This window comes from Clostridium sp. AF17-21AC (assembly GCF_003461365.1).
GTDB lineage: Bacteria > Bacillota > Clostridia > Lachnospirales > Lachnospiraceae > Coprococcus > Coprococcus ammoniilyticus.
In genome coordinates this window covers 57,672-173,014 of the sequence record NZ_QTWY01000003.1, presented here as the reverse complement: position 1 = coordinate 173,014, position 115,343 = coordinate 57,672, and the positions used below count along the sequence as shown (strand labels likewise).

Annotated in this window: 95 protein-coding genes, 2 tRNA genes and 1 other annotated feature (2 of these 98 cut by a window edge); of the genes, 45 read left to right on the top strand and 52 right to left on the bottom strand. The window is 40.6% G+C overall.

What is annotated here, in order from left to right; genetic code table 11:
- From DWW85_RS05885 to dnaA, 10 genes are all read right to left on the bottom strand, one after another.
- Window positions 1–212 carry the 5' end (the start) of a hypothetical protein gene (locus DWW85_RS05885; protein WP_117807968.1) on the bottom strand. It extends 1,450 nt beyond the left edge of the window, so only the first 212 of its 1,662 coding nucleotides appear in the window; it begins with the start codon at window positions 210–212; its stop codon lies beyond the left edge, outside the window.
- 206 nt (window positions 213–418) lie between these two features.
- A complete protein-coding gene (locus tag DWW85_RS05880; protein ID WP_117807966.1) occupies window positions 419–988 on the bottom strand; it encodes a Fe-S-containing hydro-lyase in 570 nt (189 codons plus the stop codon).
- A gap of 93 nt (window positions 989–1,081) precedes the next feature.
- Window positions 1,082–1,924 carry a fumarate hydratase gene (locus DWW85_RS05875; protein ID WP_021944259.1) on the bottom strand — a complete coding sequence of 281 codons (843 nt, stop codon included), beginning with the start codon at window positions 1,922–1,924 and terminating at the stop codon, window positions 1,082–1,084.
- Window positions 1,925–1,941: 17 nt separating this feature from the next.
- A complete protein-coding gene (locus DWW85_RS05870; protein WP_021944260.1) occupies window positions 1,942–2,247 on the bottom strand; it encodes a hypothetical protein in 306 nt (101 codons plus the stop codon).
- 78 nt (window positions 2,248–2,325) lie between these two features.
- Window positions 2,326–4,884, bottom strand: coding sequence for a DNA gyrase subunit A (gene gyrA / locus DWW85_RS05865; protein WP_117807963.1), 2,559 nt, complete (start codon window positions 4,882–4,884; stop codon window positions 2,326–2,328).
- Between the two features lie 17 nt (window positions 4,885–4,901).
- Window positions 4,902–6,818 carry a DNA topoisomerase (ATP-hydrolyzing) subunit B gene (gene gyrB / locus DWW85_RS05860; RefSeq protein ID WP_117784569.1) on the bottom strand — a complete coding sequence of 639 codons (1,917 nt, stop codon included), beginning with the start codon at window positions 6,816–6,818 and terminating at the stop codon, window positions 4,902–4,904.
- A gap of 35 nt (window positions 6,819–6,853) precedes the next feature.
- Window positions 6,854–7,936, bottom strand: coding sequence for a DNA replication/repair protein RecF (gene recF, locus DWW85_RS05855; protein WP_117808131.1), 1,083 nt, complete (start codon window positions 7,934–7,936; stop codon window positions 6,854–6,856).
- 26 nt (window positions 7,937–7,962) lie between these two features.
- Window positions 7,963–8,172, bottom strand: a complete 210-nt coding sequence (locus DWW85_RS05850; RefSeq protein ID WP_008401671.1) for an RNA-binding S4 domain-containing protein — start codon at window positions 8,170–8,172, stop codon at window positions 7,963–7,965.
- A 23-nt stretch (window positions 8,173–8,195) separates the two neighbouring features.
- Window positions 8,196–9,302, bottom strand: a complete 1,107-nt coding sequence (dnaN, locus tag DWW85_RS05845; RefSeq protein ID WP_021944264.1) for a DNA polymerase III subunit beta — start codon at window positions 9,300–9,302, stop codon at window positions 8,196–8,198.
- Between the two features lie 272 nt (window positions 9,303–9,574).
- Window positions 9,575–10,939, bottom strand: a complete 1,365-nt coding sequence (gene dnaA / locus DWW85_RS05840; protein ID WP_021944265.1) for a chromosomal replication initiator protein DnaA — start codon at window positions 10,937–10,939, stop codon at window positions 9,575–9,577.
- Window positions 10,940–11,629: 690 nt separating this feature from the next.
- On the opposite strand from dnaA, the gene rpmH reads away from it, so the two are divergent.
- The 8 genes from rpmH (at window position 11,630) to rsmG (ending at window position 18,756) form a co-directional block, all read left to right on the top strand.
- Entirely contained in the window at window positions 11,630–11,764 is a 135-nt protein-coding gene (rpmH, locus tag DWW85_RS05835) for a 50S ribosomal protein L34 (RefSeq protein WP_004852723.1), read from the top strand.
- Between the two features lie 63 nt (window positions 11,765–11,827).
- Entirely contained in the window at window positions 11,828–12,181 is a 354-nt protein-coding gene (gene rnpA / locus DWW85_RS05830; protein WP_021944266.1) for a ribonuclease P protein component, read from the top strand.
- A gap of 2 nt (window positions 12,182–12,183) precedes the next feature.
- A complete protein-coding gene (gene yidD, locus DWW85_RS05825; protein ID WP_084770674.1) occupies window positions 12,184–12,396 on the top strand; it encodes a membrane protein insertion efficiency factor YidD in 213 nt (70 codons plus the stop codon).
- Window positions 12,397–12,407: 11 nt separating this feature from the next.
- Entirely contained in the window at window positions 12,408–13,805 is a 1,398-nt protein-coding gene (locus DWW85_RS05820; RefSeq protein WP_117784571.1) for a YidC/Oxa1 family membrane protein insertase, read from the top strand.
- Window positions 13,805–14,449: an RNA-binding cell elongation regulator Jag/EloR gene (jag, locus tag DWW85_RS05815; protein ID WP_021944268.1), complete on the top strand. Its 645-nt coding sequence runs from the start codon at window positions 13,805–13,807 to the stop codon at window positions 14,447–14,449. The genes DWW85_RS05820 and jag overlap by 1 nt, the downstream gene beginning before the upstream one ends.
- Window positions 14,450–14,724: 275 nt before the next feature.
- A complete protein-coding gene (gene mnmE, locus DWW85_RS05810; protein WP_117807961.1) occupies window positions 14,725–16,104 on the top strand; it encodes a tRNA uridine-5-carboxymethylaminomethyl(34) synthesis GTPase MnmE in 1,380 nt (459 codons plus the stop codon).
- A 12-nt stretch (window positions 16,105–16,116) separates the two neighbouring features.
- A complete protein-coding gene (mnmG, locus tag DWW85_RS05805; RefSeq protein WP_117807959.1) occupies window positions 16,117–18,015 on the top strand; it encodes a tRNA uridine-5-carboxymethylaminomethyl(34) synthesis enzyme MnmG in 1,899 nt (632 codons plus the stop codon).
- A gap of 18 nt (window positions 18,016–18,033) precedes the next feature.
- Window positions 18,034–18,756 carry a 16S rRNA (guanine(527)-N(7))-methyltransferase RsmG gene (gene rsmG, locus DWW85_RS05800; protein ID WP_117807957.1) on the top strand — a complete coding sequence of 241 codons (723 nt, stop codon included), beginning with the start codon at window positions 18,034–18,036 and terminating at the stop codon, window positions 18,754–18,756.
- A 147-nt stretch (window positions 18,757–18,903) separates the two neighbouring features.
- Here rsmG and DWW85_RS05795 read toward each other — a convergent pair whose 3' ends face one another.
- The 14 genes from DWW85_RS05795 to trmB form a co-directional block, all read right to left on the bottom strand.
- On the bottom strand, window positions 18,904–19,863 hold the full coding sequence (locus tag DWW85_RS05795; RefSeq protein WP_117807955.1) for a 3'-5' exonuclease: 960 nt from the start codon (window positions 19,861–19,863) through the stop codon (window positions 18,904–18,906).
- 73 nt (window positions 19,864–19,936) lie between these two features.
- Window positions 19,937–20,010: transfer RNA gene (locus DWW85_RS05790), tRNA-Arg, on the bottom strand.
- 68 nt (window positions 20,011–20,078) lie between these two features.
- Complete coding sequence (locus DWW85_RS05785; RefSeq protein WP_021944273.1) at window positions 20,079–20,954, bottom strand: DUF3881 family protein; 876 nt, start codon at window positions 20,952–20,954, stop codon at window positions 20,079–20,081.
- A gap of 74 nt (window positions 20,955–21,028) precedes the next feature.
- Window positions 21,029–22,312: a serine--tRNA ligase gene (serS, locus tag DWW85_RS05780; protein WP_117807953.1), complete on the bottom strand. Its 1,284-nt coding sequence runs from the start codon at window positions 22,310–22,312 to the stop codon at window positions 21,029–21,031.
- Window positions 22,313–22,443: 131 nt separating this feature from the next.
- Window positions 22,444–22,977: a DUF4446 family protein gene (locus DWW85_RS05775; protein WP_021944275.1), complete on the bottom strand. Its 534-nt coding sequence runs from the start codon at window positions 22,975–22,977 to the stop codon at window positions 22,444–22,446.
- Between the two features lie 19 nt (window positions 22,978–22,996).
- Window positions 22,997–23,935 (bottom strand): ParB/RepB/Spo0J family partition protein, encoded by a 939-nt coding sequence (locus DWW85_RS05770; protein WP_021944276.1) that lies wholly within the window; start codon window positions 23,933–23,935, stop codon window positions 22,997–22,999.
- Between the two features lie 33 nt (window positions 23,936–23,968).
- Window positions 23,969–24,748, bottom strand: a complete 780-nt coding sequence (locus DWW85_RS05765) for an AAA family ATPase (RefSeq protein ID WP_021944277.1) — start codon at window positions 24,746–24,748, stop codon at window positions 23,969–23,971.
- Between the two features lie 567 nt (window positions 24,749–25,315).
- Window positions 25,316–26,272, bottom strand: coding sequence for an alpha/beta hydrolase (locus DWW85_RS05760; protein ID WP_347470671.1), 957 nt, complete (start codon window positions 26,270–26,272; stop codon window positions 25,316–25,318).
- A gap of 170 nt (window positions 26,273–26,442) precedes the next feature.
- Window positions 26,443–27,168 carry a DUF6320 domain-containing protein gene (locus DWW85_RS05755; RefSeq protein ID WP_117807951.1) on the bottom strand — a complete coding sequence of 242 codons (726 nt, stop codon included), beginning with the start codon at window positions 27,166–27,168 and terminating at the stop codon, window positions 26,443–26,445.
- Window positions 27,161–28,444: a hypothetical protein gene (locus tag DWW85_RS05750; protein ID WP_117807949.1), complete on the bottom strand. Its 1,284-nt coding sequence runs from the start codon at window positions 28,442–28,444 to the stop codon at window positions 27,161–27,163. Before DWW85_RS05750 ends, DWW85_RS05755 begins: the two co-directional genes overlap by 8 nt.
- A 15-nt stretch (window positions 28,445–28,459) precedes the next feature.
- On the bottom strand, window positions 28,460–30,151 hold the full coding sequence (gene argS / locus DWW85_RS05745; protein WP_117807947.1) for an arginine--tRNA ligase: 1,692 nt from the start codon (window positions 30,149–30,151) through the stop codon (window positions 28,460–28,462).
- 92 nt (window positions 30,152–30,243) lie between these two features.
- Window positions 30,244–31,371 carry an ATP-binding protein gene (locus tag DWW85_RS05740; protein WP_242996057.1) on the bottom strand — a complete coding sequence of 376 codons (1,128 nt, stop codon included), beginning with the start codon at window positions 31,369–31,371 and terminating at the stop codon, window positions 30,244–30,246.
- 56 nt (window positions 31,372–31,427) lie between these two features.
- Window positions 31,428–33,029 carry a D-alanyl-D-alanine carboxypeptidase family protein gene (locus DWW85_RS05735; RefSeq protein ID WP_117807944.1) on the bottom strand — a complete coding sequence of 534 codons (1,602 nt, stop codon included), beginning with the start codon at window positions 33,027–33,029 and terminating at the stop codon, window positions 31,428–31,430.
- 19 nt (window positions 33,030–33,048) lie between these two features.
- Complete coding sequence (gene trmB / locus DWW85_RS05730; RefSeq protein ID WP_117807942.1) at window positions 33,049–33,696, bottom strand: tRNA (guanosine(46)-N7)-methyltransferase TrmB; 648 nt, start codon at window positions 33,694–33,696, stop codon at window positions 33,049–33,051.
- A 774-nt stretch (window positions 33,697–34,470) separates the two neighbouring features.
- Between trmB and DWW85_RS05725 the strand changes: the two genes are divergently transcribed.
- Window positions 34,471–34,543 (top strand) — tRNA-Lys (locus DWW85_RS05725).
- 143 nt (window positions 34,544–34,686) lie between these two features.
- Here the strand turns inward: DWW85_RS05725 and DWW85_RS05720 are convergent.
- From DWW85_RS05720 to DWW85_RS05710, 3 genes are all read right to left on the bottom strand, one after another.
- On the bottom strand, window positions 34,687–35,997 hold the full coding sequence (locus DWW85_RS05720) for a GHKL domain-containing protein (protein ID WP_242996056.1): 1,311 nt from the start codon (window positions 35,995–35,997) through the stop codon (window positions 34,687–34,689).
- 24 nt (window positions 35,998–36,021) lie between these two features.
- Window positions 36,022–36,678, bottom strand: coding sequence for a LytTR family DNA-binding domain-containing protein (locus DWW85_RS05715; RefSeq protein WP_242996054.1), 657 nt, complete (start codon window positions 36,676–36,678; stop codon window positions 36,022–36,024).
- Window positions 36,679–36,749: 71 nt separating this feature from the next.
- Entirely contained in the window at window positions 36,750–37,328 is a 579-nt protein-coding gene (locus DWW85_RS05710) for an accessory gene regulator B family protein (protein ID WP_117807938.1), read from the bottom strand.
- Window positions 37,329–37,572: 244 nt separating this feature from the next.
- Between DWW85_RS05710 and DWW85_RS12680 the strand changes: the two genes are divergently transcribed.
- The 3 genes from DWW85_RS12680 (at window position 37,573) to DWW85_RS05700 (ending at window position 40,937) form a co-directional block, all read left to right on the top strand.
- Entirely contained in the window at window positions 37,573–37,737 is a 165-nt protein-coding gene (locus DWW85_RS12680) for a hypothetical protein (protein ID WP_181986509.1), read from the top strand.
- Window positions 37,738–37,881: 144 nt separating this feature from the next.
- Window positions 37,882–38,541: an ABC transporter ATP-binding protein gene (locus DWW85_RS05705; protein WP_179960553.1), complete on the top strand. Its 660-nt coding sequence runs from the start codon at window positions 37,882–37,884 to the stop codon at window positions 38,539–38,541.
- 14 nt (window positions 38,542–38,555) lie between these two features.
- Entirely contained in the window at window positions 38,556–40,937 is a 2,382-nt protein-coding gene (locus DWW85_RS05700) for an ABC transporter permease (RefSeq protein ID WP_117807936.1), read from the top strand.
- 101 nt (window positions 40,938–41,038) lie between these two features.
- Here DWW85_RS05700 and DWW85_RS05695 read toward each other — a convergent pair whose 3' ends face one another.
- Together DWW85_RS05695 and DWW85_RS05690 are read right to left on the bottom strand one after the other, a co-directional pair.
- Complete coding sequence (locus DWW85_RS05695; RefSeq protein WP_117807934.1) at window positions 41,039–42,562, bottom strand: aminoacyl-histidine dipeptidase; 1,524 nt, start codon at window positions 42,560–42,562, stop codon at window positions 41,039–41,041.
- Between the two features lie 228 nt (window positions 42,563–42,790).
- Window positions 42,791–43,537 (bottom strand): AraC family transcriptional regulator, encoded by a 747-nt coding sequence (locus DWW85_RS05690; RefSeq protein WP_117784586.1) that lies wholly within the window; start codon window positions 43,535–43,537, stop codon window positions 42,791–42,793.
- A 212-nt stretch (window positions 43,538–43,749) separates the two neighbouring features.
- Here DWW85_RS05690 and DWW85_RS05685 point away from each other — a divergent pair, with 212 nt between their 5' ends.
- Window positions 43,750–47,178 (top strand): carbohydrate binding domain-containing protein, encoded by a 3,429-nt coding sequence (locus DWW85_RS05685; RefSeq protein WP_117807932.1) that lies wholly within the window; start codon window positions 43,750–43,752, stop codon window positions 47,176–47,178.
- Window positions 47,179–47,276: 98 nt separating this feature from the next.
- Here DWW85_RS05685 and DWW85_RS05680 read toward each other — a convergent pair whose 3' ends face one another.
- Window positions 47,277–48,161: a YitT family protein gene (locus DWW85_RS05680; RefSeq protein WP_008401711.1), complete on the bottom strand. Its 885-nt coding sequence runs from the start codon at window positions 48,159–48,161 to the stop codon at window positions 47,277–47,279.
- 193 nt (window positions 48,162–48,354) lie between these two features.
- On the opposite strand from DWW85_RS05680, the gene DWW85_RS05675 reads away from it, so the two are divergent.
- From DWW85_RS05675 to DWW85_RS05655, 5 genes are all read left to right on the top strand, one after another.
- Window positions 48,355–49,425: an alpha/beta hydrolase gene (locus tag DWW85_RS05675; RefSeq protein ID WP_117807930.1), complete on the top strand. Its 1,071-nt coding sequence runs from the start codon at window positions 48,355–48,357 to the stop codon at window positions 49,423–49,425.
- Between the two features lie 79 nt (window positions 49,426–49,504).
- A complete protein-coding gene (locus DWW85_RS05670; RefSeq protein ID WP_117807928.1) occupies window positions 49,505–50,338 on the top strand; it encodes an Mrp/NBP35 family ATP-binding protein in 834 nt (277 codons plus the stop codon).
- Window positions 50,339–50,361: 23 nt separating this feature from the next.
- Window positions 50,362–51,342, top strand: coding sequence for an Abi family protein (locus DWW85_RS05665; protein WP_117807926.1), 981 nt, complete (start codon window positions 50,362–50,364; stop codon window positions 51,340–51,342).
- Window positions 51,343–51,554: 212 nt separating this feature from the next.
- Complete coding sequence (locus DWW85_RS05660) at window positions 51,555–52,469, top strand: radical SAM protein (RefSeq protein WP_117807924.1); 915 nt, start codon at window positions 51,555–51,557, stop codon at window positions 52,467–52,469.
- An 83-nt stretch (window positions 52,470–52,552) separates the two neighbouring features.
- Window positions 52,553–53,914 (top strand): CAP domain-containing protein, encoded by a 1,362-nt coding sequence (locus DWW85_RS05655; protein WP_117807922.1) that lies wholly within the window; start codon window positions 52,553–52,555, stop codon window positions 53,912–53,914.
- 87 nt (window positions 53,915–54,001) lie between these two features.
- Here DWW85_RS05655 and DWW85_RS05650 read toward each other — a convergent pair whose 3' ends face one another.
- From DWW85_RS05650 to trpE, 8 genes are all read right to left on the bottom strand, one after another.
- Window positions 54,002–55,213, bottom strand: a complete 1,212-nt coding sequence (locus DWW85_RS05650; protein WP_117807920.1) for a DHHW family protein — start codon at window positions 55,211–55,213, stop codon at window positions 54,002–54,004.
- Window positions 55,214–55,225: 12 nt separating this feature from the next.
- Window positions 55,226–56,653, bottom strand: coding sequence for an MBOAT family O-acyltransferase (locus tag DWW85_RS05645; protein ID WP_117807918.1), 1,428 nt, complete (start codon window positions 56,651–56,653; stop codon window positions 55,226–55,228).
- A 460-nt stretch (window positions 56,654–57,113) separates the two neighbouring features.
- Entirely contained in the window at window positions 57,114–57,884 is a 771-nt protein-coding gene (gene trpA, locus DWW85_RS05640; protein ID WP_117807917.1) for a tryptophan synthase subunit alpha, read from the bottom strand.
- Window positions 57,877–59,061: a tryptophan synthase subunit beta gene (gene trpB, locus DWW85_RS05635; protein WP_117807915.1), complete on the bottom strand. Its 1,185-nt coding sequence runs from the start codon at window positions 59,059–59,061 to the stop codon at window positions 57,877–57,879. Before trpB ends, trpA begins: the two co-directional genes overlap by 8 nt.
- Window positions 59,062–59,156: 95 nt before the next feature.
- On the bottom strand, window positions 59,157–59,987 hold the full coding sequence (trpC, locus tag DWW85_RS05630) for an indole-3-glycerol phosphate synthase TrpC (RefSeq protein ID WP_117807913.1): 831 nt from the start codon (window positions 59,985–59,987) through the stop codon (window positions 59,157–59,159).
- A gap of 71 nt (window positions 59,988–60,058) precedes the next feature.
- Window positions 60,059–61,069 (bottom strand): anthranilate phosphoribosyltransferase, encoded by a 1,011-nt coding sequence (gene trpD, locus DWW85_RS05625; RefSeq protein ID WP_117807911.1) that lies wholly within the window; start codon window positions 61,067–61,069, stop codon window positions 60,059–60,061.
- Window positions 61,070–61,303: 234 nt separating this feature from the next.
- Window positions 61,304–61,870: an aminodeoxychorismate/anthranilate synthase component II gene (locus tag DWW85_RS05620; RefSeq protein ID WP_117807909.1), complete on the bottom strand. Its 567-nt coding sequence runs from the start codon at window positions 61,868–61,870 to the stop codon at window positions 61,304–61,306.
- The gene (trpE, locus tag DWW85_RS05615; RefSeq protein WP_117807907.1) at window positions 61,867–63,354 is read right to left on the bottom strand and encodes an anthranilate synthase component I; all 1,488 of its coding nucleotides are present in this window, start codon (window positions 63,352–63,354) and stop codon (window positions 61,867–61,869) included. Before trpE ends, DWW85_RS05620 begins: the two co-directional genes overlap by 4 nt.
- A gap of 150 nt (window positions 63,355–63,504) precedes the next feature.
- Window positions 63,505–63,753: a binding site (T-box leader), on the bottom strand.
- Window positions 63,754–63,989: 236 nt separating this feature from the next.
- On the opposite strand from trpE, the gene pta reads away from it, so the two are divergent.
- The 6 genes from pta (at window position 63,990) to DWW85_RS05585 (ending at window position 71,011) form a co-directional block, all read left to right on the top strand.
- A complete protein-coding gene (gene pta, locus DWW85_RS05610) occupies window positions 63,990–65,003 on the top strand; it encodes a phosphate acetyltransferase (protein ID WP_021944306.1) in 1,014 nt (337 codons plus the stop codon).
- Between the two features lie 323 nt (window positions 65,004–65,326).
- Entirely contained in the window at window positions 65,327–66,421 is a 1,095-nt protein-coding gene (locus tag DWW85_RS05605) for a hypothetical protein (RefSeq protein ID WP_117807905.1), read from the top strand.
- An 87-nt stretch (window positions 66,422–66,508) separates the two neighbouring features.
- The gene (locus DWW85_RS05600) at window positions 66,509–67,348 is read left to right on the top strand and encodes a DUF6734 family protein (RefSeq protein WP_309295076.1); all 840 of its coding nucleotides are present in this window, start codon (window positions 66,509–66,511) and stop codon (window positions 67,346–67,348) included.
- A 10-nt stretch (window positions 67,349–67,358) separates the two neighbouring features.
- A complete protein-coding gene (locus tag DWW85_RS05595) occupies window positions 67,359–67,826 on the top strand; it encodes a GtrA family protein (protein ID WP_008401732.1) in 468 nt (155 codons plus the stop codon).
- A 230-nt stretch (window positions 67,827–68,056) separates the two neighbouring features.
- Window positions 68,057–69,295 (top strand): beta-ketoacyl-ACP synthase II, encoded by a 1,239-nt coding sequence (gene fabF, locus DWW85_RS05590; protein WP_117807902.1) that lies wholly within the window; start codon window positions 68,057–68,059, stop codon window positions 69,293–69,295.
- A gap of 6 nt (window positions 69,296–69,301) precedes the next feature.
- Entirely contained in the window at window positions 69,302–71,011 is a 1,710-nt protein-coding gene (locus tag DWW85_RS05585) for an acetyl-CoA carboxylase carboxyltransferase subunit alpha (protein ID WP_117807900.1), read from the top strand.
- An 86-nt stretch (window positions 71,012–71,097) separates the two neighbouring features.
- Here the strand turns inward: DWW85_RS05585 and fucO are convergent, their stop codons facing one another.
- Window positions 71,098–72,246 carry a lactaldehyde reductase gene (gene fucO, locus DWW85_RS05580; protein WP_117807899.1) on the bottom strand — a complete coding sequence of 383 codons (1,149 nt, stop codon included), beginning with the start codon at window positions 72,244–72,246 and terminating at the stop codon, window positions 71,098–71,100.
- A 188-nt stretch (window positions 72,247–72,434) separates the two neighbouring features.
- Complete coding sequence (locus DWW85_RS05575) at window positions 72,435–73,304, bottom strand: DMT family transporter (protein ID WP_117807897.1); 870 nt, start codon at window positions 73,302–73,304, stop codon at window positions 72,435–72,437.
- 262 nt (window positions 73,305–73,566) lie between these two features.
- Between DWW85_RS05575 and dnaK the strand changes: the two genes are divergently transcribed.
- The 5 genes from dnaK to DWW85_RS05550 all read left to right on the top strand — a co-directional run bounded on the left by dnaK (window position 73,567) and on the right by DWW85_RS05550 (window position 80,349).
- Complete coding sequence (dnaK, locus tag DWW85_RS05570; protein ID WP_117807895.1) at window positions 73,567–75,321, top strand: molecular chaperone DnaK; 1,755 nt, start codon at window positions 73,567–73,569, stop codon at window positions 75,319–75,321.
- Window positions 75,322–75,426: 105 nt separating this feature from the next.
- Window positions 75,427–75,822 carry a hypothetical protein gene (locus tag DWW85_RS05565; RefSeq protein ID WP_117807893.1) on the top strand — a complete coding sequence of 132 codons (396 nt, stop codon included), beginning with the start codon at window positions 75,427–75,429 and terminating at the stop codon, window positions 75,820–75,822.
- Window positions 75,823–75,836: 14 nt separating this feature from the next.
- Complete coding sequence (locus DWW85_RS05560) at window positions 75,837–76,748, top strand: DUF5685 family protein (RefSeq protein WP_117807891.1); 912 nt, start codon at window positions 75,837–75,839, stop codon at window positions 76,746–76,748.
- A complete protein-coding gene (locus tag DWW85_RS05555; RefSeq protein ID WP_117807890.1) occupies window positions 76,749–77,549 on the top strand; it encodes a DnaJ domain-containing protein in 801 nt (266 codons plus the stop codon).
- 355 nt (window positions 77,550–77,904) lie between these two features.
- A complete protein-coding gene (locus tag DWW85_RS05550) occupies window positions 77,905–80,349 on the top strand; it encodes a glycogen/starch/alpha-glucan phosphorylase (protein WP_021944316.1) in 2,445 nt (814 codons plus the stop codon).
- Window positions 80,350–80,475: 126 nt separating this feature from the next.
- On the opposite strand, the gene DWW85_RS05545 is transcribed toward DWW85_RS05550, so the two are convergent.
- From DWW85_RS05545 to DWW85_RS05535, 3 genes are all read right to left on the bottom strand, one after another.
- Window positions 80,476–82,839 (bottom strand): right-handed parallel beta-helix repeat-containing protein, encoded by a 2,364-nt coding sequence (locus DWW85_RS05545; protein ID WP_117807888.1) that lies wholly within the window; start codon window positions 82,837–82,839, stop codon window positions 80,476–80,478.
- A gap of 81 nt (window positions 82,840–82,920) precedes the next feature.
- On the bottom strand, window positions 82,921–85,593 hold the full coding sequence (locus tag DWW85_RS05540) for a right-handed parallel beta-helix repeat-containing protein (RefSeq protein WP_117807886.1): 2,673 nt from the start codon (window positions 85,591–85,593) through the stop codon (window positions 82,921–82,923).
- 28 nt (window positions 85,594–85,621) lie between these two features.
- Window positions 85,622–86,572, bottom strand: coding sequence for a glycosyltransferase family 2 protein (locus DWW85_RS05535; RefSeq protein WP_117807884.1), 951 nt, complete (start codon window positions 86,570–86,572; stop codon window positions 85,622–85,624).
- Between the two features lie 190 nt (window positions 86,573–86,762).
- On the opposite strand from DWW85_RS05535, the gene DWW85_RS05530 reads away from it, so the two are divergent.
- On the top strand, window positions 86,763–88,007 hold the full coding sequence (locus DWW85_RS05530) for an acyltransferase (protein ID WP_181986508.1): 1,245 nt from the start codon (window positions 86,763–86,765) through the stop codon (window positions 88,005–88,007).
- Between the two features lie 79 nt (window positions 88,008–88,086).
- Here the strand turns inward: DWW85_RS05530 and DWW85_RS05525 are convergent, their stop codons facing one another.
- Complete coding sequence (locus DWW85_RS05525; RefSeq protein WP_117807881.1) at window positions 88,087–90,570, bottom strand: glycosyl transferase; 2,484 nt, start codon at window positions 90,568–90,570, stop codon at window positions 88,087–88,089.
- Between the two features lie 288 nt (window positions 90,571–90,858).
- On the opposite strand from DWW85_RS05525, the gene DWW85_RS05520 reads away from it, so the two are divergent.
- Window positions 90,859–91,644, top strand: coding sequence for a hypothetical protein (locus DWW85_RS05520; protein WP_117807879.1), 786 nt, complete (start codon window positions 90,859–90,861; stop codon window positions 91,642–91,644).
- Window positions 91,645–91,946: 302 nt separating this feature from the next.
- Here DWW85_RS05520 and DWW85_RS05515 read toward each other — a convergent pair whose 3' ends face one another.
- Window positions 91,947–92,948, bottom strand: coding sequence for an aldose 1-epimerase (locus DWW85_RS05515; protein WP_117807878.1), 1,002 nt, complete (start codon window positions 92,946–92,948; stop codon window positions 91,947–91,949).
- 336 nt (window positions 92,949–93,284) lie between these two features.
- On the opposite strand from DWW85_RS05515, the gene DWW85_RS05510 reads away from it, so the two are divergent.
- Window positions 93,285–94,301 carry a GDSL-type esterase/lipase family protein gene (locus DWW85_RS05510; RefSeq protein WP_117807876.1) on the top strand — a complete coding sequence of 339 codons (1,017 nt, stop codon included), beginning with the start codon at window positions 93,285–93,287 and terminating at the stop codon, window positions 94,299–94,301.
- A gap of 69 nt (window positions 94,302–94,370) precedes the next feature.
- Window positions 94,371–94,859, top strand: coding sequence for a DUF4358 domain-containing protein (locus DWW85_RS05505; RefSeq protein ID WP_117784610.1), 489 nt, complete (start codon window positions 94,371–94,373; stop codon window positions 94,857–94,859).
- 93 nt (window positions 94,860–94,952) lie between these two features.
- On the opposite strand, the gene DWW85_RS05500 is transcribed toward DWW85_RS05505, so the two are convergent.
- Window positions 94,953–95,294: a helix-turn-helix domain-containing protein gene (locus tag DWW85_RS05500; protein ID WP_117807874.1), complete on the bottom strand. Its 342-nt coding sequence runs from the start codon at window positions 95,292–95,294 to the stop codon at window positions 94,953–94,955.
- A gap of 207 nt (window positions 95,295–95,501) precedes the next feature.
- On the opposite strand from DWW85_RS05500, the gene recJ reads away from it, so the two are divergent.
- From recJ to DWW85_RS05440, 12 genes are all read left to right on the top strand, one after another.
- A complete protein-coding gene (recJ, locus tag DWW85_RS05495; protein WP_117807873.1) occupies window positions 95,502–97,376 on the top strand; it encodes a single-stranded-DNA-specific exonuclease RecJ in 1,875 nt (624 codons plus the stop codon).
- A gap of 91 nt (window positions 97,377–97,467) precedes the next feature.
- Window positions 97,468–97,992 carry an adenine phosphoribosyltransferase gene (locus tag DWW85_RS05490; RefSeq protein WP_117807871.1) on the top strand — a complete coding sequence of 175 codons (525 nt, stop codon included), beginning with the start codon at window positions 97,468–97,470 and terminating at the stop codon, window positions 97,990–97,992.
- A gap of 191 nt (window positions 97,993–98,183) precedes the next feature.
- Window positions 98,184–100,448: a bifunctional (p)ppGpp synthetase/guanosine-3',5'-bis(diphosphate) 3'-pyrophosphohydrolase gene (locus tag DWW85_RS05485; RefSeq protein WP_334296762.1), complete on the top strand. Its 2,265-nt coding sequence runs from the start codon at window positions 98,184–98,186 to the stop codon at window positions 100,446–100,448.
- A gap of 9 nt (window positions 100,449–100,457) precedes the next feature.
- Entirely contained in the window at window positions 100,458–101,090 is a 633-nt protein-coding gene (locus DWW85_RS05480; protein WP_117807870.1) for an MBL fold metallo-hydrolase, read from the top strand.
- Window positions 101,091–101,114: 24 nt separating this feature from the next.
- Window positions 101,115–102,668 carry a coproporphyrinogen dehydrogenase HemZ gene (hemZ, locus tag DWW85_RS05475; RefSeq protein WP_117807868.1) on the top strand — a complete coding sequence of 518 codons (1,554 nt, stop codon included), beginning with the start codon at window positions 101,115–101,117 and terminating at the stop codon, window positions 102,666–102,668.
- Window positions 102,665–103,285 (top strand): HD domain-containing phosphohydrolase, encoded by a 621-nt coding sequence (locus DWW85_RS05470; protein WP_117807866.1) that lies wholly within the window; start codon window positions 102,665–102,667, stop codon window positions 103,283–103,285. The genes hemZ and DWW85_RS05470 overlap by 4 nt, the downstream gene beginning before the upstream one ends.
- 41 nt (window positions 103,286–103,326) lie before the next feature.
- Window positions 103,327–104,577 (top strand): histidine--tRNA ligase, encoded by a 1,251-nt coding sequence (gene hisS, locus DWW85_RS05465; RefSeq protein ID WP_117807864.1) that lies wholly within the window; start codon window positions 103,327–103,329, stop codon window positions 104,575–104,577.
- Window positions 104,578–104,600: 23 nt separating this feature from the next.
- Window positions 104,601–106,406 carry an aspartate--tRNA ligase gene (gene aspS, locus DWW85_RS05460; RefSeq protein ID WP_117807862.1) on the top strand — a complete coding sequence of 602 codons (1,806 nt, stop codon included), beginning with the start codon at window positions 104,601–104,603 and terminating at the stop codon, window positions 106,404–106,406.
- A gap of 188 nt (window positions 106,407–106,594) precedes the next feature.
- The gene (locus DWW85_RS05455) at window positions 106,595–107,407 is read left to right on the top strand and encodes a hypothetical protein (RefSeq protein WP_117807860.1); all 813 of its coding nucleotides are present in this window, start codon (window positions 106,595–106,597) and stop codon (window positions 107,405–107,407) included.
- 110 nt (window positions 107,408–107,517) lie between these two features.
- A complete protein-coding gene (locus tag DWW85_RS05450; RefSeq protein WP_117807858.1) occupies window positions 107,518–108,057 on the top strand; it encodes a DUF4342 domain-containing protein in 540 nt (179 codons plus the stop codon).
- 255 nt (window positions 108,058–108,312) lie between these two features.
- Window positions 108,313–108,996 carry a response regulator transcription factor gene (locus tag DWW85_RS05445; RefSeq protein ID WP_117807856.1) on the top strand — a complete coding sequence of 228 codons (684 nt, stop codon included), beginning with the start codon at window positions 108,313–108,315 and terminating at the stop codon, window positions 108,994–108,996.
- Between the two features lie 141 nt (window positions 108,997–109,137).
- A complete protein-coding gene (locus tag DWW85_RS05440; protein WP_242996050.1) occupies window positions 109,138–110,475 on the top strand; it encodes a HAMP domain-containing sensor histidine kinase in 1,338 nt (445 codons plus the stop codon).
- A 278-nt stretch (window positions 110,476–110,753) separates the two neighbouring features.
- Here DWW85_RS05440 and DWW85_RS05435 read toward each other — a convergent pair whose 3' ends face one another.
- The 6 genes from DWW85_RS05435 to DWW85_RS05410 form a co-directional block, all read right to left on the bottom strand.
- Entirely contained in the window at window positions 110,754–112,121 is a 1,368-nt protein-coding gene (locus DWW85_RS05435) for an MATE family efflux transporter (protein WP_117807854.1), read from the bottom strand.
- 15 nt (window positions 112,122–112,136) lie between these two features.
- Window positions 112,137–112,613 carry a dihydrofolate reductase gene (locus DWW85_RS05430; protein WP_117807852.1) on the bottom strand — a complete coding sequence of 159 codons (477 nt, stop codon included), beginning with the start codon at window positions 112,611–112,613 and terminating at the stop codon, window positions 112,137–112,139.
- Window positions 112,614–112,673: 60 nt separating this feature from the next.
- Entirely contained in the window at window positions 112,674–113,120 is a 447-nt protein-coding gene (locus DWW85_RS05425) for a hypothetical protein (protein ID WP_226801043.1), read from the bottom strand.
- A 67-nt stretch (window positions 113,121–113,187) separates the two neighbouring features.
- A complete protein-coding gene (locus tag DWW85_RS05420) occupies window positions 113,188–113,739 on the bottom strand; it encodes a histidine phosphatase family protein (RefSeq protein WP_117807848.1) in 552 nt (183 codons plus the stop codon).
- Between the two features lie 101 nt (window positions 113,740–113,840).
- Window positions 113,841–114,722, bottom strand: a complete 882-nt coding sequence (locus DWW85_RS05415; protein ID WP_117807846.1) for a helix-turn-helix transcriptional regulator — start codon at window positions 114,720–114,722, stop codon at window positions 113,841–113,843.
- Window positions 114,723–114,830: 108 nt separating this feature from the next.
- Window positions 114,831–115,343 carry the 3' portion of a type II CAAX endopeptidase family protein gene (locus DWW85_RS05410; protein WP_117807844.1) on the bottom strand. It continues 153 nt past the right edge of the window, so the window shows 513 of its 666 coding nt (coding positions 154–666); its start codon lies beyond the right edge, outside the window; it ends in the stop codon at window positions 114,831–114,833.

The window sequence follows — 115,343 nt, the reverse complement described above, 5'->3', positions numbered from 1 at the left end:
TTCAATGTACAAATAAAAAGTGCAACAACTGTTACGATCATCCATATCCAGAATTCAACACTGTGAAGATTGATTGTCGGCGTTAATACATAATATAATACTGCTTCTATTACGATGATTACTGCCAGCATGATAAAATTCCATTTACCAAATTTTCTGCCGGATTGGTCTGCATCATAATAACTTTCTTTTTTCTTTTTGTTCTTACCCATATCCATCACTCTCCTTTTTTACGGAAAAAATGCGCCAGGAACATCCCAGCGCATCTCTCTTAAACATTTACTATTTAAATGGCTTTGAACATCACAATGCTATTGTAACCTGATGCACATAATTATGTATAGCTGTGAATGTCCCTATTATAATTCTTTAATATATCAATTTTGATATAATAGAACGAAAACAGCCTTATTCTATATTATTCCTGCTGTTTCAGATAATCTGCAACCGCTGTTTCGTACAGATTATTTCCTTTGCTGTCAATTACTACAATAACAGGCAGATTTTCAACTGTCATCTTACGGATGGCTTCTGTTCCCAGATCATCATATGCAACGACCTCTGATTTCTTGATACATTTGGAAAGGAGTGCACCTGCACCTCCTACCGCAGCAAAATATACTGCCTTATTTTCTACGATGGCATCGATAACTGCCTGACTTCTCTTTCCTTTTCCGATCATTCCATTCAAACCTTTTGAAAGAATGAGTGGTGTATATTTGTCCATACGACTGCTGGTTGTTGGTCCTGCCGATCCGATGACCTGACCTTCTCTTGCAGGTGTTGGTCCCAGATAATAGATCACATTTCCATCCAACTGGATTGGAAGCTTTGATTCATCATTTCCATTCTCGATCAATGTATCATACATTCTCTTATGTGCAGCATCTCTGGCACTGTAGATCACACCTGATATATATACATAATCTCCTGCATGAAGTTCTTCTACCTGTTTTTTATCAAATGGTGCTGTAATATGCTTATCCATTTTTCTCATCTCTCTCTTTTTATTCTTCTATAAAATAAATTCTGTAATTCATATCTGCCATGTATTGACCTTAATGACAGCTTTTGAGATTCATTACAGAATCCTCGTTACATGTCTGTTGACATGACAGCACATATTTACTGCAAGCGGCATACCTGCGATATGTGTTGCATAAGTCTCGATATTAACTGCAAGTGCTGTTGTCTTACCGCCTAGGCCACCCGGTCCGATTCCTGTATGATTAACGGCATCCAGAATCTCACTCTCAATTCTTGCAATATGCTCATATGGTGAATGTTCTCCGGCTTTTCTGGTAAGAGCTTTCTTTGCAAGCTTTGCGGCCATTTCAAAATCTCCACCCAGACCTACTCCTACAAACATCGGAGGACATGCATTGGGACCTGCATCCTTGACTGCCTGAAGAACGGCTGCTTTTACGCCTTCTTCTCCATCAGCAGGCTTTAACATGAACACACGGCTCATATTCTCGCTTCCGAATCCCTTTGGTGCGATCGTAATCTCTATATTTTCGCCCGGTACAATATCATAATGTATGATTGCCGGTGTATTGTCCTTTGTATTTTCACGGATCAGCGGATCTCTTACAACAGATTTACGAAGATATCCTTCTGTATATCCCTGTCTGACTCCTTCGTTCACTGCATCAGTCAGATTCATGCCTTCTACATGAACATCCTGTCCGACATTAATGAAAAATACCGCCATTCCTGTATCCTGACAGATCGGTATCTGATCCTCTGCTGCTATATCCAAATTTTCACATAACTGCGAAAGAATCTGTCTTCCAAGTACACTGTCCTCTTCTTCTGCAGCATTTCTGACTGCCTGTTCCATATCCTCTGACAGCTTCAGATTTGCCTCAATACACATTTCTTTTACAGTCTGAATAATCTCATCTGTATTAATTGTACGCATTTTCTTATCCTCTTTTTTTAGTTATCCAGAAAATCATCATCATTCTTTTTGTAATATGGATCTTTTCTTCGTTTCATATATCTGTATATATGAGCCATCAGTGTCAAAAATGCCAGTGCAATGACCAGTACGATCATTATATACAGGATATCCATAATATAACTGGAAAGACCTGCCGTATTATTGGATGATTCCAAAAATTTACTTAATCTGTCATTTTTGGTAATAATATTCTGTGCTTCCGTTGTTGCCTCTGTTGTTGCTGTTTTAAATACAATGCCGTTGATAGCATTATATAACCCCAAATATATTTTAGCTGGCATATCCCACCTCCAATTTTTAGTAACTTTTTACCTTCTTTATGAATACCGGCTGATCTTATTCAGCCGGTATCCTTTATATTATTCTTCTGTTGAATCTTCTTCCGATGACTGTTCTTCTGATACTTCTGTATCTTCTGTATCTTCTGTTTCTTCCGGATTTTCTCCTTCCGGATCCTCATCGTCAAATTCTTCTTTTTGTACTTCTGTCATGGATGCTACCTTGACATTATTATCATAGTTCAGGTTGATAACCTTTACACCGGAGGTTACTCGTCCAAGTGTAGATATTCCATCACAACTTGTACGAATAATGATTCCTTCTGTGGTGATGATCATAACATCATTTTCATCGGTAACGATCTTCGCACCTACAAGATCACCTGTTTTTTCTGTGATCTTGTAGCATTTTACACCTTTACCACCACGATTCTGGGCATTAAATTCTGAGATTAATGTCCTCTTACCCATACCATTTTCGGTAACAAGCAGGATTTTTTCTCCCTGTGAACTCATCTGCATGGAAATTACGATATCATCTTTTCCAAGATGGATACCCTTTACACCCATGGAAGTTCTTCCGGTCTGTCTGACGTCTTTTTCATTAAAACGAATCGACATACCCTTCTTTGTAATCAGGAAGATATCATCATCTCCATTTGTTGCTTTCACTTCGATTAGTTCATCATTATCACGCAAAACAATTGCTGTAAGTCCTGTCTTTCTCACATTCTGATATTCTAAGATATCTGTTTTCTTTACCATACCATTTCTGGTTGCCATGAACAGATATTTACCATCCTCGTAGCTCTTTAACGGAATGACTGCTGTGATCTTCTCACCTGCCTGAAGCTGAAGTAGGTTTACGATTGCAACACCTCTGGCTGTTCTTCCTGCTTCCGGTATCTCATATCCCTTCAGACGGTATACTCTACCGGTATTTGTAAAGAACATCAGATAATTATGTGTCGTTGTTACGATCAGATTCTCAATGTAATCTTCATCGATCGTCTGCATACCACGGATACCCTTACCACCACGATTCTGTGCCTTGAAGAGGTCTTCCGGCATACGCTTGATATAACCGAGCTTTGTCATGGCTATGACAATATTTTCTCTCTCGATCAGTTCTTCGTCTGTTACTTCGTCAACATCTCTGCCAAGAGCGGTTCTTCTCTCATCACCATATTTCTGAGAAATAACAAGAAGCTCATCTTTGATAACTCCAAGTAATTTCTTTTCATCTGCAAGAATTGCTTTCAGATAACTGATCTTATCCATCAGTTCTTTATATTCTGCCTCTAATTTCTCACGTTCCAGACCTGTCAGAGCACGAAGTCTCATATCTACAATTGCCTGTGCCTGAATCTCTGTCAGTCCGAATCGTTCGATCAATGAGTTCTTCGCATCCTGTACACTCTTGGAACTACGGATAATATTGATAACTTCATCGATATTATCGAGTGCGATCAACAATCCCTGTAAGATGTGTGCTCGTTCTTCTGCCTTATTCAGATCATACTTTGTACGTCTGGTTACGACATCCTCCTGATGCTTCAGATAATATCCGAGCATCTGGCTGATATTTAAAATTTTTGGAACCCCATCTACAAGTGCCAGCATATTAACACCAAATGTATCCTGAAGCTGTGTATGCTTATATAACTGATTCAGAAGTACATTTGCATTTGTATCTTTCTTTAATTCGATGACAACACGGATACCTTCTCTGGAGGATTCATCTCTTACATCCGTGATTCCTTCTACACGCTTGGTCTTTACCAGCTCTACTATCTTCTGGATCAGTAAAGCTTTATTTACCATGTATGGAAGCTCCGTTACTACAATCTTATGCTTGCCATTTGGCATTGCTTCAATATCTGTAACGGCACGAACCTTGATCTTACCACGACCGGTTCTGTATGCTTCTTCAATTCCACGACGTCCAAGGATCTCTGCTCCCATAGGAAAATCAGGTCCTTTTATAATCTGCATGATCTCATCAATGGAGGTTTCTCTGTCTTCTTCTATACGATTATCAATGATTTTTACGGTTGCACCGATTACTTCCTTTAAATTATGTGGTGGAATATTGGTAGCCATACCAACCGCAATACCAGTTGTACCATTTACTAATAGATTAGGAAAACGTGATGGAAGTACCGTTGGCTCTTTTTCTGTCTCATCAAAGTTTGGTACAAAATCTACTGTATCTTTATTGATATCAGCTAACATTTCCATACTGATCTTTGATAACCTTGCCTCTGTGTATCGCATCGCAGCAGCGCCATCACCATCTTCTGAACCGAAGTTACCATGACCATCTACCAATGGATATCTTGTATTCCAGTCCTGAGCCAGTTTTACGAGAGCATCATAGATGGAACTATCTCCATGTGGATGATATTTACCCATGGTATCACCGACGATACGGGCACATTTACGATGTGGCTTATCCGGACCGTTGTTCAGTTCTATCATTGAGTGAAGGATTCTTCTCTGAACAGGCTTCAAACCATCTCTTACATCAGGAAGTGCTCGTGCTGCAATAACACTCATGGCATAATCTATATAAGACCGCTCCATGGTCTTCTTGAGCCCGACTTCACTTATTTTGTCAAAAATCTTATCGTCATCCATGTTCTTCTCCCTTTCGTTTAAATGTCAAGATTCTTAACGAACTTGGCATTTGTCTCTATGAACTGTCTTCTAGGTTCAACTTTATCTCCCATCAGTACATTGAAGGTCATATCAATCTCTGATTCATCATCATCATCAATCGCAACTTTTAATAAAATTCTCTTTTCCGGATCCATGGTTGTCTCCCATAACTGTTCTGCATCCATTTCACCAAGACCTTTGTATCGCTGGATCTTATTTGACTGATCTCGTCCAACTTCATTCAAGATACTGTTCAGTTCATCATCACTGTAGGCATACCAGATTTTCTTATTCTTCTCCAACTTATAAAGTGGTGGCTGTGCCAAATATACATGTCCTTTTCGGATCAGATCCGGCATGAACCGATAGAAAAATGTCAGAAGCAGGGTTGCGATATGAGCACCATCTACATCGGCATCCGTCATAATAATGATCTTATTATATCTGAGCTTATCAATATCAAAATTCTCATGAATACCTGTACCAAATGCTGTGATCATTGCTTTGATCTCGGCATTCTCAAGGATTCTGTCGATTCTTGCTTTTTCTACGTTTAATATCTTACCACGGAGTGGAAGGATAGCCTGTGTTGCACGGGATCTTGCTTTCTTTGCAGAACCACCGGCGGAATCTCCCTCTACGATGTAAATCTCACAATTCTTCGGATCTTTATCGGAACAATCTGCAAGCTTTCCGGGAAGTGCCATATTATCTGCAAGATTTGCTTTTCTTGCTACATCTCTGGCTCTTCTTGCTGCAATTCTCGCACGCTGAGCCATTACAGATTTATTTATAATTATTTTTGCTATATTCGGATTCTGCTCTAAGAAATAAGTAAGCTGTTCACTTACGATACTTTCTACAACAGGTCTTACTTCTGAATTTCCAAGCTTCTGCTTTGTCTGACCTTCAAACTGAGGTTCACCGATCTTTACAGATACGATCGCAGACATACCTTCCCTCAGATCTTCACCGGACAGATTATCCTCTTTTTCTTTTAACAGATTATTCTTTCTTGCGTAGTCATTGAAAATCTTGGTAATGGCTGCCTTAAAACCTGTTAAATGTGTACCACCTTCCGGTGTATTAATATTATTTACATAACTGTGTATCATTTCGTTATAGGAATCATTATGCTGCATAGCAACTTCTACATATACACCATCCTTAAGTCCCTCACAGTAGATTACTTTGTCATAGAGTGCTTCTCTGTGTCTGTTCATGTATTCAACAAACTCTTTGATACCGCCCTCATAATGAAAATGTCTCTCCTTTGGAGGATCTACACGAAAATCTGTTAATGTAATCTTCAGACCCTTTGTAAGGAATGCTGTCTCACGAAGTCTTGTCCGTAATGTATCATAATCATAGATCCAATCATCAAATATCGTCTTATCCGGAAGAAATGTTACCTTTGTTCCTGATTTATCTTCTGGTGCATCGGCAATGATCTGCAATGCACTGTCTACATTACCACGCTTATAAGTCTGCTTATATATATGACCATCTCTTGTAACTTCGACCTCTAACCATTCAGAAAGAGCATTTACAACAGAAGCACCTACACCATGAAGACCACCGGATACCTTATATCCTCCACCGCCAAACTTACCACCGGCATGAAGAACGGTAAATACTACTTCCAGTGCTGATTTTCCCGTCTTCTCCTGAATACCTACAGGTATACCACGTCCATTATCAACAACCGTTATGGAATTATCAGAGTTAATAAAAACTTCTATGTGATTACAATAACCAGCCAGAGCTTCATCTACAGAATTATCAACAATCTCATAAACAAGATGATGCAATCCTCTTGTAGACGTACTTCCTATGTACATTCCCGGTCTTTTTCTGACAGCTTCAAGTCCTTCCAGAACCTGTATCTGTTCAGCATCATAATTATTTGACATTTTTTTCCTCCTTAATATTCCATAACAAACAAAACTTATATCTTCGTAACGGTTCCGTTTGTAACATGATACACATTATTGATCACTACTTGTTCTTTTATAAAATCATCATAACCTGTACAGGTTATAATTGTTTGTATATCTTTGATCTCCTCTAACAACGCTTCTCTTCTGCTGCTGTCAAGCTCTGACATAACATCATCCAGGAGAAGTATCGGATTATCATTTATAATATTCTTTACCAGCTTTATCTCTGCGATCTTCAAAGAAAGAGCGACTGTTCTCTGCTGTCCCTGTGATCCAAATCTTCTTGCATCGATTCCGTTTATCATAAACATGATGTCATCTCTGTGAGGTCCTGTCTGGGTGCTCATATAATTCAGATCTACATGAACCTTATCTGACAACACCTGTTGAAATTCATCTTCACCAACATTCTTATCATAGATGATCTCCAGCTTTTCTTTTCCGGAAGTCAGCTTCAAATGGATCTCTCCGATCAGATCATTTAACATCGTTATAAAATTCTGTCTTTCTTTTATAACCTTTCTTCCGTAATCCACAAGCTGCATGTTCCATACATCTAAAGTATCCATCAGACTTTTATTATAAGCAATCTGCTTTAACAGATTATTTCTCTGATTCAATATCTTGGAATAGGAAGACAGATTCTGATAATACAATCTGCTTAACTGACACAACTCCAGATCCAGAAATCTTCTTCTCTCAGAAGGACCATTTTTTATGATAGATAAATCCTCCGGTGAAAAAAATATCACATTTAATAAACCAAAAAGTTCAGTTGTACGTCTGATAGGCAGTCCATCTATAGCAACTCCTTTATTCTTGCTTTTACGCAAATGCATATCAATCCGATGACTTATATCACTTTTTTTGATGCAAAGGCGTATATGTGACTCTTCTTCACCTATTTTTATGATTTCCCGATCCTTACTTCCACGGTGGGACTTGGTTGTAGCTGCCATATAGATAGATTCCAGTATATTTGTTTTTCCCTGTGCATTATCACCATATAAAATATTGGTATTCTTATCAAACATAATGAATAACTCATCATAATTTCTATAGTTGTTAATATTCAATGATTCAACATACATACTATCTACCAGCCACATGTGTAGAATTATTTCTGGATACTGATCTTATCTCCATCAAATTCTACTTCATCTCCATCATACAGTTTTTTTCCTCTTCTGGTCTCAATCTCACCATTTACGATAACAAGACCCTGAGATATAACCTCTTTTGCTTCTACTCCTGACTCTACAAAACCGGCTGCCTTTAATGCCTGACCTAGTTTTATAAATTCATCTCTCAGCTTGATTATTTCCATTTTTTCTTATCTCCAATCCTGGATTATCTGCTTCCGATACCCATTGGAAGGATCAGATAAATATAATTCTCTTCTTCATCCTTGATTACACAAGGTGATTTTGTATTATTCATGTATATAGTAATATCATCATCGTCAATTGCACGGATCGCATCCATTAAGAATTTTGGATTGAATCCAATGATGATATTGCTTCCCTCTTTATGAATCTCTATCTCTTCATTCATGGAACCGATCAGAGAATCTATCTTCAGATATAACATGTTATCTTCTATCGTGAGCTTGATCGGTTTCTTATCTGATTCTTTGATCAGAAGAGATGAACGATCCAGACAGTCAAGAAATTCTCTCTTGTTGATAGTGAACTTGATCTGATAATCAACATTTAACATATTATCAATTCTAAAGAATTCACCTTCTACCAGACGAGATACAACCTTTGTTCTGTCAAATTCAAATAATATATTATTATCTGCAAAGTAGATATTTACATCATCATCTACTCCACCATTTACAATCTTACTAATATAACTGAGTGCCTTGCCAGGAACGATAACCTTCACATCCTGACTCTCATCCTTTAATTCTACATTACGGATAGCGATACGATGTCCGTCAATAGCTACAACACGAAGTCTGTTATTAGAAACCTCAAATAATTCACCTGTCATAACGTTATTGTATTCGCTGTCTGAAATTGAAAAGATCGTCTGGTTGATAATCTCTCTTAATGTAAACTGTGAAATTGTAATATATTTGGATTTTTCAACAACCGGAAGACTGGAGAAATCCTCTCCTGATTTTCCTGCAATGGTAAATAATGATTTCTCACATTTGATAGTTGTCTTGAAATCTTCATTTGTTTCCATATGTATCTCACTATCCGGAAGCTTTCTTACGATGTCCGATAAAAGCTTTGCTTCGATCGCAACCTTTCCTTCTTCGATAACAGTTCCTTCAACATAAGATTCTATTCCAATTTCCATATCATTTGCTGTGAGTTTTATATTTCCATTTTCAGCTTCAATGAAAATACATGAGAGAATTGGATGTGTGGTTTTTGTAGATACAGCTTTTGATACATTACTAATTCCCTGCATCAATTTTCCCTTCATACACGAAATCTTCATTTTGTTTATAAACTCCTTTCCCGGTTGTCTGTAGATATATATTTAATAATAAAAGTAGTAATAACAGTAGTAGTAGGTGTGGATTTGTTGAAACTTCAAAATATCCTTATAAATTCTTATGAAATCAATTATGTGTCTATGTTAATTTTCCTGATATTCAATGTTATTGTAAGTGGACTTATAAACATTTGAAAATCGTCTGAATTGATTGAATTGTCAGATACTAACATTTCATAACAATAGTACAGACATTCATCCACATATAAATAACATTAGCTGTGAGGACTGAGCTTCTTGATAATGACATCAATTGTCTCTGCATATTCAGGATCACTTTCAATCCTCTTATCTACTTTGTTGATATTACTTAAAACAGTCGAATGGTCTTTACCGCCAAATACATCTCCGATGCTTTTTAATCCCTTTGTTGTAAATTTACGGCATAGATACATGGATATCTGTCTTGCATTGGCTACATCCTGACTACGTTTTGAAGATTTGATATCATCAACACTGATATTTAAGTGTTCGGAAACGGTATTAATGATAAGATCAGGTGTGATCGTAACGTTGGTTTCCTTGGATATCATATCTTTTAATATGTTCTTTGCAAGATCCTCTGTGATTGTAACATTTCCAAGTTCGGCATATACACTGATCTTGTTTAATGCTCCTTCCAGTTCTCTTACATTATAGGTAACGTTATTTGCAATATATTCCAGAATGTTGTCACTGATATTCTTGTATCCGTTCATCTCAACTTTATTTTTGAGAATTGCCATTCTGGTTTCATAATCAGGAGCATGAATATCAATCGGCACTCCCCATTCAAATCTGGAACGGAAACGCTCTTCCAGAGTTTTAATTTCTTTAGGAGGCTTATCCGATGACAGAATGATCTGCTTTCCTTCATCGTGAAGTGCATTGAAGGTATCAAAGAACTCCTGCTGGGTACTCTCTTTACCGATAAGATATTGAATATCATCGATCAGTAATACATCAACGGTTCTATACTTTTCCCGGAACTCGTCGGTTTTGTTTTTCTTGATCGCTTCTACGATTTCATTTGTAAATTTATTGGAAGGTACATAGAGAACCTTCATATTCTTATTATGCTGTAAAATATAATGTGCAATAGACTGCATCAGATGTGTTTTGCCAAGACCTGCTCCACCATATAAAAACAGTGGGTTGAATTTGTCCAGTCCCGGTGAATCTGCGACAGCAAGACATGTTGCATGAGCGAGCTTATTGCTCTCACCTACAACGAATGTATCAAATGTATATTTTGGATAGAGATTGCTCTTGGTGATCGCTTCGTTGTATTCTTCTTTGGTAACCTCTTCTTTGGAGGTTTTGTTCAGATTACTTTCTACGTCAATTACAATCTCGATAGAATCGTCATCCAGCACTTCTTTTATAGAAGTAACCAGGAACATATCGTACATTTTTTTATTAATAAAATCGATGGCTCTTGAACCCATACTATCATCAACTGCAAAATACAGTTTTTTTCCTTCGACAGAATATAACTTCAAAGGTTTGATCCATGTTTTAACAACAATAGGGGATAATCCATGTTCTGTCTCGAGAAGAGAGAGTATCTCGTCCCATTTTGATAAAATTAATTCTTCCATTCTTCCGAAAATCCTTTCCGTCCAGTCGTTGTGTCTATGGAGTTATAGGCATAGAACCACGTATTTATATCTTATAACAAAATGACCATTTTTTCAAGTTTTATTACCCTCTGACAGACATATGAGAAAAATTTTTTATATAATAGGAAGAAACTCATTTTGATATATGTTAAAAAACTGTTTTGAAAAAGAAGGTGTATAAGTTACATAATAATTATGAAAAAGTATTGTTATGTTAAGTAAAAAAAATGTTACCTTATAAATTGTGAACATCAAAAAATAAGATAAAATATGGATTTATGGAAGAAAGAAAACAATGAATCAAGATGTTATCCACAAGTTATTCACAATTTGTGGATAACATTATGTAAATTGATTATGGTAAAGTTCATATCAATGGATAAATGTGGAGAAAAAGAAAAACCACTAGATTTTGTATTTGAAAATTATATAGACACCAATTTTTGAAAAATATAAAATCACATTTTTCTAACTAAGTGTTTTATGATATGAAAACCCTTGATTTTAAAGGAAAAATTCAAAAAAAACTTGACTGTATGGGGTTATTTATTTATAATATGCAAGGACTTTGTAGGTATCTGTATGTGTTCGTTTGAGTCTGTTATAAACAGAGGAAACGAATGGATGTGGATAAATAATGGTCATAATAAATAAAGGAGGTGTGTAGATATGAAGATGACTTTCCAGCCTAAAAAGAGACAGAGATCAAAGGTTCATGGTTTCAGAAAGAGAATGAGCACTGCTAATGGCAGAAAGGTATTGGCCGCTAGACGAGCTAAGGGTAGAAAGAAATTATCAGCATAGGTCACAAGGTTGTGGCCTTTTTTAGTTTTTCTAATTTTCAATCAATGATTTGGTGGTTATGTTATGAGTAATTTTATTACGTTAAAAAACAGCAGAGAGTTTGGCAGTGTTTATAACACAAAGGATTCGGTGGCCAATAAATATTTAGTTATGTATCTGAGAGCCAACAGCTTGGAATACAATAGACTTGGAATCTCTGTTAGTAAAAAAGTTGGTAACAGTGTGGTAAGACACAGGGTAACCAGATTGATTAGAGAAGCTTATCGATTAAACAAAGACTGTATTTGCAGTGGTTATGACATTGTGTTCGTTGCCAGAGTAACAGCGAAGGACAAGGGGTATCATGAGATAGAAAGTGCTATGATGCATCTGTTCAGGCTGAAGAAGCTGACGATAGTCAGAGATGGTGAAAATTAAAAATGAAAAGAATGTTAATTGGTTTAATCAGATTTTATCAGAGGTATTTGTCCATGTTAAAAGGACATCCTACCTGCAAGTATTTTCCAACCTGTTCACAATATGCGATCGAAGCTTTGGAAAAGTATGGAGTGATAAAAGGTGGCCTCCTGGCTGTATGGAGAATACTTAGATGTAATCCTTTTTCTAAAGGAGGATATGATCCCGTTCCATAAAGGAGGACAAGATGTTTCTAACAGTAGAAGACGGTATGATCTTAGGACCGATATGTTGGTTATTCGGTAAGATCTTTGATCTGATGTATAAATTGATCGAGATTATCAGTAACAGCATGGGAATAGGATATGTTAATCTTAGTATCTGCGTTATCTTATTTACGTTTTTCATAAGAGCTTGTTTGTTTCCATTGAATTTCAAGCAGCAGAAATCTTCTAAGATTATGAGTTTTATCCAGCCGGAGATTAATAAGGCAACAAAGAAGTATAACAATAAAACAGATCAGGAATCCCTGATGAAGAAGCAGCAGGAGACACAGAAAATCCAGAAGAAGTATGGTGTAAGTCTTACATCCGGATGTCTGCCAACTCTGATCCAGCTTCCTGTATTCTATGGTTTGTACCGTGTTATCCAGAATATCCCTGCTTATGTAGGAGATATGAAGGATAAGTACCAGTATATTGTAGAAAGTATGCAGAAAGTGGCTATTGATAAGATTGATGCTTCTAAATTAAGTTCAATTAAGCTTGATTCTAGTGCAAATTATTATGATATCATCAATGCAGTAGCAAGTGATTCAGATGGCAGGGTATCTACAGCTGTTACAGCTTCCAATCAGATGATGGATGCAGTATCAAAAGGTAATCTTACAGATAATAAAGTTATCGATGTACTGGATAAGATATCCACACATGACTGGTCGCAGTTACAGGATATTTTTGGATTTACAAGTGGAAAAGAAGCAGATTATATTCATAACTTTGAAAATATGAACAGATTTTTATTTAATCTGAATATCGCAGATGCTCCCGGACTGAAGCTTTCAGCAGCACTGATCGTTCCAATCCTGTCAGCAGTATTGCAGTTTGTATCTTCAAAGATCAGCATGAGTGCTTCTAACACAAATTCAAATGATCCTACAGCAGCACAGGCAAACAGTATGATGAATATGATGACTTACGGTATGCCGCTTATGTCATTATTTATCTGTATTAATCTGCCAATCGCTATTGGTCTTTACTGGATCATAGGTTCTGTTATCACGATTATTACACAGCTTATTATCAACAATTATTATAAGAAGTGTGATAAAGAAGCAGTTCTTGAGAAATGTAGAGTAAAAGCAGCTAAGAAGCAGGCAAAGAAAGAAGCAAAGCATCCCGGTAAGAAGTCATTTTATGAGAAAATGATGGACGCTCAGAATGGTAATGTAAGTTCAGATAGCACCCAGTCTGAAAGTATTAACAAAATGGCATCTTCAAGACTGAAAAGTTATACGAATCCGACAGTTGATGAAGTGAAACAGTCAGAAAACAATGTTCATTACAAATCTGGAAGCATTGGTTCCAAAGCAAATATCATGCTTCAGTATCAGAATAAGAGTAATGATAAGGGAGGAAATAAATAATGGAGTTTGTAGAATTTAAAGGTAAAACTTTAGATGAGGCACTTATGCAGGCAAGCGTTGAGCTTGGATGTGCCAGTACAGACCTGGAATATAATGTAGTCAGTGAGGGAAGCACAGGTTTTCTTGGACTGATCGGTTCAAAGCCATTTGTCATCAGTGCCAGAAAGAAGAAAACATTTGTGGATGATGTAAGAGAATATCTTGAAACATTATTCAAGGCTATGGATATTCAGGCTGACATCAAGATCGAGTTTAACGAGACAGAAAATCTTCTTGATATCGATGTAGAAGGTCCTGAGATGGGTATTCTGATCGGTAAGAGAGGTCAGACATTAGATGCACTTCAGTATCTGATCAGCCTCGCAGTAAACAAGAAGAGCGACTCTTATATCAGAGTAAAGCTTGATACAGAGAATTACAGAGCAAGAAGAAAAGAAACTCTTGAAAATCTTGCCAAGAACATTGCATTCAAGGTAAAGAGAACAAAGCGTTCATTTGCACTTGAACCAATGAATCCTTATGAGAGAAGAATTATCCACGCTACTTTACAGAATGATAAGTATGTATCTACAAGAAGCGAGGGTGAAGAACCATATCGTAAGGTTATTGTATATTTAAAGAAATACGACAGAAATAACAAATAATAAAGTATTTTGCTAACAGATACTTGTATAAAAACAGAAAAACATATGTAAATATGAATTTCTGAAAAATATGATTTCCGGAAAATGAAGAATCAGGGTAACGGCTCTGATGAATCGGCTTCCGGAAATTTTTTTTAGGGATAGAAAAAAAGTATGTATAGGTGTATTATCTAAAAGTATGTTAGTATAAATAAAGTGATATGATAATATATGTTATTTGTTATGTCAGTGAATGATATATAGAATATTGATCAGATAGAAACAGGAGAAATCATATGCTTGTAAATGATACGATCGCAGCAATCGCAACCGGTATGGGAAATGCCGGGGTTGGTATTATAAGGATCAGTGGTAAGAATGCAGTTGAAGTCGCTTCAAAGGTGTTCAGGCCGGCAAATGAAGAGAAAAAAATAGAAATCATGAAAAGCTACACAGCAGCATTTGGACAGGTATATGATGGCGATAAAGAGCTGGACGAGGGTATTCTGCTTCTGATGCGTGCTCCACATACTTATACTTGTGAAGATGTATGTGAGTTACAATGTCATGGCGGAATGGTTGTATTAAGGAATGTACTTGCTGCAGTAATTAAAAATGGTGCAAGACTCGCAGAACCGGGAGAATTTACCAAGCGGGCATTCTTAAATGGAAGGATCGATCTGTCACAGGCAGAATCCGTCATGGATCTGATCAGTGCCAAGAATGATTTTGCGGTGAAATCTTCTCTTATGCAGCTTCGTGGTGATCTGAAGAATCAGATCATAGATATGAGAGAACAGATTTTATATAATGTAGCGTTTATAGAATCAGCACTTGATGATCCGGAACATTACAGTCTGGATGGTTACCCACAGAAACTACAGACAATTGTGGATAAGTTGGGTGATAATGTGGATAAATTACTGCAAACTTTTGATAATGGAAGGATCTTAAAAGAGGGAATCAAGACGGTTATCGTAGGTAAGCCAAATGCAGGAAAATCCTCACTTCTCAACATGTTTCTGGGAGAAAACAGAGCAATCGTTACGGATATTGCAGGAACGACAAGAGATACCTTAGAGGAAGTTGTCAACATAAATGGTATTATACTGAACATTGTGGATACAGCAGGTATCCGGGATACCGAAGATATTGTGGAAAAGATGGGTGTGGATAAGGCACTGGAATTTGCATCACAGGCAGATCTGATCTTATATGTGATCGATGGATCTGTACCGTTAGATGACAACGATAAGCAGATAATATCAGAGATTAAGGGCAAAAATGTTATTGCCATTATGAATAAAAATGACTTACAAACAGTTGTGGATAAAATGTGGATAACATGCGAGCTTGGTTGTGATATTGTAGAGTTATCTGCTTCTACAGGAGATGGAAAAGAAAAATTATATGATCTGTTAAATGACAAATTTTTTTCCGGCGAATTGGAGTATAATGACCAGTTGTACATTACAAATGCGAGACATAAAGAAGAACTGATGAAGACTAGAGAAAGCCTTTTAAAGGTAAGAGAAAGCATTGATATGGGTATGGAGGAGGATTTCTTCTCAATCGACCTGATGGATGCTTATGAACATCTGGGGCTTATTATAGGAGAAACGAACAGAGATGATCTTGCAGATAAGATATTTGAAGAATTCTGCATGGGTAAATAGGAGGATGGATAAATGCCAGTGGTTGAAGAAAATTATGATGTGGTAGTTGTGGGTGCCGGTCATGCAGGATGTGAAGCTGCACTTGCTTCTGCCCGTCTTGGACTTGAAACAATTCTGTTTACAGTGAGTATGGACAGTGTTGCCATGATGCCCTGCAATCCAAATGTAGGAGGAAGCTCAAAAGGACATCTGGTAAGAGAACTGGATGCACTTGGTGGAGAGATGGGTAAGAATATTGATAAGACTTATATTCAGTCCAAAATGTTAAATGCATCAAAAGGACCTGCTGTTCATTCTCTTCGTGCACAGGCAGATAAGTCAAATTATTCCCGTACAATGAAACATACATTAGAGAATACCGATCATCTGGTATTACGTCAGGCTGAGGTAACAGAGCTGATGGTAACAGATGGCGTTGTTAAGGGTGTTAAGACATTTTCCGGTGCAACTTATTATGCAAAGGCAGTTGTTCTCTGTACAGGTACTTATTTGAAAGCAAGATGTATCTATGGAGATGTCGTAAATCATACAGGACCAAATGGACTTATGGCAGCCAATTATTTGTCTGATTCCATGAAAGAAGCCGGAATCGGTATCCGCCGGTTTAAGACAGGTACACCTGCAAGACTGGATAAGAGGACAATCGATTTCTCTCAGATGGAGGAACAAAAGGGTGATGAGCATATCGTTCCATTTTCCTTTACAAATACAGAAGAAGATATCAAGCGGGATCAGGTATCCTGCTGGCTTTGTTATACAAATGAGGAGACACATGAGATAATTCGTGAGAATATCAACCGTTCTCCATTGTTTTCCGGTGTGATTGAGGGTACAGGACCAAGATACTGTCCTTCAATCGAAGACAAGGTTATGAAGTTTCCGGATAAGACGAGACATCAGATTTTTATAGAGCCGGAGGGTGAATTTACAAATGAGATGTATATGGGCGGAATGTCCAGTTCTCTTCCGGAGGATGTTCAGTATAAGATGATACGGAGCATGAAAGGACTTGAGAATGTCAGGATCGTAAGAAATGCTTATGCGATCGAGTATGATTGTATCAGTGCGATCAATTTGAAACATTCACTGGAATTTAAGAATGTGGAAGGTTTATTTGGCGCAGGTCAGTTAAATGGAAGCTCCGGTTATGAGGAAGCAGCAGCGCAGGGTCTTATGGCAGGTATCAATGCAGCCAGAAAGGTACTTGGAAAGGAGCCTGTTGTATTGGATCGTTCACAGGCTTATATCGGTGTATTGATCGATGATCTGGTTACAAAGGAGACAAAAGAACCATACCGTATGATGACTTCCAGAGCAGAATATCGTCTGCTGTTAAGACAGGATAATGCGGATCTTCGACTGACCGATATCGGTCATGAAATCGGTCTGATCGACGATGAGAGATATGAGAAATTCTGTCAGAAACGTACAATGATCGAAGAAGAAACAAAGCGTTTAAAAGAAACGATGGTTGGCGGAAACAGTAAGATTCAGGAATTCTTACGTTCTATGGAGACAACGGAGTTAAAGACAGCAGTAAGTCTTGCAGAGTTGATCCGCAGACCGGAGCTTTCTTATGAGAAAATTGTACCGATTGATCCGGACAGACATCCGTTGCCTGCGGATGTGATCGAACAGATTGATATATCAATCAAGTATGAAGGATATATCAAGAGACAGACAGAACAGGTACATCAGTTTAAAAAGATGGAAAAGAGGATGATCCCGGCTGATCTGAATTATGATGATGTATCGAATCTTCGAAAAGAAGCCAGACAGAAGTTAAAGGATATCAAGCCGGAAAATATCGGTCAGGCATCCAGAATCTCCGGTGTATCACCGGCAGATATATCTGTGCTGCTGGTTTATCTGAAGATGAAGCAGCATGACGGAGAGCCTGAAATTAAATAATAGAAGGGATATCACAATATGGATCGACTAAGTGAATTAGCAAAGAAGATAGATATTGAATTAAATGATCATCAGTTAGAGCAGTTTCAGAGATATTATGAGCTTTTGGTAGAGTGGAATAAGGTTATGAATCTGACAGCCATCACAGAGAAGGAAGATGTCATTATAAAGCATTTTGCAGATAGTCTTCTGCTTGCAAAATATAAAAAGCTGGATGAATCTTTATCAGTCATAGATGTAGGGACCGGAGCAGGATTTCCCGGAATACCGCTTAAAATCGCTTTTCCGGGTTTAAAGGTAACATTAATGGATTCCCTGAATAAGCGTGTAAAGTTCTTAAATGAGGTTATCCGGACACTTGAGATGGACGATATAGAAGCTATTCACAGCAGAGCTGAGGATGGTGGAAGAAATGCACAGTATCGTGAGAAGTATGATCTTGCGGTATCAAGAGCGGTTGCAAATTTATCCTCTTTATCAGAGTTTTGTATGCCATTTGTTAAGACAGGTGGATATTTTATTCCATATAAGGCATCCGGACTGGATGAAGAAATACATGCAGGAAAAAAGGCGATTCGTATCCTTGGAGGACAGGTAGAGAATATCTTTCATACAACGATACCTGATACGGATATGGAGCGTTGCTTTGTATTTGTAAAGAAGATGGCAGCAACACCGGAGGAGTATCCAAGAAAAGCAGGAACAGCGACAAAGAAGCCTCTTGGAATGAAGGAAAAATAAAAAAGTATAGTAGAAATGAAAAATATATATAATATCAATGAAAGACATTATATAAAAATGGAGCAGGTATTTGTAAACCTGCTCCATTTTTATTAGGAAAATATACAGAAAAATGATCTGTTCGTTTTATTATCAAATGTTAGAATATTATCTTGTAGTACGAGTGTGCCGTTTTTCTTTACGTCTCTCTCGAATTTCTGTCTGTTTTTGTTTGATAGCTTCAACACCGTTTTTATCTATTGGTTTAATTGTTTTAACAACATAGTATTTTCCGTTATCAAGTGGTTTAAATTTTATCTTTCCACTGAAATAACCATGGTGCCAGCATTTCCCTGCACAGATGTAAGAAGACGGACTGTTTGAAAACCATTCAAGCCTCTTATTGATCTTCTTGTTACATTTGTAGCATCTTATACAGGCAATATCTTTATCGTCCATTGCTTCCTGCTTGCTTGAAAATTCTCTTGTAATGTATTCATACTGATTATTATGTATGGCTACAATTTCCTCTTCCTTTTTTGTAGGATGAATATACAGATCGAAGCTGTATAAATCTTTCAAATTTCTTGGATGCATCTCTTTTAAAACAAGAGCGGTATATCTGGCATCGTTTACAGCAGAATGAAAAGGTTCATCTTCCGGTATATTAAAATCTGCAACTGCTTTTTCCAGTTTACTGACGGTAGAACCGGTTGGGTCGACCATGTTTGCATATATCTGCTGAAGATTTAAAAATTTCAAAGGACGAGGAAGCTTGTCCATATAGTAGAAAGCCATATTTGTCTGTAATTCGGTAAGATCCATGGGACCCCAGGTACAGAAGATATAATCTTTACCGCACCATTCCAGAAATTCCGTACAGACTTCTTTAAATCCTCTTCCTTTTGCCAGATCCGTTTCATCATAATTTAAAATGGTTCTGATTTTTGAATGTAATTTTTTATAGATCCGGGGTTTTATCAAACTGGAGTATTCATCAATGATGCGATAGTTCTTATCTACTTTAACCGCACCGATTTCGATTATTTCAAACGGCATTCGGGGATGTTCTCCGATATGACCGGAATAACTTTGATTCCACTCAAGATCCATTACGATATAGTTCATGTGTATTAATCCTTTGATTTGTTATATGAAAATAACTGTCGTATACTTTCAAATTAATTTATATGCACTAAAATGCACCTGGCGGGATTCGAACCCACGGCCTTCCGCTTAGGAGGCGGACGCTCTATCCTGCTGAGCTACAAATGCAGAAGGGGAAAATATATAATAAACCCAACATTACTATGATACCCAAGAATGTAAGAAATGTCAATTTCTTAAAAAATAACATTTCCCTGGAGCCAGATTTCGCCTTTGAACCGGCGACCTGGAGCAGGTGTACCGAGCAGATCTTTTTCATTGATCGCTATAGCCATCAGCATTTCATTTGTTTCCACATTCAGAAGGTATACAGGTTCCTTTGTATAATCATTTTCGCACAGGCTGCAGTCCAGAATATTTCCTATGATAGAATAATGTTCTGTTTCAATGCCATATGGCATGAAATTCGTTTCTACGATAGAAAGGATATCTTCGTAATGTGCACGGCGACTTACCTGTGTATAGATATCCATATCATCTAATGTAAGGCTTTCCATGGCGGAACGGTCTCCTTGTCTGGCAGCTTCGATCAGTTTGTTTCGATTAACAGAGGAACATTTATGTTCTCTGTTTGCAGGTGGAAGCTGTTCAATATCAAGAATAACTTTACCGCTTGTTGACAGTCCGGACATATAAGCCTTAGTGATCAGATGGTTGGAATAGTTCATCCATTTTGTATTTGCATAATCAGAAATATTTGTCAGAAAGAAGATGAGTGTCATGCCCAGATTATAGTCTTCACAGACACCGGCATAGGATTCTTTATCACCATGTTTTTCTATATAGATCCGTTCCTGATTCATAATGAAAGAACTGCGGACATAGGGAAAATAGTATTCAAATGAAATGGTATTATCGATGTCCATTTCTCCGACAAGAGAGATACCGAAGTGTTTTCCAAAGTCCTTATTTAATTGAACCAGACGGGTGTCTGCATCAACAGTTACAATGTTTTTTGTTGTTGGGTTGGCAATGATCTCCTTTGTGATCGGAGTTAACTGCCGTCTGTTTTTAATGTCGGAAAATCCAATGGAACGTAAATAACTGTGCACACAGACACCTCCTTTCTGATTCTTAACTTATTTTACTATGGTCAAAAAAGTATATTTAATTAATAAATATGGAATTAAGCTTCAATCTTATCTTTTCCACCCATGTATGGACGGAGTGCTTCCGGAATTCTTACAGAGCCGTCTGCCTGAAGATTATTCTCAAGGAAAGCAATCAGCATTCTAGGTGGAGCAACAACTGTGTTGTTTAAGGTATGTGCAAGATACTTCTTACCGTCTTCACCCTTTACACGGATCTGAAGTCTTCTTGCCTGAGCATCACCCAGATTTGAGCAGCTTCCTACTTCAAAGTATTTCTTCTGACGTGGAGACCATGCTTCTACATCCAGTGATTTAACCTTCAGATCTGCGAGATCACCGGAGCAGCATTCCAGTGTACGTACAGGAATATCAAGTGAACGGAAGAGATCAACGGTGTTCTGCCATAATTTATCAAACCACATTTTGCTTTCTTCCGGTTTGCAGACAACGATCATTTCCTGTTTCTCAAACTGATGAATACGGTATACACCACGTTCCTCAATACCATGAGCACCTTTTTCTTTTCTGAAACAAGGCGAATAGCTTGTAAGTGTCTTTGGAAGTTCTTCTTCCGGAATGATCTGATCGATGAATTTACCGATCATGGAATGTTCAGATGTACCGATCAGGTAAAGGTCTTCGCCTTCAATCTTATACATCATGGCATCCATTTCTGCAAAGCTCATAACACCAGTAACGACGTTACTTCGGATCATGAAAGGAGGAACACAATAGGTAAATCCTCTGTCAATCATGAAATCTCTTGCGTAAGAGATAACAGCAGAATGAAGTCTTGCGATATCACCCATCAGATAGTAGAAACCATTTCCTGCTACACGTCTTGCTGAATCAAGATCCAGTCCATGAAGATGTTCCATAATCTCTGAGTGATATGGAATCTCAAAATCAGGAACAACCGGCTCACCAAAACGTTCAATTTCTACGTTTTCGGAATCATCTTTACCAATAGGAACAGATGGATCAATGATATTTGGAATTACCATCATGATCTCTTTTACTTTTGCCTGAAGTTCAGTTTCTTTTTCCTGTAATTCAGATAAGCGTTCTGCCTGTTCTGTTACCTGTTTTTTTACTTCTTCAGCTTCTTCTTTTTTGCCCTGTGCCATTAATGCACCGATTTGTTTGGAGAGCTTATTACGATTCGCTCTCAGATCGTCAGCTTCCTGCTGAGTTGCTCTTGCCTGGGCATCAAGTTCAATTACTTCATCAACAAGTGGAAGTTTGCTGTCCTGAAATTTGTTCTTAATGTTCTGTTTTACTACATCTGGATTCTCTCTTAAAAATTTAATGTCTATCATTTTTTGATATTCCTCCTGGTTCATATGGAATAAGGTTGTTTATACTTATTCTCACATGCTTTTATATTTTTTTGACTATAGTCAATTATAATTATTTTTTATTATATTTAATTGTTTTTTATTATGATTTATTATTCTTCTTCCATAATATCAGCAATCTCTTCATCAAGCGTTTTTGCACGTTCAATGGCTTCTTTTTCTTCATCAGAAAGAGCTACATAGGATTCACCTTTGATCAGCTCTTTTGCATAAGCGAAGCATCCTTCTCTGGAATGCATACAATTTAAAACTACACCATTGTTACGACTGTCGAGAAATGCAACTGCGAAGCTAAGACTTCCGCCCATTCCCTCAAATGCATCATATTTGACCAGTCCGATTTTGCTGATACATGCTGCAAGTGTTTCCTGGATCTCTTTGTGTTCTTTTGTAAGCCGCTTGGAATTGTTCTTCACAGCATCCATTTCAGCAAATCGATCCAATATAATTTCTTCCATATCACCTGCCGTTTTACCACTTAAAAGGCGTTTGATATCTTTATTTCTTTTCTTTATATTCGCCATAAGATAGAATACAAGTCCAAATAAAACGATGACGAGTACAAGAAGTATGATTAAAATAATGGCAGGGTCAATACCAATCTTATCTAGTAAAGAACTGTTCATTCTGATATTTCCTTTCCAATTATTCTCTGTGAATAGAATATAACATCTCTGTTATTCTTTCCAATTCTTCCTGAGAATAATAATTTATTTCAATTTTTCCTTTATCATTGTTTTTTGATTTGATTTCAATCTTTGCACCCAAAATATTTTTCAGACGGCTTTCAATATCATTGTAGAAGATAGAAAGATCTTTTGTGTCCACATTATTCTGTTTTGGTTCTTTTGGTGCACTAAGTAGTTTCTTGACATAGATTTCTGTATCACGAACACTTAATTTATTATCAAATATAAAGTTTGCAGCTTCTGTCTGTAGAGCAGCATCCTCAATCGGAATTAACGCTCTGGCGTGTCCGGTTGTCAGCTTGTCTTCTATGATCATTTGACGAACTTCATCACATAATTTCAGAAGTCGAAGAGAGTTTGCAATCGTTGAACGATTCTTTGAAACCTTTTCAGCTACTTCTTCCTGTGTAAGACTATATTCGTTGATAAGACTTTCATATGCCATTGCTTCTTCAATCGGATTCAGGTCCTCACGCTGAATATTCTCTATGAGAGAGATCTCCATAATTTCACGGTCTGTGTATTCTCGGATTACAACAGGTATTTCCTTTATTCCGGCCATCCTGGCAGCACGCCATCTTCTTTCACCGGCAATAATCTCATAGAATTTTCCTTTTTTTGTTACAATAAGAGGTTCTAACACTCCGTATTGTTTGATAGAATCAGCCAGTTCCTGTAAAGCATCTTCATCAAATTGCTTTCTTGGCTGTGATTGGTTTGGTTCAATCTGTGTTATTTTAATTTTCTGTTCTACTTCTTTTACAACTTCCTTCACAACTTCTTTTGTGACAGTTTTTGTTGTCCCACTGGAAGCAGATTTTGATTTACTCTTTGGTGGATCATTTGTAGGAATTAACTGATCCAGACCTCTGCCTAGGCCTTTTTTTACAGGCATTTTATTTCCTCCTGTGAGTCATTTGATTTCTTTCTATTTGTAATAATCATTTGCTATGACTTCATCAGCCAGCATCATATAATGTTCAGCTCCGGCAGATCGTGGATCATATGCAATGATTGGCATTCCATAGCTTGGGGATTCAGCCAGACGAACATTTCTTGGAATAATAGTGTTGTAAATATGCTGATTCAGATTTTGTTTTACATTATCTACAACCTGCATTGACAGATTGGTACGGGAATCGTACATGGTAAATACAATCCCTTCAATCGTAAGTAGTCTGTTTAATTGTTTCCGTATCAGATTAACGGTGTAAATTAACTGGGATAATCCATCTAATGCAAAGAACTCACATTGAATTGGAACTAATACAGTATTGGCTGCTGTTAAGGCATTTACTGTTAACATTCCAAGAGCAGGAGGGCAGTCGATGATAATATAATCAAATTTACGTCTTACATTCTTGATATGGTTTTTAAGAATATACTGTGGATCTTCCACTGTAACAAATTCTACTTCTGCACCTGCAAGCTCTCTGCTGGCTGGGAGAAGATTCAGTCCTTTGATATCAGGGTAAACGTCGATAAGCATACATTCGCCTAAATTGCAGTCACCGTTTAACATATCATAAACACTGTACTCAAGGGAATTCTTATCAACTCCAAGTCCACTGGTCATATTTCCCTGTGGATCCATGTCAATTGCTAAGACTTTCTTTCCTTTTTTTGCAAGACATGCCGCAAGATTGATTGCAGTTGTAGTTTTCCCTACGCCACCCTTCTGGTTGGCTATTGCGATAATTCTTCCCACTTGATATTCTCCTTTTTGTGTTTCACGTGAAACATTCTATATTTCCAATAATTGTTTTCTCTACATATGTGAACATACATATTATATAATATAATTAAGTGATTATTAGCTAAAGAAGACATGTAGCTGTTTTCTATATCTTTTATTCATATAATATATATGATTTTCATAATATGTAATTTTATTGTATTATGCCAACAGATTAAATGTTTGTTTATTGATTCCGTGTTCCATTATATCACTATAATAGGATTAATGAAATGAAAATATCTCTATATATTACAAATCCCGTTACACTAATTATTGAATAATCAGTAGAACGGGAATTTTGTAATAGTCTAATAAAAAAGGAAAGATGTGACGTAACATAATATAGCGGCTCCGGAAAGAGCAATTTAAAAAAAGGGGGGGATTAAATTTTGCTATATCATGTGTAGTCACATCAATCTTATCGAAACGTAGACTGCGTCTTCGATGCTCTTATTATAACACCATTGTGTAGAAATATCTACTATTATTTTGAAAAATGTTGAAAAAATTTATATAGAGTGTTTCACGTGAAACATTCTATAACACCATCATCTGCTCTAAAAACTTGGAAACTTCCACCCATGCCTTTTTGGACTCGGGCATAAGAGTCATACCCATTTGAAATACATGGAACATATTCTCGTAGATCGATAAGCGTACTTTTACACCTTGTGACTTGGCTTTTTCAGCAACCAGAACAGAATCGGATAAAAGCATCTCATTTGATCCAACTTGAATCAGCATTGGAGGAAAACCGGTGAAATCTCCAAACAATGGTGAAATATATGGATCTGTCAGATCGTGATTTCCGGGATATACACTGTTATAGATCAGACTTTCATTTGTATTGCCAAAGAGAGGATCAATCTCAAAGTTTTCTGTATAGGATGATCCGCTTGCAGTCAGATCTGTCCATGGTGACATAGCTACGATTCCGGCAGGAAGAATACGGTCACGGTCTGTAAGATAATGGCAGAGAGCCATAGCCAGTCCGCCACCTGCAGAATCACCAGCAAGAATAATATGGTTTTCCGAGTATCCATGATTTAGCAGCCAATCATATGCATATAAAGCATCATTTAATGCTGCAGGATATGGATTTTCAGGAGCAACCCGATAGTCAATGGATAATACGGATGCACCTTTTCCAAGTTCCGAATATAATCCGGCAAACATACGATACTGTGTTTTAAAAGCTCCAACATAACCACCACCATGAAGTTGCAGGACAACATATGGATTATGAGAATTTTTCCACTTTAACAGTTCCATTTTGAAGTTTTTAGTTTCAATCAATTCACTGGTAAAGTGATCGGGATATTTGTATGTTTTATCAATGTCGCTTTTGGAACGATTGTTATTTCTGATCTGCGTAAGAAGATTATTGCTGTTAAAATCAGCGACCAGTTCACATACAAGCTTTGCCTGTTTGCTCATTCCTGAAGTATCAGGAGGAGTAGAAGAACCAGAGGTTAATTTATCTAAAAGTGCCATTTAATAAAATCTCTCTTTCTAAATTTAGTTAATAGTAAGCAGTGCACAACGAAAAATAATTGCTGGCACTGCTTTTACTATAAGATAATTTGTATTTTAAGATATTTATATTTGTAGAATATTATCTGTGATGTCATTTATAAAATAATATCTATGCCTGAAATATAATTCTATACATGAAATCTACGTTTTAGTTCTGTTGTTGCAGGTCGATCTCCGAACACCAGTGTACCACCGAGCAACAGAGCACTCATAATATCTGCAATGATCATAAAGAAATCATGTTTGAAGAACTTTCCGGTAAGCATAAGTATTGTCAGGATCACACAGATAATAATGATATATACCTGTAATAAAATATAGGATTGCCAGTTTTCGGTATTAATAATCATCAATACAAGAATTGCAATGTCAAGCATTGCAATAACACAAGGTATTGCAAAGTCAATTGACCACCCGGTATATCCAAGGATATAATCAATCAATACAAGAACGGGCATGATGAAAATTGCCTGTACCAGCATTTTTTTTCGATGACTCTTATTGTGCCTAAATGAATAGATCAGTGAAAAACAGGCATATGCAAGTCCGATTCCACAAAGAGCTGACCATTTGACCTTTGAATATGTCAGGTAGTTGATCAGGATCAGGATTCCTTCTACAACAATACTGCAAAAAATTGTCAGTTTGATAACAAATCGCATACGACGCATTGCAGGTGTGATGTCCGGATACATAACAGATTTTGACTTTTCACCAGTTTCTTGACTATGGTCAAGAAAGTCTTTTTCGCTTTCCGGATCTTTCACCGGATCATATTCCAGAACTCCGTTACATAAAGGGCATGAAAGGGAGTGATCCAGAACATCTATATTACAACGTCTACATTTACTCATAATACACCCCGTTACTTTCTATCGATACATGAATCCCATCCCGAACCATCTGGCGGAAAAATTCTTTCTGTATAAATGTTTCACGAATGGCAGAGCTGAAGGTGAAGACCAGTGTATCCTTATAACTGATGACACTTCCTTTGATGAACTGTCCTTTGGACATCGACAGAACGACATGGAAGCGGTCGATATATTCCTTATATATATCATCAACGGATACAACTCCAAGGTTGGTGATCGTTGATGTATTTGCTTTTAATGAAGCTTTATAAATACGGCGCATGGCGATGCTCTTAAAGACACGCGGAACGGCACGGATAATAAAATTCACTTCATTGGAAACGTTATAGGATAACAGCTTCTCCAGATTTTCTTTATTGATCTGTTCCTTCAGACTATCTGCGATGATGTGCAGAACATCTTCAAATGTATAAGTATCCTTCTCCGGCTTGAAGTAAGCAGAGACAACGGCAAAGAAGTTCTTCGTTGTATTGGAATTAAAATATGGGCGAAGATTTACAGGAACAACGGTGCTGATCGGACGCTTGGAAGGCTGCCCTTTCAGGTATTCTTTGTAGATTGCCCATGTAAATGTTCCAAGCAGATACTGGTTGATGGTTACACCATATTTTGCTGCCGCCTGTTTGATCTCGGAAACCGGGATATAGCCGTGCAGGATAGCAAAATGATTAAAAGGCAGCTTTTCACCTTTTAAGATAACTGCTTTTTCCGTTTTATAGGAACGTTTGGCAGGTCTTATATAGTTCTTCTTGTAGCTGTCCTCGATATCCAACGAGGAATCTGCATTTAAGGTATTACCTGCTTTTTCAGCAAGTTCCGGGTATTTGTACCGGAGGTACTGATAAGTCAGTTCCTTCAGGAAAATAAGAGCACCATTTCCATCTGTTAAGACATGAAAGACTTCCAGATTGATCCGTTTCTGATAGTAGGTAACACGGAACAGATATTCATTATTTGTAAAGGGATTGATATACAGACAAGGGTATGTGTCTTCTGGCATTACCCTTGGAGCAGGTCGTTCATTTGCTTCAAAGTAATACCAGAAGATCCCATTTTTTAGTTTGTGATTAAACACATCAAAAAATGGAAGAATCTTATCCAGTGCCTTTTGCAGGAGCTCTGCATCTATGTCTTCTGTCAATGTAACGGAAATACGATAAACGTTGCTTACATTTTCGCTTACAATGACAGGAAACAGGTTGGCAGTGTTATCGAGTTTATCCCATTTAATAGTCTTATTTAATCGTTTCGACATGAAAGATCACCTGATTTACATAGCTTCCGGTGCATTGATTCCGAGAAGCTCTAATGCATCGTGAAGAGTTTTCTTTGTAAGGTATGTCAGCATGACACGGGCATTCTTTACATTTTCCTCCGGTACGTTGATACGTGTGGAGTTATAGAATTTGTTAAATGCCTGAGCAACATCGACAGCGAATCTTGCAACAACAGATGGTTCGTATTTCTCTGCTGCATCCGATACAACCTTAGGGAAACGGCTGATCTCTTTTAAGAGATTCATAGCATCCGGTTCAGAGATCGTGCTGTAATCAACCGGCTTTGCAGGATCGAAATTCTCAGCAAGTCTTACAACGCTGGAGCATCTTGCATGTGTGTACTGAACATAAGGACCGGTCTCACCGTCAAAGTTTAATACCTTATCCCAGCTAAAGGATACATCCTTGATACGCTGGTTATAAAGGTCATTGAACAGAACAGAGCCAACGCCGACGATCTTGGCAACTTCTTCCTTATCAGGAAGGTTCGGGCTCTTTTCTGAGATGATTTCAAAACTCTTTTTAATTGCATCATGCAGAATATCTTCTGCATAGATGATATTTCCGCTTCTGGTTGAAAGCTTTGCACCCTCTAAGCTTACCAGTCCATAAGGAATGTGAACCAGAGAATCCTTTGCCCAGTCATTTCCAAGAAGCTCAACTACCTTGAATACCTGTGCAAAATGCAGCTTCTGTTCCTGTCCGGTTACATATAAGCATTTTGTGAAATGATAGGTATTCTTACGATAGAAAATAGCAGCCAGATCACGGGTTGCATAGATGGAGCTTCCATCTTTCTTTGTAACGATACATGGAGCCATATCATAGTCGGACAGATCTACGATCATAGCACCTTCGCTTTCCTTTAACAGGTTCGCATTTGTCAACTGGTCAACAACTTCCTGACATTTGTCACGATAGAAGCTTTCACCGAGATAATAATCAAAATCCATACCCAGAAGGTCATAGGTACGTTTGTATTCTACAAGGCTGATGTCCTTGAACCACTGCCAGATCGAGAGTGCTTCTTCATCCCCATGCTCCATCTTGCTGAACCATGCTCTTGCTTCATCTACAAGCTCCGGATTCTGGTCTGCTTCTTCATGGAACTTCACATAGAGACGCATAAGCTCGGCAACGCCATCTTTCTCAACTGCTTCCTTTGTTCCCCAGTTCTTATATGCAACGATCAGCTTACCAAACTGTGTACCCCAGTCACCTAAGTGGTTGATACGGATTACTTTATAGCCGAGTTTGGAATAGATCTTATAGAGGGAATTACCGATGATAGTAGTTCTGAGGTGTCCAACGTGGAAGTTCTTTGCTACGTTTGGCGAGGAGTAATCGATGCAGATAACCTTGTCTGCACCTTCATCGGAACCGCCGAAGTTGTCCTTTAATGCTGATTCGATCATGGTCTGGACAAAGATATTTTTCTTTACGAAGAAGTTCAGATATGCGCCCTGAACATCGATCTTATCGAGAAAATCAATATCACCAATAGCTTCTTTGATATCGGCTGCGATCAGGTTTGGTGCTTTGTGCATAGTCTTTGCCAGTCTGAAGCAAGGAAATGCATAGTCGCCAAGCTCCTGCTTTGGTGGTATCTCAATAAAAGTTGCAATTTCTTCAGCAGTCATGCCTTCTACATGATTTGCAATCAGATTTACGATTTTTTCTTTCATAATTAAGGTTGTCCTTTCAAATTCTTTCTTATATATTAAGGAAATGTCCTTATTTTTCTTTCATTTCATAATTAAGGGGGAGAACCCATAATCTACATTATTTCAATCGGGATAGAAAAACGGATATCTGTTCCACTGATGATATCACCTTCTATCTTAAGTTGTCCATTTAACAAATAAATAATCTCCTGAATGCGGTGAAGTCCACTGTTCCATGGAGAGGTGTGACTGTAATTCTCATCAATGCCGATGCCGTTATCATTGATATGTACCGATATCTGATCACTGTAGATCTGAATGTTGATACCAACACGATTTGCATTTGCATGCTTATATACATTGTCCAGACATTCACACAGTATACGGATCAGACTGATCGTGATAATTTCCGGAATCTCGATCGAAGCATCCGGACAGTCAATGTCAGATTCAATGACACATTCTGGATAAGCATCTTTGTATCGGAAAATGGTATCTTCTAATAAGGTTTCAATCGGTACAGTTGCATCAATGTCACCGGTAAGTCCCAAAAGGATAGCATTCAGAGAATCTTCCATGGATGCAGTTGAGTCGATGAGTTCATCAAGTGTGATCTTTGCCCGGTTGACATCCGACTTGATCAGCCATGACAGGGAATCCAGAGTATGTCTGGTTCGATCTAATTGCTCCAGAATATCGGTATGTAAGGATTGTACTAATTTATCCTGATCGTATTTTTTCAGACGAAGAATATTGAAGCCATGATTGATAACCGGAAGGTCTTCTTCAACCGGCTCTTTTTCCAATGCAACCGCTTCCTTTGTGAATTCTTCTGCCATTTCATCCAGAAAAGCATCCAGCTTTTTGGTTGCTGTATGAATGCGTGTGATCCTGCCCTTCAGCTCGTCGGCATCTGCCTGTAAGCAGTGGATCTTTGTTGTAAGAGCAGCATTAGAAGCGTTCAGCTCTTTTAATTCCTGTTCAATCTGTGCAGCTTTTTCTTCCTGCGTTGTTGTCGTTGTAGAAAATGGAGAAAAGACATTATGTCCGGCACTGTTTTTAAAGGAGTAGACCTCCAGTGTTTTCATAAGTTCATCAATTTTAATCTTTAATTCAAACTGTTCTGTTTTCAGAGCCTGGATCTGTTCCAGTTTCTCTACATACAGTTCGTTGAAGTAGTCCAGAATTTCCTGATTGGAATCCCGCACTGTTTTCAGATTTTCCGTTGTTGAAATATCCATGATATTCTCCATTCTCCTCTATATCTGTTAAGAGGTTTTGTTGTTTCTATTGTACCTTACTCGTCAAGGTCATTATCAAATGTTTCCTGAAGCTGTCGTCTGCGTTCTTCATATTGTTTTTTTCTTGCTGCCTGAAGCGCGCGTTGATGCTTTCTTGCTTTCTGTATATGGATCAGATAGGCCACAAACAATACGGCAAGAAGAAGCAGAACTGCAAGAATGATCCACAATGGATGGATCGACAGCTTCTTTTTTGCTGCAGAGGCTGCAACTGTTGCACCGGCTACATGTTCTGTGTTATTTGATGAAATCTGTTTCCCATCCGGGTTATAGCCGGTTACGGTAAGATCTGTTGTTCCTATCATATTTCCGCCATAGGAGAGAATCAGATGCCCCACGGTATAAGTATCTCCATCTTTTACCGGTTCTTTGTTATATTCGATACTGTAAGTTAATTTCTTAATATCATCATTTTTATTAAAATTCAGTTTATAGTCCTTATCAATCTGCAATGTAATATCAGAACCGGAATCAGTCTTGTAATAGGAGTTCAAATAATCAAGCGTCTGTGATGTCTGGGTGCTGTCAAAGGTATAGTCGGCCAGAGGTGTCTGGAGACTATAATTCCGGAAGCAATACTCATAGATGGCTTTGCTGTCAGTGTAGGTATTTGCTGCACCGTTACAGTTCATCAGAACGCAGATCAGTTCGGTATCACCTTTTTTACTCCAGGTAACAAGGGTATTTAATGCATCATTTGTATAACCGGTCTTACCGCCTTCGCAGTATTCATAGTAATATTTGCTGTCGGGATTTGTCATTTTACAGTGCTGCCAGAGCTGGCGTTCTTCCTCGCAAATATTTGTCGGTCCAATGACATGATTTCTGGTACCTGTTATTTTACGAAATTCATCGTGTTTCAGACAGGCTTTGGTTATTAATGCCATGTCATAACAGGTGGTATAATGGTTCTCATCCGGAAGACCATTTGCATTTACAAAATGAGTGCCAAGGCAGCCAAGCTTGACTGCACGTTCATTCATCATCTTAGCAAAATCTTCGATGCTCCCACCAGAGACAAATTCTCCGATGCCCCATGCAACTTCATTTGCGGATTCCAGCATCATACCATAGAGGGCATCCTCCATAGAGATCTGTTCACCTTCATCCAGACCGATATGGCTGCTTCCTCGATCAATGCCGAAGACGGCATCGTGTGACATTGTTACAGTATCGGTCAGCTTTGTATTTTCAATGGCAAGTAAGAAGGTCATAATCTTCGTGATACTTGCCGGGTACTGTTTATCAAAAGCGTTTTTTTGATATAGAATATTCCCAGTATTTGCGTCCAGTACGATGGCATAGTTGGACGCAAGCTCCGGTGCTTTGCCCGGTTCATCAGGGTACTCGGTTGTAACTAAGTATTCAGTTGTTCCATCCTCATCTGTGCTGTTATCTGATCCTTCGTTTGTAGAGTCATCAGATGCCGTATTCGTAACTGTACTGTCTGGAAGAAACAAATGGTCTGTTCCGGCAGCAGAGGATGACGTGCTGTCTATATAGAAAACGCTCATGGTAAATAACAGAACAGTGGACAGGATAACGACAGGAATTGCATGTCTTGTCCTGTTTTTCTTCGGGTTCTTTCTTATCTTCATGAACGGTTATTCTCCAATGCTATTTCTTTGTTCGATATGCAACCAGCCGGTTGATCGGGGTACCAAGAGCAGAAAACTTTGCTTCGTATTCTGTCATGATATTTCCTTCGTTGTATTCGGAATGGTGCAGATCATATGTGTAGTTTTCAAGTGTCCATCCTGCTTCCGGAACCTGCTCTAAGGAGAAGTCAAATAATGGACGGTTATCTGTCTTGAACATAACACGTCCGTCCGGCGCAAGGATATGATCGTAGTGTTCGAAAAAGTGAGTTGAAGTCAGACGTCTCTTGGCATGGCGATCTTTTGGCCATGGATCAGAGAAGTTCAGGTAGATATTTGCTACTTCATTCTCTGCAAAGACATTCTCGATATATTCGGCATCCATTCTTATAAAATAAAGATTGGTCATGCCTTCTTCCTGTTCACGTTTCTCGATGGCGCGCACTAGAACGCTGGAATATTTCTCGATACCGAGATAGTTGATATCCGGATTCCGTCTGGCAAGCTCCATAATAAATTGTCCTTTTCCCATACCGATCTCGATGTGGATGGGATTTGTATTTCCAAAAAATTCGCTCCATTTGCCTTTCATGCTTTCTTCGTCGTGTACGACGTATTTGTTGTCGGCGATTGTCTCTCTGGAGCCTTTTACGTTTCTAAGTCTCACGAGGGTGTTCCTCCAAAATAATCTTAATTCGCAATGCCCACCATGTGGTCAATTCGCAATGCCCACCTCGCCTGACGGCTTTGTGGTGGATCGCAATGCCCACCATGTGGTCAATTCGCAATGCCCACCTCGCCTGACGGCTCGGTGTAGTGCTTCGCACTATAGAATTATATATATATAGAACTCGCCGTAAGCAAGCTTCCGCTCGTTCTACATATATATAATTCTGCATTGCTCATTGTTCCATTATATCAATATTAGGGTTTTAAAGTAAATAGCGGGGCTGTTTTTTTTATGTTTTTTCGTGGGTTTTGATGGTGATATCAGGAATTACCGGGAACTTATTCCGGTTTCTTCATATAATATGGTATAGGAGGCTTTTTTTGGTGGGGATGAGGTTTTTGTCCGTCAGAAGTTGGATGAAAAGCGGAGGTGTTTTTGTGAATGGGAAATCATAAATTTCAGAAAAAGGTGACTGCATGCTGTTACTGCAAAAAAGGATTTAACAAATGGTGTGTTTGTTTATACAGGGGATATGAGGAAGTGAAAAAAATTTTGAATCAGGATTGCTGCAAGAGAGAAAAGAAACCGCGCTGCTACAATAGAAGAAGGTAAAAATCAATAGGAAAAAAGTACAAAAATCTGCATAAAATCTATGCAAATAACCGATATTAAAAAAAGTTAAAATTTTTTGAAAAAAATGCTTGCATTTGGATAAACTATGTTATATAATCAATTTCGTTGTCGGCGAGATAACAAAATAAAAACGACTTCGGGCCGCTAGCTCATTTGGTAGAGCACCTGACTCTTAATCAGGGTGTGCGGGGTTCGAGCCCCCGGCGGCCCACTACAAAAGTCCTAATTTGGCAGATATTTGAAGCTGCTGGGTTGGGGCTTTTTTTCGGCTTAAGGATATATATTCTGATAAAAAGAAAACTACCGGAAACACATGGGTATATCTCTGGTTGACAGGGAAATATTTTATATGTTTCAGGTAGTTCGTTTTTTTTCTGGAATGATAACGGTTACAGAATAAAGTCCTGGATTATAGTTGATCAGACAGAAACCACCACAGGCTTCTGCAGAGTTCTTTACATTTTTCAGACCGTATCCATGTATGAAGTCCAGATTTTCAATATCTTCCGGAGGTTCTTTTCCCACAGGGAAGTGATAGGTATTTGTAATATAGATCGTAAAGGTATGTTCAACCGTTTGAATATTGATGTTAATCTCACCACCATGTTCTTCCAGACAGGCATTTAACGCATTGTCTAACAGGTTGCCAAGAATGATAGTCATATGATAATCGTCACATGGAACAAGATCATTGTCAATTTTTAGTTTGGTTGTGAGTTTGATGTTGTGGCGGACAGTCCGAAGCATCAGATTGCTTATAAAAGCATCAATGACTAGATTCCCTGTATTTACAGTACAATATCTGGCTTCCAGATCGGACATGGTTTCTCTGGCATATGGAATGATCTGATCATAATGCTTTTCATTTACACAGGTTTCAATATAGAACAGATGCTTTTTTGTATCGTGCATGAATCCACGAATGTTTTTATAGGCATCTCCAAGCTGCTGGTATTTTTGTCGCTGATAGTTTACCTGCTCGGTAAGCTGTCCTGCTTCCTGGGCAAGTGATTCAGCTTTTAAGACGCTCTGAAGCAGTATGTAGTTTACGATATTAATAATAAGCAGAAAGATGACAAGAATCAGGTAAGCATCAGGGTCGGTTTTATTCATGTGGAAAAAGGATGGCAACAGAACCAATATGCAGGATAAGGCCGGAATAAGGATCAGAAGTGCTGCATATTTTTTTGACTTTACACCGGCCTTTTTCTTTTTAATAATGTGAATGACCATGATAATCAAGATGATTAACAGATCACATATAAAAGAAATGGATGTAAATGTTATTTCAGGGAGGGTGTCGAATTGAATCGTAACATTCGTAAAATGAGCAATAATATAGTAGGCAAGTTCCTCGCAGATTGAGATTATGATGGAGTAGCTTACAATTACCAATACACGATAAATAACCCCGGAGACAAAAAAGAAAGAGAGAAGAAAGGTTCTCAGATTTGTCAGTGAGGTACGGAAAAGGGTAACCATGTTTGATACATCAGCATTAAAAGGCGCAGTTATCTTCCAGAAGATAAAATCAGATAATAAAAATGCAAGTATCAGCCAGTAAAAGTGTACTTTATCTTTTCTTTTTTCAAACATTGTCTGAAGGTATAAATATAATACGATATTATCAATTACAGAACTTAACAATGTAATGTATGTTGACATTGATTCTCTTTCCTCTATAAAAACTTAGTTTAATACATGTATGATTCGATCGGCATATAACTGCTGTAATGGACTTATCTTTCTTCTGCTGATTGGAAGTTGTTCGCCATTATCCATTAAAACATGTGTCTGCTGGATGATCTGGATATGCCCAATGTTGATCAAATATCCACGATAAGTTGAATAAAAGCTGTGTGTTGCCAGACGATTTTCCCATTCCTGAATGGTTCCTTCGCCATACAGAACTGTATCTGTCAAATGGTATTCAAGATACCGTTTTTCACCTTTCACTGCCTGAATATATAAAAGGTTATTAACAGGGATCAGGTGTTCTTCTCCGTTTGTATCGATTACAATTTTTGTTACATGTGAATGTTGATATCGACGGATGATATCAGACAGCAATTTCTCAATTCTTACATAGTTTACCGGTTTTGTAAGAAACTGAAATGGTTGTACTTCAAAGCTTTCCTGCATGTATTCAGGATAGGATGTTACAAATACAATAAATGATTCATCATATAATTCATCACGCAGATATCTTGCGATCGTCATGCCATTGATTCCGGGCATTTCGATATCGAGCAGAAGAATCTGAAATGGATGCTCACGCTGTGCCTGTAAAAGGGCTTCGCCGGATTGGAATGATTCAATTTCAAACTGAATATTATAAGATATCATATAATGTTTAATGTGTTCTGTCAGACAAGCTATATCTAATTGAGTGTCATCACAGATGCCGAGCCGAAAGGTCATAAATTCCTCCTGTTTTTCCAGATGCCAATGTATAAACTTATCACGCCTTCCATCATACAGATTGTAATCATACTCATGTAAAGTGGTTGCCTGCATATATAGAGGACAATCATAAGGATACTTATAATTATACAGGTTATGATGCATCGGTGAAATAATTTTTTTCGCTGATCTACAGATAATCGTTTGTTCTTTGTATCAACCGGTGCAACCGGGAGGATCATACCCCAGAAAATCAGATATAGAATAAGCAGTCCGACAGGTTCTATATATGGCACAAGAACCGGACCGAGAAAAACAGTCGCCAGATAAATGCCATATGAAAGCAGGGTACACCCAAGTCTTGTATTTGCATGGAAGCCTCCGGCAAAATGACGGATCGGGACAGTAACCAGAAGATAGCAAATGGTAATGCCAAATCGATGGACGAGCAGACCGAAGATAAGAACTATGATATCATATAAGAGAGACTCGATCAGATAGTCAAAGAGATAAGCATATATGGATTGTTGTTCTTTTGGTATCTGTCCGTCTTCTGTTAATATATCTGCCAGATATGTTCCGGGTTGTTTCATCAGCAAAAATCCCCCTTTTTATTAATAAAATCAGTATAACATGAAATAGTAAAAAATGTATTTTTTTAGAGTGAGTGGTCGAAATTCGGGAGTGAATGGTACAAAAATTACCGTTCACTCTCAAATTTCGACCACTCACTCCAAAATCAACAAATTTTGAAAAAGATGTGTTAATATGTAGATGCGGTTTGGGTTTTAGCCGTGATAATAAAAAGGGCAAAAAATAAGAAAGGGGGAGATGGTTATGAAGAAGACAGTAGCCAGACTGATCTGTAAGTTTGGTGCACAGCTCTGTGCTGTTGCAATGGTTATTGCACCGCTGGTATCCGATATATGCAGAAACAAGTATTATCAGCCAGAGGAACCGGAGGGCTTTGAAGTTTTTGCCAACGAGCATAGGGTTAGCTAGAGGGGCTTAAGCAGAAAGCGATTCTTCAAATAATGAAGCACGTTATATTTTCCATGTTGTTTATAATAAGAAAAATCGACTGTAAATGGAAAATATGACGTGCTTTTGTTAAATAAAAATATTGAGCGCAGAGAGGTGGATATCATGATAAAAATAGAACATTTGACAAAAAAGTATGGAGAAGGAGATTCCTGTTGTCTGGCGCTTAATGACGTTAGTGCAGATATTCAGGAAAATACATTTACAGTTATTACAGGCAAAAGTGGAAGCGGAAAAACAACATTATTAAATATGATCGGATTGATTGATAAGCCGGATTCTGGAAGCATATTGGTTGAAGACAGGAATATATTGGACTATGGTAAAAAAGACTGTTTACGATATCGTCGGGAAATGATTGGAATGGTATTCCAGTTTTTTCAGTTAATACCGGTTCTTACATGTCGGGATAATATTATGATCGCAAATGAATGTGTAAAGAAATGTAAGAAGGATTATTTTGATACATTGACAGAACAATTAGATATAAAAGATCTTTTAAATAAATATCCGGATCAGTTATCAGGTGGACAACAACAACGGATTGCAATCGCGAGGGCATTGATCAATCAACCCAGGATCATTCTGGCAGACGAACCAACCGGTAATCTGGATTCGGAGAACAGCAGACGTGTCATTGATCTGTTGAAACAGACAACAAATGAATATGGCATGACTTTGCTCATGGTGACGCATGATGCTGATATTGCAAAGCAGGCAGATCACTGTATTCATCTTGTTGACGGAAGAATCCAGCAGAATTAAGGAGGGGAAACAATATGAAGTGCCGATTGATATTTCACAATATCCTGCACAACAGGAAAAAAGCGGTTCGGGCAATTATAAGTATTTGTTTTTCTGTTATGCTTATCTTTTCCTCGATCAATGCATATATATCATTTCAGGATATGCGGCTGCAAAATGCGTATCAGACAAATGGAGAATATAATATTACTTTACATAATGTAACATATAAGGTTCGTGACTGGATATTGGAGCAGTATAAGGATCAGGCAACACTTGGTGTAGAAAAAATAGTTGCAAATGTAAATAATGAATTATGCATCGTGGATAGTGATGCAGCTTCGATCACTATGAATCATTACCAATTAGAAAAGGGCATTTTTCCCCAAAAAGAAAATGAGATTGCTATATCGGCAACAGCCAAATACAAAAATGTATATATTGCTAAACAATTTGATCTGGGAGACACAGTTACCTTCAAGGATCAGACCTATACGATTAGTGGAATTTTAAATGATTATGATTATAGTACACAGGACGTCTATAAGGTTGCGATCGTAAATGGAAGTATACGGGGAAATTTATACAACATCTATATTCATTTTAATGATCGACGGGACTATCAGCCGGGATATAAAGCAATAAAAAAATATATGGATCTGAGTTCCAAACAGATTTTTAATGGTGATACCGCCCATGGATTTATGGAAGGATACCATATGATTACAAATGGAGATCTGAATGCGATAGAGATTGACAGATCAGGCGGGCTGGAGGATACCAATATTGGACAACTCCTCATGGGTTTTATCATACTAATCATACTTACTTCACTCATTCTTGGTATTCATATTTTCCTGTCGTATATGAGTGAAAGAAGTAATCAGCAGGGAATCCTAATGAGTCTTGGATTTTCAAACAGCTATATTTTTTCGGCATATTTCCTGGAGGGTTTCATTCTGATAATTATTGGATGTGTGCTTGGACTTATACTTGGAAGATATATTACCATTTTGATCTTTAAGCTTATACAGTCATTACGAACCATCCCACTGGAACATTTCGCTCCACAGTTCCAGCCAATTTCATATATGGTCATTTGGGGAATCTGTGTATTGGATTTTATAGTTGGAATCTGTCCTGTATTAATATATCGTTCAAGAATGAAAATGATCGATATTATGAAAGGTGGAAAGAACAATTATAAGGTAAAGGATAAACGTGGATCTGAAAAAGGAAATATCATGATGCGGTATTCCATTCGGGATACCGGAGATTATGAAAAGGTATTTTCATTCCTGTCTCTTGTCTTGATCGGAATGGTAACGATGCTGGTTCTTATGGTAAATCGTTATGTATCATATCAGTTATTGTCTGAGGAAAGTCAGGATGTACAGTTTTCACTAATATCCGATGATGTCAGTCATATGGACGATTTTGAAAATCTGATACCGGGCGTTTCCTACTATGATGAGGTTTATGATACTATGGGTGAGTTTTTCATTGATCCTTCTCTTATCAATATGGACTATGCAGATGATTTGATATTTTCAGATGATGAAAAGGGTGTGTGGTGTGAGATTGTTGGTGTCAGTGAAAAACAATATAACCGAAAAATAGAGATGTCACAGGAGGTCAGCTATAATAAGTTTGTCCAATCTGGAGGAGTGATCATAATTGATAATTATAAGAATACAGAAGATTGTATTTTAAATGATATCCCGGATACACTAAAGTATGCGGGTCGTCAGGAGGAAGAAGGACCGGTATTTTCAGAGGGAGAAGTACCGGTTTTCGGAAGAAGCAGATTCTTAAACTGGAAGGATCAGAATGGAATCGCTATCATTGTTCCTGAAGAGCTGTTTAAAAAACAATTCGATTATACAAATGTACTTATTAATATAAATGTAAAGTCGGGTTATGAGTTAAAGGCAGCAGAGTTTCTGAATACACATGCACCTGTATATGAATATTCTTTCTTCGATACTTTGACAGATTATATCCGGGATCAGGATAATAAGAAAACGATTCAGGGTGGTACTTATGGAATTTTTGTAATCATTATGGTAATTAATTTCCTGGCAGTTTTATATATCCATGCACTGACATTCGTTCGACGCAGACACAACTTTGCCATCCTGAAGGCAATTGGCCGCACAGACAGCAGTATTATTTTGCCGATGCTTCTGACCAAGATTGGTCAGGGAATTGTTGTATCTATTGTAGCTGTCTTTATAGTGACACTTTTGTGCCGCTTATATTTGTCAGAAATAACAAAAAATATTGTGTTAGTTGATGGCTGGAAAAGCATAGCACTGGTGCTTGCATTTGTTCTGTTTATTCAGATAGTGGCAATTTTTATGGATGTTATTCAATTAAAAAGACAAAGAATCTTAAGGGATCTGAGAGAGGAATAAGGGAGGGTAATTATGAAAATGAAGGTAAAGATTCTTTTATGATAAGAGCTGACACGATAACAATAGAATTGTTAGGTGTCAGCTCCTTTTTTTAAGATATATTATTTCAATTCTTTCAATATCTTTAAGGTATATTTCCATGTTCTGCGGACACTTTCCACGTTCATGGATTCGTTGGTTGTGTGGATATCGTCCATATCCGGTCCGAAGGATACACAGTCAAGTCCCGGAAGTTTAGAAGCAAAGATTCCACATTCTACACCGGCATGGAGTGCCTGTATTACAGGTTCTTTTCCATACTGCTGTTTGAATATTTTTACCATCAGATCGCGAAGCGGAGAATCTTCCCGGTATTCCCATGCGGGATAATCTCCGGTTACTGTCAATGTTCCGCCTGCAAGAGTGGCGAGAGATTTCAGGCTGTTTAGCAGAGCATCTTTTTCGCTTCCGATACTGCTTCGGACGGAGCTTTTAAAAGATACCATGCCATTTGTTGATTGATCGTCTGGTTTGATCGTTGACAGGATACCGAGGTTCAGGGAAGTCTGAACCAGCCCTGCGATATCTTTGCTCATTTTCCGGACACCATTTGGGTAAGTCATTAAGACATCGATCACGGTATGGGTAGATGTATCCGTCATTGTGGCTGTCGGAAGATCAACAGGCTCTAAGGTGATACAGATATCCGGGTCTGTATGGGTGCATTCATGACGGATGATCTGATTCCACTTGGAGATGAGATCCTGAAGACTTGCGTGCGCAGAATTCGCTGGAATATCTGCATGGCCTGGTGTGTTTATGTCAGACATATCGGTATCAGAAAAGATAACGACAGCTTCTGCATCGGTCGGAATGGCGTTATCCTTTAAGCCACCGGAGAGTGTAGACAATTTCATATCAAAATCGTTTGCAAGGGCGTTCAGAACACGTCCTAACACCTTGCTGGCATTTGCACTTTGCTTGTTGATCTCGACACCGGAATGACCGCCACAGGCATGTGCGACAGAGAGCTTATAGGCAGATGCCTTTTCGTTCGTATTTTCCCATTTAACAGGGATCTGAACATCTGCGGTTGCGCCGCCTGCACAACTGACAAGCAGATAGCCTTCGTCTTCGGAATCAAGATTTAACATGATACGGGATGAAAGTGGTGTGCAGTCAAGAGCCGCCGCACCGAGCATGCCGATCTCCTCATCAACCGTGAAGACTGCTTCCAGTGGTGGATGTGGGATATCGTGAGAGTCGAGTATTGCAAGTGCAAATGCGACAGCGATTCCATCATCACCGCCAAGGGTCGTGCCTTCTGCGCTGATAATGCCGTTTTCCAACTTGAGTTTCAGACCGTCGGTATCCATATTGATCGGGCAGTCCTTTTCTTTCACAGCAACCATGTCAATATGTCCCTGCAGCATGACAGGGGCGGAAGTCTCATAGCCGGATGTTCCCGGCTTAAAGATAATGACATTGTTGGAAGCATCTTTGATATATTTCAGTTCATGTGCTTCGGCAAATGCAGCCAGATAATTACTGATCGCATCGGTATGACCGGAGCCATGTGGGATGGAGCAGATTTCTTCAAAATAATGGAATACATTTTGCGGTTCTATAGATGATAATATAGACATATGTGCCTCCTTGAAATAAGCTCATGATATAATGCTGAAAAATCACTTGCTTGCAAGAGATGATTTTTCGAATGCATTGAGTGATGAAATCACGATATAATGCTGGAAAATCACTTGCTTGCAAGGGATGATTTTTCGAATGCATTGAGTGAGCTATGCTTACACTATAATATAAAATAAAATGTGCATATCCAGTATAACACAAGATATGCACAGATAGTTGTTGTATTATTTTCCAAGGGCAGTTGTTCGTAAAAAAGATTCCTGATATTTTCTTGGAGTGACTCCAGTTGTCTTTCGAAATACTTCTGTAAAATAACTCTGGCTGGGAAATGCCAGAATTGAGGCAATTTCAGAAGGCGAGAAATCAGAATAAAGTAACATATTTTTCGCTGTTTCAATTTTTTTATCACGAATATAGTTGCTGATTGTCTGACCGGTTTCCTTTTTAAAAAGCCGGGATAGATAGGAGATATTTAATCCTGTCAGCTTAGCAAGTTGTTCTGCTGTGATATGGGTATGAAGATGATCATAGATATAATCCAGACAGACAGCAATATGGAGTGATGATATTTTGGATTTTCGAAGGTTTCGCATTCGTTTCGCATAATCCATACACATGGCAGGATGAAGTGCTGCAACTTCCTCTGGCGTTTTGCAACGGTCCGCTTTTTGGATATAGAAATCGCTCAGACTGTAGGCATTTGACAATTCCATACCACCTTCAATGCAGTAACGTGCAATAATTGCTGTTGTAATGACATAATGGTATTTTATGTTTTGAAGATAGTGGTCGGACAAGGTGCCTAATCCTTCTTTATCTAATAAGGATTCCTGACACAGCTGTTCAACCTTTGCTACATCTCCTTCTTTTATCGCTGCATAAAAGGAAACCTCCGGATTGTATGGAGCCCGCAGAAGATTATTTTCCCTTTGAACAAATTCTCGGTATACAAGTTCTTTTTTCAGTTGCATATTCTATCCCCGTTCGTATAAAACAGTCATAAGACTATATAGTAAATATGACAGATAAAACAATATGACTATTAGTAAATTTGTATAAATTGTATCATAAAACATGACTATGGTCAATAAAACGATATAAAAGTAATATAAACGATATAAAGAAAACAGTAGTCTTCTTATACTATTTGCATAACAAAAATTTATACGGGAGGTATGTATTCATGAAAAATGCAAAAAAGATTATTGCTTTTTTAATGGCTCTTACACTTTTAGTAAGCACCATCCAGATGCCGGTTATGGCTGCAACAACAAAAAAAGCAACAATCAAGACGGTATCGATTGTAAAGCCTGAGACAAAAACGCTTGTTTTAAAAGCAAAGAAATCATACCAGTTGAAAACAAAAGTAACTGTAAATGGAAAAATCAGTAAGAAAGTAACCTACAAATCTTCAAATGAAAAGGTTGCTACCGTAAGTAAAAACGGTAAAATCAAGGCATTGAAAAAGGGAAAAACAACTATAACAGTAAGAAGCAAGGTAAATAAGAAGAAAAAGACAACCTTGAAGGTTATTGTTGGAACACCTGTTAAATCTGTAAAGCTCAATAAAAGCAAGGTGAAAACACAGGTTGGCAAGAAGGTAAAATTAAAAGCAACAGTTTCACCTAAAAAATCCAGTGTAAAGGGTGTAAAGTTTACTTCAAGCAATAAGAAGGTTGCAACAGTAAGTAAAAAGGGTGTTGTTACCTGTAAAAAGGCTGGAAAAGTTACAATTACAGCTACGGCTAAAGATGGCAGTGCAAAGAAGGCAAAATGTACAATTACTATTAAAAAGAAGAAAACTGAGCCATCCAATAAACCGGGAACACCAAACAAGCCGGGAACACCAAACAAGCCGGGAACGCCAAACAAGCCGGATGATAAAGACGATCAGGATAACAAGGGCGATGAAGACAACAAGCTTTCTTATGATGGATATAATCTGAAATGGGAAGATGACTTTGATGGTGATGCGTTAAATGAGGATGACTGGAATTATGAAGAGCATGCACCAGGATGGGTAAACAGTGAATTACAGGCATATGTAAAGTCTGATCAGAATGTATATGTAAAGGATGGAAAGCTGGTTATCCAGCCTGTCAAGACAAAGAATGAAGATGGTTCATATTCTATTACTTCAGGAAGAATCAATACACAGGGTAAGCATGATTTTACATATGGATTGTTTGAGGTAAGAGCTAAGGTTCCAAGTGGAAAAGGTTTCCTTCCGGCCTTCTGGATGATGCCAACAGATGAAAATCTGTATGGACAGTGGCCAAGATGTGGTGAGATTGATGCTATGGAAGTTATGGGGCAGGAAACAGATAAGGTTTATGGCACGATTCACTATGGAAGTCCACATGCGGAAAAGCAGGGAACATATACATTAGAGAATGGAAATTTTGCAGATGAATATCATACATTTTCATGTGACTGGCAGCCGGGTAAGATCACATGGTATGTAGATGGAATAAAATATCATGAGACAAGTGACTGGTTCACAGCAGTTGAAGGTGAGACAGAGGTTGCTTATCCTGCACCATTTGATCAGCCATTTTACATGATCTTAAATCTTGCAGTTGGTGGATCATGGGTTGGATATCCGGATGATGATGCAGATTATATCAATACTCAGAGTTATAGTATTGATTATGTAAAAGTATATCAGAAGGACAGCTACAATGAAGATGTAGAAAAACCTGTTAACGAAGTAATTATCCGTGATCCGGATGCAAATGGAAACTATGTAAACAATGGAGATTTTGCTAAGACAGAAGATCTCACAGATGACATAGACTGGAAATTCCTTACCGCTTTAGAAGGAGAAGGAAATGCAGTTATTAAAAACAAGGCAATTGAAATACATACAGATAAAGCCGGAACAGTTGATTACAGTATTCAGCTTGTTCAGCCGTCAATTCCTGCAGAAAAAGGCGGCGAATATACAGTAACATTTGATGCATGGGCAGATGAAGCACGTACTATGAAAGTAGATGTATCTGCACCAGATCGTTCCTACAAGCGTTATCTGAATGATACGGTTGTTGACCTGAAAACAGAGAAGCAGACCTATACTTATACATACACCATGACGGATAAGCCGGATGCAAATGCACGTCTGGAGTTCAATTTCGGTGCTACAGATTCAACAGCTACTGTATACATTACAAATGTATCAATTAAAAAGACAGCACAGAAGGAAATTGATAATAGTAAAAAACCTTTATCAGATGGTAACTATATTTACAATGGTGGTTTTCAGGAAGGTAAGAATCGTCTCGGTGACTGGACTGTGACAAATAACTGCCAGGCAGTAGTTAGCGTAACAGGATTGGCAGATGGCCGTCGTCTTATGGTAAAGGCTGATACAAAGAATAAAGCGGATGTAATCCTTTCACAGGATGGTCTTCCACTTAACGTTGAGACAGAATATGCATTGAGCTTTGACGCACAGGCAGATATAGATATGCAGCTTGATGTAGTTATTGCAGGTGAAACATTTACTGCAGATGTAACAACAGACAAACAGACATTTAACTATGTATTTAAAACACCGGAAGAGTTAACTGATGCATTTAAGACGATAACATATTTCCTTGGAAATAAGGGAACGATCTATTTGGACAATGTTCGCGTTGTTGAAAATACACTGATTAAGAACGGAAGTTTTAAGGCAGGTTTCTCCGGTTACGAAGTATATGCAGAAGGCAGCACAGATGTATCTTATGTAGTCGACAGTCAGACAGAAGATTATGCAGCAGATTTTACGATCAAGGATACAGGTGCTCAGGACTGGATGATCCAGTTAAAGCAGAACAATATTAGTCTTGAAGAAGGTCAGTGGTACAGACTATCATTAAAGGCAAAATCAGATATGAACCGTAAGCTTATGGTTGCACTTCAGAGAGATGGTTCATCTGATGATGACTGGACACCATATTCAGGATCAAAGACAGTTGATCTTACAGATGAATATCAGTCTATTGTTGTTGAGTTCAAGATGAAGAACAAGAGTGATCCTAGAACAATTTTAAGTATTTCTATGGGTGCTGTAGGCGATGTTCAGATCAAACAGCAGCATAGAATCTGTATTGATGATATTATTCTTGAGAAAATTGATGCTCCAAAGGTTGATGAGACGGAGTCAGATGTGAATCTGATTAAGAATGCAGATTTCTCAGAGGGAGACAATGGACTTTCAAACTGGGAAGGTGGTATTATGGGTGATGCTGTTGGAACACAGACAGTTGATAAGGGTGTTATCACTTATGAATTATCAGATGCTGGAACTGCTGACTGGAATGTACAGTTGAAGCAGATGGGACTGGCATTGGAAAATGGAAAGACCTATGAAGCAAGTATTACTTTAAAGTCAACCGAAGCAAGAACGGTATTATTGAATTTCATGAGCAACTCTTATAAATGGTATGGTGGAGAAACAATTGTTCTTCCAAAGAATGAAGAGGTTGTAAAAACCATTACATTCACAATGAATGAAGAGACAGATACTGATGCTGGATTCTTCCTCTCTATGGGTAAGATTGCGGATGTTGATACCCCTGCATCTACAATCACAGTATCAAATATCTCTTTAAAAAAGCTTGCTGAATAATTCGCAGGCAGATAAACACATAAGTATTTACACAAGACAGGCATCGGTATTGTTACCGGTGCCTGTTTCGATTATGTAGATAAGTTATCAGGATGTTATTATTGTTTGTTAAAGCTGTAAACCTCGGCAATCTCGCTGATGGAGACATAGGCTTTATCGTCAAGTTCATGGACAATATTCTTCATCTTTCCAATCTGGAAACGGTTTACAACAATGTAGATCATGGTCTTTTCCTGATCCGAATAGAAGCCCTTTGCATCGATCATCGTTATACCGCAGGAAAATGTATCCGAGAGTTCCTGACAGATTTCCTGTGGCTTCGTTGTAATGATATAGGCGGCTTTGGAACGGTCAATACCTTCTACGATAAAGTCGATAGTCTTAAGTGCAGCCATATATGTAACGATGGAATAGAGAGGCAGGATCCAACTGTTCAGGATAATGCCACAGATGATATAAAGCATTACATTATATGCCATAACAAAGGTTCCGACGGTGATGCCAAGGCGTTTGGCAAATATGATCGCAAGTGTCTCGATACCATCCATTGCACCGCCAAAACGGATCGCAAGTCCGCTTCCCGCACCGGAGATCAGACCGCCAAAGAGTGCGCACAGAAGCAGATCGGAGCCTGCAAGCGGAGATACAAATCGGACATCGACAGGAAGGACATCTGTAATCAACCATGCACCCAGAGAGTAGATCGCAACTACATAGATCGCATAGATGGTGAAGGTAGATCCCTGCTTTTTCCAGCCATATAAGAATAGTGGAATATTTAAAATAATAAGGAAAACAGAAAGTGACAGGTGTTCCGGAGTGATCTGACTTAGCAGCATGGAAGTACCGGATATGCCACTGTCATAGAGATTAACAGGACTTAAAAATATCGTAATACCGAAGGCATTGATAAGCCCGGCAATGGTCAGCCCGAGGATATTTTTCCAGTGTAGGGAACGAAAGATGGTTTTTAGTTTATTCATATAAAAGCCTCCTGTTCTGTTATATACATTTTTTACTATGGTCAAATATTACACGAGAAAATCATTGATTACAAGAGAATCGTGCTTAATTTAATTAAATCTTTACTGGAAGTTTATTGTTTCCTTGCATTCGTATTTGTCAGAGAGTAAGATAGACTCATATATTATGTGATATTAGAGGAAATAGAATAATATGAAAAATGTTTCAGAAATTATAAATCAAGGAAATAAAAATGCAGAGCTTCCGGCATGGTTAAATATGCGGCATGCATGGAGTGCCAGTGATGCAAAGCGGGATGAAGGGTTGGCATATCCGGATAATGTAATTCAGATCAAGAATTTGGACTATAAAAAAGAGCCGGATCATCAGAAGTGGTGTGAGGCAGTTGAATTATTAGCTTCACAGAGAACTATGGGGGAAAAGACATCGGAAAAGTATAGTCGGATTTTCTATTATAATGAACCGGACGATGCTTCGAATCTTGATTCTGAACGTTATGCATCAAACAGTTTATTTGATATATATTATCCGGCTGAGTTGGATGCACAGACATCATATCCGGTGATCGTCAGCGTTCATGGCGGTGGATGGTTTTATGGAGATAAAGAGCTGTATAGTTATTATTGCTGCCATCTGGCATCAAAGGGATTTGCGGTTGTGAATTTTAATTACCGGCTGGCACCTCAGAACAAATATCCGGCAGCAATTGAAGATGTGGCATATCTTATCCGATATATTCATGAGAATGCAGGTGTGCTTCATCTGGATATGGAAAAGTTTTATATGCTGGGGGATTCAGCAGGAGCACAGCTTACGGCAAATTACTGTATTATTGCCGGGAATGCAGCGTATCGGAACAAGCTGGATTTCTTTACATATGACAGACTTCCAAAGGCTGTGTGTCTGAATTGCGGAGCATATGAGATGGACAAGCGGGAGGATAATATTTCCGACTGGTATATGAAGAACGAAGATGGAAGTTATGCAGTATCTGAAGAGCAGAGAAAGCTGTTCCTTTCACAGCTTGAGTATCTGACGAAAGATTTTCCACCGGCATATCTGATGTACAGTGTAAATGATGATCTGAGATTTCAGACCATTTATCTGGATGAACGAATGGAGAAGCTGGGTATCCGGCATGTGATCCGGTCATTTGGAGAGAAACATCCGGACAGCGGACATGTATTTCACATTAATCTGAAAAACCCGGAAGGCGTACAGTGCAATGAGGAAGAATGTGCATGGTTCCGTCAGTATGAATAAGTACATGGCGGTTCATATAGAAAGTATATGCATTTGTAAGACTTGAAAAAATATGAAATGAAATTTGGAGTATAAGAAAATGGCAGAAGGTTGTAATCATAATTGTAGTAGTTGTGGAGAGAGTTGTTCATCAAGAACCGCTCCTCAGAGTTTACTTGAAGTACCACATGAAGGAACAAAGATCAAACATATCATAGCAGTTATCAGTGGAAAAGGCGGTGTCGGAAAATCATCCGTAACGACATCCCTTGCGGTTACCTTGAATCGTCTTGGTTATAAGACTGCGGTTCTGGATGCAGATATTACCGGACCTTCGATTCCGACAGCATTTGGAATAAATGAAGAACCGGAGAGAGGCGACGATTTCCTGTATGCGGTTGAAACAAAGACCGGAATCAAGATGATGTCGATCAATCTGTTGATCGAAGATCAGACAGCACCGGTTATCTGGCGTGGTCCGATCATCGCGGGAGCAGTAAAACAGTTTTATACGGATGTTGTCTGGGGAGACATTGATTATATGCTGGTTGATTGTCCGCCCGGAACCGGAGATGTACCGCTTACGGTATTTCAGTCTCTGCCGGTGGATGGGGCAGTTATTGTTACAACACCTCAGGATCTGGTGTCTCTTATTGTGGAGAAGGCAGTCCGTATGGCAGACGATATGGGAATCCGTATCTTAGGTCTGGTTGAGAATATGTCATATTTCAAATGCCCGGATTGCGGCAAAGAACACAGCATCTTCGGTGAGAGTAAAGTAGAGGAGATACAGGATCGTTTCGGTATCGAGACGGTCGTAAAGCTTCCGATCGACCCGGCACTTGCCGGCTTGATGGATGAAGGTAAGATCGAGGATATGCCGGAATCAAAGCTGAAGGAATTCGCACAGACGATCGTGGGAAAGATAGGATGAAAGAATAAATACAGGAGGTATGGATGGGGTATAAGAAAACAGATGCGTTGATGAGACATTTGCGAGACAGTGGAATTGCAATATATGGACCTAAACAAAAACGTCAGCTAATAAATACAGGATATTTTCATGGATATAAAGGATATCGTTTTTTTGGGAATGCAAATAAAAGATTGCCATTTACATCTTATGATGAAGTCTATGCTACAATACAATATGATTCGGATTTAAAAGCTTTATTATATGGGAAAATGATGTTTATAGAGACCGCAGTCAAGAATATAGCATTGGAAAGTATATTGGTAAATGCAAATTCAGAATCAATACAAGATATGTATGATAAAGTTGTAAGTGGTTATAATAATGCACCAAAATCTGCAACTGTAGAGCAGAGAAGAAAATTGCAGCAGAATAAATTGAATTTACAGAATTCAATTCAATCCAGTCTGGCAAATGCTTATAAAAAGAATAATCCAAGAATCACACATTTTTATAATAATGTTGGCTATTCAGATGTTCCAATCTGGGCATTGTTTGAAATTATGACAATGGGAGATCTGGGTTATTTATTGTCATGTCTTACATATAGTGTTCGAGATGATATTTCAAAAAGATTATCAATAAATGTATCTTGTGATACAGATCGACAGTTGATATATAAGTATATTTATACATTAAAGGATCTGCGTAATGCCATAGCACACAATTCTGTAGTTTTCGATACCAGATTTAGAAATATTGATCCGACAAGTGCAATGAAACAGTGTCTTAAAATTGAAGTAGGGTTACCATATGTAAATTTTAAAACCATTGGTGATTATATAATTCTTATGTGCTATTATATGAAATTGCTAAGGGTGTCAAAGACGGAGATTAAGTTATTTATCCGAGAGTTTGAGAAAATTACAGAAAAATATAGACAATCAGTTAATTCTGATGTTGCAGCAATGGTAATTCATCCGGATCTGAATTCAAGAATGAACATATTGAAAAATTATATCTAAAACTTGCATTTTTTCAATGCCTATTGTATATTATAAATACTAATTGGGGTATGCATTTGCGGATGCATACTTAAAAGAGTCGGAGCAATCCGGCTCTTTTGCGTTATAATAGACGATATATAGAATCTGTAATATATATGAAAATATGATTGAAAAAAACGTCTAAATAGTGGAAAATGTGTATAGTATCAGTTATAGACAGGTCGGGAATTATGAAACTTAGAAAATTACTGGAAAGCTGCCACCTGTGTCCGAGAAAATGCGGGGTGAACCGCATAAACGGACAGACAGGGGCATGTAATGAAACATTATCAATATCAGCCGCAAGGGCGGCATTGCATATGTGGGAGGAGCCTTGCATTTCCGGAGAGAACGGATCGGGTGCGGTATTCTTTTCCGGGTGTTCACTTGGATGTGCATATTGCCAAAACCATGATATATCCGGGGGCTTGAATGGAAAAGAGATCACGATAAAGCGCTTATCGGAAATCTTCTTTGAGTTAAAAGAGCAGGGAGCCAATAATATCAATCTGGTAACGCCGGATCATTTTATTCCTCAGATCATAGAGGCAATCGATATGGCAAAGGAGCAGGGGTTCAATCTTCCGTTTGTCTATAATTGCAGTGGGTATGAGGATATCGAAGCTTTGAAGCTGTTAGATGGATACATTGACATTTACCTGCCCGATTTTAAATATATGTCGGCAGAACTGGCGGCGAGATACAGTCGCGCACCGGATTATCCGGAGGTGGCGAAAATGGCACTGGCGGAGATGGTACGTCAGGTAGGAGGCGATCAGACGACATTTGACGAGGATGGCATCATGAAGCGAGGTGTTATCGTCCGTCATCTGGAGCTTCCGGGATGTATCGAGGATTCCAAGGCGGTTATCCGTTATTTATATAAAACATATGGAAATAATATTTACATCAGCATTATGAACCAGTATACGCCGATGGAGGGGATCGGTGAGAAGTTCCCGGAACTGAACCGCAAACTGACAGAGCGGGAATATGATGAACTGGTTGATTATGCGATCTCGATCGGCGTAGAAAATGGTTTCATCCAGGAAGGGGAAACGGCATCAGAAAGTTTTATACCTCCATTTACAAATGAAGGGGTATGATGCAGAAATGTCCAGTATATCAATTGTAACAGATCAGATGAAAATATCTGGTTTAAAATAAAAAAGGAAAGGAAGATGGGAGTATGAAAAACATCTTAAAGCAGGCGGCAATGAGTATTTTACTTGTTGCGCTGGTGTGTTCTTTCTGTATAACACCTGCAATGGCAGCGACAGAGTTTATCGGAGAGACAAAAGAAAACAGTGCAGTTGTTTCAGATGAAAGTGCAGAACTTGCTGCAAGTTCAGGCTGGGTAAAGAAGAGTTCCGGCCGTTTTGAATATTACAGCAAGGCAGGCAAGGTAACGAAGAAGCTGGTGAAGAAGAATGGGTTCTTCCGTTATTATCTGAAAAAGAATGGCAAATGGAAAGCGCAGAAAAAGGTATGGGTGACAATCTCACATAACCAGTATTATGCGAACGCAAAAGGCAAGGTCACCACGATCTACTATGGTGCCAGCAAAAAGGCAAAGCGGTATTCCGGTGGTAAATGGAAGTATGTGAAGAATGATACTTTGCGTCTGGCAAATGGGAACGTGTATTATTTCAGTGCAAATGGTATCCGTCAGACGAAGCATAGCTGGTATAAGATCAATGATAATCGTCATGTTCTGGTCGGCGAAAAGGGTTCCGATACCGTAGATTATCTGTTGAAGAAGGATCGCGGTGCATGGAAATGTTATGTCAGCACAAAGAAAGGCTGGGATAAGTTCAGAAGCAAGTGGGCACAGGCATATGGCAAGATCTATTACTTTGATGCAACCGGAAAGGCATCCAGAATCTACTATGTGGAGTCCATGAAATGCTATGAATACAAAAATGGCAAATATGTAATGTGGAGAAATACAACAAAATACATTGGTAAATATCTGTTGTATTTTGGTTCCGATGGTGTACGTGTTACCAAATCCGGTTGGTATAGGATATCATCAGATAAAGAGATTTATGTAAATTCACAGGGAATTGTTACGGATTCCAGAACACCTGTAAAAGAAACAACCGGACATTCTGCAACCGGCTGGTATACGATCAAGCTTAGTAATGGCAGTACAAAGCAGGTATATGGATATTTTGATTATGATGCAGAAAATACGATCATCCGTCAGTTAAATGCATACAGAAAGGCAAATGGTCTTAATGAATTGACAAGATCACAGAGCCTGATGAATTCTGCAAGAGTACGAGCATATGAGTGTTCTTATTCCTTCTCACATACAAGACCGAATGGTACGCAGTGTTTTACTGCTTCATCAGAAATGAATGGCGAAAATATTGCAGCCGGATATCCTTCTGCAGATGCAGCAATGACAGCCTGGAAAAATTCACCGGGACATGATGCAAATATGAAATTGTCACTATTCAGTAAAATTGGTGTTGGTGTATTTGTAGCAGTATCCAGTGATAATTGTGGATATAAATATTACTACGTTCAGAACTTTGGTATTTAGAAACAGATTGTATATTTTATTCATAAAGTAAAAGGTACTTCAGAATGTTTAACATAATTTGTATGACATTCTGAAGTACCTTTATTTTTATAAGCCTGCTTTTATAAGGTCATTTTCATCAGAAAAAGTAATGCAGTTATACAAGAATAAAACCTGATCGTAGTCTTCGACGTTTACCAGATTGCTGATAGATTGATTTGTGTACCGGAGATCGATCATGGTCACGGTATCGTAGTTGTTGATCAGAAACTGCATCATGGAATTGGCATAGCTGTCCTTGATCACCAGAATGGAACGCTTGTCAGTTCCGGCTGTATCTTTTGGATCGGATGCAGCTTCTGCAGTCGTTGTGTTGTTTCGATGGAGCGTTGCAACCGCTACGTTCTGTCCGGTATAGGATGCGTATTTGTCTTTTACGTCCAGATAGTCACGGAAGAAAATGGAGTCATAGGAAGCTTCTTTATCAAGTCCATTCGAGGTTGTCATGGATGGTGTTGCACTATTATCTGCCAGAGTGTAGAAATCAATCTCATCTTTTGTAACAGACTGATCTAAGGTCTTTGAGAACAGGGTTCCCTGAAATTCTGTGCTGGCGGTTTCCTTTGTAAAATCCTTCAATTCATAAGGAGTATATCCAAGTTCTGCTCCGGCAGACTGATATGCATAATATGCACCGAGGGATGTCCAGTGGTGGTCGGTACGATAATAGATATACTCGCTATCATGTTCCTTTAATGTATTATATATATTGATCGGTGTCACACCGGATAGTTCGTTATAACAGGATTCGATCATGTCTTTTTCATCAACTGATACATTCTTAACAGCCGAAGGCAGCAGGGAATCTCCATAGACACCGACAGAGGTCGGACACAGCATGAAGTAGGTTGGAATCTCCGAATGCTTTGCAGCGAAGCTGTTAATGACAGCAAGATTTGTATGGATCTTATCAGCATCATATGCCGCACCGATATCGTCATAATCTGAAAGTACCTGCAGCATCTGGTCGTTTTTCGTATATACCGTTGAGATCTCGGTTTTTCCCATCAAGCGTTCAGAATCGTTCATGGCTGATATCCATTGTTCGCGACCATAGAATCGGTCGGAGAACCAGGAATCAAAACCGTTCATAAATGTCTCATCCTTGATGGAAGAAAGATTGACGGTTGGAAATTCCGACAGATAACGATTTTCATTTTCGGAAAAAGGCGCTTTCTCTTTTGGCAGCTTAAAAAGTGTCAAAATGGGAAGAACAATGATGATACATGCAAATATGATAATTCCGATTTTTTTATGCATAAGGGCTCACCTCTAAAAATTAAAGTACAAAAATGGGTTATAGCTTGCATTGACAAGGTAGGCGGTGGAAAGCAGCATCAGAATCGCCATCAAAATGACGCTTCCGTAATTGCCGACAGCCGGAACTTTGTCTGCGAGCTTAATAGCCAGCTTCTTTGGCAGATCCGTAGAACCGATGATCGCAATGATGAATAACAATCCGAAGTTCACAAGGATATATACGGTATAACTGTCGTAGAAGCTACTGCCAAAGCGGAACATCCGTCCCATATAGGAGAATGCCTGTGCGATCGTTGCTGTATCAAACAGCACCCAGCCAAGCATGACCAGAACGATCGCATAGATTCTTTTTATAATAGAAGGTATTTTTTCAAGGATACCTTGTTTTCCTGCTTTTGTGAGAAGTGTTGTTACCAGCTTCTCGATGATGATGAGGACACCGTACAGGGAACCCCACAGAATGAAGTTCCAGCTTGCACCATGCCAGACACCGGTTAAGAACCAGACAACTGCAGTGTTGAATATCGTACGGGCAAGACCCTTGCGGCTTCCTCCGAGAGGAAAATATACATAGCTCTTGAACCAGCCGGAGAGTGTCATATGCCATCTGCGCCAGAACTCACTGATACTCTTGGACATATACGGATAATTGAAGTTTTCCGGGAAATGGAAACCGAGCATCTTACCCAGACCGATCGCCATATCAGAATATCCGGAAAAATCAAAATAGATCTGTAAGGTATAAGCGGCAATACCAAGCCATGCGGTTGCAACCGGAAGCTCGGATAAGTCCATAGCTTTGACATTTGTCCAGACAACACCGATATTATTTGCGATCAGAACCTTCTTGCCAAGACCGACCGCGAAGCGGAGAATACCATCCCAGATCAGGTCGATGTCGATCACACGTTCATTCAGCTCGGCAGCTACATCTTCATAACGAACGATCGGACCTGCTACGATCTGTGGGAACAGCGTGACAAAGGCTGCAAAGGTGATCGGATTCTTCTGAACAGAGATGTTCTTCCGGTACAGGTCGATCGTATATGACATGGACTGGAAGGTAAAGAAGCTGATACCGATCGGAAGCAGAGAGGTCGGTGAACCATAGTGCGTTCCGAATATGTTATTAATATTTTCTATGATAAAATTGCTGTATTTGAAAAAGCCAAGCAAAGACAGATTCATGACCATCGATACGATCAGTGCAAGCTTTCGAAGTGCCTGACGGTCGCCTGCCTTATAAATGACCAGACCTGCAAAATAATCGATCATCGTCGATGCGATCAGTACAAATACATAGATTGGTTCGCCCCATGCATAGAAGAACAGACCGCTGATCAGGATGAACAGATTCCGTAACTGCTTCGGGACAATATAATAGATAACCAGTGTAACCGGTAAAAAAATATATAAAAATGTCAAACTGGAAAAGACCATGTGATACCCCAACTAACTTCATTATTATGTCGACTTCTGTCGCCGTAACAATTATAAAGTTAACGTATGGTAGTGTCAATCAGATTAAATATTAAATATTTGTGAGAAACCGGCTAAGAAACGGGAAAATATATAGATTGTGTGCATAGTTACAATACCGGCAGGCATATACAGATATACAGCAGTATTAAGACTACCAATATAGGATTTTAAGGAGATGAGAAAAAATCAGCCCATGTGAAACCATGTGACTATATAAAAGAACTGCCTTACTTAGACTCGTTGTGGTTTCTATGATCTGCATATACGTGATTCGCAAATGTTCCTGTGCCAACTCGCCTTTCAGGCTCAGACAGGCACCCACATTTGCTCGTATATGCATCTCATTACGAAATCCTCACTAATGTCTTAGTAAGGCAGTTCTTTTATATAGATTGTATAGTTTCACATGGGTGTCCGTCTATCGGATAGCGTCCTTCATGCGCTTTACATAGTCTTTGATGTAAGGCACGCAGTCCCTGCCATATTTGGCGCAGAGCTTGACAATGGCAGAGCCGACGATCACACCATCAGCATGAGCAGCCATTTCCTTCGCCTGCTCCGGTGTGGAGATTCCGAAGCCGATCGCACACGGAGTATCCGTTGCGGCTTTGACCAGCTTGGTCATAGCACCGATATCGGTCGTGATCTTGCTTCTGGTTCCGGTAACGCCGAGAGAAGAAACGCAATAGATGAAGCCGTTAGCTTCCTTTGCGATCATGCTGATCCGGTCATGGGAGGTCGGTGCGATCATAGATACCAGATCAAGGTCATATTTCTTACAGATTCCATCAAACTCGTCTTTTTCCTCATAAGGGATATCCGGCAGGATCAGTCCATCGATGCCGATCTCCTTGCAGATGCTGATGAACTTCTCTGAGCCATAAGAAAAGACAACATTTGCATAAGTCATAAATACCATAGGGATGGTAACTGTCTTACGGAGCTTTCTTACAAGGTTAAATACATCATTTGTCGTAACATGGTTTGCGAGTGCGCGGATATTTGCACCCTGGATAACAGGCCCTTCTGCGGTTGGATCTGAGAATGGGATGCCAAGTTCGATCAGGTCTGCACCTGTTTCTACCATGGCATATACGATCTGTTCTGTTGTTTCAAGATCAGGGTCACCACATGTAACAAATGGGATGAACGCCTTTCCGTTTTTGAATGCATTTTTAATATTACTCATAGAGATCCTCCCCTCTGTATCTGGCGATGGCGGCAACGTCCTTATCGCCTCGTCCTGAAATGTTAATAACCATGATCTGGTCTTTGTCCATCTGTGGTGCAAGCTTCATTGCATAGGCAACTGCATGAGCACTCTCGATCGCAGGAATAACACCCTCGATCTTGGACAGATATTCAAATGCATCAACAGCTTCATCATCTGTAACAGCGACATATTCTGCTCTGCCGATGTCATGCAGGTATGCATGTTCCGGTCCGATTCCCGGATAGTCAAGACCTGCGGAAATAGAATAAACCGGTGCGATCTGTCCGAATTCATCCTGACAGAAGTAGGACTTCATACCATGGAAGATACCAAGTCTTCCGGTATTGATCGTTGCAGCTGTCTCAAATGTATCAATTCCACGTCCGGCTGCTTCACATCCGATCAGGCGAACGCTCTTATCCGGAATAAAGTTATAGAATGCGCCGATCGCATTGGAACCGCCGCCGACACAGGCGAGAACGGCATCCGGCAGTCTGCCTTCCTTCTCCATAAGCTGTTCCTTGATCTCCTTGCTGATAACAGCCTGAAAATCACGAACCATCTCAGGGAAAGGATAAGGTCCCATAACAGAACCCAGAACATAATGGGTATCATCGATTCTGGAAGTCCATTCACGGAAGGTTTCGGAAACGGCATCCTTTAATGTTCCGGTACCGGTTTCTACCGGGTGAACCTTTGCTCCTAATAATCGCATACGGTAGACATTTAAAGCCTGACGGATGGTATCTTCCTTGCCCATGAAGATCTCACATTCCATACCCATCATGGCAGCAACTGTAGCAGTTGCAACACCGTGCTGACCGGCTCCTGTCTCAGCGATAACTCTTGTCTTACCCATTCGTTTTGCAAGGAGCATCTGACCGATAACATTGTTGATCTTATGTGCTCCGGTGTGATTCAAGTCCTCACGCTTCAGGTAGATCTTTGCACCGCCGAGATCCTCTGTCATTCTCTTGGCATAGTACAGACGGCTAGGTCTGCCGGCGTATTCATTTAACATTTCTGTCAGCTCCCGGTTGAATTCCGGGTCATCTTTGTATTTCTTATATGCTTCTTCAAGCTCAAGCATGGCGTTCATCAGTGTTTCCGGTATGTACTGTCCGCCATGGATTCCAAAACGTCCTTTTGACATATATGTTTCCTCCTGTATGTGTTGTTTCTATATTATAAAATATCTTCAATGCTTTCTAATAAAGTTCGTTGTTCCTGCAGAAACAGGATCCGGTTCTATTCTATATCTTCACCCCGTAACCATGCAAATGCGGCTTTCTTATCAGGGCTTCGCATAAAGGTTTCTCCGATCAATACTGCATCTGTGCCATTTCCCTTTAAACGGTCGATGTCCTCCGGTGTGCGGATGCCGCTTTCGGATACATAGACGACCGGTTTGCCATTTATCGAATCCGGGATCAATGTCCGAAGTCTTACACTGTTCATGATGTCAACGGTAAAGGTCTTCAGATCGCGGTTATTTACACCGATAATGTTTGCGCCGATCGCGATCGCACGTCTGACTTCTTCTTCGTCATGTGCTTCTACCAGAACGGACAGCCCGAGGCTTGTTGCAAGCTCGTAATAACTTTTGAGCTGTTCGTCGGTAAGGATCGCACAGATCAGAAGGATCGCAGAGGCACCGATCACCTTTGCTTCATAGATCATATAAGGATCGACAGTGAAATCCTTCCGCAGGATCGGAGTAGATACTGATTCATGGATCGCTGTCAGATATTCGTTGCTTCCCTGAAAATAAAATGGTTCGGTCAGCACGGATATGGCGGATGCACCGGCGGCTTCATATTCTTTCGCAATCTCGATATATGGGAAATCCGGTGCAATCAGTCCTTTGGAAGGGGAAGCCTTTTTTACTTCGCAGATAAAAGAGATTCCCGACTTTGCCAGATTATCCCGGAAAGGGAAAACAGTATATGGCTTAGTGCCGTGTTCCGTCTCTTTTTCTACGATCGCAAGTGCCTTTGCTTTCATTTCTTCAAGGGCAATCTGTTCTTTGCATCCGGTAACCCGTTCTTTTGTTTTTGCTGCTATTTCATCTAAGATCATATATATTCCTCCATAGCGATCCGGAGATTTGAAAGCTCCGGGTCGATTAGGTGTTTTGCTTTTACAAATAATTATGCATTTGTTGCCGCGATAAAGTCATCCAGCTTTTTCAGACCACTTCCATTATTTAAAATATCGGCTGCAAGGGCGAAGCCTTCTTCAAGTGAGATCCGGTTTGTGATATGCAAAGCAGCACCAGCATTTAAGATAACGGCTGTACGTTTGCCATCTGTGATCTTGCCGGATAAGATATCCTTTGTGATCTGTGCATTTTCTTCCGGTGTACCACCGACCAGTTCGGCTTTGTCGCAGAGGGCAAATCCGTAGGCGGTTGGATCTAAGGTGTAAGTGTGAAATGAACCATTGTCAAATTCACATACAGTTGTTGTGGTAACGGCAGAGATTTCGTCCAGACCATCATTTCCATGAACGACCATGCCACGTTTTACACCGAGGTTGCTGAGTACCTTAGCGAGTGGTTCTACAAGAGCTGCATCATAGACACCGAGTAACTGAAGATTTGCTTTTGCCGGATTTGCAAGAGGTCCTAAGATGTTGAATACGGTAGGAATCTTGATCTCTTTTCTTGGAGCACCGACAAATCGCATGGCTGTGTGATACTTCTGTGCAAATAAGAAGCAGATGCCGAGCTCCTTCAGGCAGGCTTCGCTGACTTCACGGGCTGCTGCGATATTTACTCCAAGGGCTTCCAGACAGTCGGCAGTTCCACATTTGCTGGAGGCTGCACGGTTGCCGTGCTTTGCAACCTTGTCGCCGCCTGCTGCTGTTACTAAGGAGGAAACTGTAGAAATGTTGAATGTACCTGCACAGTCTCCACCGGTACCTACAATGTCGATTTCCTCATCGACATCCGGTGTAAATTCACCACAGTGTTTTCTCATGATCTCAGCAAATGCTGTGATCTCCTCGATCGTCTCACCTTTAATGTGAAGGGCTGTTAAAAAGCTTCCGATCTGTGCCTGTGTAGCCTTTCCACTCATAATTTCATCCATAACGGCTGCTGCCATATCCTTATCAAGGTCCTTACCATTAACAACTGCTGCGATTGCTTCTATAATCATATTCATATCCTCCTTGAATGTATGTTCTAATAAACATTTGCGAATCCTATAAAGTATATTCATGATTAAACATTCTGACTTGCCAAAACAGTGGCATTTGAGACCGCCGGTTCTTGATGGTGCGTTAGCAGCATCTTAGTACCGCTGCAGGTCTCAACGAGCGGAAGCGTCCACTGGTTGGTAATGTCAGGAATGTTTAATCATAGAAATATAGTGCTGATTGCAAATGTTTGATTACGCCTCTAAAAAGTTTCGTAAGATGATTGTTCCTTTTGGTGTCAGAATCGATTCCGGATGGAACTGGACACCATATATTTCGTAATCCTTGTGTTTGACTGCCATGATCTCATCATCGTCGGTTCGGGCAATAACGGTAAGAACATCCGGGAAGTTTTCTTCGGAAGTGGCAAGGGAATGATATCTGGCAACCTCGATCCGTTTCTGAAGTCCCTTGAACAGTTTGCAGTTGATGTCGACATTTGCAACGGACATTTTGCCATGCATCAGCTTTTTGGCGTATGTGATCGTTGCACCGTAGGTTTCACAGATTGCCTGATGTCCGAGACAGACACCAAGGATCGGAACCTTGCCGGCAAAATAGGAGATGGCTTCTTCACAGATACCTGCATCGGAAGGCCTTCCGGGACCCGGTGAAATGATGATCTTATCCGGATTCATTGCTTCAATCTCCTGACAGGTATATTCGTCATTTCGTATCACCTTGATGTCAGGATTGATCTTTCCTACAAGCTGATACAGATTGTAGGAAAAGCTGTCATAATTATCGATCAGTAATATCATGCTTCGTCACCTCGTATTTTCTGAGAATTAATCAATGCATCCGTTACGGCTTTTGCTTTGTTGATGCATTCCTGGAATTCATTTGCCGGTACACTGTCGGCTACAATGCCGGCACCGGAACGGACAAATACTTTATTTCCTTTGCGGTATGCGATTCGGATCGCGATGCAGGTATCCAGATTTCCTGAGAAATCGATATAACCGATCGCGCCGCCGTAAATACCTCGTTTGTTATTTTCAAGCTCGTTGATGATCTCACATGCCCGGATCTTCGGTGCACCGGATAAGGTTCCGGCCGGAAGAACCGCATCGACAGCGGAGATCGCATCCAGATCCTCACGGAGTGTTCCGCGTACGGTAGAGCCGATATGCATAACGTGTGAATAACGCTGGATGGACATGTATCGTTCGACTTCGACCGTTCCAAACTGACTGACTTTTCCGAGATCATTTCTTCCGAGATCCACTAACATATTGTGTTCTGCAAGTTCCTTTTCATCTGCCATCAGGCTCTTTTCCAGTTCCAGATCTTCGACCTTGGTTTTTCCCCTTGGTCTTGTGCCTGCCAGAGGAAATGTGTGGAGAACGCCATCCTCTACCTTGACCAGAGTTTCAGGGGAAGCCCCGGCAACCTCGATCGTGTCACCGTCAAAGTAGAACATGTAAGGAGATGGGTTTGTGCTTCGAAGCAGCCGGTAGGTATCGAACAGGCTTCCTTCCATTTCGGCTTCCAGTCGGTTGGAAAGCACGACCTGGAAAATATCTCCTTCATATATATAGTGCTTTGCCTTTTTTACCATCCGGCAGTAGGCTTCTTTGTCAAATAATGGTTTGAATTCTGTCTTAAGAACAGGAGCAGGAATATCGGCTTCTGCGCCATGGAGAATGAGTTCTTTCATTTCTTTGATATCCTGTAAGGCTTTCTGATATCCTTCTTCGGTATTTGCTGTGCCGGCATTTGCGATCAGGATCAGCTTGGATCTTACATTGTCAAATGCGATCACCTTGTCAAATAACATCAGGTCGACATCCTGAAATCCTTCCTCGTCCTTCGCATCAAGCACCAGCTTCTTTTCACTGTATTTCAGATAGTCATAAGAGAAATATCCAACCAGTCCGCCGGTGAAGGTAGGGAAGCCTTCGATCTTCGGACTCTTATAATCTTTTAAAACCTCACGGATGAAGATTTCCGGATGGATGCCGGAGGTCTCTTTGATGACTGCTCCGTTCTCATCCTTTAATGTCAGTGTTCCGTTCATACAGGTGATATCCAGTTTTGGACTGTATCCAAGGAAAGTGTATCTTCCCCAGAGCTCCTGATTCTCCACGCTTTCCAGAATGTAGCAATGCTCATTTTCCGCTTTCAGTTTCTTCAACAGATTGATCGGAGTGATGATATCAGAGAGCATCTCATAACAGACCGGAACCATGTGATATCCCTGTTTCGCATATTCTTTTGCTTCGCTAAGTGTTGGTCGTATCATATGTTTCACCTCGTTCATAAATAATAGTTTAATAAATTATTTGAAATTGTTCATGTATGGTGAGGTGCGTTTTGCCTGATCTGCTTTTTATAAAAAGAAAAAGCACCGTCAGAAGATTGTATAAAAAAATCTCATCCAAAAGCAAAACGCTTATAGGACAAGATACAAATACAACACTCCTGCGGTGCCACCTATATTCATCAAAATCTGATGCACTCAACCATATACTAACATATATGTACTTTCTATAACGGGAAGTCTCCGTCGCCCCTACTAGATTCGCTCGTTCGGTTTGCCCTCGCAAGTCCATTCACTTAAGAAATCATCACTGCAATCTCACCACCTGCAGTTCTCTGGACATGTTGTTCATAAGCTACTCTTCTTGCTCATTGGTTTGTTTTATTGTATTCATATTGCACCGGTATGATATATTTGTCAAGAACTAATTTTATAATTGTTCAAAAAAAGGTACAATTATTTCGATGGAAAACCTTGTTTATTCGTTAAAAATCACTATAATAAAAGTAAGATGACTCGCTATGCGCAAGTATAGCTTTTAATACTGAAAATATACGGAACGTGTATATAATGCATGATATATGATTCGTATAAATAATCAATGGAGGACTATAATCGTGGAAGAACGTAAAAATTTTGGTTTCGGTGTATTAATCGATATTTTGAAGAAAAATCCAAAAACAATTGTTTTGACTGAAGGTACTGATCCCCGTATTCTGGAAGCATCTTCAAGACTTCTTGCAAGTAACTTCCTGCATCCGATTCTTGTAGGAGATCCTGATAAGATTTATGAAGTTGCAGAGGAAAGCGGTTTTAATATAAGAGGTTCCGAGATCATCAATCCAAGGAATTTTGATCGTATGGATGAGATGGTCGAGATGTTCTGTGAACTCAGAAAGAGCAAGGGCGTGACACCGGAGCAGGCAAGAGAGATCCTGTATCAGAACAACTACTTTGGTACGATGCTTGTTAAGATGGGGATTGCAGATTCGCTTCTCGGTGGTGCTACATATTCAACAGCAGATACAGTAAGACCTGCTTTACAGCTGATCAAGACAAGACCGGGCAACACACTGGTTTCATCCTGTTTCATTCTGGTACGTCCGTTTGCAACAGGTGGTAATGAAGTGTTCGCTATGGGTGACTGTGGTATCAACATCAAGCCAAATGAAGATGAGCTGGTTGAGATCGCAGAGGAGACTGTTCGTTGTGCAAGAATTTTCGGTGTAGATCCAAAGGTTGCTTTCTTAAGCTATTCAACCTATGGTTCCGGTAAGGGCGAAGATGTGGATAAGATGAGAAATGCAGCAAGAAAGACAAAGGAGCGTAACCCAGATCTTCCGATCTCCGGTGAGATTCAGTTCGATGCAGCCGTATCACCTAGAGTTGCAAAGAAGAAATGTCCGCAGTCAGAGGTTGCGGGAAATGCAAATACCTTTATCTTCCCTGATATCAATGCAGGAAATATCGGTTATAAGATTGCACAGAGAATGGGTAACTTCTCAGCATATGGACCGATCCTGTTAGGACTTAATTCTCCTATCAACGATCTGTCCAGAGGATGTACAGCAGATGAGGTTTATTCTATGGCGATCATCACGGCAGCATTAGCAGATAATAAAGATGCGTAAAGTGTAGATAGATAAAAGCCGGACATTATCTTTGGTTTAAAGAGATAGTGTCCGGCTTTTGTCTATGTCTAAAGATGATTATTCTATTTGCAGGAATTCTGCGGCTGTTAATATTTGTGGCTTTTGCAGTTTTGATTCTGCTGATTTTTCATTGCAAGAAAGTGTGATTTTTCTTGAAATAAATGGGTAAATGGTTTACCATAATATCATGAGTATTTAGTATGGGATTGTAGCGCTTTTTTAGCGTGAAGGGCGAACAAATGACGCCTGTGAGACAGAAAAATTGGGACAGCATATTTGTGGGTGTCAGAATGGAGATTTGAATGAATTTCGTATATTCATTGTTTTTGCAGAGAACTGGAGAGGAACTTTCACAATTTGATAACAGAATTTCTAACATGCTTCCAGTGGCTGCCGGTCTGGTTTTTTTTGATATGCGAAACTATCGTAATGATAATGGGGAATTTAATGTTTATATAGAGTGGAATGAGGAATTGAATTCCATCCTGAATGACAGACTGCCTTCGGGTGGTTATTTTATAAAGGCAACAAGAAAACAGGCAAGACAGTTGGAAGAAAAAACAGGTGGAATTCCTGTTTATATGAAGTTGATCGCACATGAGGGCAGGCTGTATCCGTATCGCACATATGTGATGTGGAATGGCAGGCCTTTTAGTGTGGAATTTAACGGAAATATATTGATCCCGGTTGATTATAAGAAGAAAGCAGAGAACGTGAGGATACAGGGTTCGCAGAATGGCGGTAAAGGAAATCGTACGGATGTATCTGGAAGCCAGATGAGCAGTCAACGAAGCTTATTCGGTACAAGCCAGAGCAAAATATTAGCAGGCAGTCAACATGGAACTTTTGTTGGTAGTGAACGTGAATTCTGGACAAGCAGTAGTCGACCTTGGATGTATGAGTGGGAATATGAGAATGGCAGCCAGAGAAGTCTATTCGGTGGTAGCCAGAGAAGTCTGTTTAGGACAAGTCAACGTGGAAATTTCTTTGGAAGTCAAGGTAGATTTTGGGGGACAAGTCAGCAGGGATTCCTTTTTGGAAGTCAGCGGGAGTTTTTGACAGGTAGCAATCGGGGATTCTTTTTTGGAAGCCGGAACGGCTTTTTCTATGGCAGCAACCGAGGCTATCTGACGGGCAGCAATCGTGAATTCTGGACAAGCAGTAATCGACCTTGGATGTATGAGTGGGAATACGAGAATGGCAGCCAGCGTGGATTTTTAGCAGGCAGCCGGTACACACCGACATTTTATCAGGCAACAGATGGCGGGGCAGATGATTATGATATTCCGCATTGGTATTACATGCCGCCGGAATGGCAGCTTATAAACCGGTCAAAACGACCATGCAGCAGAAAAGGCGGAAACAGCACATTTGGCTATGGGCTGGATTTAATATAGAGCGGAAGCACCCCTTGACTGAGAAGGTCAAGAGTCTGCAGCTAATCAATATTTAGCTGGTTTTCAATTATTTTGAAAGGACAACATATGGAAGGATTTCATTCTTTATGGTCAAAACCTTATATGGCAGGGAGACATACAGAAGAGTACTGGATGCAGGACTATGAAGTCCTTACGATGATCCTTTCGGCGTTGATGTGGAGAAAACACAATGGGGGGATCCGTTTGTGCGCCGATGCAGAAGCAATCGCATTTGTCGAGAAAATGGGTCTCTACCACATCTGGAATCTCGGAATCGAGGAAATTACAGTGCCGGAAGCGGTACCGGAAAAGGTGTTCTGGGCAGCCGGCAAATTATATTCATTGAAAAAAATGCAGATGCCAGCGGTCATGGTGGATCTGGATCTGATCATCTGGAAAGATATACGGAATATTATAAAAGATACGGATATCTGTGCAATACACAGAGAAGGGATATTCCCTGATGTGTATCCGGGAAAAGAGTTTTTCCATATGAAGCAGGAGTATCGGTTTGACCCGGACTGGAGCTTTGAGGTTCTTCCGGTCAATACCTGTATGTTATATATCGCGGATGAAGCGTTTAAGAATTATTATGTTGACAGTTCGATCACATTTATGGAGAATTGTCTGGAGACAGAGGAGAATCTTTGCCATATGGTATTTGCGGAACAGCGGCTTCTTGCGATGTGCGCAGAGAAGCAGGGAAAGCAGATATCATCTTTTTTTCCCGGTTCGGCACAGATCGAGAACCAGGATATCTTCACACATTTATGGGGCTATAAGAACATTCTGAAATTCAATTATAAAGAAAGGGAAGCTTTTAACCGTAAAATGTATGATCGCATCGTCCGGGAATTTCCGGAAGAAGAGACGACACTCAAGCAGCTTCCGATATCAGGACTATAGGGAGAATGGTATGAAACTTTTACGCAAAATACCAAAGGAAATATACATATATATCGCATGGGGCATACTCGTAGGGGCAGTGAACTTAGGGTCTGCCTGGTTTTTTATGTACAAATGCGGGATAAATGAGATCTATGCCAATTATATGTCGTGGATTTTGTACAACTATGTGTCATTTGCGACAAACCGCAAATCTGTATTCCACACAAAGGCAGCCACGGTAAAGGCATATTTTATCGAACTGGCATTATTCTATCTGAGCCGGGTATCTACACTTCTGATCGAAACGGGAATTATCTTTGCGCTTGTCACCGGACTGAAATGGAATGCGATGGGCGTTAAGGTGTTTACATCGATCCTTGTGATCTTTTTGAATTATTTCATCAGTAAGAAATTTATCTTTTCTATTCAATACGAAAAGAAAAATAGTGGAGAAATGTTGTCGGAAGACGAAGTATGTCGTGAAATCGTGAGATAATTAATAAAAACTTTACAAGATTTATTTCCATATTTTTGTAAAATGTAGTACAATATCGGCGTAACCATGCATTCTGTGCAGTATGTGTGGTTTATACATAAGCTGACAAAGTAAATTTTTATAGAATTTAACAATGCAGGATTTCTTCTATATCTTTCACAGATAATCTGGATGGTATACATATGGAAGAAAATGGAAATCATACTTTATATTAAGGAGAATTATTGAATATGAGTAGAAGAGTAGTGATTACAGGAATGGGAGCGGTTACTCCACTTGGCTTGAATGTGGATGAGTTCTGGAACGGCTTAAAAGAAGGCAGACATGGTTTTGGACCGATTACACAGTTTGATGCATCAGAATATAAGTGCAAGGTTGTAGGTGAAGTAAAAGGATTTGTAGCAAAAGATTATATTGATCCAAAGGCTGCAAGAAGAATGGCAAGATTTTCACAGTTCGCGGTTGCAGCAGCAAAGGAAGCAGTTGCAGATGCAAAGCTTGACATGACAGCAGAAGATCCATACATGGTTGGAACCTGTGTTGGTTCCGGTGTAGGAAGTCTTCAGGAACTTGAAAGTGCATATGAGAAGATCATGACAAAGGGACCGAATCGTGTAAGCCCATTTACAGTACCTATGATGATCAGCAATATCGCAGCAGGTAATATTGCGATTCAGCTTGGCTGCAAGGGAAAGAGTATTGATGTTGTTACAGCATGTGCATCCGGTACAAACAGTATCGGTGAAGCATTCCGTACAATTCAGTATGGAGATGCAGATGTAATGATCGCCGGTGGTACAGAAGCAGCAGTTTCACCGATCGGTATCTCGACATTTGATGCATTAACAGCGTTGTCATCATCTGATAATCCGGACAGATGCTCAATTCCATTTGATAAAGAGAGAGATGGTTTCGTTCTTGGTGAAGGTTCCGGTATCGTGATCTTAGAGGAACTGGAACATGCTAAGAAGCGTGGCGCAAAGATTTATGCAGAGATCAGCGGATACGGATGCTCCAGTGATGCATTCCATATCACAGCACCGGAAGATTCAGGCGAGAGCCCTGCAAAAGCTATGTTAAATGCTGTAAAAGATGCAGGCGTATCCCCGGAGGATGTTGCATATATCAATGCACACGGAACCAGTACACATTTAAACGATCTGGTTGAGACCAGAGCAATCAAGAAAGCATTTGGCGATCATGCAAAGGACATCAAGATTAATTCTACAAAGTCTATGACAGGACATCTTCTTGGTGCAGCAGGTGCGATCGAATGTATCGTTACAGCAAAGACGATCGAGGAAGGCTATATCCACAGAACCCGTGGTCTTCATGAGAGTGAAGAAGAACTGGATCTTGATTATTGTAAAGAGCCATATGAGCAGGAGGTTGATTGTGCGATCAGCAATTCTCTTGGATTTGGCGGACATAATGCATGTATTCTTTTACAGAAATATAAGGAGCAGTAAAAAGAAATGTTATTTATTAAGAAAAAGGCAAAAGAAGCCGAGATGGAAAAAATGAAGGCTGTCGAAACAGAACAGCCAAAACCGGAGACTGTAAAATGTCCGAAGTGTGGAGCTGAGCTTGATAAGCAGAGAGTTGTAAAGGCAAAATATATCTGTTATGAATGTGGTTCTTATTTCCGTGTTAAGACAAAGAACCGTATCAAGATGGTAACAGATTCAAAGTCATTTGAACCATGGTTTGAAGATATGCCGATGTCAAATCCGTTAAATACAGCCGGATATGAGGATAAGGTTAAGGCTGCGCAGGAAAAGACAGGACTGAAAGAAGCGGTTACAGTCGGTAAGGCTCTGATCAATGGTGAGCCGGCTATGATCGGTATCTGTGATGCCAGATTCCTGATGAGCAGTATGGGCTATGTTGTTGGTGAGAAGATTGCCAGAGCGGTTGAGCGTGCGACAGAAGAAAAGCTTCCTGTATTCATGTTCTGTTGTTCCGGTGGTGCCAGAATGCAGGAGGGTATCATTTCCCTGATGCAGATGGCAAAAACCTCCGCAGCATTGAAGAAACATTCGGAAGCCGGATTGTTATATGTATCGATCCTTACAGATCCTACAACCGGTGGTGTAACAGCCAGCTTTGCAATGCTTGGCGATATCATCTTAGGTGAGCCTGGTGCTCTGGTTGGATTTGCAGGCCCTCGTGTTATCAAGCAGACGATCGGACAGGATCTTCCGGAAGGCTTCCAGCGTTCAGAGTTCCTGGTAGAGCATGGTATTATTGATGGTATTATCACCAGAGATAAGATGAAGGATACCATGTATCAGTTGATCGTTACACATAAACAGAGAACCGGTTATGCAAACTTCGATAAGGAAGAAGACGAGAAGTTTGATATCAGCGAGATCTTAAAGGAGAGATTGACTTCTGTTGAGAATAAGACTCCTTGGGAGAAAATTCGTGGTACAAGACAGATGACTCGTCCTTGCGCACTTGATTATATTGATTATATCTGTGAAGATTTCCATGAGATCCATGGAGACAGAACAATGAATGACGATAAAGCGATCGTTGGTGGTATCGGTCATATCGATGGACAGCCTGTAACAGTGATCGCACAGGTAAAGGGTTCCAGCATGACAGAGTGTATGGAGCGTAACTTCGGTATGCCGCTTCCGGATGGATACCGTAAGGCACTTCGTCTGATGAAACAGGCAGAGAAGTTCAATCGTCCTATCATCACATTTGTAAATACACCTGGTGCATTCTGTGGACTGGAAGCAGAGGAGCGTGGTATGGGTGAAGCAATCGCAAGAAACCTTTACGAGATGTCAGCCCTTAAAGTTCCTGTACTTTGTATCCTGATCGGTGAAGGCGGCAGTGGTGGAGCACTTGCTATGGCAGTTGGTAATGAAGTATGGATGCTTGAAAATGCAGTATATTCCATTCTTTCACCGGAAGGCTATGCATCTATTCTCTGGAAGGACAGCAATCGTGCAGAGGAGGCGGCAGAGGTTATGCAGCTTACCGCACAGGATCTTTCAAGACTTGGTGTGATCGAGAAGGTGATTCCTGAGTATGGCGGAGCAGATAAAGAATCTGTCCCATATATCGGTAAATTCATTAAAATGAATGCCAAGGAATTCCTGAAGAAATTCGATGGAATGAGCGGCGAGGAGATTGCTGCTGCAAGATATAAGAGATTCCGTGAGATGTAAATAAAATAAAAAACAGGGATATAACGTTGAGGGCATCATAATGATTATGATGCCCTCGATGTTACATCCCTGTTTTTATATAAATCCTAGATCAATGACTCGTACAGCTTGGTGATATCCTCAACGCTTGTCTCCTTTGGATTGCCTGGGCGGCATGCATCATCATATGCAGACTGAGCAAGGAAAGGAATATCCTCCGGTTTTACGATATCTTTTAAGTCGGCAGGAATTCCAACATCCTGTGATAGCTGACGAACAGCATCGATGGCTGCCTTTCTATATTCTTCCTGTGTCATATCGTCAACGCCGGCAACTCCCATAGCACGGGCAATCTCACGATATTTCTCGCCGGTTGCTTCTGCGTTATATTCCATAACAGTAGGAAGGATGATCGCATTTGCAACACCATGTGGTGTATCGTACAGAGCTCCCAGAGGGTGAGCCATAGAATGAACGATACCAAGACCTACATTTGAAAATCCCATACCGGCAACATACTGGCCAAGTGCCATATCAGCTCTGCCTTCCGGTGTATTTGCTACAGCACCACGAAGGGAACGGGAAATAATCTCGATTGCTTTTAAGTGGAACATGTCAGATAATTCCCATGCAGCAGCGGTAATGTAACCTTCGATCGCATGTGTCAGGGCATCCATACCGGTTGCAGCAGTCAGACCCTTTGGCATAGAACTCATCATCTCAGGATCAACAAATGCAACGACTGGAATGTCTTTTGGATCCACACATACCATTTTACGGTTTTTCTCTACATCTGTGATAACGTAGTTGATCGTAACCTCGGCAGCAGTTCCGGCTGTTGTAGGTACAGCGAAGATAGGTACGGATTTATTCTTGGTAGGAGCAACGCCCTCAAGACTTCTGATATCAGCAAAATCCGGATTTGCGATCACGATTCCAACGCCCTTTGCTGTGTCCATGGATGATCCGCCACCGATCGCAATGATGTAATCAGCTTCAGCAGCCTTAAAAGCAGCAACACCAGACTGAACATTCTCGATCGTAGGGTTTGGTTTAATGTTGGAATAGATCTCATATGCAAGACCTGCGTTGTCCAGAACATCTGTTACTTTCTTAGTAACACCGAACTTAATGAGATCAGGATCAGAGCAGACAAATGCTTTCTTGAAGCCACGGCCGATAGCCTCTGTAGCGATCTCTGCGATTGCGCCTGCTCCATGATAAGATGTTTCGTTTAATACAAATCTGTTAGCCATATAAATAATACCTCCTATTATGTAACTGTGTGCAGGTGACTTGTATATACTGCACAAATCAATTTATATATTTTCTACAAAAACAAGGCAAAAACACCTGTCAAATACAGTGTAATACACTTTGCTGTTGTTGACAATATACAAATAACAAGAAATATTATAGTAATAATTATAAAAAATATCTAAATTTACTTGCCGGTTGCATCTGCTTTTAATCCTGCACGCCAGTTCAGATAAGAAATTCCGATGATAATGGCATACCCGATAAAGCTCAATACATCCGGAATCTGGCTGAAGAAGATGAAACCAAGGATTGCCGAGGTGATGATCTGTGAATAATCGAAGATCGATATTTCCTTTGCCGGAGCATGTGAATAAGCAGCCGTGATCGAGAACTGACCGACAGCAGCGGAGACACCTGCCATTAACAGACAGATCAACTGAAAAAGAGACATCGGTTTATAAAAGGCGATCACAAATGGCAGCATGACCAGAGTCGAAAATGCGGAGAAAAAGAATACGATCTGTGGATTTTTTGCACCGTGGTTGCTTAGATATCTTACTGCCGCATAAGCAGCGCCTGCACCCATACCGCCGGTAAAACCGATGAGACCCGGAGCAAAATCAGCGAAGTTCAGGGATGGTTTGATAACAAATAAAGCACCGATGAATACCCCGATCAGAGCAGCATATTGTTTCAGACTTGCCTTTTCCTTTAACAGGAAGATCGAGAAGATAACAGCGGCAAACGGTGACAGCTTATTTAAGATCGAAGCATCGGCGATGTTCATGTGATCGACTGCATAGAAGTTACACATGATACCGAGTGTGCCGCAGATCGACCGCATAAACAGCATCGGAATATGTCGTTTCTCATAATGCAGTCCGACATCACTTCGGATCAGGACAACAAGCGCTATGAATGCTGCGACCAGGTTACGGAAAAATGCTTTTTCAATCGTAGGAAGATCGCCGGATAATCGTACGAATACGTTCATAAAAGAAAAACCGACACCGGCCAGAATTATATAAAGAATTGCTTTTGTTTTCTCTCGCATATAAAAACACCACTTTCTGTTTGTTAGATATTTGCGAAAATAAACAGTATTTTCGCATTATGCCGGTATATGAAGACACATTCCATAGCAATGCTCATTATAGCATGTTTTCGTATTTGTCAGCAGCCAAAGTTTTATGAAACACTTTATACTTGCTTTATAAACTATACACAATTTATTCAAAAAACTTGTCTATCATACATTCTAGAAAAAGTGTAAGAAAAAATAATTTAAATAATTGATGCAGAATAGGAGATCATACATGAGCAGGGTAATAGGAATAGATTTAGGAACGACAAATAGCTGCGTGGCCGTTCTGGAAGGCGAACAGGCGACAATCATACCGAATGCCGAAGGCAACCGTACCACACCATCGATAGTAGCCATTACGAAAAATGGCGACAGACTGGTGGGGGATGCTGCAAAGAGACAGCTTACGGTAAATGTAGACAGAACCATTGCATCGATCAAGAGAGAAATGGGAACAGCATATAGAAAAAGAATAGATGGAAAAGATTATTCACCACAGGAGATATCGGCGATCATTCTGTCAAAGTTAAGAGCGGATGCAGAAAACTATCTAGGTGAGCCGGTTCATGATGCGGTCATCACGGTTCCGGCGTATTTTGATGACAGTCAGAGACAGGCGACGAAGGATGCCGGAAAGATCGCAGGGTTAAATGTACTTCGAATCATCAACGAGCCGACATCAGCGGCACTTGCCTATGGTCTGGATAACGGACAGGCACAGAAGATTCTGGTATATGACCTTGGTGGCGGAACCTTTGATGTATCCGTGATTGAGATCGGAGATCATGTGATCGAGGTTCTTGCAACTGCAGGCGACAATCATCTTGGTGGTGATGATTTTGACGAGCGTCTGGTGCAGTATGTGATAAAGTCATTTAAGAAAGAAACAAGGATCAATCTGGAGAAAGATATAACAGCGGTACAGCGTATCCGGGAAGCATGCGAAGAGGCAAAGAAGGAATTATCCAGTACGCTGCAGACTCATATCAATCTTCCGTTTATCACGGTCGTAAAGAACGAGCCGAAGCATCTCGATATGCTCATAACCAGAGAGTTGTTCAATGAGCTGACAGATGATCTTGTAAAACGGACAGACGGTCCGGTCAATCAGGCACTTCGGGATGCAGGTATATCAGCCGGAAGTTTAGATAAGGTATTATTGGTTGGTGGGTCAACCAGAATCCCTGCCGTTATGGACGAGGTTAAGAGGATAACCGGAAAAGAGCTTTCGAAGAATCTCAACCCGGATGAGTGCGTTGCGATGGGAGCTGCGATTCAAGGAGGAAAGCTCAGTGGTGGTCTGACCGTTACGAATAAGGTAAATGATATTTTGCTGATGGATGTAACACCATTGTCTCTGTCAATCGAGACTTTAGGTGGTATTGCAAATGTACTGATCCCAAGAAACTCACCAATTCCGACCAGGGTATCCAAGATCTTTACGACGGCCGGAAATTTCCAGCGTGATGTAGAGGTAAAGGTGTATCAGGGCGAACGCAAATATACCAGAGATAATAAGCTGCTTGGTAACTTCCGCCTGAGTGGAATCAAGCGAGCACTTGCAGGAGTTCCGCAGATCGAGGTTACATTTGATCTTGATGTAAATGGTATCCTAAAGGTATCTGCAAAGGATCTTGGCAGAGGCGTGGAACAGCAGATCGTTATCACATCCAGTACGAATCTTTCAGAGGAAGAGATTCGCCGGGCAAGAGAAGATGCCATGCGGTATGAGGAAGAAACTCAGGGCAACAAGGAAAATATGGATATCTGGAATGAAGCTGAAGCATATGTATATAAAGTAGAAAATCAGCTAGAGGTACAAAGTCAGAAACTGGATAAGGCTCAGATCAAGAAGATTCGGAGAGATCTGGAATATCTGAAGAAGCTCGTATGCCGGACGGATGCTGACCGGATCACGGATATAGAAGCAGGCAATATAAAGGATGCTTACAGACAGTTGCAGGAATCTGCAATGATCCTTGGATAGGCAGAATATTACGAACATCGGATTGGAAATATATAGATAGAATAAATGACCTGAAGGTACTGAAATGGCAGCAGATCTGCAGGGCAAAGAAAGAATGGTGCTGATATGAGAGATAAGATTTATAACTTTATGCGAACAAGATATGGAAATGACCAGTTTTCGTCATTTCTGACTTGGACAGGAGTGCTCCTGATCATCATAGATGTCTGGGCGAAGACAGGAGTTTTGTATTTCCTTGGACTTGCTTCTTTTATCTATGGATATGTGCGCATCTTTTCTAAGAAATATGACAAACGTGCGGAAGAAAATAAGTGGTTTCTAAGCCACACGACAGGCGTTCGAAATGTATTTAAACGGATGAAGAAAAGCAAAGAAGCCGGAAAAGATTATAGGATCTTTACCTGCCCACGTTGTGAGCAGATGATCCGGATTCCACGAGGCAAGGGCAGGATCGAGATAAGATGTCCGAAATGTGGGAATACTTTTATTAAGAAAAGCTGAATGGAGACAGGTGCGTGTTTGGATATATAGTAGTAAACCAGCAGGAAATGAAATTTAAAGAATTTGACGAATACCACAGGTATTACTGCGGGTTGTGCAGGGCGTTAAAAGAAGATCAGGGCGCAAAAGGCCAGTTGTCATTAAGCTACGATATGACATTTCTGGTGCTGCTGCTTACCGGATTGTATGAGCCGTCAGAGGAGCGGGGTACAAAAAGGTGTGTGGTCCATCCGATGACAAAGCATGAATATGCTAGAAATCTGTACTCCGATTATGCAGCGGATATGAACCGTATTCTTACATATTATAAATGCATGGATGACTGGACAGATGATAAGAAGCTGTTTCGTAAGCTGTATGCGGAGCTTTTAATACCGAAGAAAGAGCTGGAAAAGAAAGACAGCCGGTTATATGATTACAGACAAAAGATTGATACTATTGCAGATCGGCTTGCAAAGATTAGTGAGCTTGAGAAAGAAAACAGTGAAGATCTGGATCGTCTATCAGGATATTTTGGTGAAGTGCTGGCAGAGATATTTGCCGTAAGAGCTGATGCATGGGAAGAAAATCTGAGAAAGATCGGTTATTATCTTGGAAGATTTGTATATATTCTGGACGCTTACGATGATATCGAAAAAGACAGGAAAAGACACAGCTTTAATCCACTGATACACAAGTTGACATGCAGTGAAGAAACGAAGACAGAGGACATTCCGGTGGAGGAATGGCAGATGCTTGCAGACTGGGTAAAAGAAGTCCTGATGATGCAGGCGGCAGAATGTGCCAGAGAATTTGAGAAGCTTCCGATCATAAAAAATGTGGAAATTCTCAGGAATATCGTGTATTCTGGCATATGGAATAATTATTATAAAGCAACTGCCGAAAGATGCGGTAGCAAAGCAGATAACAGGCAGAATGGAGAATAAATGAAAGATCCTTATGAAGTACTGGGATTGCCGCATGGTGCCAGTAATGATGAAGTAAAAAGTGCATACAGACGATTGAGCAGAAAATATCATCCGGATGCGAATATCAACAATCCAAATAAAGCCGAGGCTGAGGAGAAGTTCAAAGAGATCCAGCAGGCATACAAGACGATTATGGATGGTGATACCGGTTATGGAAATTCATACGGAGCAGGTGGATATGGCAGCCCGTATGGAAATGGTTCATATGGTTCAGGCAGTTACCGAAACAGCAACAGCGGTGGAAGAACGACTTATGATGAGACAGATCCGTTTGGCGGATTCTATGGCGGCTTTGGACCGTTTGGTGGGTTCGGTGGTTATACCGGTGGAAGACGGGAGGACTATGATCCAAACGATCAGGATTCCAGATATTTTCAGGCAGCCAGAAACTATCTGCGGTCAGGCAGTTATGAGGAAGCAAGAACAGTATTGAACCAGATTCAGGATCATAATGCAAAATGGCATTATTATTCCGGTGTGTGCAATGCCGGACTTGGTAATCAGATCCGGGCGCTTGAGATGCTTCAGAGAGCGATACAGTTAGAGCCAGATAATATGGAATACAAGCAGGCATACGAACAGATCAAGAGCGGATCGAAATGGTATATGGATCAGGGACAGGGCTACGGCATGGATATGTCAGGCCGGGATATGACAAAATGCTGTAATACATTCTGCACTACCCTGCTTTGTCTCTCCTGCTGTGGTGGAAATATGTGCTGTTTCCCTTGTGGCGGCTATTATTCAGGCGGTTATTAGAAGGAAAATCCCTTATGAAACTGTTCAGATATTGGCATGTTGCATAGGGCAAGAGCGTATAAATAACTATAAAAACAGAAAATAACTGAAAAATCATTGTAAAATTGCAAGATTAATTAGACTTTGGTCTAAAAAATATGTATTTTTCTACAAAAAATTAAGACATGTATTGAGAAATACATGTTTTTTTGTTAAAATAATATAGGTTTCTTCCAAAAATTCTCATGGTAAAATCGGTTATTATGATGAATCAGGACGAAAGAGATATAAAGGATCCGGATGATACCGGCATCTGATTATAGAAAAATCGTCAGGGATGCATTCTGGCGTGCAATTTTCAAGGAGGATACGATAAATGAAAAAGTTGATTGATTTCGACAAAGAGGGCTTCAAAAAAGAGGTTATTACAAATGTGAAAACATTGTACAGAAGACCAATCGAAGAGGCAACTCCACAGCAGGTATTCCAGGCTGTCAGCTACGCTGTTAAGGATGACATAATAGACAGATGGATAGCAACACATAAGGAATATGAGAAGAAGAACGTTAAGACAGTTTACTATCTGTCCATGGAGTTCCTGATGGGTAGAGCCCTGGGAAACAATCTGATCAATCTGACATACTATGATGCAGTAAAAGAAGCATTGGATGAACTTGGATTTGATCTGAATCTGATTGAGGATCAGGAGCCGGATGCAGCACTTGGCAACGGTGGTTTGGGACGTCTTGCAGCATGTTTCCTGGATTCTCTTGCTACACTTGGTTATCCGGCATACGGATGTGGTATCCGTTATCGTTATGGTATGTTCAAGCAGGCGATCAAGGATGGTTATCAGATCGAGCTGCCGGATGACTGGTTAAAGGATGGCAACCCATTTGAAATCAAGCGCCCGGAGTATGCTGTAGAAGTTAAATTTGGCGGTTATGTAAGAGTTGAGAACAGAGATGGAAGAAATTACTTTATTCAGGATGGTTATCAGACAGTTCGTGCCGTACCATATGATGTTCCGGTTGTCGGTTATGGCAACAATGTTGTAAATACACTTCGTATCTGGGATGCAGAAGCAGATCAGGAATTCTGCCTTGATTCATTTGATAAGGGTGAATATGAAAAGGCTGTTGAGCAGCAGAACCTTGCTAAGACAATCGTTGAAGTTCTTTATCCAAATGATAATCACTATGCAGGTAAGGAATTAAGACTGAGACAGCAGTACTTCTTCATTTCGGCATCTGTTCAGAGAGCAATCCTGAAATTCAAGGAGAAGAACAGCGATATTCATAATCTTCCGGATAAAGTTACATTCCAGATGAATGATACACATCCAACAGTTGCTGTAGCAGAGTTGATGAGAATCCTTATGGATGAAGAAGGTCTTGAGTGGGATGACGCATGGGATATCACAACCAGAACATGTGCATACACCAACCATACGATCATGGCTGAGGCTCTTGAGAAATGGCCGATCGAATTATTCTCAAGATTACTTCCTCGTATCTACCAGATCGTAGAAGAGATCAACAGAAGATTCGTACTGAAGATCCAGTCTATGTATCCGGGCAACCAGGATAAGGTTAAGAACATGGCTATCCTCTATGATGGTCAGGTTAAGATGGCACATCTTGCTATCGCAGGTTCTTACTCTGTAAATGGTGTTGCGGCACTTCATACAAAGATTCTGGAAGAGAGAGAGCTGAAGGATTTCTATGAGATGAGACCTGAGCAGTTTAACAATAAGACAAATGGTATTACACAGAGACGTTTCCTTCTTCATGGTAATCCGCTTCTTGCAAGCTGGATCACAGATAAGATCGGTGATGAATGGATCGTTAAGCTTTCAAATCTGAAGAAGTTAAAAGTATATGCTACTGATGAGAAGTATCAGCAGGAATTTATGAATATCAAGTACCAGAACAAGATCCGTCTTGCAAATTATATCAAGGAGCATAATGGCGTGGATGTAGATCCTCGTTCTATCTTTGATGTACAGGTTAAGAGACTTCATGAGTATAAGAGACAGCTTCTTAATATTTTACATGTTATGTATCAGTATAACGAGCTGAAGACAAATCCATCATATGATATGTATCCAACAACATATATCTTTGGAGCAAAGGCTTCCGCCGGTTATAAGAGAGCAAAGCTTATCATCAAGCTGATCAACTCCGTTGCAGATGTTATCAACAACGATGCATCTATCAAGGGTAAGATCAAGGTTGTATTTATTGAGAACTACAGAGTATCCAATGCAGAGCTGATCTTCGCAGCAGCAGATGTCAGCGAGCAGATTTCAACAGCTTCCAGAGAAGCATCCGGTACCGGTAACATGAAGTTCATGTTAAACGGTGCAGTTACACTTGGAACCATGGATGGTGCAAATGTAGAGATCGTTGAAGAAGTTGGCGAAGAAAATGCAGTTATCTTCGGTTTAAGAGCTGAAGAGGTTATGAAGTATGAGCGTGAAGGTGGATACAATCCAAAGGATATCTACAACAATGATGCAGCAGTAAGAACTGTTCTTACACAGCTTATCAATGGTATGTATTCTTCTGATGATCCGGATCGTTTCAGAGATCTGTATGATTCACTTATCAACGAAGATGTATACTTCATTCTTAAGGATTTTGCTTCTTATGTAGAAGCTCACAGAAAGATCGATACTCTTTACAGAGACGAGAAGAACTGGGCTAAGATGGTTATGTTGAATACAGCATGCTCCGGTAAGTTCTCATCAGACAGAACAATCGAAGAGTATGCAAAAGAAATCTGGAACCTCAAAAAGGTTAAAGTCACATTAGACTAGAACTGTAAAATATAACATATATAAATAATGAGACATATATACATTTATGCCGCAGAACGCTTGCGCTCTGCGGCATAAATGTATTATAGGGGGCTTTCAATAAGTGATATCTCCATTTCGGAGGGGTTATTTTTTTAGCTTCACTTTTTTAGTGGCAGTGTATACCTTGCGGCGGGAGGCTTTGGAAATTTTATTTGAGTAGATGTTGCCTTTGCACTTCTGGTCTGCATATACACCGAAGGTCACTTTGGATATTTTATTGCCGGTCACTTTGATATTTGCCTGGAGAGCTGAGACGCCAGGACCTTTTTTATTGCCGGTAATAGTGTTGTTTTTAACTGTCACTTTATATTGTGTGGAAGCCGGTTGCACATAGATGGCTGCCTTGGTGCTTCCGGATATTGTATTTTTATCGATTGTCAGCACATTTTTGGTACTGCATATATTAATACCGCTTGTTGCTGCCTTCTTGATCGTATTTCCTGAAACCGTTTTCTTTATAGTCGATGCGTTGAAGACCTGAAGACCGTATTTTCCGGCTGACAGGATCTGGTTGTTTGTAACTCCTCCGGTTACGGTTGACTTTGTGGAGATGCAGATCGCAGTATCGCTGCTGTTTTCCATAGCGTTGCCTATAATGGAACCGCGAACCTTGGAACCGTTATAAAGGAAGATTGCTCTTCCACAGGAATATTTTGCAGATCCTGCCTGGATCTTGTTTCCGGTTATGGTTTTAGAGGCTGACTTCTGAGACAGCTTGATCGCAGGAGCATTTTTGCCGATGGCTGTGATCGTGTTGTTTTTGATCTTTCCGGCTTCACAGTTATTGTACAGGCTGATACCTGTATCTGTACAGCCGCCGGTGATGGTATTGGATAGAATATCTGCCACCGTAGAGTTTGTACTGAGACTGATGCCGCCGCTTGCACATTTCTTTATTTTATTCTTGGATAATAAACCGGTACAACCGCTGTTCTGATAGATGTGGATACCATAACCGCCGCAGTTGGAAATTGTGTTGCTGATAATATCCTTAGCCGTTGATGAGAAATGAATGGCAATACCGTGTCCGGTCATTCCGGAAACCTTGTTGTTTGACAGGACAAGTCCTTTTGCATAGCTTTGAATAAAGATGCCGTCTCGTTCATTTTTCAGAGGATCCTTTGCGCTGAATCCCTTTCCGGTAACGGTATTGTTTGTAAAGGTACAGTTCCAGGCATCAGTGATGTGGATGCCGGTAACGGCTGTTGTGATATTGTTATTGGATACGGTTACACCGGTAATGTAATAATTTCCGGTAGGGAAATATTTACCGTCCGCACCTTTCATTTTTTTCAACTGGTTGTGGCCAAATACCTTAATAGCTGCAGGATTCTCACAGGATGGAGAATACTTTAAGGTGATCGTGTTATCGCTGATGACAGAGTTCAGATCGTAGATGATCTTTCCTTTGTATGGTTGTTTACTGTCCAGAATGGTAGAAATAACAGAGCCTTCGTAGGATTTAAAATTCTGGAACAGGATACCGCCGCCGCAGTTTGTGATCGTATTGTTTTTGATCTCACAGTTGCGGTAGTTAAGTCCGATAATACATTCTTCCATAACATTATTGAAGGTATTGTTATTGATCTTGATATTCTCATGGTAAGCACCCAGAAGAAGTGTATGGCTGCCAATGCCACGGATGACATTCTGAAATTTACATCCGGTGATCTCAACGTTTTTCATTGTTGTGCCATCCTGAACGACACCCGGAAATGCGGCTTCTTTACATGGAGTATCAAGCTGAAGGGCTTCCTGGTTGACGTGAGCGTTTGTCACACCGGTTTCCCGTCCGTTATTTTTGAAAGTGCAGTTTTTTACATAGAAGCCATTGATCGCACAGACCTCCATCTGATGCACACAGCCGCCGCCCGACAGGGTGATACCGGACAGATTCACATTTGTTGCATGAAAGAGACGGATCATACTGGAAGTATTCTCACTGTTCCCGATCAGCGTTCCGCCATTGATCGTTATATTTTTAAATCCATCATATCCGGTGCAGAGATCACTTTTGTTGTAGTTTGTCTGGTCTTTGTAGGAGCCGGGAGTACCGGATATGATCATGTTGAATTTACCATTGTCTGCACAGGTCAGTGTAACACCTTTCAGATTTAATGTGGTGTTGCTGAAAATACGGGCTGTCGATGACAGGGTATAAGAACCGGAAGGAACGGTTACAGTAATGATACTGTCCGTCTGATCTGCCATATCTCTGGCCGCTTTTAAAGCTGTGTTTAATTCTGTTGTAATGTCAGTTCCGTTTTTGACAGTCAGTGTGATCACACTGTCAGTGATAAGCATGTCGTCATTCGATGCGACGGCAAAGACCGGCGCTGTTGTAAAACCGGAAGCCGGCATTGCAGCATTTGAGCGAAATGCAGTTCCGAAGATAAGACCGGCTGCAAGGACTGCTCCTGCCATACATGAGATAAGATGTTTTTTCATAAAACTTCCCCTTTCCAAAATATCAGATGTTCTGGTTGACTGTTAAAAAAACAGATGCCACTAAGTATCTGCCTGACAGGATCAGGCGGTAAAGTTTCCGCTTGTATAGGAACCATAGATGCTGAGATTTCCAAAGGAACGATAGGCACGAACACGATAGTAGATTGTTTTGCCCTTTGGAAGATCCTGTAAAGCATAGGATGTCTGTTCCTTGCCAAGCTGTTTTGTCGATTTGCCGGAAAAATGATCGGTTGTACTGTATTGTACTTCATAGCCACTGATTCCTTTGACCTTCTTCCATGATAAGGTTGCCTGATTGCGTGCTGTATTCATAGAACAGGTGAGATCCGTTACCGTACCGCATATTTTCTGGTCAGTGTCATTAATCGACAGATCTTTATTTGCTATATCGTTATATATATTATTGCTGATCGCACCGGATACGGATGAGGAAGCAGCAATACCATATTTGAAATCAGTAATATCGTTGTCAGAAATAGCTACATTGCATTTGGATAGTTGCATACCATTTAATGATGCAGATCCACATAAGGTATTTTTGACAACTGTCAGCAGGTAATTGCTGTGTGCAGCAATGTTGATTGGGGCATTGCCTTTTGCGGAAATATAGTTATACGAGATAGTTGTATCGTTATTGATGCTCTGGACATTGATGCCGTAATTGCTGCACTCACTGATTGTATTATTGTTGATGCCGCCACAGACCGTTGCTTCTTTTTCCAGAAGGATACCGTTGGTTCCACTTCCATTGATAGAGTTTCCTTCAATGTTCTGACCGATGCTGCTGGCTCCATTTACTGCGATCGCACTTTTGCCAATGGAAGAGAGCACATTTTCACTGACCAGCTCTGCAACCTTGGAATGATTGGCAATAGATATGGCATACAGGGCTGCATCCGAGATCGTGTTGTTTTTTACGGAACCAGCAATTTTGGAGGCCTTATCAACCAGAATTCCCATTCCGGAGGAGACGTCCGTTTTTGATGCATAGATCCGGTTGGATGAAATCTCTTTTGCAAAAGAGCGTCCGGTGATCTCAATTGCATTTGCAACGGTTGCTTTTGTTTTATCACCCATGTCACGTACCCGGTTTGTCGAGATCAGCCCGGTACGGCTGTTGCTGTATACTTTGATCGCCGGATTGCCACTGACAGCACCAAAGGCATTTCCTGTTATGTTCGTGACACGGCTGTTGTTCCCAACCAGAATACCGCCGGCTTTGCAGTTTTTTACAATGTTGTTTGCAATATCATAGATACATGCACTGGAGTCTGTCAGAAAGATTCCGGTTCCGGTACAGTTTTTAAAGGTGTTATTTTCAATCGCAGAGGCGGTACTGTTGTCCGTAATATACAGACCATAACGCGGCATGTTCTTGATCTCATTTCCGGTTACGGAGATATTCTTACTGGACTGATCAATACGGATGCCATCTCTGGAAGTTCGTAATTTGTCATCCGGCGAGAAATTATATCCATTGATTGTATTACCGGATACCTCGCAATCTCTTGCATCGGATAAGGTGATACCGTCTCCCGGTGTGATGATCGTATTGTTTCGTATAATAACGGAGCTGATATAGAAATCTTCATCCGGCAGAGGAAATCCATCTCCTCCTGTGATGTTGCTGTTCAGCTTTCTTCCATAAACGAAGATTCCGGCAGTTTTTAATGTTGTCGGATGGTAGGTCAGCTTCATGGTGTTGCCGCTGACTTCTGTTACTGCATTGTTGATAACAGCGTTGTCGATCTTCTTTGCGCCATTTAAAACCGTTGTGTTCATGGATACTTCGTATTCCTTGGCATTCTGAACCAGAATACCGCCGCCGCAGTTGGTGATCGTGTTGTTCTTTACTTCACAGTTTACATAGTTTAAGCAGACAACACATTCTTCCAGCACATTGATAAATGTGTTATCGTTGATCTTGATATTTTCGTGATATGCACCACAGAGCATGGTGTGTGTTCCGACACCACGGGCAATATTCTGGAATGTGTTGTGTGTGATCTCCACATTCTTCATAGGGGTTCCGTCCGGATAAGTGCCGGGATATACCAGTTCACTGTATGGCATATCGAGCTGTATGGCTTCTTCTTTTTCAAAGTTTTTGGTATCGTCAGCACGTTTGCCGTGGTTTTTAAATGTGCAGTTTCTGACATAAAAGCCGTCGATCGCAGCAACCTCTAGCTGATGTACGCATCCGCCGCCCGTGAAAGTAAGACCGTCAAGGGTAATATTAGTAGCATGAAAGATACGAACGATACAACTCAGATTGGCTTCGGTGCTTTCCCAGATTCCGCCCAGAACCGTGATATTCTTATAGGCATCATAGCCGGAGCAGGCTTCACTGTTGTTGTAATCGTCATAGTCTTTGTAATTTTCTGTTGATGATGGACCGGTGATCAGCATATTGAACCGATGGGAACCGGCAAATGTAAGGTGAACATCCGTGACATCCAGCGTTGTATTGCTGTAAATATGCAGTGCAGCGGAAAGAAGATAACTACCTTTTTGAACCCTGACTGTAACAATCTGCCCGGAGCTTTCGGCAAGATCTCTGGCATTGATCAGCGCTTCGTTCAGCTTTTGGGATATGTCGCTGCCGTCTTCCGCAGTAACCTGTATAACAGTGTCTTCGGAACTGGTTTCTTCCGCAGATACAGAAAAAGAAAATCCGTAGAGGAGCAATGGAAGAATCAGCAGATGCAAAATAATATATGTAAGTTTCTTCATTATATATACGCCTTCTTTGTTTTTATTCCTAATGGATCGGATCTACATGATCCTTATTTGTTTCCGATACGATGTAATGTGGCCGGTTTTTTACTTCCAGATATGTCTTGGCAATGTATTTACCCATAATACCCATGCACAGGAACTGAAGTCCAGCAATAAAGATGATGATACAGGCAAGAGATGGCCAGCCGGCAACCGGATCTCCGAATATTTCTTTTCTTATAATAATGAAAATAACCATAAGAAAGGAAAAGATCGTCAGAAAAATGCCAAGCCCGGATGCAAGGGACATCGGGGTTTCGGAAAAATTGATAATTCCATCGACCGCATATTTGAATAAGCCCCAGAAACTCCATTTTGTTTCTCCGGCAATGCGGTTTACATTTTCATATTCCAGCCATTTGGTCTTAAAACCGATCCAGCCAAAGATACCCTTTGAGAATCGGTTGTATTCGCACATGGCGACGATACTGTCTATCATTTCACGCTTCATCAGACGAAAGTCCCTGGCACCATCGACAACATCTGCGTCCGAGATCTTGTTGATAAGCTTATAAAAATTCCTTGCAAAGAAGGAACGGATCTTTGGTTCTCCAATCCTCGATACCCGCCGGGTGGCAACACTGTCATAATCCTCGGTTTCCAGACAGTGGAGCATATCAGGCAGCAGGGCAGGGGGATCCTGCATATCTGCATCCATGATGGCGGCATAGTCACCATCTGAATTACAGAAGCCGGCATACATGGCAGCTTCTTTTCCAAAGTTTCTTGAAAATGATATGTATTTGTAATGAGAATCCGTATCACAGATTTCTTTCATGACGGAAAGGGTTGTATCTGTAGAACCATCATTGATCAGAAGTATCTCAAATGTATATTGATCCAGAGTCTGGATTACTTTGTTCAGTTCGTTCTTAAATAAAGGAAGTGCTTCCGCTTCATTGTAACAGGGAACGATCAGATTCACTTTTTTCATATAACTTCTCCTTGTGCCGCTGCCATATGAACTGGCAGAACGGTATTCTTTAATTTTAGTTCAGGGAGAATGGAGTGTCAAGGAATCTGCCAGCGCTTTTGAAAATATAAGATTTGCATATGTATGTTGTTAGATGCTATAATAAATCCAAATGAGCAAAAAAAGTTTTATTGCACAGGAGAGAAGGAATATGAAGGTAAAAGCAAAATCATTTGAGGCATGGAAGGTTATCATGATTACCCTTGTCTTTTTATCATATTGTGTGGGGATGATGCCGGGAGAAAAAGCGCAGGCAGTTTATGACAAATATCTGGATAATGGGATATTTGGAATGGCATTTTTCTTTGTTCTGGTAGGATTTGGAATCGGTATTCATTACCATAAGAAGTTTATTAATCTGAACAAGAAGAATTATCTGGAATTTCTTGGAAAGAAGCTGGGGATTCTGTATCCGCTTTATATGATCATGCAGACAGTATTCCTGATCCTCGCATTGTGCAGCCATCCCGGTTCACAGGAAATTAAGACACTGATCGTGAAGTATATCATCAGTATACCGATGCTTCAGGCAATGATACCGAAGGCTGGATATTATATGGCACTGAATCCGGTCAGTTGGTTTGTATCAGCAATCTTTCTGATCTATCTTCTGGCTCCGGTGATCGGTATGCTGGCGGCAAGAATGAAGCGGGATCTGAAAAGAAGTGGATTGGTGATAGCCGGGCTGATCGCTGTATATATAATTGTTGCAGGACCACTTGCTGATGCAATGGTATTGAAGCATGATATGCCATATCTGTTTCTGATGAATCTTATTTTATTCTGTATTGGTGTCTGGCTTGCAAATTTCAGACTGAATATTCGGATCGAGACAGATCGTTCCGCTGGAAGAAATCTTCTGACCGGAGCAGAGCTGGTAGTGCTTGTGGCAGCGGTTCTCATTTATCTGGGAACAGTTGGGAAATATGGAATTCCTGCAGCACTTCTGAGATTGCTGTTGTATGTGCTGATCGTGATGGTATTTTCTTATGACGGTGGAATGATTTCTCATATATTTACATTATCACCATTTGGAATCTTAAGCTCTATGGTATTTGATTTTTACCTGACCCAGTATTTTGTGATCCGTTATATTGGAACTCCGATTCAGAAGAGATTTGGAGAAAGTAGTAAGGATATAGTTGTCAGCATCATTCTGGCTTATATTATTAACTGGTGCATCGTATTAGTGATCAAGGTAATTAAAAAGATATATCGAAAGCTTCGCTACAGGGTATCTTCCTTTGCCGGAGATCTTGGAGCAGATGGGGTTGTAGATGATTATCTGGATGATGGATATGAAGAAATTGATCAGACCAATATCAATACGGAAGCTTATGACCGAAGCCGGTTGGATCCAATGGCAGTTGAGATTACAGAAACGGAAGATGAATAGAAATAAAAATGAGACACATATGATTTACAATATACAGTCATATGTGTCTCACTTTTTATATCAATATCTGATATATGGATTAACCCATTACTACTTCTACAGCATGAGTCTTGCCATCACCAAATACTGGAAGAACATTGCTCTCGATAGCATTGCCATCTACAGTAACACTCTTGATACCCTTATTTACATGATCCGGATTTGTAACCTTGATGTCATATGTAGCACCACGGAACTGACGTGTAGCATTCAGACCATCCCATGCAGCAGGAATAGATGGATCGATCTTAAGACCATCAAAGTCTGCTGAGATACCTAAGATGTACTGTGAAATAGCTACCATGTTCCAGGCTGCAGTACCTGTAAGCCATGAGTTCTTACCCTGACCAAAGTGGTTACCCGGCTTTCCAATATCGGAACCGGCATCCTTACCACCGATCATCTGACCATATACATATGGTTCAGTCTTGTGAATATCGGATGTCTCCTCAGTGAAAGCAGGAGCAATCTCTGAGTAATATTTGAATGCCTGATCGCCGGCGCCTGCGTAAGCAGCAGCACAGATGATCCATGCATTGTTATGTGTGAAGATACCAGCATTCTCTTTGTATCCGCCTGGGTATGTTGAGATCTCACCATACTGGATGTAATACTTTGTGAATGCAGGATTGTTAAGTACAAGTCCGTGCTGTGTATTCAGACGCTCATCAATAGCAGCAAGTGTCTTCTTGTCGCAGCCCTGATCTTTACCGATGTCTGACATAATAGCGAAGCCCTGTGGCTCGATGAAGATCTGTCCTTCTTCACATTCCTTAGATCCCATCTTCTCCCCATTTGCATCGTATGCTCTTAAGAACCAGTCACCATCCCAAGCGGATTCCATGATGTTAGCTTTCATCTTATCGATCTCAGCTTGAGCAGCTTCTGCTTCAGCGTCCATTCCAAGGTGCTTGAGAATAGCAACATAGTTAGGACCTGCATATGTAAAGAGTGTAGCAACCATAACTGACTCAGCAACCTTTGAGTATCCGCCTTCAGCAGCGAACTTAGGGTTGGTGTATGTCTGGAAGCTTTCACCCGGTGTATCGGAGAAGCATGAAAGGTTGATACAGTCGTTCCAGTCAGCTCTCATTGCAAGTGGAAGTCCGTGTGGTCCAAGGTTGTTTACGATCTTGTAGAAGGAAACCTTTAAGTGGTCAAGCATTGGCTTAGCGATGGACATATCGTTGTCATATGGAACCATCTCATCAAGAATACCCCAGTCGCCTGTCTCCTTGATGTATGCAGATACAGAAAGGATCAGCCATAATGGATCGTCTGAGAAGTCACCACCGATATCTGCATTACCCTTCTTTGTAAGTGGCTGATACTGATGATAGCATCCACCATCCGGGAATTGTGTAGAAGCGATATCAATAATTCTTTCTCTTGCACGATCAGGAATCTGATGAACAAATCCAAGTACATCCTGGTTGGAATCACGGAATCCCATACCACGGCCGATACCGGACTCGAAGTATGATGCTGAACGTGAAAGGTTGAATGTAACCATACACTGATACTGATTCCAGATATTAACCATACGGTTAACCTTATCATCAGGAGTATTAACATTTAAGATGCTTAAGAGGTTGTTCCAGTGTTCTTTGAGTTCTGCAAGACCTGCTGCAACCTTCTCAGGAGTGTTGTATTTCTCCATCATCTCAAGAGCCTTAACCTTGTTGATCGTCTTGCCATCAGCTTCGAACTTCTGGTCAACAGGCATCTCAACATATCCAAGAATAAATACAAGAGTCTTTGTCTCGCCCGGAGCAAGAGTGATCTTCTTGTAGTGTGAAGCGATTGGTGACCATCCATCTGCAAATGAATCATTTGACTTGCCGGCTTCAACAGCCTGTGGGTTGTGGAAACCATTGTAAAGTCCGATGAATGAATCTCTGTCTGTATCGTAACCGTCGATCTCGTCATTTACTGTGTAGAATGCGAAATGATCACGTCTATCTCTGTACTCTGTCTTGTGGTAGATTGTTGAACCAACAACCTCTACACGACCTGTACTGAAGTTTCTCTGGAAGTTTGTGCAGTCATCCTGTGCATCCCAGAGACACCACTCTTCAAATGAGAAGAATGAGAAAGTCTTCTCTTCTGAGCTTTCATTTGTAAGAACAACCTGCTGAACTTCTCCGGCATAATTCTGAGGTACGAAGAAAGTAACCTCTGCCTTTAAGTTGTTCTTCTTACCGGTGATCACTGTGTAACCCATACCATGACGGCATTCATATTCGTCAAGCTCTGTCTTAACCGGTGACCAGCCCGGATTCCAGATTGTACCATTCTCGTTAATATAGAAATAACGACCACCCATATCGATAGGTACATTGTTATAACGGTATCTTGTAATTCTACGAAGACGAGCATCTTTGTAGAAGCTGTAACCTCCCGCTGTATTTGAAATCAGTGAGAAGAAATCCTGTGTTCCAAGGTAGTTGATCCAAGGATAAGGAGTTCTAGGAGATGTGATGACATACTCCTTGTTGGCATCATCAAAATAACCAAACTTCATGTAATATATACCTTCCTTTCATGTGTATTAAGATAAGTAGTGTCTGCCGTTATCAGGCAGTATCCACTGCTCCATGATCTCTCCCTTACAAAGGACATAGTGTGCCCCTTATAAAAACAGCCATATGGGCATATTATATAATAAAATAGGATATTTGACAACAAAACCCATGATAAAATGTGGAAAAATAATCATTGTAAAAAGAAGCCTCATCTGATACACTCAAAATGTGAACAGACATAAAATGTTCACATATATATTATTTTTTACGTTTTAGGAGGAGAGATTATGAATTGTCCAAATTGCGGAGCAGAGACAAATGGTTCAGTTTGTCCTGTATGTGGAGCAGAAGTAGGTACAAGTGGTGGGTTTACACTTGCTGGGAATGATCAGCCACAGCAGCCGGAAAATGCAGCATATGGTGTGCAACCACAGCAGGGAATGGGGATGGATCCACAGTATGGTGGATCACAGTATCAGGGAGATCCAATGCAGAATGGTTATGCAGGAAATGCATATGGTACACCGGGATTTGATACTGGCGCAGGTTATCAGCAGCCACCAAAAAAGAAGAAATCCGGTGCAGGAGCAGTTATTGGAATCATTGTTGCACTTGCAGTAATTGCAGCAGCAGTTATATTCCTGTTTTCAGGTTCGCTTGGGGGAGCCAAGAAGAGCAAGAAATTAGTAGATCAGTTTATGACCGGAATTGAAGAAGCAGATACAGATAAGATCGTATCACTTGTTGATGAAGACTGTGTTGCTGACAATGATGTAGAAACATTATCCAGCAGCTTTGAGCTTCTGACCTCTATGGGGGTTGAGTATTCTATTGATTACAAGATCACATCAACAGAGAAGGCAAACAGAGCAACTATCAAGAATATGTGCGAAGGTCTGTATGGTGATACGTCTGTAGCAAGCAAAGTAAGATGTGCTTATATCTGTGATGTTGATTATACCATGACAATAAACTACCTTGGAGAGACAGAGACAGAGGATGACAAGATGTCACTGATCTGTTACAAGAAGGGCGGTAAATGGTATATCGGCGGAACGGTAGAGTCCGAATAAGACCGGGCCTTATATGAAAACATGGCATATGCTATTCCTTACACAGAATACATATGCCATGTTTTTTATAAATCTATGTCTACCGGATGTGTCCTTTCAGAGAAACGGCTCTGCTATAAAATGACATTAGCGTGGATTTCGTAGTAAGATGCACATTGCCAGTAAATACGGGTGCTTGTTTGAGCCGAAGGCGAGTTAGCACAGGAGTATTTACAAATTAGGCATGTGCAGCGAACAGAAATCGCAGCGAGTCATTTATAGCAGAGCCGTTTCTCTGAAAGGACATATCCCGATAGACTTTTTTATCTTACAAAGATTCTCTCGGTTACGGTTTTGGATTCGCCGGGAGCCAGTTCGGTGTAGCCGGTTACGGCAGGATCACCGGAAAGGTTTGGAGCATCAATGTTCCAGCTCATAGGTTCCGGACAGAAGAATTCTTTCATGCCGTGATCATTCCACATGATCCAGTATTTCATAACATCACATACTTCGTAGCAGACACGGACGCCTGTAACTTTATCGGTTACGATGACACCATAGAATGGCTTGCCGTCTAATTCGTTCATTTCAGCGGTATAGAGGTCGTTGTCGATGTCCTGAAGAACAGGAACCATGTCACCCTCTTTGTACATCATATCATATCTGGTAAGCGGCAGTGTTTTCTCGGTTGGAATACAGGTGTCGCTGAGTTCCCATTTGTCACCGATCGGAACCTGCAGACGCACATTTGCGCCGCTTCCGCCATTTGTAAACGGTGCTTTGAATGCGATATGGTTACATACACCATAAGGCATCTGAACCTTGGAAAGGTTAGTCAGTGTAAAGGAATAATCCAGTCCGTCTGCTGTCAGTGTAAAGACAAATTCTGCCTTGAAGCTGACAGGGAAAGTTTCGAAAAATTCATCATTTTCATCATATACATAAGAAGTCTTTGCAACAGCACTTTCACCCTCTACATACATGTCATCAATTGTATGGCAGCGTTTGTGAAGAAAACCATGCAGATGGTTGCCCAGCGGATCGTTGCAAGGGAAATGATACATGGCATCTGAGGTTTTCAGATCTCCATGAGATAATCTGTTTGGAAGATATAAAGTAGGCATACCGTATACCTCGGCAGCAGCCTTCAGTTCTTCCGGTGAAAGTGACAGATCATTTCTTAAGATATCAATATTAAGAGCTGTGTTTTCCAGCTTCATTACATTACTTCCGTTAAAAGGTGCGATCAATGCACGAAAATCTCCTGCGATAAGTTCGATACAGGTTTCGCCTTTAAAATCATAGTTTTTTGTGCTAAAACTCATAGTAACCTCCCATATAAAGTGATAAGTATTTGTATTTAAGATACATAAAACGGAAAAAGTCTGCAAGATAATATTATGTATGTGTAAGTGTGAAAACAGACCCATCTCAAAAATCTAATAGAATAGTAACACTTAAGTTAAAAAGTGTCCATAAAAATGAAACAAGATTTGTTAATTTCAACAATCAGAAAAGTCGAAAAACGACTAAAACTGCGAATTATGTAGAAATTTCAAAATCTGTACACTTATGTAAAGTGGTATGCTATAATCGAAGCTAACGGGATAAGACCCTTTCCTTTTATAAAATGTAAGGCAAAAAGAGGAATGAATAAGAGAATGGACAATGAGAAAAGATATAGCACCAGGATAAAAAGTGAGCGGTGCGATAAGATAAAGATCAGCAGTGTGGCTGCCGTATTTCTGGTATGTTCAATAGTGATATTTGCGACAAGATACAGACAGGATATATGGAACTTTGACAGAGAAAATGGAAATGACCATCAGATAGAAAATGTTGCGACCGGATCGGATGCATCGGAGGAGGCTTCCGAGGAAAAAACGACGGAGAAGATAACAACGGAAACAGCGACAACAGAGAAACCGACTACGGAAAAGGTAACAACGGAAGCATCGGAAACGGAAGAAACAACGACTGCCGCATCATCCGAAGAAGGTGGTTCAACAGTAAAATATGTGAATATCAAGGACCCGGATACATCATCTAAGGGAAATGACTGGTACGATAAGAAACTGTATACGCCGGGAAATGTAACGGATGATGCTTATTTTGATACAGCGGTACTGATCGGTGATTCAAGAACCGAGGGACTTAGTCTTTATACCGGAATGTCGAATCTGGACGCGTTCTGTTCCAAGGGGCTGAATATCGAAAAGGTCATGACAGAGCCGATCGTTTCTACAAGTGACGGAATGTTGACGGCACTGGAAGCGCTGAAGCAGAAGGATTATGAGAATATATACATTTCATTTGGTGTTAACGAGCTTGGATGGATCTATGAGGATGTATTCATTGAAGACTATAAAGCATTTATTGATGCAATAAGAGAGATACAGCCAAATGCAACGATCTATGTTGAGAATATTCTTCCGGTATCCAAGGCTTTATCAGATGAAGATGAGATTTATAATAACTCCAACATTAAGGCATTCAACAAGCTGTTGAAACGGATGTGTAAGGATTATGGCGATATCATTTATCTGGATGTTGCAAGCAGTGTGACGGTAGACGGAGTTCTCCCGGCAGATGCCAGTACCGATGGACGACATTGCAATCAGGAATATTGCGAGAAATGGCTGGATTACATCCGACAGAATGTATATATAAAGAAGTAAATGTCCGGATAGAGATATTCGGATCATCATAACAGTATCAGACAGAAGTAACAGGAGAGAATAAACAAGATGAAGAAATTAGTAAAGTTATGTGCAATTTTTAGCCTGGCAGGAATGCTTGCAGGCTGTGGAACAACGGTTGGTGGAGCAGGTGGTTCAAAGGAAGACCTGAATATAAATGTTAAGGACATGGCAAATGAACTGAAGAGCGGGCTGACATTTGAAGATACGCTTTCAGAGCTTGATACAGGCATGGCACTCACATATTACGGAATTGATGCAGACAGCGTAAAAGACAGCGTGATAATCGTATCGACCGGAGCAACTGCTGAGGAGATTGCAGTATTCGAGGCAGCAGATTCAGATGCGGCTGACAAGGTAAAAACAGCCTGTGAAGACAGAAAAGAAAAACAGACAACATCATATGCAGATTACAAGCCATCCGAAACCGGACGTCTTGACAAGGCGATCATAAAAGAGGACGGAAATTATGTTGTATACTGTGTAACAGATGATACGGATAAGGCAAACGAGATCATCAACAAATATTTCAAATAACAGATATAAAAAACGAACCTGTAAGCAAAAGGCTTTCAGATTCGTTTTTTGTTATGATATGGAAATATGCCATTATATCAATAGGAATAGCTGTTAATCAGAATTGGAAATGGAATTGAACATTTCTATGTATTCTATAAATAATTGCTTCCTTTTTTCGTCGTCAGAAGTCATGACCTCGACTACGGTATGTGGAATGCAGGATAAAATTGTATCCGATTTTTTGATCCCGCGGATCAGATAATCAAGATCTACGCCGAAATGATCACAGAAATCAATCATTTTTTCAAGGGACAGACTGGATTTTCCCCGTTCTATGGCGCTGCAATGTTTGACAGAGATATCGAGCATCTCTGCAAGCTGGTACTGCGTAAGGTTATTTGAGCGCCGGATCTGTACGATCCTCTGACCGATCTGTGCGTATAAGTTCTCCATAAAAATACCTCCAAACTACATTATATTTTGAATAAAAAAACAAATAAACAACCTGTGAGGTGTATAAGAACACAACCTGAAAGGTAAATTACGGTATTACAGCAATGCGGCGGAATGTAAGAAGTTGACGGTCGATTTTTTACTGGTGTATAATTCCTTTGCGATCAGGAATAGCGGAAGAATAGATATGGATGGGAGTAAGAGTAAATGGCAACAGAGATAAAACCTCCGATAAAATATGATATGGTGTGGACAATGTATGGAAAGCGGGCTGATTTCTTTGGGATCGCAGAGCGTTTTCATATTGATCCGGTAACTGCAAGGGTGATTCGGAACCGGGATGTGATAACAGATGAAGAGATTGATACCTATCTGAATGGGGGGCTTGACCGGCTGCATGATCCTGCGATGATGAAGAATATGGAGAAGGGCTGCGGCCTTATGCTGGAGGAGATCCGGAGTCGGAACCGGATACGGATCATTTCGGATTATGATGTGGATGGTGTAAGTTCAAACTACATATTGTATAAAGGCTTACAGCGTGTGTGGGAGCATGAAAATGGTTCGCCTGCAGGAGACGGGATCGATTATGATATTCCGCACCGGATCTATGATGGATATGGAATCAATATCCGTATGGTAGATGCGGCGGCAGCCGATCAGGTCAGTATGATCATTACCTGTGATAACGGGATTGCGGCATTTGATGCGGTGAGAAAAGCAAAAGAATATGGGATGCGGGTAATCGTGACGGATCACCATGATATTCCATATGATACAGATGAAAATGATATTCGGGTATACAAAGTACCGGAAGCGGATGCGGTGATCGATCACAAGCAGCCGGGCTGTGAATATCCGTGCAAGGAATTGTGCGGAGCGGGTGTGGCATACAAATTTATCCAGTTGTTATATCGGATGTGCGGGATACCGGAAGCGGAGTGTGAGGCATTTATAGAGATCCTTGGAATTGCAACCGTCTGTGATGTTATGAATCTGGTAGATGAGAACCGTATCATTGTAAGAGAGGCACTTCACCGGTTATCTGACAGTAGTAATTATGGTTTGAAGGCACTGATCACAAACAGCGGCAGGGATGGTAAGAAGCTGTCAGCATTTGATCTGGGATTTATCATTGGACCGTGTATCAATGCAGCGGGCAGACTTGGAGATGCGAAGACCAGCCTGGAATTCCTGCTTGAAACAGACAGCTTTAAGGCAAATGAGCGTGCGATTGAGCTGTTAAATATCAATAATACCCGAAAAGATATGACAGAGCAGGGAACAAAAACGGCAATCGGGCTGATTGAAACTTCGGATCATCTGCTTATGGGGGCAGTTCCGGAGACAGGAGTTGCGGCATTGTCGGACCGGGTACTTGTTATGTATATCCCGAAACTGCATGAAAGTCTGGTCGGGATTATCGCAGGCAGGATCAAGGAACGGTATTATCGTCCGGTGCTGTTATTTACGGACAGCGAAGAAGAAGGAATCATCAAGGGCTCCGGTCGTTCGATCGAAGGCTATAATATGTATGATGAGATCAATAAATGCAGTGATTATTTCACGAAGTTCGGAGGACATGAGATGGCAGCGGGCTTTTCCATGGAGAAACGGAATCTGGCCAGGCTTCGGGAAAAAATGAACGCGAATTGTACGCTTGACGAAAAACTTCTGACACCGAAGCTCCGGATTGATGTGCCGATGCCGCTCGATTATGTAACTATTCCACTGACCGAAGAACTGGAGGTTCTGGAGCCATTTGGAAAAGGCAACGAGAAGCCGGTATTTGCACAGAGTGGTGTGCGTGTAAAAAGCGCAAGGATTATGGGAAAAAGACAGAATGTTCTGCGGGTTTCGTTCCTGATGGAGAACGGCGGTACGATCGAGGGCATAAGTTTTGACCCGGAAGTGTTTATTTCTAACATAAAACAGTGGTTTGGAACAAATGAATGTGATAAAATACTAAAAGGAATGCCCAGTCATGTGGTGTTGGATGTTGCCTATTATCCGGATATCAATGAATTTGCTGGAAGAAGAACTTTGCAGATCCGGTTGCTGGAATATCGGAAACATGAGTAATAAAGGCTTTGCTGATAGTTTGATATCATGTGGGCAGAAAAGGAAAATGTAAATAATTGTAGAATATACATATATATGCAGGAGGAAGATTATGAAAAAGATAGAAGAATACGTTACAAGTATACCGGATTTTCCGGAACCGGGAATTATTTTCAGAGATATTACAAGCGTGATCGGAGATCCGGATGGATTGAAGCTGGCGATTGATTCATTAGATGACCTGCTTGAAGGCGTAGATTATGACGTAGTAGCCGGAGCAGAGTCCAGAGGCTTTATCTTTGGAACACCACTTGCATATAAGAATGGAAAAGGATTTGCATTGGTAAGAAAGAAAGGCAAGTTACCAAGGGAGACGATTGAAGCATCTTATGATCTGGAATATGGCAGTGCAACGATCGAGATGCATAAGGATGCGATCAAACCGGGACAGAAGGTTGTCCTTGTAGATGATCTGATTGCAACCGGAGGAACCATGGAAGCCGCTGCAAGGCTGGTTGAAGAACTTGGCGGTAAAGTGGTAAAGATCATATTCTTGATCGAACTTGCAGGTTTAAAGGGCAGAGAGAGGCTTGCCAAATATGATGTAGCGTCTGTTATCTGCTATGATGGCAAATAAAAATGATCATATGATTTATGCGGAAAAAGAGCCGGTATCTGTATGTGGATGGAATCGGACGGCTACCGTGATGATCGAAGAATAAGACAGAAAAATTCGAATTGGGAAAAGTGGTGAAGATCATGGAAAACGTAAAAGATAAAGCAGGAAGCATGGATGAATTAAAAGAGCTTGCGGCAAAGGCGGGTGCAATGGAGAATAAACCAATGCGGGAAAAACGGGATATCGATCTGTCTACACCTGCGGATTTTACTCCGCCGGAGGATCTGTATAAGGAGCTGATCAAAAAGATCCTGACCTATCATCCATCAACAGATATTTCGATGATTGAGAAGGCATATAAGGTGGCATCCAAGGCACATGAAGGACAGCTTCGTAAGTCGGGAGAGCCATATATCATGCATCCACTCTGTGTTGCTATTATTCTTGCAGAACTGGAGCTGGATAAGGAGACGATCGTTGCCGGAATCCTTCATGATGTAGTAGAAGATACGGTCATGACTTCAGAGGAGATTGCAGCAGAGTTCTCGGAAGAAGTGGCATTTCTGGTGGAAGGTGTTACCAAACTGACCCAGTTGAAGATGACAACGGATAAGATTGAGGTACAGGCAGAAAACCTGAGAAAAATGTTCTTATCGATGGCAAAGGATATTCGCGTTATCCTGATCAAGCTGGCAGACAGACTGCATAACTTAAGAACCTTACAGTATCAGTCTCCTGCGAAACAGGTGGAAAAAGCGCGTGAAACAATGGATATCTATGCACCAATCGCACATCGTCTTGGTATCAGCAAGATCAAGGTAGAACTGGATGACCTGTCCATGAAGTATCTGATGCCGGAGGTATATAAGGATCTGACAGCACAGATCGATGCGAGAATGCATGAAAGGGAAGCCTATATCAAACGTATCGTTGCGGATGTAAAGAAGCATATTGACAATGCGCATCTGGATGCAGAGATCGACGGTCGTGTAAAGCATCTGTTCAGTATTTATAAGAAGATGAAGAACCAGAACAAGACACTGGATCAGATTTATGATATTTTTGCAGTCCGGATTAAAGTGGAGACCGTCCGGGACTGTTATTCGGCACTGGGAATCATCCATGAGATGTACAAGCCGATTCCGGGACGTTTTAAAGATTATATCGCAATGCCAAAGTCCAATATGTATCAGTCCCTTCATACAACACTGATCGGACCGGAGGGACAGCCATTTGAAATACAGATCCGTACATTTGAGATGCACCGGACGGCTGAATATGGTATTGCTGCACACTGGAAATATAAAGAGAACATAACCGGTACGGTTATGCAGAAGGAAGAGGAGAAGTTATCATGGCTTCGTCAGATTCTGGAGTGGCAGAGAGATACTTCAGATAATAAGGAGTTCATGAACTTCGTTAAGACAGACCTGGATCTGTTTGCAGAACAGGTATATTGCTTTACACCGGCAGGTGATGTCAAGAATCTGCCAAGTGGATCGACACCGATCGATTTTGCTTATGCCATTCATACGGCAGTCGGTAATAAGATGGTGGGTGCGCGGATTAACGGAAGACAGGTTCCGATCGATACCAAGTTAAATAATGGTGACCGGGTAGAGATCATAACATCCCAGAATTCGGCAGGACCATCAAGAGACTGGCTGAATATCGTAAAGAGTGCACAGGCAAAGACGAAGATCAATCAGTGGTTCAAGCATCAGTTTAAGGATGAGAACATCAGCCGCGGTAAGGAACTGATCCTTGCATACTGTAAATCAAAGGGACTGGATTACTCCCTGTATTCCAAGCCGGAATATCAGGAACGTGTCTATAAAAAATATAATTTCAATGACTGGGAAGCTACAATGGCGGCTGTTGGTCATGGGGGAATCAAGGAAGGTCAGGTTGTCAACAAGCTGATCGAGGAATACAACAAGGATCATACGGAACAGCCGGATGACAAGGAAATTCTGGAGGCATATGCACTGAAGCGGGCACCGCATTCCTCCCACGGACAGGGTGGAATCATCGTAAAGGGTGCAGATGATGTAGCGGTTCGTTTCTCCAAATGCTGTTCACCGGTACCGGGTGATGAGATCATCGGATTTATCACCAGAGGACGAGGCATCTCGATCCATCGTACAGACTGTGTTAATGTGCTCTGTATGAGCGAGGAAGACAGAAACAGGATCATTGATGCGGAATGGCAGCAGGATGCAGTTGCAGAGAATACTTACCTTACAGAAATCAATATCTATGCGGATGACAGAAGCGGAATCCTCTTTGATATAACGAAAATCTTAAGTGAGGCAAATATCAGTGTAAACAGTATTAACAGCCGTACAAGCAAGCAGGGTAAGGCAACAATCACGATCAGCTTCTCGATCAAATCGGTCGACCAGTTGAATACGATCATTGCAAAGATACGAAATGTGGAGAGCATTATTGATATAGAGAGAACAGTGGGATAGGAGATCCGGATGGCAGAATTAGAAGTGAAATTATATCAGTTGGGTGATTTGGGAACCAATTGTTATATCGTAAGTAATAAAGAAACAAAGGAAGCAATCGTAGTTGATCCGGCAGATAATGCAGATTTTATTTATAGGAGTCTGACAGATGCAGGACTTGCCTGTGTAGGAATCTTCCTGACACATGGACATTATGATCATATCGGAGCATTGGATGATCTGAGAAAACTGACAGGAGTAAAGGCATATGCTTCCGAGGACGAGAAGCAGGTGCTTGAGAGCAGGACAGGAAATCTGTCTGCGGTGTTTGGTCATCCGCTTGAAACATCAGCGGATATTTATCTGCAGGATGGACAGGAGGTTGCAGTTCTAGGAACTGTGGTACGGTGTATCAGTGTGCCGGGACATACGATAGGTGGCATGTGTTATTATTTCGCAGAAGAACATCTGCTGTTTACCGGAGATACATTATTTGCATCGTCAGTTGGCAGATCGGATTTTCCAACCGGAAATGAACAGGCTCTGTTAGAGGCGATCGAGACGAAGCTTCTTGTATTACCGGAGGAAACAGCTGTGTATCCGGGACATAACGGAACTTCAAGGATTGGCAGAGAAAGAAAATGCAATCCATTTTTTTCATAAATAACGATAAGGAACTTGGTTGACATGATTTGTCTGATTCAGAATGTAGAAGATTATAATAATGACCTGAGAGTGATCCTCATGGCGTTTTACATGGGTGTGAAGATCATCACACCGGAGAATATAGAAAAGAAGCCTGAACTTGGGGCAGATGTTGCTGCAACCCTTGTGGCAGAATTTGCAGAAGGTCAGACAAAGATCTGGATGAAGGATGGCGGTCTGGATGTGAAATCAGAAGGAGCTTCTGAGGATAAACAGCAGGACTGGTCTGCGAGAGAAGTCTGTGGAAAACCGGATATCGTGATCGATCAGGATTATCATGACAGAAAGATATTCCGTAATGTTCTGAAGCGTGCCATGTACCGGATGTTGTCAGAGAGAACCGGAAGAGTTCTGCCATGGGGTAGTCTGACCGGCGTACGTCCGGTGAAGATTGCAATGGAAGCGGTAGAACGTGGATGTACAGATGAGGAGATACAAAAGCTGTATCAGGAAACTTATGTGGCAAGCCGGGAAAAGGCAGAAGCCTGTGTGAAGATCGCCAGACGTGAGAAAGCAATTATCGAGACGATCGATGAGCGAAATGAATACTGCCTGTATATCGGCATACCGTTTTGTCCGACGAGATGTCTGTACTGCTCCTTTACCTCTTATCCGATCGGTGTTTATAAGGATAAGGTCGATGCTTATCTGGATACAATGGAAAAGGAAATGGAGTATATTGCGGAAAGTTATACCGAGAAGAAACTGGCATCCATTTATATTGGTGGCGGTACGCCGTCTTCGATCAGTGCAGAGCAGATGGATCGTCTGTGCAGCATGATCGAGAAGCATTTTGATTTGTCGCAGGTTCGGGAATATACGATCGAAGCAGGTCGTCCGGACAGTACGACAGCAGATAAGCTGCAGGTGATGAAAGCGCATGGCGTTGATCGTATCAGTATCAATCCGCAGACGATGAATGGAGAGACACTGAAGCTGATCGGAAGAGCACATACACCGGAGCAGGCAGAAGAAGCATTTATGAGAGCCAGAGAAGCTGGCTTTGACAATATCAATATGGACTTGATCGTAGGTCTTCCGGGTGAAGATGCAGAGATGGTGAAGCGGACACTGGAAAAGGTGAAGAAGCTTGCACCGGAGAGCCTTACGGTTCACACACTTGCGATCAAACGGGCAGCGCATCTGAAACAGGAGATGGACAAATACAGCTTTGCAGGTGATGTGGATGAGCAGTTGTCACTGGTTGGACAGGCCGCAGAAGAACTGGGACTTGCACCATATTATCTGTACAGACAGAAGAATATGGCGGGAAATCTGGAAAATGTCGGATATGCAAGACATGGACTGGAATGTCTCTATAATATTCTGATTATGGAAGAACGGACAGACATTATAGGAATCGGTGCGGGAAGCTCCAGCAAGCTGATCCGCCGGGAGGGAGATCTGGATCCGGTTACAGGAGAGACGATCACAGGAAACCGGATCGACCGTGTGGAAAATTGTAAGAGTGTAGACGATTATATCGCAAGAATTGATGAAATGATTGACAGAAAAAAGCAGGCGTTTGCAAAATGACAGATAAAGTTATAAACTTAGACACAGATAAAGAAACAGAATACTATGAACAGGATCTGGATGATGCCATCCGTCATGGAATGTGTGTCAGCCGGTTGTCTTCGGAGCTTGCCAGAGAACTGGGGCTCCCGGAAGAAGAGATTCATAAGATCGCAGTTGCCGGTATGATCCATGATATCGGAAAGCTCCGCATCACACCGTATATATATGGCCGTGGCAATTCCATGAAGATTGAGGAAATGCGGTATGTGAGACTTCATGCGAAGCTTGGGGCAGATATCGCAAGGCAAGAAGGCTACGGGGATGATATTGCAGATATTATTCTGTATCATCACGAGAACTATGATGGTTCCGGTTATCCGTACTGTCTTCAGGGAGAGGAGATCCCGATCGGAGCAAGGATTATTCGTGTGTGTGATGTATTTGTCGCGCTGATCAGTGACCGTGCATACCGGAAAGCATTTGAACCCAAGATCGCATTATTGATGGTGATCGATGAGGTGCGGCATTTTGACATGAAAGTATTTCTCGCATTTCAGAGAATTATAAATACAACTGATATTTTAGATGAGATTCAGTTAATTTTAAAAGGGAGCTATGAATCACGGATCAGTTGATGTATAGTATAAAAATATGAACAATAGATGGAGGATGGAATATGATAACCCAGGCACCAAGAGGAACCAGTGACTGGTTCGGTGACAAGATGAGAACACGTACACAGGTAGAAGCAATGGCGAGAAATCTGTGTGAGAAATTCAATATAAAGGAAGTAATCACACCTGTATTTGAGCATACGGTGCTGTTCCAGCGTGGTGTTGGAGAGACAACCGATGTAGTACAGAAGGAAATGTACACCTTTGTTGATAAAGGTGGAAGAAGTATCACATTGAAGCCGGAAGGTACAGCAGGTGCGATCCGTGCTTATGTTGAGAATAAATTATATGCAGAACCACAGCCAATTAAGATGTTCTATATCACGCCGGCGTTCCGTTATGAGAAGCCGGAAAGCGGAAGACTTCGTCAGCATCACCAGTTTGGCGTTGAGTTTGTCGGATCTCCAAATCCAATGGCAGAAGTAGAGGTTATGACACTGGTATCAACTCTCATCAAACAGATTGGTCTGTCAGATGCAAAACTGCATATCAACAGTATCGGATGTCCAAAATGTAAGAAAGTGTACAATGATGCACTGATTTCTTATCTGAAAGGTCATGAAGAAGGACTCTGCAATACCTGTAAAGAGCGTATGGTTAAGAATCCGCTTCGTGTAATCGACTGTAAAGAGCCGGGTTGTAAGGCGATCGTAAAGGATGCTCCAAGAACAATTGATTATCTGTGTGAAGAATGCGATGCTCATTTCAAGGAGCTTCAGAGACTTCTGACAGAGCTTGAGATTCCATTTGAGGTTGACACCGGAATCGTTCGTGGCCTGGATTACTATACAAAGACAGTATTTGAATTCGTAAATAAAGAGGGCTTCACCTTATGCGGTGGGGGAAGATATGACAATCTGGTATATGAGATTGATGGAAAAGAGGCACAGCCATCTGTTGGATTCGGTATGGGAATTGAAAGAATCTTGTATTTCCTTGAGAAAGAAAATATCAATCTCGCGCCGGAAAAACCGATTGATTTATATGTCGGCATCATGGGTGATTCCGCAAAGGCAAAAGCGTACAAGCTGGTATATGATCTTCGTCTGGCCGGTTATATCGTAGAGACAGATTACATGAATCGAAGCGTAAAGGCGCAGATGAAATATGCAAATAAATTAAATGCGAGATACACGATCATTATTGGTGATAATGAATTAGAGACCAATACCGGTCGTATCAAGAATATGGAAACGGGCGAGCAGACCGAGATTGCGCTGGATCAGCTTGCAAGTGTATTAGAAGAAAGATAAGAACCATAGGAGGATATAGAAAAATGGCAGAATCAATGCAGGGATTGAAGCGTTCCCACAGATGTGCAGAGGTTTCAAACGCTCTTGAAGGACAGAAAGTAACCGTAATGGGCTGGGTTCAGAAGAGCAGAAATAAAGGTGGAATCATATTTGTCGATCTCAGAGACAGAAGCGGTATTCTTCAGATCATATTTGAGGAATCCAAATGCGGAAGCGAGTGCTTTGAGAAAGCAACAAAGCTTAAGAGTGAGTTTGTAGCAGCGATCGAAGGTACCGTCTGCAAGCGTGCCGGTGCAGTAAATGAGAATCTGACAACCGGAGATATTGAAGTTGTGGCAACTTCCCTTCGTATCTTATCAGAGGCCGAGACACCTCCATTCCCGATCGAAGAGAACAGCAAGACAAAAGAAGAATTACGTTTGAAATACAGATATCTGGATCTGAGAAGACCGGATCTTCAGAGAAATCTGGTTATGAAGAGCAAGGTTATGACTATTGCCAGACAGTTCATGGCAAATGAAGGTTTCCTTGAGATTGAGACACCTATGTTATGTAAGTCAACACCGGAGGGCGCAAGAGATTATCTCGTACCAAGCCGTATCCATCCGGGTACATTCTATGCATTACCACAGTCTCCACAGATCTACAAGCAGCTTCTGATGTGCTCCGGTTATGACCGTTATTTCCAGATCGCAAGATGTTTCCGTGATGAGGATCTTCGTGCAGACAGACAGCCGGAGTTCACACAGATGGATATGGAGTTATCCTTCGTAGATGTGGATGACGTTATTGATGTAAATGAAAGACTTCTTGCAAAATTATTCAAGGAGATTCTGGATGTAGATGTAAAACTTCCAATCCGCCGTATGACATGGATCGAAGCAATGAACCGTTTCGGTTCTGATAAGCCGGATCTTCGTTTTGGTATGGAATTAAAGGATATCAGCGAAGTTGTTAAGGGCTGTGGATTCGGCGTATTTACAGGTGCACTTGAAAATGGCGGATCTGTCCGTGGTATCAATGCAAAGGGACAGGGAACAATGCCTCGTAAGAAGATTGATGCTCTGGTTGAATTTGCAAAGACATACGGAGCAAAAGGTCTTGCATATATTGCCATTAATGAAGATGGCACTTACAAGTCATCTTTTGCAAAGTTTATGACTGAAGATGAGATGAACAATATCGTAGCAGCACTTTCCGGTGAACCGGGAGACTTGCTGTTATTTGCAGCAGATAAGAACAAGGTTGTATGGGATACACTTGGAGCACTCCGCTGCCACCTTGCAGACCAGATGGGACTGCTTGACAAGAATGTATTTGAATTCGTATGGATCACAGAATTTCCACTTCTTGAGTGGTCAGATGAACAGAACCGTTTCACAGCTATGCACCACCCATTTACTATGCCGATGGAAGAGGATCTGGCGATCATTGATACAGATCCGGGTAAGGTTCGTGCAAAGGCCTATGATATCGTATTAAATGGTAACGAGATTGGTGGTGGATCTGTCAGAATCCATCAGGATGATATTCAGGAGAAGATGTTTGAATGTCTTGGATTTACAAGGGAACAGGCGTATGAAAGATTTGGTTTCCTGTTAGACGCATTCAAATATGGAGTACCACCTCACGCAGGACTGGCTTATGGTCTGGATCGTCTGGTCATGCTTATGGCAAAACAGGATTCTATCCGTGATGTGATCGCATTTCCTAAGGTAAAGGATGCATCCTGCCTGATGACAAATGCTCCGGACTATGTGGATGAGGCTCAGCTCAAAGAGCTTGGTATTGACATTACAGTTTTAGACGAACAGAAGACGGAAGAATAAAAAATAATGAAACTGCACACTGTATATCCTTATTGTGTGTAAGCAACGAACCAGAACCTGTGTTTGTACCGGGTTATGGTGACTGCCTGGGATATACGGGGTGCGGTTTTGTTTTATAATAGGGCGCATCGGTTAAGGATAAAGCGGATGGGTTCTGGTTTTGAAAGAAATGTGGAGGATAAATGATTATGAAAAGAGGACATTGTATTCTGGCGGCAGGTTTGTGTATTCTGGCAGGGCTTGTATCCGGATGCGGAGATAAAAAGCAGCAGACCTCCGAAGAGATAACAACGGCAGAGGATGGAACGGTTGCAGTAGAAGTGCTGGATAATGATCAGATTGCACTGGTATATAATGGATATGATCCGGAAGTTCATGGAATGATGTTTACGATTACAAATAAATCGGATGATCAGATGGTAAATGTGTATTTCAGTGATGTAGTGGTTGATGGAGAGACGCTTCAGCCAATGTTTGGCCTGGATGTGGAAGCACAGACAAGTGAGGATCAGATTTGTCTGGTGGATTGTGATGCAGCGCCGGCTGCTTTGACTGGTATTGTATGTGTGGATGACATGGAAGGTTATACGATCGGTACATATGAGATCGATGACGTTGCCCTTTCAAATGAAAAAGATGATACAAAGGAATATACCGTAAAAGAGGGAGCTGTAACGATTCTTGATAATGACAAGGTTACAGTATCTTATATTGGAATTGAGAATGACAGTGATGGCGATGACGCAGAACAAGTACTGGCATTTGAGGTTTACAATAAAACGGATAAAAAGATACAGGCAACATTTGACACAGTTCTTGTAAATGGAAAAGAAGAGGAAATTTCTTATGTGGCAGATGCAATGGGGCATACATATGCAACCTTATTCTGTGACGTGTCCGACGTGAAAGCAATGACAACGCTGACTGGTGAATTTGCTGTTTATGATGAAGATGATGAGTTGATCGGAAGCTATTCGATCGAGAAAGCTGCATTGAAATAGAAGGTTAATTTATTAATCTGATTTTAATCTTTCTCCTATTTTAGATTAATTCGTGGCTGGTATAGTAAAACCATCAGCTGAGGAGAGAATAGAGAAAGAAGGAAAAAGATATGGATAATTTAGAAAAAGTAGAAAAGATAAGAGAAAAAACAGGTGTCAGCTATGAAGAAGCCAAGGCAGCTTTGGAAGCAACGAATTATGATGTGCTGGATGCGATCATTTATCTGGAAAAGAACGGTAAGGTGAAAGCACCGGAGGTAACCAGTTACACGACGGAACAGGCACAGCAAACATCAACAGAATTCGAACAGGCACAGCAGGAATATACCAGAGACTGCAATAAAAAGACCTTTGGTCAGATGATGGATCAGTTTTTTTCCTGGTGTGGAAGACTTTTAAAGAAAAGCGTGGATTCCAAGTTCATCATAGAAAGACGCGGCAGCACTATGGTGAATGTACCTGTTCTGGTATTGATACTTGCGATCATCTTCGCATTCTGGATCACGATTCCATTATTAGTGGTCGGTTTATTCTGTGAATGCAGATACCATTTCGCAGGAATCGACAATATCAATGTAGATTTGAACAGTGCCTGTGACAAGGTTGCGGATACGGTAGAAACTATTAAGACAGACATTAACAAGAACTAATGTGAGAGATTAATTTACAATACACAGATTTATTTTAAGGGACATGAAACGAAAATACATTGTCCATGTTCTGATATACTATTATGCAGCAAGCCTTTGCGAATGTCGGTACTTAGCGATCCACGGAGTGGAGCGGTTAGAACCGTTACATGAGCAACAGAGCGAGAGCGTCTTGCGGAATAATAGTATGTCAGAATATGGACATAGGTACTCAAGATACTCCCTTAAAATAAATCGTCACAACAAGGAGTAGAGATGAGCCGGAAGATTTTGATTGTAGAGGATGAAGAAAAGATTGCCAGATTTGTAGAGCTGGAATTGGTTCATGAAGGCTATGAAGTAATAAAGGCATTTGACGGGCGGACAGGTCTGGATCTGGCACTATCAGAACATGCTGACCTGATCGTGCTGGATGTTATGCTTCCAAGGCTAAATGGTCTGGAGGTTCTTCGCCGTATTCGTAAAGAAGGAAATAATGTACCGATCCTGCTGCTTACTGCAAGGGATGCGGTAATGGACAAGGTGTCCGGGCTGGATGCGGGAGCGGATGATTACATTACGAAGCCATTTGCGATCGAAGAACTTCTGGCTCGTATCCGTGTAGCGCTGAAGCGGAAAAGCACAGACCGGCAGGAGACACATAAGCTAGAGATCCATGGAGTCAGCCTGGATACTGACCGGCATGAGGTTATGGTGGCGGGAGAACCGGTGGAGCTTACCAATCGGGAATTTGAACTGCTGCATACGCTGATGGAGAATAAGAATATCGTCATGGATCGGGAAAAGCTGATGAATATTGTCTGTGGTTATGAGTATGTCGGTGAGACAAATATCATAGACGTATATGTCCGTTATCTTCGTACGAAGATTGATGACCGGTTTGGGATCAAGCTGATCACAACTGTCCGTGGGGTTGGATATGTGATCCGAGAATCGTAAGGATACAGACTGGCATAAAGGCTGCAGGATATCGTCGGATGTCTGCTTTGAATACAGTGCGTGGAATTGCCATCTTGATTAGTTCGCAATGCATACATGAAATATTTGTTTTTGAGAGCAGGGCGCGAGCCAGAGCTGTGCATGTATGGATGTAAGAATGTAGAAGAAAAGGTATCACAGATGAATGAAAATAAGAGAGTGACCTCGATTGCGAGAAAAATAAATATCAGCTTCTGGCTGAAGGAAGTGGGCAATGTAATAGGAATCAATATTATCATTGCCCTTCTTATTATGGGAACATGGATGTACTGGTGTACAACAAAGCTTCCGGATCAGGTAACAGGTGAGCATTATTATTTTAATGTCAATCAAGAAAAGCATACACTGGAATATGTGATCGATGGAAGTGACCGGAAATCATATGCATATGATTTTCGGGATGTAAGGGATCTGGCAGCTGTGCCGGGAATCATACTGTTATCGGCAGAGGGATTTGTGTTGTTCTTTGCGTTATTCCGGACTTCTGTTGTCAGAAGAAAGCTGAAGCCGTTAAATGATCTGGCGGTAAAAGCAGAACAGATCAGTAAGATGTCATTTGAGCAAAATGGTATGGAGGATCGGAAGAAGCATTCTGATTCGAAGACGACAGAAACGATCGCTCGGGATCAGATGGCTCATCTGGAACAGGCAATATCACATATTTCTCCGGATGATGCCGAACAGGGAATCCATACCGGTGACAAGGAACTGAAAAGTATCGAGATCGCATTGAATAATCTGCTTCGGAATATGAAAGAAAATGAAAGGCGGCAGGTACGGTTTGTATCGGATGCGTCACATGAGCTTCGGACACCTATTGCTGTGATCCAGGGATATGTGAATATGCTGGATCGATGGGGAAAAGAGGATGAAAAGGTTCTGACAGAATCCATCGAAGCCCTTAAGAATGAGTCCCAGCATATGAAAGAACTGGTAGAACAGCTTCTGTTCCTTGCGCGGGGTGACAGCGGAAGAAATACCTTGAATAAAGTGAAACTGGATCTGAATCAGATGGTCAGTGAGGTCTGGGAGGAATCCCAGATGATCGATGGGAAGCACCGCTATCTGTTCCGTGGAACAGATCCTGCATATATGACAGGTGATATAGCCATGATCAAACAGTCCATCCGGATCTTTGTACAGAATGCGGCAAAGTATTCTTCGGATGATGCGGATATTATATTAGGAGTTATGCTGGAATCCGGTTATGTTAGTTATATGATACAGGATGAGGGAATCGGAATGGAATCGTCAGATGTCGTTCATATCTTTGAACGATTCTACCGGTCGGACGAAGCGAGAAATGGCGAGACCGGCGGTTCCGGCCTTGGTTTGTCTATCGCCAAATGGATCATCGATGCTCATTCCGGCACGATTCAGGTCGTTTCCCGTCCGGAGATCGGCACCCGCTTTATTGTCCGTTTCCCGATGTGTGAGTAAAAAAGAGGTTGTTGATGATTCTTGTGTTATTTATAGTTGTGATATTTTGGCTCTGCTGGTATGGATATATACATAAGACATCAGTGAAGTTTTCGTTGTGAGGTTTGCACTAGCTGTCAGCACCAAGCCCATGTCTGAACCCGTAAGGGTGAGTTTGGGCGACTGCTGGCAATAAGCGTGCAAATCCGAGCAGAAAACGGAACGGTCTTTGTATATGGCCATACCAGCAGAGCCAAAATATCATGGCAAAAAGTAGAGGTTGAACAACAACAACCTCTTTAGCGGAAAGGCCTGGTGCGGAATTCATTCCAGACCATGAAAATGGCGACCGCTCCGGCAAGTCCATCGGCGATTGGACCAGAATACATAATGCCATCAATGCCCATAAAAAGCGGCAGAATAATTAATAATGGTAGAAGGAACAGGATCTGTCTGGTCAATGACAGGAATGTTCCTTTTTTCGGTTTGCCAATCGATGTAAAGAAGTTCGAAGTGATCGGCTGCATAAAGTTTATAAACGTAAAGAACAGAAAAATACGAAAATAGCTGATTGAAAACTGAAAGTAGCTTTCGGAGCCGTTTCCGAAAATGGATATGATCTGCCTTGGCACAAACTGGAACAGCAGAAATGCAATAAGCACGATCACAAATCCACAGGTAGAAGCAAACAGATAGGCAGATTTCACCCGTTTGTATTTCCCTGCACCATAGTTATAGCTGGTGATCGGCTGTAAGCCCTGTGATATACCGATGATCAGGGATAGGAATACCTGGTTTACTTTTGTGATGATTCCGGCACAGGCGATAGGGATTGCTTCGCCATAGATAGAAAGGGAGCCATAGTATTTGAGAGATTTGTTCATAATGATCTGTACGATCATCATGGCAAGCTGGTTGCTGCAAGGAGCAGTACCAAGGGATGAGACTCTTGCTATGATCGATCTGCTGATGCGGAGATGTTTTTTTCTTATCGTTACAGTCTTGCAGTGGGATAAAAACCAGATGACAAGACCGGCGGAGATTACCTGACCGATAACGGTTGCGATGGCTGCACCTGCCATACCCATCTGAAGAACGGATACAAACAGTGCATCTAAGATCGTATTGATCACGGCTCCGGTGAGGTTACAGATCATGCTGATCTTCGGTCTCCCATCAGCTCGGATCAGATGACCGCTTCCGGTTGTGAGGATCAGAAAAGGAAATCCGATTGCAACAATGCCTGTGTAAGTTTTTGCATAGGAAAGTACATTGTCGGGAGATCCAAAGAAGCGGAGCAGAGGCTCTAAGAACAGCAGGGTGATCGTAGTTAAAATCACACCACAGCCAAAGAGCATAACAGCGGAATTGCCGATATAATAAACAGCTTTTTCCTTTTCTCCTTTTCCCATAGCCAGATTAAAAGCAGATGCGCCGCCGATGCCGAACAGCAGAGCGATCGCGATACAGGATATGGAAAGTGGAAATGAAATATTGGTCGCAGCATTACCAAGTTCGCCGACATTTCGCCCAATGAAAAACTGGTCAACAATGTTATAAAGAGAGCTAACCAGCATGGCTACTATACTTGGAATAGCAAATTGCATTAATAATTTTTTTACGGGCTGAGAGCCGAGAGGATTTTCATTTGTTGTCTGTGTATTCATATGGGTTGTCCTTGTTTACAGTTTCTTGCGGGTGTAGGTCATACGGGTAAATGTAATGTCGTCACCGCCGGATTCACCGGTTGTAATATCGAATTCATCTGCGTTGAATTCTGGGAAGAAGACATCTCCGTCTTCAACGACAGTATCAACTTCTGTGATATACATGGTATCAACCAATGGAAGTGCTTCTTTGAACAGCCCGTATCCACCGGAGATATAGACATTTCCCTCTTTTACAGCATCAAGAGCTTCCTGTAAAGAATGAACGGTAAGCAGGTTTTCGCCGGAGTAATTGGCAGTATTTGATACAACGATATTCATTCGGTTCGGGAGAGGATGTCCGATCTCTTCATATGACTTACGTCCCATAACCACAGTATTCCCTGTTGTCAGTTCTTTAAACTGTTTCTGTTCTCCTTTGATCCGCCATGGGATCTGTCCATTTTTTCCGATTACATTATTTTTTGAACGAGCAACGATTAAACCTATCATAGTCCGGGTTCCTTTCTCAGATGTCATATTTATTTTTCAGCATACCTGATCTTACGAAAATCAGCAAGTGGATTGCTGGTTTAAGCATGCCAGTTGTTGTTTCAGATATTCATATCTTAAACGTTTTTCTTCTTTTGCAAAATGTACTTCACGGAACTGCTCAGGATTGTTCTTATAAGAAAGAGTCTCATCACCAAACTGTTCACTGGTCAGGTCAAATATATGACCGTTGACATCGTTATAGCAATGATAGTTTCCGCCGGGACGCAGGATGCCATACACCTTGCCGCCAAAGATGTCCTGAACCAGAAATGCTGTGATAGAACACTGCCCCAAAGTTTTATTCTCCGGTGTCCAGCCATCACGCAGTCTTGATGCGCAAGTATCAGCGCACCAGATATCAGATAATCTGTCATACAGATCCTGTGGTGTATGGATTCCTTTATACTTGTTTGTTATGGCAGGAACGGTTGCCTGTTCCCAACCATAGAAGTTGTAGGTCTTCATTTTCAAATATCTCCTCATTTGCTATTGAATGAAATGTGTTGCTTTTGTTTGGATTTATAAATGATATTTATAGTATGCGTTTCAGTTTGCAGTTCTCGATTCCTGCGCTCCAGAATTCTGACAACGGGATCCCTTTGACCTGACAGATGATACTGGAATTCATAGCTCCATGTCCGACAATCAGGACATCTTTTCCTTCGTCTAATTGTGGTTTTACAACCTCTTTCAGGAATTCTCCTGTTCTCGCAAATAGCTGTTCAAAGCTTTCTCCACCATCCTTTGGAACTTTATAGTTTGCCGGATCAAGAAAGAGATCTTTTATTGGACAGCCGGGAGTAGTTATGCAGTTTGCGGTTCCTTCATAGCTGCCAAAACTCATTTCTTTTAACCGGTCGTCCGTTATGATCGGAATGTTCCGCCCTTTTAATACGATCTCGGCTGTTTCCTTTGCTCGGATAAGGGGAGAGCAGTAGCAGATATCAAAATGGATATCGGCATATTCTGTTCTGGCATGCTCCGCCATCTGGCGTCCTTCTTCATTTAATGGAATGTCTGTCCGACCTTGTAGTTTCCGCATGGCATTCCAGTCTGTTTTTCCATGTCGCATGATGTATAACATTGTTGTATCTCCTGTGGTTCATTTGAATATTCGGATTGACAAATAGCATTTCTTATTGTACCATAGCATCATAAAGGAAATGGGTTTTCACCGGGTAGGGATTATTCCTGACAGGACTTGCTCGTTTCTTTTTTTATTTTCAAGACATCATACAAGTACATTTTTCCTGAAGATGCATGTCTAATTAATATTCTCGCACTGAATACATTGTATCGCTCAACATCTCCATTTTCATCATATACTGGCAATGCAAATCTTGTGTCATAACGGTACCATCCATTTTTTGCGTGTCTGCTGTGCTTATTTTTCTTATTATCTTCAAAAGTCTTTGATGTTGCGATTTCTATCATCTCTGGGATAGCCTGCGCAGCATTGGCTTTCGCTTTAGCAATAGTTCCCTTTATATGCTTTGTGTAATTTGAGCCAGAATATTCATCAGGAAGATCTGTACCGATATAAATAATATCTTCTGTTTCAGCTATTCGATAAATGTCTCCCACATACTGCCTAAGATATTTTTCAACATCACTCCACTCTACAGAACGTTTTCCTTTAAATGCAATATCGTTAATCATAACAATATTGTTGCCGTCAGCATCCTGAATAACTGAAACATTTCGCTTAATATTTTCTAACTCATTTTCCTGATTGATTTCTCTGCAGATTTCAATCAATTCAAAATATCTTAGTAATCTTCTTTTTGTTTCTAAATCTGAGTCCATAAATAATTCAATAATATGTTGACCATCAGACACAAAGTCTGTTTCGATTGATTGCTCTACTACTTTCTCATCACAAAGCAAATCCACAAGTGACATATCTAGAGCCTTGCAAATAGAAACCAATTTATCTGCCTGTGGATTAATCTTTTTCTTACGCCAGTCGCTGATTGTACTGGTAGCAATACCAGTTCTTCGTGATAATTCAATTTGGCTCATATGTAATTCTTCTAGTCTGGCAAAGATTTTTTCATATATGTTCATACTATAATATCCTTCTATATTTTCCGCATTTTCGGATATTTTATCATAAAGCTATAATCGAATCAAGAGATTCCAAATCCAAAAACCATGTGGCAATGGTCGGAAACCTCATAACAAAGCAGATGCGAAAACAGTAATTAATGCATCATATACACCATGTCCAATGATCAAGGATAAAGTAGAACTATTTTTAATCTTTAATCTGCAAAAACAGAAAAATGCTCCTATACACGCTGTCATAACCATTTGTACAAGATTTCCACTGAAGAAATGAAACACCCCGAAAAAGATTGATGAAATAATAACTGCTATGATATCCTTACCAGCAACACGTTTGATTTTTTCAAAAATGAATCCTCTGAATACAAACTCTTCAACAAGACCAATTGCAAATATACAATAAAAGAATTCATAAATGAATTGCCATAGGTATTTATATCTTTTTCCACTATCTACAAATTCACCAAAACCAATTTGATGTGGTATTAATGTCAGCAAAACCGACATTACAGTTCCAATTAGGATGCCAACAATAATCTGCATTCCTATTTTCTCTTTGCTAAACCCATAATCTGTCAACTTGTCTTTATTAACAATCATAACTATGGCTGGAATCAATGC

What these genes read in the sequence shown, in the direction of transcription:
- DWW85_RS05450 (WP_117807858.1), top strand. Translation starts at nt 107,518, where the DNA reads ATGGATAATTTAGAAAAAGTAGAAAAGATAAGAGAAAAAACAGGTGTC.
- trpE (WP_117807907.1), bottom strand. Translation starts at nt 63,354, where the DNA reads ATGATACGACCAACACTTAGCGAAGCAAAAGAATATGCGAAACAGGGA.
- rnpA (WP_021944266.1), top strand. Translation starts at nt 11,828, where the DNA reads ATGAGTAATTTTATTACGTTAAAAAACAGCAGAGAGTTTGGCAGTGTT.
- DWW85_RS05670 (WP_117807928.1), top strand. Translation starts at nt 49,505, where the DNA reads ATGGCAGAAGGTTGTAATCATAATTGTAGTAGTTGTGGAGAGAGTTGT.
- DWW85_RS05600 (WP_309295076.1), top strand. Translation starts at nt 66,509, where the DNA reads ATGGAAGGATTTCATTCTTTATGGTCAAAACCTTATATGGCAGGGAGA.
- trpD (WP_117807911.1), bottom strand. Translation starts at nt 61,069, where the DNA reads ATGATTATAGAAGCAATCGCAGCAGTTGTTAATGGTAAGGACCTTGAT.
- DWW85_RS05850 (WP_008401671.1), bottom strand. Translation starts at nt 8,172, where the DNA reads ATGGAAATAATCAAGCTGAGAGATGAATTTATAAAACTAGGTCAGGCA.
- mnmG (WP_117807959.1), top strand. Translation starts at nt 16,117, where the DNA reads ATGCCAGTGGTTGAAGAAAATTATGATGTGGTAGTTGTGGGTGCCGGT.
- DWW85_RS05490 (WP_117807871.1), top strand. Translation starts at nt 97,468, where the DNA reads ATGAAAAAGATAGAAGAATACGTTACAAGTATACCGGATTTTCCGGAA.
- serS (WP_117807953.1), bottom strand. Translation starts at nt 22,312, where the DNA reads ATGATAGACATTAAATTTTTAAGAGAGAATCCAGATGTAGTAAAACAG.
- recF (WP_117808131.1), bottom strand. Translation starts at nt 7,936, where the DNA reads ATGTATGTTGAATCATTGAATATTAACAACTATAGAAATTATGATGAG.
- DWW85_RS05700 (WP_117807936.1), top strand. Translation starts at nt 38,556, where the DNA reads ATGAAGTGCCGATTGATATTTCACAATATCCTGCACAACAGGAAAAAA.
- DWW85_RS05535 (WP_117807884.1), bottom strand. Translation starts at nt 86,572, where the DNA reads ATGAAAAAAGTGAATCTGATCGTTCCCTGTTACAATGAAGCGGAAGCA.
- DWW85_RS05435 (WP_117807854.1), bottom strand. Translation starts at nt 112,121, where the DNA reads ATGAATACACAGACAACAAATGAAAATCCTCTCGGCTCTCAGCCCGTA.
- DWW85_RS05595 (WP_008401732.1), top strand. Translation starts at nt 67,359, where the DNA reads ATGAAACTTTTACGCAAAATACCAAAGGAAATATACATATATATCGCA.
- DWW85_RS05750 (WP_117807949.1), bottom strand. Translation starts at nt 28,444, where the DNA reads ATGTCGAAACGATTAAATAAGACTATTAAATGGGATAAACTCGATAAC.
- DWW85_RS05480 (WP_117807870.1), top strand. Translation starts at nt 100,458, where the DNA reads ATGGCAGAATTAGAAGTGAAATTATATCAGTTGGGTGATTTGGGAACC.
- DWW85_RS05565 (WP_117807893.1), top strand. Translation starts at nt 75,427, where the DNA reads ATGAGAGATAAGATTTATAACTTTATGCGAACAAGATATGGAAATGAC.
- gyrA (WP_117807963.1), bottom strand. Translation starts at nt 4,884, where the DNA reads ATGGATGACGATAAGATTTTTGACAAAATAAGTGAAGTCGGGCTCAAG.
- DWW85_RS05680 (WP_008401711.1), bottom strand. Translation starts at nt 48,161, where the DNA reads ATGAATAAACTAAAAACCATCTTTCGTTCCCTACACTGGAAAAATATC.
- trpC (WP_117807913.1), bottom strand. Translation starts at nt 59,987, where the DNA reads ATGATCTTAGATGAAATAGCAGCAAAAACAAAAGAACGGGTTACCGGA.
- DWW85_RS05710 (WP_117807938.1), bottom strand. Translation starts at nt 37,328, where the DNA reads ATGAAACAACCCGGAACATATCTGGCAGATATATTAACAGAAGACGGA.
- DWW85_RS05485 (WP_334296762.1), top strand. Translation starts at nt 98,184, where the DNA reads ATGGAGAATAAACCAATGCGGGAAAAACGGGATATCGATCTGTCTACA.
- DWW85_RS05695 (WP_117807934.1), bottom strand. Translation starts at nt 42,562, where the DNA reads ATGTCTATATTATCATCTATAGAACCGCAAAATGTATTCCATTATTTT.
- DWW85_RS05550 (WP_021944316.1), top strand. Translation starts at nt 77,905, where the DNA reads ATGAAAAAGTTGATTGATTTCGACAAAGAGGGCTTCAAAAAAGAGGTT.
- DWW85_RS05555 (WP_117807890.1), top strand. Translation starts at nt 76,749, where the DNA reads ATGAAAGATCCTTATGAAGTACTGGGATTGCCGCATGGTGCCAGTAAT.
- aspS (WP_117807862.1), top strand. Translation starts at nt 104,601, where the DNA reads ATGGCAGAATCAATGCAGGGATTGAAGCGTTCCCACAGATGTGCAGAG.
- DWW85_RS12680 (WP_181986509.1), top strand. Translation starts at nt 37,573, where the DNA reads ATGAAGAAGACAGTAGCCAGACTGATCTGTAAGTTTGGTGCACAGCTC.
- DWW85_RS05760 (WP_347470671.1), bottom strand. Translation starts at nt 26,272, where the DNA reads ATGGCACTTTTAGATAAATTAACCTCTGGTTCTTCTACTCCTCCTGAT.
- recJ (WP_117807873.1), top strand. Translation starts at nt 95,502, where the DNA reads ATGGCAACAGAGATAAAACCTCCGATAAAATATGATATGGTGTGGACA.
- DWW85_RS05545 (WP_117807888.1), bottom strand. Translation starts at nt 82,839, where the DNA reads ATGAAAAAACATCTTATCTCATGTATGGCAGGAGCAGTCCTTGCAGCC.
- DWW85_RS05870 (WP_021944260.1), bottom strand. Translation starts at nt 2,247, where the DNA reads ATGCCAGCTAAAATATATTTGGGGTTATATAATGCTATCAACGGCATT.
- DWW85_RS05575 (WP_117807897.1), bottom strand. Translation starts at nt 73,304, where the DNA reads ATGCGAGAGAAAACAAAAGCAATTCTTTATATAATTCTGGCCGGTGTC.
- jag (WP_021944268.1), top strand. Translation starts at nt 13,805, where the DNA reads ATGGAGTTTGTAGAATTTAAAGGTAAAACTTTAGATGAGGCACTTATG.
- DWW85_RS05415 (WP_117807846.1), bottom strand. Translation starts at nt 114,722, where the DNA reads ATGAACATATATGAAAAAATCTTTGCCAGACTAGAAGAATTACATATG.
- DWW85_RS05740 (WP_242996057.1), bottom strand. Translation starts at nt 31,371, where the DNA reads ATGGATATTTCAACAACGGAAAATCTGAAAACAGTGCGGGATTCCAAT.
- argS (WP_117807947.1), bottom strand. Translation starts at nt 30,151, where the DNA reads ATGAAAGAAAAAATCGTAAATCTGATTGCAAATCATGTAGAAGGCATG.
- DWW85_RS05875 (WP_021944259.1), bottom strand. Translation starts at nt 1,924, where the DNA reads ATGCGTACAATTAATACAGATGAGATTATTCAGACTGTAAAAGAAATG.
- DWW85_RS05880 (WP_117807966.1), bottom strand. Translation starts at nt 988, where the DNA reads ATGGATAAGCATATTACAGCACCATTTGATAAAAAACAGGTAGAAGAA.
- DWW85_RS05675 (WP_117807930.1), top strand. Translation starts at nt 48,355, where the DNA reads ATGAAAAATGTTTCAGAAATTATAAATCAAGGAAATAAAAATGCAGAG.
- DWW85_RS05715 (WP_242996054.1), bottom strand. Translation starts at nt 36,678, where the DNA reads ATGATATCTTATAATATTCAGTTTGAAATTGAATCATTCCAATCCGGC.
- rsmG (WP_117807957.1), top strand. Translation starts at nt 18,034, where the DNA reads ATGGATCGACTAAGTGAATTAGCAAAGAAGATAGATATTGAATTAAAT.
- DWW85_RS05720 (WP_242996056.1), bottom strand. Translation starts at nt 35,997, where the DNA reads ATGTCAACATACATTACATTGTTAAGTTCTGTAATTGATAATATCGTA.
- DWW85_RS05430 (WP_117807852.1), bottom strand. Translation starts at nt 112,613, where the DNA reads ATGATAGGTTTAATCGTTGCTCGTTCAAAAAATAATGTAATCGGAAAA.
- DWW85_RS05530 (WP_181986508.1), top strand. Translation starts at nt 86,763, where the DNA reads ATGAAGGTAAAAGCAAAATCATTTGAGGCATGGAAGGTTATCATGATT.
- yidD (WP_084770674.1), top strand. Translation starts at nt 12,184, where the DNA reads ATGAAAAGAATGTTAATTGGTTTAATCAGATTTTATCAGAGGTATTTG.
- hemZ (WP_117807868.1), top strand. Translation starts at nt 101,115, where the DNA reads ATGATTTGTCTGATTCAGAATGTAGAAGATTATAATAATGACCTGAGA.
- DWW85_RS05585 (WP_117807900.1), top strand. Translation starts at nt 69,302, where the DNA reads ATGTTATTTATTAAGAAAAAGGCAAAAGAAGCCGAGATGGAAAAAATG.
- DWW85_RS05655 (WP_117807922.1), top strand. Translation starts at nt 52,553, where the DNA reads ATGAAAAACATCTTAAAGCAGGCGGCAATGAGTATTTTACTTGTTGCG.
- trpA (WP_117807917.1), bottom strand. Translation starts at nt 57,884, where the DNA reads ATGAGTAATATTAAAAATGCATTCAAAAACGGAAAGGCGTTCATCCCA.
- DWW85_RS05470 (WP_117807866.1), top strand. Translation starts at nt 102,665, where the DNA reads ATGACAGATAAAGTTATAAACTTAGACACAGATAAAGAAACAGAATAC.
- DWW85_RS05455 (WP_117807860.1), top strand. Translation starts at nt 106,595, where the DNA reads ATGAAAAGAGGACATTGTATTCTGGCGGCAGGTTTGTGTATTCTGGCA.
- dnaA (WP_021944265.1), bottom strand. Translation starts at nt 10,939, where the DNA reads ATGGAAGAATTAATTTTATCAAAATGGGACGAGATACTCTCTCTTCTC.
- DWW85_RS05425 (WP_226801043.1), bottom strand. Translation starts at nt 113,120, where the DNA reads ATGAAGACCTACAACTTCTATGGTTGGGAACAGGCAACCGTTCCTGCC.
- DWW85_RS05735 (WP_117807944.1), bottom strand. Translation starts at nt 33,029, where the DNA reads ATGAAGATAAGAAAGAACCCGAAGAAAAACAGGACAAGACATGCAATT.
- DWW85_RS05665 (WP_117807926.1), top strand. Translation starts at nt 50,362, where the DNA reads ATGGGGTATAAGAAAACAGATGCGTTGATGAGACATTTGCGAGACAGT.
- hisS (WP_117807864.1), top strand. Translation starts at nt 103,327, where the DNA reads ATGATAACCCAGGCACCAAGAGGAACCAGTGACTGGTTCGGTGACAAG.
- DWW85_RS05690 (WP_117784586.1), bottom strand. Translation starts at nt 43,537, where the DNA reads ATGCAACTGAAAAAAGAACTTGTATACCGAGAATTTGTTCAAAGGGAA.
- DWW85_RS05520 (WP_117807879.1), top strand. Translation starts at nt 90,859, where the DNA reads ATGAATTGTCCAAATTGCGGAGCAGAGACAAATGGTTCAGTTTGTCCT.
- dnaN (WP_021944264.1), bottom strand. Translation starts at nt 9,302, where the DNA reads ATGAAGATTTCGTGTATGAAGGGAAAATTGATGCAGGGAATTAGTAAT.
- rpmH (WP_004852723.1), top strand. Translation starts at nt 11,630, where the DNA reads ATGAAGATGACTTTCCAGCCTAAAAAGAGACAGAGATCAAAGGTTCAT.
- DWW85_RS05440 (WP_242996050.1), top strand. Translation starts at nt 109,138, where the DNA reads ATGTATGGATGTAAGAATGTAGAAGAAAAGGTATCACAGATGAATGAA.
- DWW85_RS05515 (WP_117807878.1), bottom strand. Translation starts at nt 92,948, where the DNA reads ATGAGTTTTAGCACAAAAAACTATGATTTTAAAGGCGAAACCTGTATC.
- DWW85_RS05525 (WP_117807881.1), bottom strand. Translation starts at nt 90,570, where the DNA reads ATGAAGTTTGGTTATTTTGATGATGCCAACAAGGAGTATGTCATCACA.
- DWW85_RS05620 (WP_117807909.1), bottom strand. Translation starts at nt 61,870, where the DNA reads ATGATATTACTGATCGATAATTATGACAGCTTTTCCTACAATCTGTAT.
- DWW85_RS05540 (WP_117807886.1), bottom strand. Translation starts at nt 85,593, where the DNA reads ATGAAGAAACTTACATATATTATTTTGCATCTGCTGATTCTTCCATTG.
- mnmE (WP_117807961.1), top strand. Translation starts at nt 14,725, where the DNA reads ATGCTTGTAAATGATACGATCGCAGCAATCGCAACCGGTATGGGAAAT.
- DWW85_RS05645 (WP_117807918.1), bottom strand. Translation starts at nt 56,653, where the DNA reads ATGGTCTTTTCCAGTTTGACATTTTTATATATTTTTTTACCGGTTACA.
- DWW85_RS05510 (WP_117807876.1), top strand. Translation starts at nt 93,285, where the DNA reads ATGGACAATGAGAAAAGATATAGCACCAGGATAAAAAGTGAGCGGTGC.
- DWW85_RS05445 (WP_117807856.1), top strand. Translation starts at nt 108,313, where the DNA reads ATGAGCCGGAAGATTTTGATTGTAGAGGATGAAGAAAAGATTGCCAGA.
- DWW85_RS05755 (WP_117807951.1), bottom strand. Translation starts at nt 27,168, where the DNA reads ATGAGTAAATGTAGACGTTGTAATATAGATGTTCTGGATCACTCCCTT.
- DWW85_RS05420 (WP_117807848.1), bottom strand. Translation starts at nt 113,739, where the DNA reads ATGTTATACATCATGCGACATGGAAAAACAGACTGGAATGCCATGCGG.
- dnaK (WP_117807895.1), top strand. Translation starts at nt 73,567, where the DNA reads ATGAGCAGGGTAATAGGAATAGATTTAGGAACGACAAATAGCTGCGTG.
- DWW85_RS05505 (WP_117784610.1), top strand. Translation starts at nt 94,371, where the DNA reads ATGAAGAAATTAGTAAAGTTATGTGCAATTTTTAGCCTGGCAGGAATG.
- fucO (WP_117807899.1), bottom strand. Translation starts at nt 72,246, where the DNA reads ATGGCTAACAGATTTGTATTAAACGAAACATCTTATCATGGAGCAGGC.
- gyrB (WP_117784569.1), bottom strand. Translation starts at nt 6,818, where the DNA reads ATGTCAAATAATTATGATGCTGAACAGATACAGGTTCTGGAAGGACTT.
- DWW85_RS05650 (WP_117807920.1), bottom strand. Translation starts at nt 55,213, where the DNA reads ATGCATAAAAAAATCGGAATTATCATATTTGCATGTATCATCATTGTT.
- DWW85_RS05500 (WP_117807874.1), bottom strand. Translation starts at nt 95,294, where the DNA reads ATGGAGAACTTATACGCACAGATCGGTCAGAGGATCGTACAGATCCGG.
- DWW85_RS05770 (WP_021944276.1), bottom strand. Translation starts at nt 23,935, where the DNA reads ATGCCTGTAAAAAAAGGCCTAGGCAGAGGTCTGGATCAGTTAATTCCT.
- DWW85_RS05775 (WP_021944275.1), bottom strand. Translation starts at nt 22,977, where the DNA reads ATGAACAGTTCTTTACTAGATAAGATTGGTATTGACCCTGCCATTATT.
- trpB (WP_117807915.1), bottom strand. Translation starts at nt 59,061, where the DNA reads ATGTCAAAAGGACGTTTTGGAATCCATGGCGGACAGTACATACCGGAA.
- DWW85_RS05795 (WP_117807955.1), bottom strand. Translation starts at nt 19,863, where the DNA reads ATGAACTATATCGTAATGGATCTTGAGTGGAATCAAAGTTATTCCGGT.
- DWW85_RS05605 (WP_117807905.1), top strand. Translation starts at nt 65,327, where the DNA reads ATGAATTTCGTATATTCATTGTTTTTGCAGAGAACTGGAGAGGAACTT.
- DWW85_RS05685 (WP_117807932.1), top strand. Translation starts at nt 43,750, where the DNA reads ATGAAAAATGCAAAAAAGATTATTGCTTTTTTAATGGCTCTTACACTT.
- DWW85_RS05660 (WP_117807924.1), top strand. Translation starts at nt 51,555, where the DNA reads ATGAAACTTAGAAAATTACTGGAAAGCTGCCACCTGTGTCCGAGAAAA.
- DWW85_RS05820 (WP_117784571.1), top strand. Translation starts at nt 12,408, where the DNA reads ATGTTTCTAACAGTAGAAGACGGTATGATCTTAGGACCGATATGTTGG.
- DWW85_RS05705 (WP_179960553.1), top strand. Translation starts at nt 37,882, where the DNA reads ATGATAAAAATAGAACATTTGACAAAAAAGTATGGAGAAGGAGATTCC.
- fabF (WP_117807902.1), top strand. Translation starts at nt 68,057, where the DNA reads ATGAGTAGAAGAGTAGTGATTACAGGAATGGGAGCGGTTACTCCACTT.